The sequence below is a fragment of the Streptomyces silvae genome (assembly GCF_016745505.1).
GTDB lineage: Bacteria > Actinomycetota > Actinomycetes > Streptomycetales > Streptomycetaceae > Streptomyces > Streptomyces silvae.
The window spans coordinates 1-106,650 of sequence record NZ_JAERUC010000124.1; the positions used below are offsets into that span (position 1 = coordinate 1).

Here is a 106,650-nt window from a genome sequence, read left to right on the forward strand (position 1 = left end):
CAGCGGGGTTTGTCTTCCGGGCCCTTGGGCCGTTCCGACGAGTGAGACTTTAGCGGAATCCCTGGCTCCGACGCTAATCGGGGCACCTTCGAACGCTGATTCCTCATTTCGCACGTGTGCACGCAAAAACGCACGACAGATGTCGGTCGTTTCGAGTGTTCACTGCGGAATGGCTGTCCGGGGACCGACCGGGGTCGGCGCTCACGTCGGACAACTCGGAGCACACTACGGACCTGGTCAGGGTGTGTCAACCCACCTCCTCGCCGCCCTTGTCGTGGAAGGCCAGCCTGTAGTCGCGCGGGCTGGTGGACAGGTGTGTCGCGAAGTGCTGGCGCATCGTCACCTCGCTCCCGAACCCCGCGCGCCGTGCCACCTCGGGGACCGGCAGGTCGGTGCGCTCCAGGAGCTTCTGGGCTGCGGCGATGCGCTGCGTGATCAGCCAGCGCATCGGCGTCGTACCGGTGGTGGCCTGGAAGCGGCGGGCGAAGGTGCGGGCGGACATGCCGGCGCGGGCGGCGAGCCCTGACACCGTGTGCGGTCCCGCCAGATGGGCCATCGCATGGGCGCGGGCCTCCGCCAGGGCGTCCGCGTCACGGTCGGCGCGGGGCGTGGGGTGCTCGATGAACTGCGCCTGGGTCCCGGTGCGGAACGGAGCGGTGACCATCGAACGCGCGATCGTGGCCGCGGCCTCGGCTCCGTACGTCGTCCGCACCAGGTGCAGACAGAGGTCGATGCCGGCCGCGGTGCCTGCCGAGGTCCAGATGTTGTCCTCGTGCAGGAAGAGGGCGTCCCTCATCACGGTCACCCGGGGGTGCCGTTGCTTGAGGAGCTCGGTGAGGTTCCAGTGGGTGACGGCCCTGCGGCCGTCCAGGAGTCCGGCCTGGGCGAGGGTGAAGGCACCGCCGCAGAGCGCCGCGAGCGGCGTGCCCCGGGTGTGGGCGTGGCGCAGGGCGTCGAGCACCGGTCCGGGTGCGGGTGTCAGGTGGTCGTCGAGTCCCGGGACGACGATCAGGTCCGCGCGGGCCAGCCAGGCAAGGGTGCGGTCGGGGGTGAGGGACAGGCCGCCCCTGAGCTGGACGGGGGCCGGGTCGCCCGCCACGCGCCGTAGCTCGAAGGCGGGCACCCCACGGTCGGTGCGGTCCACCCCCCAGACCTCCGTGATCACCGAGACGTCGAAGGCACGGACACCGGGGAAGGCGACCAGGGCGATGCGGCCGGGGCGGTTCGGTGGTGCGGTCATGGGTGGCAGTAAAGCATCGGTCGATGGCTTTCCCGCTTCTGGGAGCGGGCCGTCCCCGGAGGGAGAGTGGTGCGCATGGAGATGGAGTGGGAGATCGCGGAGAACGCGGCACTGGTGGTCGTCGACGTGCAGGAGGGGTTCGAGGAGGAGGCGTACTGGGGGCCACGTGACAACCCGGACGCGGATCGCAACATCGCGCGGCTGATCGAAGCCTGGCAGGAGAGCGGCCGGCCCGTTGCGTTCGTACGGCACGACTCGCCCAAGCCGGATTCGCCGCTGCGGGAGGGATACGCGGGGAACGCGTTCAAGGCGTACGTCGAGGAGCGGCGCGGAAAGGGCCGGGGGCCGGAGCTGTTCGTGACGAAGTCGGTGAACTCCGCCTTCTACGGGACTCCCGATCTGGATGCCTGGCTACGGGAGGCCGGGGTGCGGCAGATCGTGGTGGCCGGGATCCAGACCAATATGTGCGCGGAGACGACGGCCCGGATGGGCGGCAACCTCGGGTACGAGGTGTTCTTCCCGCTCGACGCGACGTACACCTTCGACGCGGTGGGGCCGTGGGGCTGGAAGCTGAGCGCGCAGGAGCTGTCGCGGGCCACCGCCGTGACGTTGCACGACGGTGGGTTCGCGCGGGTGGTGCGCAGCGAGGAGCTGGTGGCCGCGGTGAAGTAGACCGGGGCCCGCCCTGCCTGCGGGCGGGCTCCCGCAGGCCGGGCGTAAACCGCCGGTCCGTGCTCCGCCGGTCAGCCGTTGCCGGTCGCCAGCTCGCGGCTGCGGTCCCGGGCGGCTTCGAGTGCGGCGATGAGGGCAGCCCGTACGCCGTGGTTCTCCAGCTCCCGGATGGCGCTGATGGTGGTGCCGGCCGGGCTGGTGACGGCCTCGCGGAGCTTGACCGGGTGTTCGCCGCTGTCCCGGAGCATGACCGCCGCGCCGATGGCGGCCTGGACGATCAGGTCGTGGGCCTGGGCGCGGGGCAGGCCGAGCAGGATGCCGGCGTCGGTCATCGCCTCGACGAGGAAGTAGAAGTACGCGGGGCCCGAGCCGGAGAGCGCGGTGGCCGCGTCCTGCTGGGACTCGGGGACCCGGAGGGTCTTGCCGACGCCGCCGAAGATCGACTCGGCGTGGTCGAGGTGCTCGGCCGTGGCGTGGCTGCCCGCGGAGATGACGGACATGCCCTCGTCCACCAGGACGGGGGTGTTGGGCATGACGCGTACGACCGGGGTGCCCGCGGTGAGGCGCTCCTCGATGAAGCCGGTGGTGATGCCGGCGGCGGCGCTGATGACGAGGCGGTCGGCGGTGACGTGCGGGGCCAGCTCGTCGAGGAGCCTGCCCATGTCCTGGGGCTTGACCGCCAGGATGAGGATGTCGGCGCTCTTGGCGGCCTCGGCGTTGGTGACGGCCTCGACGCCGTAGCGGGCGCGGAGCTTCTCGGCACGCTCGGCGCGGCGGGTGGTCACCAGCAGGTCACCGGCGCGCCAGCCGGCCCGGATCATGCCGCTGAGCAGGGCCTCGCCGATCTTTCCTGTACCGAGGACTGCGACTGTCTGGGTCATGCGGTTCATCCTCCGGGTGGCGGTGCGCGGTACGCGGCGCTGATCGTCGTCGCCCATCCTCGCACCGCGCCGTCAGGTGGTGCGGCGGCGGAGGGTGGCGGCGCCCAGGCAGAGGACGAGCAGGGCGCTGCCGGCGACGATCAGGATGTCGCGGTAGAAGTCGGCGGTGACGTCGGTGTGGGTGAGGACCTGGTTCATCCCGTCGACGGCGTACGACATGGGCAGGACGTCGGAGATGGCTTCGAGGACGGGGTGCATCCGGTCGCGTGGGGTGAACAGTCCGCAGAGCAGCAGCTGCGGGAAGATCACGGCGGGCATGAACTGGACGGCCTGGAACTCCGATGCGGCGAAGGCCGAGACGAACAGGCCGAGCGCGGTGCCGAGGAGCGCGTCGAGCAGGGCGACCAGGAGCAGCAGCCAGGGGGATCCGACGACGTCCAGCCCGAGGACCCAGACGGACATCGCGGTGGCCAGGAGCGACTGGGCGACGGCGACGGCGCCGAAGGCCAGCGCGTAGCCGGCGATCAGGTCGCCCTTGCCCAGCGGCAGGGCGAGGAGGCGTTCGAGGGTGCCCGAGGTGCGTTCGCGGAGGGTGGCGATCGAGGTCACCAGGAACATCGTGATCAGCGGGAAGATGCCGAGCAGCGAGGCGCCGATGGCGTCGAAGGTCTCCGGGGTGGCGTCGAAGACGTAGCGCAGCAGCGTGATCATCAGGACCGGGACGATCAGCAGGAGCGCGATCGTGCGGGGGTCGTGGCGGAGCTGGCGCAGGACACGGCCGGCGGTGGCGAGGGTCCGGGCCGGGGAGAGTGCGGGGGCGTCGGTGCTCATGGGGTCGTCTCCTGGCGGGCGGTGGCCTCGTCCGCGGCGGCCTCGTCCACGAGGTGGAGGAAGGCCTCCTCGACGGTGGCGGAGCCGGTACGGGTGCGGAGGGCGTCGGGGGTGTCGTCGGCGAGGACCGAGCCCTCGCGCATGAGCAGCAGCCGGTGGCAGCGTTCGGCCTCGTCCATGACGTGGGAGGAGACCAGGATCGTGGTGCCCCGGTCGGCGGCGAGGGAGTGGAAGAGGTCCCACAGGTCGCGGCGGAGTACGGGGTCGAGGCCGACGGTCGGCTCGTCGAGCACCAGCAGCTCGGGGGTGCCGAGCAGGGCGACGGCGAGCGAGACGCGGCTGAGCTGGCCGCCGGAGAGGGTGCCGGCGAGGGAGTCGGCGTGGCTGGTGAGGTCGACGTCGCCGATGGCGCGGGTGACGGCCTCCTCGCGGTCGGCCCGGCGGGCGCGGCCGGGCCGGAGCACGGCCGCGAAATAGTCCAGGTTCTGCCGCACGGTGAGGTCCGAGTAGACCGACGGTGCCTGGGTGACGTAGCCGACGCGGGCCCGCAGGGACGGGTGGCCGGCCGGGTGGCCGAGGACGTCGAGGGTTCCCGTGACCTTGGCCTGGGTGCCGACGACAGCGCGCATCAGCGTGGACTTGCCGCAGCCGGACGGGCCGAGGAGGCCGGTGATCCTGCCCGGCTCGACCGTGAAGCCGAGGCCGCGCAGGACGGTGCGGTCTCCTCGTACGACGGTGAGGGCGTGTGCCTCGACGGCCCCCGCGTGGGTAGGACGCAGAGAATTCATCATGTGATGAATATTGGTCCTGCCGGAGGGGCCGAGTCAAGGGACGCGGCACCTCCGGCAGCGGCGGTTCCGGCGCGGACGGCGCCTCCGGGGCGGCCAGTCAGAGCGGTCGGCGGTTCCGGGGCGGTCAGTCGGCCACAGCGGTCAGGGGAGCAGCACGGCGAGCTCGACCACGTAGCGCTCCTCGACCATGCCGTCGGGGAACTCGGCGGTCAGATGCGCGCGCTCCTCGTCCATGAACCGGCGGGTGGACTGCTCACCGGCCGCGCCGAGCATGAGGAAGGCGGAGTGGGTGGCGAGGTTGGCGAGATGCAGGTCGACCGGCACCGTCCGGGACCACGGCACCAGCCGTGTCGCGAAGTCGCCGCCGGACAGTTGCGGGAGGTTCCGCGAACCGCCGCCGACCGGGGTCCCGTGGGCGCCGCCGCCCGCGCCGAGGTGGCGGCGCAGCCGGGTGTCCTGGCCGGCGATCCAGTCGGCGGAGTGGTCGGAGACGTTCCACCAGAGCGCCAGCGCCCCGCCGGCGCGGAGGACCCGGCGCGCCTCGGGGAGCGCCAGGTCCGGATCGGTCCAGTGCCAGGACTGGGCGTAGGTGATCAGGTCGGCCGACCCGGTGGCCAGGGGGAGGCGGTTGCCGTCGCCCCGGACCACGGGGACGGAGGGCAGGGACCGGTGCAGCTCCGCCGCCATGCCGGGGCCCGGCTCGACGGCGGTGACCAGGGATCCCCGCTCGTGCAGCAGCCGGGTGGCGATGCCCGTCCCCGCTCCGACGTCGACGGCACGGGCTCCCCTCAGGGGGCGGCCGGACAGCTCCTCGACGGTGTCCAGGAGGGCGGGCGGGTAGCCGGGGCGCGCGGCGGCGTACTGGGCGGCGGCGCTGTCGAACGAGAGGGCGCGGGACGTGGAAGCGGTCATGCGTTCATCGTGCACGCGCTCCGGCGCGCGCGGGCCGGGAAATACCGCGCTTTACCCGCGCCCGGAGCGCTTCCCCTTGGCTCCCTTACGGGCCGCCGGGTTGCCCGTCCGCGAGGAGCGGCGCTTCGCGTACCGGGCGAGCGCCGTCTCGTACTCCGTACGACGCAGCTTCTCCCCCGGAGCCTCCACGAAGGAGCGGACGAAGTAGGCGAGCAGCGAGCCGATGAAGCCGATCGACTTGAGGCCGCGCAGCCGGTCCTCGTGGGCCGGGTCCGCAGGACGGCGGGTGAAGCCCTCCCAGGTCTTGCGGAAGGCGATGGCGCTGCAGACCGCGAACATCAGCACCACCAGGGTCCCGACGAGGCTGCCGACCTCGGCGATCTCCAGACCCTGGTAGGCGAAGCGCAGGACGAAGCACGCAGCGACGGCCGCGGCGAGCGAGCCGACGGTGGCGCCCACGCGCCGCAGCCCGTACCCCCCGTCGTGGTCGACCCAGGTCGTACCGAAGAGACGGAGGGGTTCGGGCCGCGGCCCTGGTGCGGTGGAGCCCGGAGGCACGGCCGAGGGCGTTCCGGAGGCTTCGCTGTTCTCGCTCACGGAATCGATTATCCCCGGCCGCGTGCTGCTTCCGTCAGTCGCAGCGCGGTGCGATGTAGCCGTCACTGCCCGTGTGGACATAGGCGTCCGCCACGAACTGGCCGTTGGCGATGTTGTCCCAGATGTTCGACGTGCCGTACGGGCCGGTGACCCGCTCCCCCGGCTTCTGGCAGTAGACCGGGACGCTCATCCCGTACGGCAGCGTCCGGACGATCCCGTACTGCGTGCCGGGCCCCCTGCGGACGTTGACGCGGTAGCCGGGAGCGATCGGGTAGACGACGGTGCCCGCGGCGAGCGTCGTCACCTCCTCCGCGACGACCGCTTCGGCCGTGGCCGTGACCGTGTCCGTGGTGCCCGTGACGTCCGCGACGTCCGTGGTCACCGTGCCGGAGCTGTTCTCCTCAACACCCATGAGTGCCTCCCCCGTTGAAAGCGATGCGATGTGACGCGCAGGCTAACAAGCCCCACGCTCCTCGCACGCACCATCGACTAGGCTCCGTGCGTCGCGCTTGCGCACGAACACACGGGGGTGGGCGATGCCGCCGCTGCGAGGGACCGGTTCACATCCGGAAGCGGAGCATCCTGAGTACGCCGGGCAGTATCGGCTGGAGGCATGTCTCGGAGCGGGCGGCATGGGTGTCGTCCACCTGGCGCGCTCCGCCTCGGGGCTGCAGCTCGCGGTGAAGGTGGTGCACCGCCAGCACGCCGCCGACCCCGAGTTCAGGGCGCGTTTCCGGCAGGAGGTCGCGGCCGCCCGGCGGGTCAGCGGAGCGTTCACCGCACCGGTCGTGGACGCCGATCCGGCGGCCGAGCTGCCCTGGATGGCCACCCTGTACGTCCCCGGCCCGACGCTCGCCGCGCAGGTGAAGCGGAACGGGCCGATGAGCCCGGCCGAGCTGCGCAGGCTCACGGCCGGGCTCGCCGAGGCGCTGCGCGACATCCACCGCGCCGGTGTGATCCACCGGGACCTCAAGCCGAGCAATGTGCTGCTGCCCGACACCGGGCCCAAGGTCATCGACTTCGGGATCTCCCGGCCGTACGACAGTGATCTCCGTACGGAGACGGGGAAGCTGATCGGCTCACCGCCCTACATGGCGCCCGAGCAGTTCCAGCGGCCCCGCGAGGTCGGACCGGCGGCGGACGTGTTCGCGCTCGGGGCGGTGCTGGTGCACGCGGCGACCGGGCGGGGCCCCTTCGACTCGGACAGCCCGTACCTCGTGGCCTACCAGGTGGTGCACGACGAGGCGGACCTGGCCGGGGTGCCGCCGGATCTGGCGCCCCTGGTCGGGCGGTGCCTCGCCAAGGGCCCCGGGGACCGCCCCACCCCCGACGAGATCATGGCGGCGCTGCACCCTCCGTCGTACGAGGCGGCCGCCTTCATTCCCGTCCAGCGCAAGCCGGTCGCGGTGGAGTCCGTGGTGCCGGACCGGAAGGCGGAGGGGCACGCGGGGGACGCGGACGAGGAGCCCACGCATGTACGGGCGGCCGACGGGCTGCCGTCCGGCGCCGGGGCGGTGAAGCGCCGCCGCCGGCTCGCTGCCGTCGCGGTGGCGGTGATGCTGGTGGCCGGGGGCATCTGGGCGGCCGGAGCGTGGGGCGGCTCCGGCGCGCCGGAGCCGGAGCCCGCGCAGAGGAAGAGCGCGGCGGCCTTCACACCCTGGCGGACGCCTCTGGCGGCGAAGGGCGGCTCGACACCGTCCTGCTCCCCGGGGGCGGCCGGTACGCGACCCGCGCTGTACTGCGTCTCCGCCGACTCCGGCACCGTCCGCCTTGACCCCTCGGACGGCCGTCCGGTCTGGTCGCGGCGGGGCGGCTCGTCGGAGGGTTCCGGCGGCCCCGGGCCCGCGGGCGCGGTGTCCGGGAGCGCGGCCTACACCGTCGTGGCGGGCGGCGAGGTCCGGGCGTACTCCACCGGCGAGGGCACGGAGCTCTGGCACAAGGACCTCTCCGCGTACCTCGACTCCCCCTTCGCGGCGGGCGACAGCCTGCTGGTGGTCCGCCGGGACGGGACGCTCCAGGCCCTCGACGCGGCGACCGGCACCTCCCGGTGGCAGCGCGCCGTCCCGGGACATGTGAGCCCGGGCTTCGCGCTGTACGAGCCGGCGACCGGGCTCGCGTACGCCTTCGAGAGCTCGGCACAGGGGACGACCACCCTGGTCACGGCCGTCGAGGCGAGCACCGGGAGGACGGCCTGGCAGCGCAGGCTGGACGGGATGCTCACCCCCGCCGGGACATCGGGCGGGGCGCTCCTGCTGGCCTCGATGAACCAGAAGGCGCAGACCACCGGGCTCGTCCGCTACGACCCCGGGCCGCAGCGGGCGACCCGGATCCCGCTGCCCTTCCGGATGAACGGGCCGGAGACCGTGGTGGACGGCGACACCGCCCTGCTCCTGGAGCGCGGCGGCACGCTGCTGGCCGTCGACGTACGTCCGGGGGCCGCGCCGGCCGAGCGGTGGCGGCTGGAGACGGCGGTCAGCACGACCTCGGCCCCGGTCGTCGGGGCGGGCGGGCGGCTGTACCTCTCGGCGGCCGACGGGCGGCTGCTCGCCGTCGACACGGAGCACGGGACGCTGCTCGGCCAGACGCGTCCCCGGCTGCGGGAGGGAAAGCTCAGCCACGCGTCGTCGCTGCCCTCGCCCGTCGTCCTGGGCCGGAGCGTCGTCGGCACCGCGCCCGACGGGTCCGTCTTCGCGGTGGACGCGGACGACCCCGCCCACTGGTGAGACCAGGGACGGGGCCGTACGGGGAGACGCCGGGTCAGCCGAGCTTGGAGACGTCGCGGACCGCGCCCTTGTCCGCGCTGGTCGCCATCGCCGCGTAGGCGCGCAGCGCCTGGGAGACCTTGCGGTCGCGGTTCTTGGGCGCGTACACGCCGTTCAGTGCCTCGCGCCGGGTGGCCAGCTCCTCGTCGGACACCAGGAGCTCGATCGTGCGGTTCGGGATGTCGATCGCGATCCGGTCGCCGTCCCTGACCAGGGCGATGGTGCCGCCGGACGCCGCCTCGGGGGAGGCATGGCCGATGGACAGGCCCGAGGTGCCGCCGGAGAAGCGGCCGTCGGTGACGAGCGCGCAGCTCTTGCCGAGGCCGCGGCCCTTCAGGAACGACGTCGGGTAGAGCATCTCCTGCATGCCGGGGCCGCCCTTGGGGCCCTCGTAGCGGATGACGACGACGTCGCCCTCCTTGATCTCCTTGCGGAGGATCTTGTCGACGGCGTCCTCCTGCGACTCGCAGACGACGGCCGGTCCCTCGAAGGTCCAGATCGACTCGTCGACGCCGGCCGTCTTCACGACGCAGCCGTCGACGGCCAGGTTGCCCTTGAGGACCGCGAGCCCGCCGTCCTTGGAGTAGGCGTGCTCGACCGAGTGGATGCAGCCGCCCTCCGCGTCCGTGTCGAGGCTGTCCCAGCGCTCCGACTGGGAGAAGGCGGTCGCCGAGCGCTTGCAGCCGGGCGCCGCGTACCAGAGGTCCAGCGACTCGGCGGAGGGCGAACCCCCGCGCACGTCCCACGTCTTGAGCCACTCGTCGAGGGAGGCCGCGTGCACGCTGTGGACGTTCTCGTTGAGCAGGCCTCCCCGGTGCAGCTCGCCGAGGATGGCGGGGACCCCGCCCGCGCGGTGCACGTCCTCCATGTAGTACGTCCCGCCGGGGGCCACGTTGGGGGCGACCTTCGCGAGGCAGGGGACCCGCCGGGAGATCTCGTCCATCTCGGCCAGGCCGAAGTCGAGTTCGGCCTCCTGGGCGGCGGCCAGCAGGTGGAGGATCGTGTTGGTGGAGCCGCCCATGGCGATGTCGAGGGCCATGGCGTTCTCGAAGGCCTCGCGGGTGGCGATGTTGCGGGGCAGGACGGAGTGGTCGTCCTCGCCGTAGTGGCGCTCGGTGATCTCGACGACCGTGCGGGCGGCGTTCTCGTACAGCGCCTTGCGGGCGGTGTGGGTGGCGAGGACCGAGCCGTTGCCCGGCAGCGCCAGGCCGATGGCCTCGGCGAGGCAGTTCATCGAGTTGGCGGTGAACATGCCGGAACAGCTGCCGCAGGTCGGGCAGGCGTTCTCCTCGATGCGGAGGATGTCCGCGTCGGAGATCTTGTCGTTGACGGCGTCCGAGATCGCGTCGACGAGGTCGAGGGTGCGGACCGTGCCGTCGACGAGGGTGGTCTTGCCGGCCTCCATCGGGCCGCCGGAGACGAAGACCGTGGGGATGTTGAGGCGCAGGGCGGCCATCAGCATCCCGGGGGTGATCTTGTCGCAGTTGGAGATGCAGATCAGGGCGTCGGCGCAGTGGGCCTCGACCATGTACTCGACGCTGTCCGCGATGAGGTCGCGGGAGGGCAGGCTGTAGAGCATGCCGCCGTGGCCCATGGCGATGCCGTCGTCCACCGCGATGGTGTTGAACTCACGGGGCACCGCGCCCGCGGCCTTGATCGCCTCGGAGACGATCCGGCCGACCGGGGCGAGGTGCGTGTGGCCCGGGACGAACTCGGTGAAGGAGTTGGCGACCGCGATGATCGGCTTACCGATGTCCTCACTGGCTACGCCGGACGCCCGCATAAGGGCGCGGGCGCCCGCCATGTTGCGGCCGTGGGTGACAGTGCGGGACCTCAGCTGGGGCATCGTCTCTCGCTCCTTCGACAGAAAAGACTGTCTCCGAGCGTACGCCTCCCGTGCCAAGATCTGGACACGGTGTCCGGAATGCGGGATGTGATGCTCAACGGGTGGGCGGGGCGGGGGCCGTCACCGGCCCCCTGCGGCCCCGCCCTCGCTCACACCGCCGGGAGCGCGAACAGCCGTTCGGCATGCAGTGCGGCCAGCCGCTTGTCGTCGCCGGGGACCACGTACCACTGCTCCAGCGAGCCCCCGCCGTCGTTGAAGGTCCAGCGGAGCCGCCCGTCCCGCGCGTCGTACGCCTGGACGCCGCCGTTCTTGTCGAACTCGGTCGCCCCGTACAGGGTGTCCCCCACCTTGGCGAACTGGAGCGGGACCGAGACCTCGCGCAGGTCCTCGGTGTTGTGCCACCGCTGCTTGCCCGTCGCGGGGTCGACGGCCCACAGGGAGTGCGCGCTGTCCGAGGCGTAGAGCACCCCGTCGGTGACGGTCGGCCCGTTGAACGTGTCGAACTCCTCGGTCCGCAACGACCAGCGCTCGGTCCCGTCGTCCAGGGCGAAGGAGCGCAGGTCGCGGCCGTCGGAGACGATCACCGCTCCCTCGTGGACGGCGATCCGCTCGAAGTTGGCCTTGCTGATCTTCTTCGTCCACAGCTGGCGTCCGGTCGTGGTGTCGCGGACGGTCAGGTTCTTGCGGAGGTCGGTGTAGACCAGGCGCTCGCCGCTCACCGCGGAGGTGAGGCCGGACTCGTCGGTCCCGGTGTCCCGCTTCTCGCTCCAGACCGCCTTGCCCGTACGGATGTCGATGGCGGCGATCACATTGGTCCGGGAGCTGAGGTCCTTCTCCAGGATGCCCGCGATCACGTACACGCGTTCGGTGTCGGCGCCGACGGGCCGGGGCTGCGCGTACCGCCCCTCCAGACGGCTGCGCCAGGTCTCCTTGCCGGTGGCCGGGTCGAGGCCCACGAGGTCGCCGTCGTACGTGCCGCTGCCCAGGTAGAGCGTGTCCCCGCCCATGATCAGCCGCGCGCCCGGCTGGGCGGCGTCCTTCAGCGACCAGAGCTTCTTCCCGGTGGTGAGGGACCGGCCCACCAGGGGGTCCCCGGCGACCAGCACCACGTCCCCCACGACGGCGAGCACCTCGTGGTTGCCGAGGGTGCCCACCGCGGTCTTCTCCTGCCACAGGGCGCGCGGCGCGGTCCCGGCGGGCGGAGTCGTGAACGCGTCCCCGCCCGCGGCGCCGCCCGGCTTCGGGTCACCGGTGTTACCTCCGGAGGCGTCGGTCTCCTCGGGTCCGCACGCGGTCGTCACCGCTCCCGCGAGCGCGAGGCCCAGCCCCGCACCGGCCAGCCGCAGCAGCCGCCTGCGCGAGACGGCGGCGCTCCCGCCGTCCGCCCGCGGCACGTCCGTCCCGTGCCCGCCTCTGGTCGTCACGCTCATGATCGTCTCCCCCACCTTGTCCACGCCGTACGTCCGGCTCACCTGATCCGGGACAGCCAACCTCAGATTCCGGCCACGGCCGGTGTCCGGTACCGACTCGCGACACCGTTGTGATGTCACCGGCACAGCCGTCACACGGGCCGGACCGGGATCACCCGTCGCTCAGATACCGCTGGAGCGTGGGGGCCACCATCCCGATGATCTTCTCGGGGTCCGTGGAGGCCAGCGGCTCGGCCCGGATGACGTACCGCAGCATCGCGATACCGATCATGTGCGAGGCCGCCAGCTCGGCCCGGAAGGTCGGGTCGGGCACGTCCAGCTCCGCCGCGATCCGCTCCAGCAGCCGGCGCAGCACGAAGCCGCGCAGCACCTTCGCCGCCGCCTCGTGGGTGAGCGCGGAGCGCAGGATGGCCAGCAGGGGCGCCCGGGACACCGGGTTCTCCCATACGCCGATGAAGTACCGGGCCAGCCGCTCCCCCAGACCGTCCGCGGGGCCGCCGAGGACCTGGGGCAGGACGAGGGCGGGCTCGAAGGAGAGCTCGATGGCGGCGGCGAAGACCTCGTCCTTCGTACCGAAGTAGTGGTGGACCAGGGCGGCGTCGACACCGGCGGCCCTGGCGATGCCCCGGACCGACGTCTTGTCGTAGCCGCGTTCGGCGAACTCCGTGCGGGCCGCCTCCAGGATCCGGGTCCTGGCGTCGGGGCCGGTGGCCGCCGTGCGGGAGGGCCGGCCCCTGCGCCGCGGGGCCGGGCCTTCGGCGCCGGGGGTCACGTGCGGGGCGTCCTCGCCGACGACGCCAGATGCAGCCGGGTGAAGGCGAGCGCCTCCGCGAGGTCGGCCTCGCGTTCGGCCGACGACATGGCGCGGCGGGTGTTGACCTCGATGACCACATGGCCGTCGAAGCCCGTACGGGCCAGGCGCTCCAGCAGTTCCGCGCACGGCTGGTCGCCCCGGCCGGGCACCAGGTGCTCGTCCTTGCCGGAGCCCTTGCCGTCGGCGAGGTGGACATGGGCGAGCCGGTCGCCCATCCGGTCCACCATGGCCAGGCTGTCGGTGCGGGCGGTCGAGGTGTGCGAGAGGTCCACGGTGAAGTGCCGGTAGTCGTCGTTGCTGACGTCCCAGGCGGGGGCGTACGCGAGCATCTCGCGGTCCCGGTAGCGCCAGGGGTACATGTTCTCCACGGCGAAGCGCACGTCGGTCTCGTCCGCCATGCGCCAGATGCCGGAGACGAAGTCGCGGGCGTAGTTGCGCTGCCACCGGAACGGCGGGTGGACGACCACCGTCGACGCGCCGAGCTTCTCGGCCGCGGCTCTCGCCCGCTGGAGCTTCACCCACGGGTCGGTCGACCAGACCCGCTGGGTGATGAGGAGACAGGGCGCGTGCACGGCCAGGATCGGGACCTGGTGATAGTCCGACAGCCGCTGCAGCGCCTCGACGTCCTGGCTGACGGGGTCGGTCCAGACCATGACCTCGACACCGTCGTAGCCCAGGCGCGCCGCGATCTCGAAGGCCGTCGCCGTCGACTCCGGATAGACGGAAGCCGTCGACAGGGCGACCTTCGCATCCGGGATGCGCACCACTGGTTCTGCCACGTGGACAGGGTACGGGCAGCGGTACGCGAGTCCGAGGGTGCCCGGCTGAAAGTGAGAAGGCCCATGAGGGCGCCCACGGGGCCGGACCGGGGCGGCCGCGGGCGTCAGGCCAGGGCCGCCTGCTCCGCGGGCAGGTGGTCGAGGCGGCGGAGAATGACTCCCTCGCGCAGCGCCCAGGGGCAGATCTCCAGCTCCTCGACCCCGAACAGGTCCATCGCGCCCTCGGCGACGAGCGCCCCCGCCAGGAGCTGCGCGGCACGCCCCTCGGTGACGCCGGGGAGGTTCCCCCGCTGCTCGACGGTCATGGTCGACAGCTTGGGCACCCACTCCTCCAGGGCCTTGCGGGTGAGGACGCGCTGCACGTAGAGCCCCTCGGCGGAGCGGGCGGCGCCCGTGATCCTGGCGAGCTGGCGGAACGTCTTGGAGGTGCCCACGACGTGGTCGGGCGGTCCCAGCCGGGTGAACTCGCCGACCGTACGGGCGATGCCGGCGCGGACATGGCGGCGCAGCGCGCGTACGTCCGTGGGGTCCGGCGGGTCACCGGGCAGCCAGGCGGCGGTGAGCCGGCCGGCGCCGAAGGGCAGCGAGACAGCGGCGTCGGGCTCCTCGTCCATCCCGTAGCCGACCTCCAGCGAACCGCCGCCGATGTCGAGGACCAGCAGCTTCCCCGCGGACCAGCCGAACCAGCGGCGGGCGGCCAGGAAGGTCAGCCGGGCCTCCTCCTCGCCGCTGAGGACGGCGAGCGCGACCCCGGTCTCGTCCCGGACCCGGGCCAGCACCTCGTCCGCGTTGCCCGCGTCACGCACGGCGGAGGTGGCGAAGGCCAGCACGTCCTCGCAGCCCTTGTCCTCGGCGGCCTGGAGGGCGTCGGCGACCGTCGTCACGAGGCGGTCGACGCCCTCGGGGCCGATCGCCCCGTCCCGGTCGAGGAGTTCGGCGAGCCGTAGTTCCGCCTTGTGCGAGTGGGCCGGCAGCGGGCGGGCGCCGGGATGGGCGTCGACCACCAGCAGATGCACCGTGTTCGACCCCACGTCGAGGACTCCGAGTCTCATACGGGAACGCTACTGCGGCTTACTCTGGGCACGTGCCAAAGACGAAAAAGGCGAAGCCGGACAAAGCCACGAAGAAGCAGCAGAAGACGAAGCAGGAGATGCGGCAGCCGGAAGCGACCGGGCCGGGCGGCCCCGACGAGAAGGAGCTCGACTTCGCGCGGGCCTGGGTCGAATTCCCCGACCCCGCCGACGACGAGCAGGTCTTCCGCTGCGATCTGACCTGGCTGACCTCCAGGTGGAACTGCATCTTCGGCAGCGGATGCCAGGGGATCCAGGCGGGCCGCGCCGACGACGGCTGCTGCACGCTGGGCGCCCACTTCTCGGACAAGGACGACGAGAAGCGGGTGGCCGGTCACGTGGCGCGGCTCACACCGGAGCTGTGGCAGTTCCACGACGTCGGCACCAAGACCGGCTGGGTCGGCGTCGACGAGGACGGCGAGCGCCAGACGCGGCGCTGGGAGGGCTCCTGCATCTTCCAGAACCGCCCCGGGTTCGCCGGCGGCATGGGCTGCTCCCTGCACATCCTGGCCCTGAAGGAGGGCAAGGAGCCGCTGGAGACCAAGCCCGACGTGTGCTGGCAGCTGCCGGTCCGTCGTACGTACGACTGGATCGAACGGCCCGACGACACGCGCGTGCTCCAGATCTCCATCGGGGAGTACGACCGGCGGGGCTGGGGTCCGGGCGGGCACGACCTGCACTGGTGGTGCACCTCGGCGACGTCCGCGCACGGGGCCGGTGAGCCGGTCTACGTGTCGTACCGTCCCGAGCTCATCGAACTGATGGGCAAGGAGGCCTACGACCGGCTGACCGAGCTGTGCGAGCAGCGGCTGGCGTCGCTGCTGCCGATGGCGCCGCACCCGGCCGACCCGGCCTGAGACACGCCCTCCGGGGCAGCCCCTGCGACTCCTCGACCTCCTCGACGGCGTCCGGGCGCGCGGCGCGCGAACGTTCCGCCGTGCATCCGGGCGCCGTTCCTTCATGTCAGCCCGCAGGGCCGGAGGGCTCGCCGGGCTCCGCGGTGGCACCCGAGGTCGGGGAGGGCGAGGTGGTGCCGTCGGACGGTGACGGGGTGGGGTCGGTCGGCGGATCCGTGGGCGTGGGCGTCGGGTCCGGCGGCCCGGTCGGATCCGTGGGGTCCGTGGGATCGGTGGGGTCCGGGGTGGGATCCGTCGACGGGGACGGCGACGTCGGGGTGGGGTCCGGGGTCCCGGACGACGGGTCCGGGGACGGCCGCGGACTTCCGGGGCGCGGGACCACGGCGCCGTGGCCGGTGATCGCGACCGCGGACCCGGACGGGGTGAGCAGGACACGGGCGCTCCACGGGCCCCGGGGCTCGGCCGCGTGGTCCACGAGGACATGGAGGGTGACGCTCCGGCCGGGGGCGACCGTGCCGGACGTACGGCTGAGGCGGAGCCACGGGGCGTCCGCCCGGGCCGACCAGACGACGGTCCTGTCGCCGGTCGCGGTCAGGGTGATCGTCGTACGGCCTCCGGACGAGCGGGCCGAGACCGCGAGCGAGGACGCTCCGTCCGGGCCGGCGCCGACGCTGACGACCTCGGCGGAGACGTCCGGGCTGCGGCCGTCGTCCGCGAATCCGTCGTCGCCCTCGGGGCGGGCGTTGCCCGCGTTCTCGTAGTGGTCGTACGGATCGTCCGTGCCGGACTCGCCGTCCACGTCGGAGGCCGTGACCGAGGTGCCCCGGCCCTCGCCGGTCAGCGGCGCGCCCCGGTAGGCGGCCCACAGGGCGATCACCGGGGCGGCGACGACCGTGGCCACGACCGTCGTCGTCAGGACCCGGGCGCGCAGCCGGTCGCGGCGCGCGGCGTGGTCCTTGGGGTCCAGCGGGAAGCCGGTCCGCCCGAAGCGCGGGGCCCCGGACCTGGACCGCCGGGCGTGCGTCAGGGCGACGCGCACCGAGGGGCGGGGCGCTTCGACGACCGGCAGCGCGGCGGCGGCCGGGGTGACGGCCGCACCGGGCCAGGGGCCGGCCGCGCCGGCCCGCTCGGCGGCGCGGCGGCAGCGGGGGCAGTCGTCGACGTGCCGGACGAGCTCACGGCGCAGGGCCGCCGAGAGCAGCACCTGATGGGCACCGGTGAGCCGCGCGACGGCGGGGCAGTCGCCCGTCTCCACGACGGCGAGGGCGGCGCGGGTGCGCTCCACCTCGCAGGCGCCCGCCGCCAGGAGCTCCCGGGCGCCGGCGGGGTCGAGGCCGAGGACGGCGGCGACGGCGCGCGGGGTGAGCCCGTGGCGCACGGCGAGCTCCAGCGCCTCGCGCTGCTCGGGGGTGGTGCCCGCGGCCTCGGGCCAGGCCAGCCGCGCGAGTTCACGCCGGTGCGCCTCGGCGGCCGGGGACTCCGCGGGACAGCCGGCCTCCTCCTGGGGGGTGTGCGTACGGGGCGCGCGGACGCCCTCGCGGGGTGCGGCGCCCCGGGGGGCGGGCCCCCGCCGGTGCGCCTGGCGGCCCCGTCGCTGCTCGGTGAGCGCGCGCAGGCACGTCCATCTGGCCAGGGCGTACAGCCAGGATTTACGTTCCTCCTCGGCCGCGGGGCACCGGCCGTCCTGCCGTTCGGCGATCGCGAGGACCGAGCCGAGCGCCTCGGTGGCCGCCTCGTGGTCGCAGAGCACGGAGAGGCAGTAGGTGAACAGGCCGTCGAGATACGGCTCGTGGCGTGCGGACGATCGCTGCGCGGTGGGGCGGGCCTCGCGGCGGTGCGCCCGGTGTGCGCCGGCGGTGTGTGTGGGGGTCTCCAGCCTGCTGCTCGTCACGTGGCGACCGTAGGCAGATTCGGGCGGAAGCCTGACAGCACTTTCCGACATTTAATCCTTACGGGTGACGGTCTCCCTCGAAAGAGGACAGGAATCCCGGATTCCACCGCAAATACCGCATCGGGCACATGTTCGGCTTCCGTGCCCACGACCGGCACTGTCGGACCCCACCTATACGGTGACGCCATGGCTGCCCGTACGAAATCCGCGAAGGACCGCCCGTCCTACCGATGCACCGAATGCGGCTGGACGACGGCCAAATGGCTCGGCCGCTGCCCGGAGTGCCAGGCCTGGGGGACGGTCGAGGAGTTCGGCGGCGCCCCCGCGGTCCGTACGACGGCCGCGGGACGGGTCTCCACCGCCGCCGTGCCGATCGGCCAGGTCGACAGCCGGCAGGCCACCGCCCGCTCCACCGGGGTCGGCGAGCTGGACCGCGTGCTCGGCGGGGGTCTCGTGCCCGGCGCCGTCGTGCTGCTCGCGGGCGAGCCGGGCGTGGGCAAGTCGACGCTGCTGCTGGACGTGGCCGCCAAGGCCGCGAGCGACGACCACCGGACGCTGTACGTCACGGCCGAGGAGTCCGCCAGCCAGGTGCGGATGCGGGCCGACCGGATCCGGGCGATCAACGACCACCTCTATCTGGCCGCCGAGACCGACCTCTCCGCCGTGCTGGGGCACCTGGACGCCGTCAAGCCGTCCCTCCTCGTCCTCGACTCCGTGCAGACCGTCGCCTCACCGGAGATCGAGGGCGCGCCCGGCGGCATGGCGCAGGTCCGCGAGGTCGCCGGCGCGCTCATCCGGGCCTCCAAGGAGCGCGGCATGTCGACGCTCCTGGTGGGCCATGTCACCAAGGACGGCGCGATCGCCGGCCCCCGGCTCCTGGAGCACCTCGTCGACGTGGTGCTCTCCTTCGAGGGCGACCGGCACGCCCGCCTCCGGCTCGTGCGGGGCGTCAAGAACCGGTACGGCGCCACGGACGAGGTGGGCTGCTTCGAGCTGCACGACGAGGGCATCACCGGCCTCGCGGACCCCTCGGGGCTCTTCCTCACCCGCCGTGACGAGCCCGTTCCCGGCACCTGTCTGACGGTCACCCTGGAGGGCAAGCGCCCGCTCGTCGCCGAGGTGCAGGCGCTGACGGTCGACTCGCAGATCCCCTCGCCCCGGCGCACCACCTCGGGCCTGGAGACCTCCCGGGTCTCGATGATGCTGGCCGTCCTGGAGCAGCGCGGCCGGATCAGCGCCCTCGGCAAGCGGGACATCTACAGCGCCACGGTGGGCGGCGTGAAGCTCACCGAGCCGGCCGCGGACCTCGCCATCGCCCTGGCCCTGGCCAGCGCGGCCAGCGACACACCGCTGCCGAAGAACCTGGTCGCGATCGGTGAGGTGGGGCTCGCCGGGGAGGTCAGAAGGGTCACGGGGGTCCAGCGCAGGCTGGCGGAGGCGTACCGTCTCGGGTTCAAGCACGCCCTGGTCCCGAGGGACCCGGGACAGGTCCCGGCCGGTATGAAGGTCACAGAAGTGGCCGACATGGGCGACGCCCTGAGAGTCCTTCCCCGCCGCTCTCGGCCGGACGGACCACAGGAGGACGGCGCACGCCGGTAGACTTTGCCCTGGTCTCGCCCGCCCGTACGAACGGTACGAGGGACGCAAGGGCACCGCCGACCTGTGACCGGAGGAGTGCAGTGGCAGCCAACGACCGGGCAGCATCGCCCGGAAAGTCCGGCCAAGGCACGGGGAACGAGGCGCTGATGCGCGCCTCGCTGAGCGCGGTCGCGCCCGGGACGGCCCTCCGCGACGGCCTGGAGCGCATCCTCCGTGGCAACACCGGCGGACTGATCGTCCTCGGCATGGACAAGACCGTCGAATCCATGTGTACGGGCGGCTTCGTGCTCGACGTGGATTTCGCCGCGACGCGCCTGCGCGAACTGTGCAAGCTGGACGGCGCGATGATCCTCGACAAGGACATGACGAAGATCCTCCGGGCCGGCGTGCAGCTGGTCCCGGACGCCTCCATCCCGACCGAGGAGACGGGCACCCGGCACCGCACGGCGGACCGGGTCTCCAAGGCGTGCGGCTTCCCGGTCGTCTCGGTCTCCCAGTCGATGCGCCTGATCGCGCTGTACGTGGACGGGGAGCGGCGGGTCCTGGAGGAGTCCTCCGCGATCCTGTCCCGCGCCAACCAGGCGCTCGCCACCCTCGAGCGGTACAAGCTCAGGCTGGACGAGGTCGCCGGGACGCTCTCCGCGCTGGAGATCGAGGACCTGGTCACCGTCCGGGACGTGACGGCGGTCTCGCAGCGGCTGGAGATGGTCCGCCGCATCGCGACCGAGATCGCCGAGTACGTCGTGGAGCTGGGCACCGACGGCCGCCTTCTGGCCCTCCAGCTGGACGAGTTGATCGCGGGCGTGGAGCCGGAGCGGGAGCTGGTCGTCCGCGACTACGTCCCCGAGCCCACCGCGAAGCGGTCCCGTACGGTCGACGAGGCGCTGGCCGAGCTGGACACGCTCACCCACACCGAGCTGCTCGAACTCCCCGTGGTGGCACGCGCCCTGGGCTACAGCGGCTCCCCGGAGACGCTGGACTCGGCGGTCTCCCCGCGCGGCTTCCGGCTGCTGGCGAAGGTGCCGAGGCTCCCCGGGGCGATCATCGAGCGGCTGGTGGAGCACTTCGGCGGCCTGCAGAAGCTGCTCGCCGCGAGCGTGGACGACCTCCAGGCCGTGGACGGGGTCGGCGAGGCGCGGGCCCGCAGCGTCCGTGAGGGACTCTCGCGGCTGGCGGAGTCCTCGATCCTGGAGCGGTACGTCTAGGACTTCCGAGCGGATCCTGCCGGGCCTCGCGCCCGAGACCCCGCCCGTATCACCGAAGGGCCCCGCCGGAGTGTTCCGGCGGGGCCCTTCGGCGTTCGTCGTTCCCGGTGCGGATCCGCCCGCGCCGTCAGTCCTTCGCCAGCACGAACGACGCGCGCTGGACGGCCTCGCCCGGGACCTTCGCCTCCAGCAGGTACGTCCCCGGCCCGGCGCTCCTGACCGGCGGCGTCGCGCACGAGGGCGCGCTCCCCTTGCGGTCCCACGTCACGACGTGCACGACCGTGGCCCCCGCCGGGACCCTCAGGAACAGGGCTCCGGCCTTCGGGCAGTCCTTCGACGACCACACCTGCTCGTCGTCCTCGCCGGCCTCGGTGATCGTGAGCACGGCGCTCTTCGGCCCGAAGTCGGCCTTGCAGTCGGTGGCCGAGGTGTTCCTGGCGCTGAGCTTGAACTCCGGCTTGTCGTCCGGCCCGAAGCTGTTCTCCGTCTTCAGGCTCAACTGCAGCACGGTCGGCGTGCAGTTGGGGAGCGACGAGCCGGCCGGCACCTGCTGGCCGCCCGTGCTGCCGCCGGTTCCCGTGCCCGTACCCGCCGATGTGGAGCCGCCCGCTCCCGCGGAGTCCGATCCCGCGGCACCGCCCGTCCCGCTGCCGGTGTCGCCGGTGCCTCCCCCGGTGCCCGAACTCCCGCCGGTGCCTCCACCGGTGCTCCCACCGGTGTCCTCCGACTCGTCGCGTCCGCCGGGGGGTTGGCCGGTGACGGGGCCCGAACTCGAAGGTCCCGGGGTGATCGACGGGGCGGGGCCGGAGCCTCCGGGCTTCCCGTCGTCCTGTCCCCCGCCGCTGCCGCCGCGCGAGGTGACGGCCCACGCGACCAGCGCCGCGAGCAGCGCGATCACCAGCACCGCTACTGCTCTCCGACGCCAGTAGATGCTGGAGGGAAGCGGCCCGACCGGATTGCGCATAGAACCCACGGACCGAACTGTACGAGAGATCCGGGCCGACTCCGGCCCCAACCGCCGCCTGATCCACAAGTTTTCCGGATCATCATCACGGAGCGGCGGTTCCCGGGGCGCTTCATCCGCTTTGCCCCACCCGGGGTCCCGTCCGCCCCGCCCGAGGGGTCGAAACGGGTGGCGTTACCACCCCGTGGACGCACGGCCGGGGCGACACCCCCGTAGCCGTGCCCGATGCCCCGCCTTCCGTGCCAGGATCGTAGGTGCGATGACTGCCACGACTTCGACACAGACGCCCCCCGCCTCCCTCCATACCCCCGTCATCGGGTGGTTCGAGCAGCACGCCCGCGATCTGCCCTGGCGCCGCCCCGATGCGGGCGCCTGGGGTGTGATGGTGAGCGAATTCATGCTCCAGCAGACCCCGGTGAACCGAGTCCTCCCGGTCTACGAGCAGTGGATGGCCCGCTGGCCGCGCCCCGCCGACCTGGCCGCCGACGCACCGGGCGAAGCCGTCCGTGCCTGGGGACGGCTCGGCTACCCGCGCCGTGCGCTGCGGCTGCACGGGGCCGCGCAGGCGATAACGGAACGCCACGGGGGCGACGTGCCGAGCGAGCACGGCCAGTTGCTCGCACTGCCCGGGATCGGGGAGTACACGGCCGCGGCCGTGGCCTCGTTCGCGTACGGGCAGCGTCATGCCGTGCTGGACACCAACGTCCGCAGGGTGTTCGCCCGGGCCGCCACCGGCATCCAGTACCCGCCGAACGCGACCACCGCGGCCGAGCGCAAGCTCGCCCGCGCACTGCTCCCCGAGGAGGACGAGCGCGCCGCCCGCTGGGCGGCGGCCACGATGGAGCTCGGTGCACTGGTGTGCACCGCGAAGAACGAGGACTGCACGCGCTGCCCGATCGCCGGACAGTGCGCCTGGCGGCTGGCGGGGAAGCCCGCCCACCAGGGCCCGCCGCGCCGCGGCCAGACCTACGCCGGTACGGACCGCCAGGTGCGGGGCCGGCTGCTCGCGGTGCTGCGGGACGCCGTCACACCGGTGCCGCAGTCGGCACTGGACGCGGTGTGGGAGGAGCCCGTGCAGCGGGCGCGCGCCCTGGACGGGCTGGTCGCCGACGGCCTCGTCGAGCCCCTGGCGAACGGCCGGTACCGGCTGCCTCTGACCTGACCGTGCTCCGGCGGACCGGGGCTGTCCAGCGGCTGTTACACAACCGATGGACAGCCGTGCGTCCGCCTACGGCTGCTCCGCACAGCCTCGTGACAACGCCTCCGTAACGTCACCGGACGTCGGCGAACGGACCATCCCGCCGACGGCGGTACACGGGGATCGACGGGGACGGAGGCGGTTGTAATGGCGCAGGGCGAGGTGCTCGGATTCGAGGAGTACGTACGGACCCGGCAGGACGCGCTGCTGCGCAGTGCCCGCCGGCTCGTACCCGATCCCGTGGACGCGCAGGACCTGCTCCAGACCGCGCTGGTCCGCACCTTCGGCCGCTGGGACGGCATCGCCGACAAGTCCCTCGCCGACGCCTATCTGCGCCGCGTCATGATCAACACGCGTACGGAGTGGTGGCGGGCCCGCAAGCTCGACGAGGTCCCCACCGAGCAGCTCCCCGACGCGAGCGTCGACGACGGTGCCGACCAGCGCGCCGACCGGGCCCTGCTCATGGATGTCCTCGGGGTGCTGGCTCCGAAGCAGCGCAGCGTCGTCGTGCTGCGACACTGGGAGCAGATGAGCACGGAGGAGACGGCCGCGGCGCTCGGTATGTCCGCCGGCACGGTGAAGAGCACGCTGCACCGCGCCCTGGCACGCCTGCGCCAGGAGCTGGAGGACCGTGCCGCCCGGAGCCGTGAGGCCGAGGAGACACCGGTGCGGATACCCGCGCAGCGGAACGGGCGTCATGACGAGCGGGGGCGGGAGCGGTGCGCGGCCTGAGAGGCAGCAGCGGGAAGAGCACGACGGCCGGCCGCGGAGGACTCCGGGCCGGTCTGGTGGCGGGGAGCACGGCGGTGGCCGGGCTCGCCGCCTTCGGGCTGTTGTGCGCCGGGTGTTCCGCCGGGGGCACGGGCACCCGTGACGAGGGCCCGGCGAGCGCCCAGCAGGCCGCCCGGGCCACGCCGACGAGCACGGTTCCCAGCGGGACGGCCAAGCCCTCCCCGCGGGTCGACGCCGTGCGGCTGGTCAAGAGCGACCCGAAGGTGAGCCGGCAGCTCAGGGACGACCTGAAGCCCTGCACCGGGGACGAGTACCCGGTCGACACCTCGTACGGCACGCTCACCGGCGGCCCGGGGACGGACGTCGTGGTCAACGTGATGACCTGCGGCGACTCGGTGGGGGTCGGCACGTACGTCTACCAGCGGCAGGCCGACGGTTCGTACGGGAACGTCTTCGCCGCCGAGGTGCCCGCGGTCTACGGCACCATCGACCGGGGCGACCTGGTGGTGACGACCCAGGTGTACGGGTCGAAGGACTCGGTCGCGTACCCCTCCGGGGAGGACGTCGTCACCTACCGCTGGGCCGCCGGCCGGTTCACCGAGACCGACCGGGTGCACAACGACTTCAACCGGGCCGTCGGCGCCGGGGAGGGCGACCTCCCCGCACCGCAGCCGACGCAGAACTGAGAGCCGCTCGCATGGCCGAGACCCATGTCCTCTTCGTCGAGGACGACGACGTCATCCGTGAGGCCACCCAGCTCGCGCTGGAGCGGGTCGGATTCACGGTCACCGCGGTGCCCGACGGCCTGCTGGGCCTGGAGGCCTTCCGGGCGGACCGCCCGGACATCGCGCTGCTGGATGTGATGGTGCCGGGCCTGGACGGGGTCAGTCTGTGCCGGCGCATCCGCGACGAGTCGACCGTGCCCGTGATCATGCTGTCGGCGCGGGCCGACGCGATCGACGTGGTGCTCGGTCTGGAGGCCGGGGCCGACGACTACGTCACCAAGCCGTTCGACGGGGCGGTCCTGGTGGCCCGCATCCGCGCGGTGCTGCGGCGCTTCGGCCACGCGGCCGGTGCGGGCGGGGCGCCCGACGGGCCCGGCGGCGCGGACGAGGAGACGGGCGGTGTGCTGGTCTTCGGCGACGTGGAGATCGACACCGAGGGCATGGAGGTGCGCCGGGAGGGCGCGCACGTCGGGCTGACCCCGACGGAGATGCGGCTGCTGCTGGAGTTCTCCTCGGCGCCCGGCACCGTCCTCTCCCGGGACAGGCTCCTGGAGCGGGTCTGGGACTACGGCTGGGGCGGGGACACCCGCGTCGTCGACGTCCATGTGCAGCGGCTGCGCACCAAGATCGGGCAGGACCGGATCGAGACGGTCCGCGGCTTCGGCTACAAGCTGCGCGCATGAGGCGGCTGGCGCTGCGGACCGGGGTCCGCTGGAAGATCAGCATCGCGATCGCGGCGGTCGGGGCGCTCATCGCGCTGGCGCTGAGCCTCGTCGTCCACAACGCGGCCCGTGTCTCGATGCTGGAGAACGCGCGCGAGGTGCAGCTGGAGCGGCTGCTCTTCGCCCAGCGGCTGTACGAGGCGACGAACACGACGAAGCCGTTGCCGAAGTTCGGCGCCAAGGTCAACGACCCCTCGCTGCCGGCGAGCCTGCGCAAGCAGATACGCGACAACCGGCGCGCCACCCACGTCGACGAGTACGGCAACGGCGCCCCCGACGTCTGGGCGGCGGTGCCGCTGGCCAACGGTGACGTCCTGTCCCTGCACACCCGCTTCGCCGACCGCAGCGCCACGATCATGGGCGACCTGGACAGGGCCCTGATCATCGGCTCGGTCTCGGTCGTCTTCGGCGGCTGCGCCCTGGGTGTGCTGATCGGCGGCCAGCTCTCCCGGAGGCTGCGCAAGGCGGCAGCGGCGGCCGGCAAGGTCGCGCAGGGCAACACGGAGGTACGCGTACGGGAGGCCGTCGGCGGCGTCGTACGGGACGAGACCGACGAGCTGGCCCGGGCCGTGGACGCCCTGACGGACGCGCTGAACGAGCGGATCGAGGCGGAGCGCCGGGTCACCGCCGACATCGCCCACGAGCTGCGCACCCCGGTCACCGGTCTGCTCACCGCGGCCGAGCTGCTCCCGCCGGGGCGCCCCACGGAGCTCGTACGGGACCGGGCCCAGGCGATGCGGACCCTGGTCGAGGACGTCCTGGAGGTGGCCCGGCTGGACAGCGCGTCGGAGCGGGCCGAGCTGCAGGAGCTCCAGCTCGGCGAATTCGTCAGCCGGCGGGTCCGGGTGCTGGATCCGGAGATCCCGGTGCGGGTGGTGCACGAGTCCTGGGTGTCCACGGATCCGCGGCGGCTGGAGCGCATCCTGGGCAATCTGCTGGGGAACGCCGCCAAGCACGGGGCCGGACCGGTCGAGGTCACGGTCGAGGGCCGGGTCGTACGGGTCCGCGACCACGGGCCCGGTTTCCCCGAGGCGCTGCTGCGGGAGGGGCCGAGCCGCTTCCGTACGGGGAGCAGCGACCGGTCGGGGCGCGGCCACGGCCTGGGGCTGACCATCGCCGCGGGGCAGGCCCGGGTGCTGGGAGCCAGGCTGACGTTCCGCAACGCGGGGCCGCTGGGGGCCGCGGACGCCGGCGGTACGGGCGGGGCGATCGCCGTGCTGTGGCTGCCCGAGCACGCGCCGACGAACACCGGGAGCTTCCCCGTGCTGCGGCAGACGGGCACGGGCTGAGGCAGGAAGGGTGCGGGCCCCGGAGACCGGTGGTCTCCGGGGCCCGCACCTTCTCAGGGGGCTGTCCTTCGCAGGGGCGCCCTTCTCAGGGGGTCGCTGCAGGGGTTGGCGCTCACAATGCCGCTGCTCAGGCGTTCTGCGACTGCTTGGCGGCCGCGAGGCCGGTGGGCGCCGTGCCGTCGGCGTCCGAGGCGGCCGCCTCCGGCTTGGCCGAGCCGCGCAGCGGGACCTCCTTGACGAACAGCGCCGCCACCAGGGCCAGCACCGCGACGGAGCCGCCCACCAGGAAGGCGATGTGGGTGCCGGAGGCCACCGCGTACTCGTACGCCTCGCGGACCGGGACCGGGAGCTTCGCCAGGCTCGCCGCGTCCAGCTGGGCGGACCGCTCGGTGGCTCCGCCGCCGCCGCGCGCCATCATCTCGTCCTGCACGCGGCCGGTGAAGAGCGCGCCCATGATCGCGACTCCGAAGGAGCTGCCGAGCGTACGGAAGAGGGTGGTCGTGGACGAGGCGACGCCCATGTCCTTGAGCTCGACGCTGTTCTGGGCGACGAGCATCGTGATCTGCATCAGGAAGCCCATGCCGGCGCCGAGCACCGCCATGTAGAGGCCGGACGTCAGACGCGTGGTGCCGGTGTCCATGGCGGCGAGCAGGAACAGCCCGGCGACCATCAGGACGCTGCCCACGATCGGGAAGACCTTGTACTTGCCGGTGCTGGTGGTGATCCGTCCGGCGACCAGCGAGACGATCATCATCGCGAGCAGCATGGGCAGGAGCAGCAGCCCGGAGTTGGTCGCGGAGGCCCCCTGGACCGACTGCTGGAACAGCGGCAGGAAGAGCACCGCGCCGAACATCACGAAGCCCGCCATGAAGCCGACCACGGACATGAGGGTGAAGTTGCGGTTGCGGAAGATGTGCAGCGGCACGATCGGTTCGGCGGCCTTCGTCTCGACGAAGACGAAGCCGACGAGGGAGGCGACGCCGAGGGCGATGAGCTCCATGATCACGGCCGAGCCCCAGGCGTACTCCGTACCGCCCCAGGTGGTGACCAGCACGATCGCGGTGATGCCGACGGTGAGGAGCGCGGCCCCGAGGTAGTCGACCTTCGCCTTCGTACGCTCCTTGCGGGGCAGGTGCAGCACGGCGGTGACCATGGCCAGCGCGAGGGCGCCGAGCGGCAGGTTGATGTAGAAGCTCCAGCGCCAGCCCAGGTGGTCGGTGATGGTGCCGCCGACCAGCGGTCCGCCGATCATGGCGATGGCCATCACGCCGGCCATCATGCCCTGGTACTTACCGCGCTCCCGGGGCGGGACCAGGTCGCCGATGATGGCCATGACGCCGACCATCAGACCACCGGCGCCGAGGCCCTGGATGGCGCGGAATCCGATGAGCTGACCCATGTCCTGGGACATTCCGCTCAGCACCGAGCCGATCAGGAAGATCACGATCGACGTGAGGAAGATGCTCTTGCGGCCGTACATGTCGCCGAGCTTGCCCCAGATGGGGGTGGAGGCCGCGGTGGCGAGGGTGTAGGCCGTGACCACCCAGGACAGATGCTCCAGACCGCCCAGGTCGCCGACGATGGTGGGCATCGCGGTGCCGACGATCAGGTTGTCGAGCATGGCGAGCAGCATCGCGATCATCAGCGCGAGGACCACCACCCGGACGCTGCGTGCCGGTGGTTCCGCTTTCGCGCCCGCCGCCGCTTTCTTTAGTTCTGTCATGCCGTCCGCTCCCCTGATCCCCTGCTGCCCGGTCTGCCACCGATCCGGCACTTACTTGCCGCCCGGCTAGTTGGCTACACTGAGGAAAGTAGACCCGTAACTAGCCGGGCGTCAAGTAAGTTCTTGGGAGAGTCGCATGGGCAGCACGCCGCAGCCGCGCCGGGGCAACACCCGACAGCGCATTCAGGACGTCGCCCTGAAACTCTTCGCCGAGCAGGGGTACGAGAAGACGTCGCTCCGCGAGATCGCCGAGCAGCTGCAGGTCACCAAGGCGGCGCTGTACTACCACTTCAAGACCAAGGAAGACATCCTCGTCAGCATCTTCGAGGACCTGAACAGGCCCGTCGAGGAGATCGTCGCCTGGGGCCAGGGGCAGCCCCGCACCCTGGAGACGAAGAAGGAGATCCTGGTCCGCTACAGCGAGGCGCTCAAGGCGGCGGCCCCGCTCTTCGTCTTCATGCAGGAGAACCAGGCGACGGTGCGCGAGCTGAGCATCGGCCACACCATGAAGCACCGGGTCCTCGCCCTGGTGGACCTGATCAAGGACCCGGACGCGCCGCTCACCGACCAGGTGCGCTGCTTCACCGCCCTCTTCGCGATGCACGCCGGGATGATGGCCCTCAGGGACGCCGAAGGCGACCCCGATGAGAAGCGCGAGGCTGCTCTCGAGGTCGCCGTCGAACTGGTGACCAAGGCCCATGACCCGGGGCCCGCCGCTTAGCGGCTACGGGGTGGTGCGCGTCAGACCTTGACGTGCACGGACTTCAGGTACGAGACCGGGTCGAGCGCGGAACCGTAGTTGGGCGAGTTCCGGATCTCGAAGTGCAGGTGGGGACCGCTGGAGTTACCGGTGTTGCCGGACTTGGCGATCTCGTCGCCGGTCTTCACGCGGTCGCCGACCTTGACCTCGATCTTCGACAGGTGCGCGTACTGCGAGTACTTGCCGTTGGCGTGCTTGATCACGATGGCGTTGCCGTACGCGGGACCGTCGCCGCCGCCGTTGGGGCCGGCCTTGACGACGCGGCCGGTGTGCGCGGCCTCGACCTTGGTGCCGATCGGCACGGCGAAGTCCTGACCGGAGTGCTTGTGGGCCCAGCGGTCACCGCCGGTGCCGTAGGTGGCGCTCAGCTCGTAGTGGCTGACCGGGGCCTCCCACGAGGCGGCCTTCTTCTTGGCAGCGGCCTTCTTCTTCGCGGCCGCCTTCTTCTTGGCGTCGGCCTTGTCGGCCTTGTCGGCCTTCGCCTTCGCGGCGGCCTTGCCCTGTGCGGTCGCCTGCTGGGCGACGGAGTCAGCGGTGGCCGCGCCGGCGAGGGCCGCGGTGTCCGCGGTGCCCGTCGTGCCGGACGCGAACGCCGCGCCCGCACCGAACACCATCGACGCACCCAGGCCGGCGGCCACGACGGCGCCACTGACGCGGGACATGGACGGGCGGCGGGAGTGCTGGAACGTAACGCGCTTCGACATGCGGGGAGAACCTCCGGGGTGACTGGACCCGGCGTCGACCGGGCTTGCTCCACCTTGGTAACCCGCACCCCCCAGAACACTCAAACACCTCATCTACGATCAAAAGCCGTAGCCGAGGGCCCGGGAATTCACCGCCGTCACCGGTCCGGCGACAGCGGACGATCTTTCGGACAAATGTCGCGAAGCAGGTTTAACCCCTGTTCCTGGGGCATCCTTGCGGGACACAGGGCAGAAATACGGTCATATTCACCCAAACGCCGAAAGCCTCCTCCGGGGCGGGCCGAAGGTCCCAGGACCGGCCACCCCTCCTACTCCTAGGGCGGCTAGTAGGCCTCCGAGGGGCTGTGCGCCTTGTCACCGCCGGTGGGCCGGAAGCCTGCCCGTTTCGGGACCTTCGGCCCCCGGGCTGACTACGCTGTCCGGCACACGCTCAGCACCCCGGGGGGGGACAGATGGCCGACGACATCACCCATGGCCTCGACGGCATCGAGCTCGCCGACGCCGTCGAGTCGATCCGCAACCAGCTCATCGACGCGGCGACCCGCGCCACCGGCAGGCCCCTCGCCTTCTCGGTGGGCGACATCCAGATGGAGTTCACCCTGGAACTCCGCAGGGAGCACAAGGCGGGCGGGAAGGTGAAGGCCTGGGTCGTCGAGGCGGGCGCCGACACCTCCCGGTCCACCGGCCGCACGCACAAGGTCGGCTTCACCCTCACCCCGCGCAACGCCGTCACCGGGGAGGCCTGGGAGATCGGGGACGAGGAGGCGGGGAGCACCGCGCACTTCGGCGGCAGCGGCACGGCGGGGTCGTGAGGGCGGTGCAGCCCGCGGACCGTACGGTCGTCGTCTCCGGCGCCCTCCAGGGCAGCGGCGTACTGCTCACCGACCGGCTGGTGCTGACCTGCGCCCATGTGGTCAGGGGCAGCAGCGGATGCCACCTCGGGCACCCTGACGTGGCGGGCCCGGTCCCGGCGACGGTGGCCTGGATCGACCACGACCTCGACGTCGCCCTGCTCCAGGCCGCGAGCCCGGTCCTTCCGGTGGGCCCGGCCCGGCTCGGCCTGGTGGACACCCGGCAGGCCATGGACAGCTGCGAGATCACCGGGTTCCCCCGCATCCAGCGGTACGGCGCCGAGAAGCACGCGGAGGCGGACCAGTACACGGCGACGGTCCTGCCCATGGCGGGCCGGATGCGCAACCTGCTGGTCTGCGACCTCGACGGGCCACCGGTCATCCGGTCCGACCAGGCGCCCTCCGTGCTCGCGGGGCTCTCCGGCGGGCCCGTCTTCGCAGGGGACGTGCTGCTCGGAATCGCCCGCCAGGTTCCCCAGCAGCGGGGCGGCCGGCGGGTCGAGTGCGTTCCCCTCGGCCCCGTACTGACGGCGAAGCCGTTCCGGCTGGTCTACGAACAGAGCGGCCCCGCGCTCCGCCACGAGAGGGTCCACGGGCACTTCCCCCGGGACCTCCGGTACGAGGAGGAGTACGCGGCCTCCATCGGGGCGGCGTACCGGCGTACGAAGATCTTCGGGCTGGACGAGCTGGGCCGGCACGACTCGGAGTGGGACCTGGACACGGCCTATCTGAGCCTGGAGGCGCAGTCCCAGCCCCAGTCCCGGACGCTGCCCTCTCCCGGGCCGCAGCGCGTCGACGCGCTCCTCGCCGACCGGCCCCGGGTCCTGCTCCGGGGCGACGCGGGCGCCGGGAAGACCACGCTGCTGTGGTGGCTGGCCGCCCATGCCGCGGCCCGCACCCTCGCCGACGCCCTGGACCCGCTGAACGGCCTGATCCCCTTCGTCGTCCCGCTCCGGACCCTGCGCGCCCGGGGCAGCACCTTCCCGGGCCCCGCCCAGCTCTCCGGCGCCGCCGGGCTGGTCGTCGACGACGCCCCCGACGGGTGGGCGGGCCGGGTCCTGGAGTCGGGCCGGGCGCTCCTCCTGGTCGACGGCCTGGACGAGGTGCCCCCGGAGGACCGGGAGGAGGCCCATGCGTGGCTGTCGCAGCTCCTGCGGCGCTACCCGGAGACCCGCTGCGTGGCCACGGTCCGCCCGCTGGCCGTCGCGCCGGACTGGCTCGGCTCGGAGGACTTCGAGGAACTGCGGCTCCTGCCGATGCGTGACGGGGACATCCAGTCGTTCGTGGCGTCGTGGCACGAGGCGGCGCGGCTGGACAGCCACGGCCACGAGGCCCTGGCCGAGCTGGAACGCGACCTCTCCCACCAGTTCGCCGAGAACGCCGCACTGCGCGATCTCGCTCGTACCCCTCTGCTCTGTGCGGTGATCTGCGCCCTGCACCGCCGGCGTCAGGGCAGTCTCCCCGCCACCCGCTGGAAGCTCTACAGCTCCGCCCTGGAGATGCTGCTCGGCAACCGCGACGAACGCCGCAGGATCAAGAGCCCCGAGGGCATCTCGATGGACGTGGAGGAGCAGACCCAGCTGCTCCAGCGCATCGCGGCGTGGCTCGTGCGGGAGGGCCAGTCGGAGTTCTCCCGTGAACAGGCCCTGCACCAGGTCGACCGCACGCTGACCGGCATGACACGCGTACGGGAGCAGGGTTCGGCGGAAACCGTCCTGACCCATCTGCTGAACCGCAGCGGGCTGCTCCAGGAGCGCTCCTTCGACACCTACCAGTTCGCCCACCGCACCTTCCAGGACTTCCTGGCCGCGAAGGAGCTCGTCGAGGACGACCATCTCAACGAGCTCCTGCGGCACGCCCCCGACGAGCAGTGGCAGGACGTCATCCTGCTCGCGGCAGGCCATTGCGGACGCCGGCAGCTGCCCGTCCTGGTGCACGGGCTGCTCGATTCCGCCGCGCAGACCAGCTCCCTCGCCCGAGCGGAGCTCCGCGTCCTGGCTGCCCTCTGTGCCCAGCACGCCGCGTGGCTGGACACCACCACGCGTGACCGCGTCCACCGCTCGACGGCGTCACTGTTCCCGCCCCGCAACTCGGTGAAGGTGGGTCTGCTGGCCCGCATGGGACCGGAAGCGCTCACTCATCTGCCCCACCCCCGGGAGTACGCCGGGGAGATCGACGAGCGCACCGCGGAACACGTGGTGGACCTGATCAGCCACATCGGTGGCGCGGAGGCCGTCCCGCACGTCCGGGACTGGGCACTCGCCATCCCCGGGCTCGGGCCCACGCTGATGAACTGCTGGGACCGCTACCCTGCCGAGGCCTACGCGGCGGAGGTCCTCAACCGGCTCGATACCACCCGGCTGCGGGTAAGGGTGCGGAGCAGGGACCAGCTGGCCGCCCTGCGCCATGTCCCCGACGCCGACCGCCTCGACTTCGTCGGGGACCTGCCGGAGCCCGAGCTCCGTACCGCCCTGCGGGGCAGGCGCCCACGGCAGATCTGGCTGCGCGCCAACAACTGCCTGACGGATCTCTCGTTCCTGGCGGGCTCCGACCGGCTCACCGAACTCCGTATCCACTCATCCCCCGGAGTACGGGATCTGAGCCCGCTGTCCCTCCTCGACAGCCTGGACGAGCTGTCGCTGGGCGGTTCCCCGCTGACGGCGTCCACACTCGGCTCGCTCGGTCCGCATCCCCGTCTCCGCCACCTCTCCCTCTCGCGCCTCACCGTGCAGCGGTTCAGCGATCTGCCTCCGCTGCCCGGCGTGGTGACTCTGAACGTCCGGGCCGACGGCCGTTTCGAGGCCGACTCCTTCGAAGGCTGGTCCCGGCTGACGGCGCTGAACCTCGCCGGCGCCTTCCTGCCGATCGGTCCCCTCCTCGCCGCGCTCCGCCGGGCCCCTCAGGTGACGGCGCTCGACCTGACGGCGCCGGCGGTGCCCGACCTCGCCGGCCACGACCCGGTCCCCTCCGTCACGACGCTCTCGCTGTCCCGTCTCCGCACCACGGCCGTCGCCGGTGACCGGCTGGGACAACTGCCGAAGATCTTCCCGTCGCTGCGCGACCTCACGCTGTCGACCTCCATGGCGACGGAACCGTCGTGGCCCCCGGAAGCCCCCGCCGTCGACCTCTCCCCGCTGCGCGGCCTGCCGGGGCTCACGGTCACGATCACCCGCAGCGCCCGGGTGACAGGAGCGGAAGGCATCGACGTACGGCAGCTGTGACCGCGGGTGAGCTGCCGGACCGCACCGAAAAGGGGCTGCCCCGGACCGAAACCGGTCCGGGGCAGCCCCTGTGACGCTCAGGCGCTACGCGCCCTACGCCTCCTTCGTCAGGTTCGGGCCGCCGCCCGCTGCCTGCTCGATCGGCGGGACGTCGGGCAGTGCCGACTTCTCCTCGCCACGGAACGAGAACTTCTTCTCGTCCCCTTCGCCCTCGGTGCCCACGACCACGATGTGACCGGGACGCAGCTCGCCGAAGAGGATCTTCTCGGAGAGGATGTCCTCGATCTCGCGCTGGATCGTCCGGCGCAGCGGCCGGGCGCCCATCACGGGGTCGTAGCCCTTCTTCGCGAGGAGCGACTTGGCCTCGGCACTGAGCTCGATGCCCATGTCGCGGTCCTTCAGACGCTCATCCACCTTGGCGACCATCAGGTCGACGATCTGGATGATGTCTTCCTCGGTGAGCTGGTGGAAGACCACCGTGTCGTCGACACGGTTGAGGAACTCAGGCCGGAAATGCTGCTTGAGCTCGTCGTTGACCTTGACCTTCATCCGCTCGTAGTTCGTCTTGACGTCGCCCTGGGCGGCGAAGCCCAGGTTGAAGCCCTTCGAGATGTCCCTGGTCCCGAGGTTGGTCGTCATGATGATGACCGTGTTCTTGAAGTCCACGACCCGGCCCTGGGAGTCGGTCAGACGACCGTCTTCCAGAATCTGGAGCAGGGAATTGAAGATATCGGGGTGGGCCTTCTCGACCTCGTCGAAGAGGACGACGGAGAACGGCTTGCGGCGCACCTTCTCGGTGAGCTGGCCGCCCTCTTCGTAGCCCACGTAACCGGGGGGCGAACCGAAGAGGCGGGAAACCGTGTGCTTCTCGCTGAACTCCGACATGTCGAGGGAGATCAGCGCGTCCTCGTCGCCGAAGAGGAATTCGGCGAGCGTCTTGGAGAGCTCCGTCTTACCGACACCGGACGGGCCGGCGAAGATGAACGAGCCACCGGGGCGCTTCGGGTCCTTCAGACCCGCTCGCGTACGGCGGATCGCCTGCGACAGGGCCTTGATGGCGTCCTTCTGGCCGATGACGCGCTTGTGGAGCTCGTCCTCCATGCGCAGCAGACGCGAGGACTCCTCCTCGGTCAGCTTGAAGACCGGGATGCCGGTGGCGGTCGCCAGGACCTCGGCGATGAGCTCGCCGTCGACCTCGGCGACGACGTCCATGTCGCCGGCCTTCCACTCCTTCTCCCGCTTGGTCTTCGCCGCCAGCAGCTGCTTCTCCTTGTCGCGGAGCGAAGCTGCCTTCTCGAAGTCCTGGGAGTCGATGGCCGACTCCTTGTCGCGGCGGACGCCCGCGATCTTCTCGTCGAACTCGCGGAGGTCCGGCGGCGCGGTCATCCGGCGGATGCGCATCCGGGAGCCGGCCTCGTCGATCAGGTCGATCGCCTTGTCCGGCAGGAAGCGGTCCGAGATGTAGCGGTCGGCCAGGGTGGCGGCCTGGACCAGCGCCTCGTCCGTGATGGAGACCCTGTGGTGGGCCTCGTAACGGTCGCGCAGACCCTTGAGGATCTCGATGGTGTGCGGCAGCGACGGCTCCGCGACCTGGATGGGCTGGAAGCGGCGCTCGAGCGCGGCGTCCTTCTCCAGGTGCTTGCGGTACTCGTCGAGCGTCGTGGCACCGATGGTCTGGAGCTCGCCTCGCGCCAGCATGGGCTTGAGGATGCTCGCGGCGTCGATGGCGCCCTCGGCGGCACCCGCACCCACCAGGGTGTGGAGCTCGTCGATGAACAGGATGATGTCGCCGCGGGTGCGGATCTCCTTGAGGACCTTCTTCAGGCGCTCCTCGAAGTCACCGCGGTAGCGGGAACCCGCCACCAGGGCACCGAGGTCCAGGGTGTAGAGGTGCTTGTCCTTGAGGGTCTCGGGCACCTCGCCCTTGACGATGGCCTGCGCCAGGCCCTCGACGACCGCCGTCTTGCCGACGCCGGGCTCGCCGATGAGAACCGGGTTGTTCTTGGTGCGGCGGGACAGCACCTGCATGACCCGCTCGATCTCCTTCTCGCGCCCGATGACCGGGTCGAGCTTGGACTCACGAGCGGCCTGGGTGAGATTCCGGCCGAACTGGTCGAGCACCAGGGACGTGGAGGGCGTGCCCTCCGCGGGGCCGCCGGCTGTGGCCGCCTCCTTGCCTCCCGAGTACCCGGAGAGCAGCTGGATGACCTGCTGCCGCACCCGGTTCAGGTCGGCGCCCAGCTTCACGAGGACCTGGGCGGCGACGCCCTCGCCCTCGCGGATCAGGCCGAGCAGGATGTGCTCCGTGCCGATGTAGTTGTGGCCGAGCTGAAGTGCCTCACGGAGCGACAGCTCCAGGACCTTCTTGGCCCGGGGGGTGAAGGGGATGTGCCCGGACGGGGCCTGCTGGCCCTGACCGATGATCTCCTCCACCTGCTGGCGGACCGCCTCGAGCGAAATCCCGAGGCTCTCCAGGGCCTTAGCGGCGACACCCTCACCCTCATGGATCAGGCCCAGGAGGATGTGCTCGGTGCCGATGTAGTTGTGGTTGAGCATCCGGGCTTCTTCCTGAGCCAGGACGACAACCCGCCGCGCGCGGTCGGTGAACCTCTCGAACATCGTTAATCGCTCCTCAGAGCGGTCAGGCAGTAAGGGGTCGGTCCCCTCCCTGTCCTTCCGCAGCTTAGTCCCGCAAGCGGGGACCGCTCATTTCAACTGCCGACACCCGGCCCTGCTTCCCGGGGGATCTGCTGCCCCGAACGCCGACAACTGCTCCAACCCGATGGTGCGAGACGATGTTCCCGCAGGCCAGGCAGATAGCCCTTTCGCCAGTACGCCGATGGCGAACGTGAGACGTTTTTGCCCGCGTGTCGCCCCTTCCCACTAGGGATGTCTTACCCGCACTCACTGACAGTCCATGCGGCGCACCCCCGTTTACTCCGCTACGGGCGAACAACAACGCGCTGCCGAAGGCCTCCACGCGCCCCCGCAACGGACACACAGAGCAGTCGATCATGAACAGCGCGTAACTCCGGGGCCGGTTCGGCGGTTCATCGGACATGGCTTCCCTCGTCCCGCCTCCCCGCTCGTCGCCGGAACGCGACACCGCGCAGTGGTACGCCCGCGAGCTCGACTGGGTCACGGCGGGCACGGCGCCGGTGCGGCTGCTGACGGGGCTGCGCTTCGACGTCCTGGAGCTTCCGGCCGCGGCAGGTCACGCGGCGCTGCGCCGGGTCGGGCGCACCGGTCCGGTGGCGCTGGCGGGGCGGCGGATGCGGCTGCTGGTGGCCGCGGGCAGCGCGGAGGAGCTGCCGGGGCTGCTCGACTGGCTGGAGTGGGGCGGCATCGCCCTCGATCTGACCGCCATCGGCGACGGCGGGCACATCACGGCCCCGGTGCCGCCGGGCGGTGCGGCGGGCCCGCCGGGGGCCGCGGTCTGGCTGCGGCCCCCCGGATCGCGCCAGGAGGTGGAACCTTCACTCCCGGCCCTCGGCGGCCTCGGGAGCAGGGGTGGGGGTGCTCCCGATCTCGTACGACTCGTGGACGCGGCGGCGACGGAGTGCCACCGGGCCAGGCTCGCTCACGCCCGGACACACCTGTGGGCCCATCGGCCGACAGGTCAGCCGTTCGCCTTCTCGTAAGCCTCACGGATCTCGGCGGGGACGCGGCCGCGGTCGTTCACGTTGTGGCCGTTCTCGCGCGCCCACCGACGGATCTCGGCGGTGTCCTTGTTGCCACCGGTGACGGCGCGGCCCTTGCCACGGCCGGTCGCGGCGCGGCCGCCCGTGCGGCGTCCGCTCTTGGTGTACGGCTCGAGAAGACCACGGAGCTTGTCCGCGTTGCTCGTGGTGAGGTCGATCTCGTACGTCTTGCCATCCAGAGCGAACGTGACGGTCTCGTCCGCCTCGCCACCGTCGAGGTCATCAACAAGAAGGACCTGAACCTTCTGTGCCACCGGATTTCCTTTCATCGAAAATGCAGTACGCGGAAAGGAAACCGCTTTTCCCCGGAAAACACAAACCCCTGGGAGAGGTTCAGGAGCGCTAGAGCACGGGAAACATGCGCGATTCGGACATAGGGTTCCGGCAACTTCCGCCGTTCACAGGTGCAGAAGCATCCGGCTGTTGCCCAAGGTGTTCGGCTTCACTCGTTCGAGACCCAGGAACTCGGCGACACCCTCGTCATAGGAACGCAGCAGCTCGCTGTAGACATCTCCGTCGACCGGCGTCTCTCCGATCTCGGTGAAGCCGTGCGAGGCGAAGAAGTCGACTTCGAACGTGAGACAGAAAACCCGGCGGACACCGAGCCAGCGCGCGGTCTGCAGGAGCTTGTCCAGGACCTGGTGTCCGACACCCGCGCCCTTGATGGCGTGGTCGACGGCGAGAGTACGTACTTCGGCGAGGTCTTCCCACATCACGTGCAGTGCGCCGCAGCCGATGACACGGGCGTCCTCGTCGCGTTCGGCGACCCAGAACTCCTGGATGTCCTCGTAAAGCGTGACGGTCGCTTTGTCGAGCAGGATGCCTTCGGAGACGTAGCCGTCAAGGAGGCCGCGGACCGACGCCACATCGCTGGTCCTGGCGCGGCGGACGGTGATGGCCGGCCTATTTACCGACGGGCCGGTATGAAGTTCTGAGGGAGATCCGGTTTCCGGCCCGGTATGCGCTCCGGTTTGCGACTCGGTCCGGTGCTCGGTTTGCGGCTGCTCTGAGGACATCCCCCGACGCTATCGCCCGCGCTCCTGCGGCGCTTCATCGGCCGCGTCCCCGTCTTCGGGCGGACTCCCGGCCGGTTCGGGGAAGGTGGGTGCGACGACGCGCATCGCATCACGCAGAGCCTCGCGCTGCTCCGCGGACATCATGCCGAAGAAGGCGACCAGTGCGGCGGCCGGGTTGTCACTCTGCGACCAGGCTTCGTTCATCAGTGCGGCCGAGTATGCGGCGCGGGTGGAGACCGCCGTATATCGATATGCCCGGCCATCCACTTCCCGGCGTACCCAGCCCTTCTGATGGAGATTGTCCATTACCGTCATGACGGTCGTGTACGCGATGGACCGTTCCTGTTGAAGGTCCTCGAGAACTTCCCGCACGGTGACCGGGCGGTTCCATTGCCAGACCCGTGTCATCACGGTGTCTTCCAGCTCTCCCAATTGGCGAGGCACACCGTCACCTTAGTGCTAGATGTCCGGAATGGGATAATTCTGGGACGGAAAAAGGGCGCACAGCTCCGGGGAGCCGTGCGCCCTTCCTGCTCGGGTCCGGGTCAGACGCCCTCGGGCCTCGGAGCCTGCCGGGCCGATTCGGCGCGGGCGAGCGCCGCGTCCACCGCGGCGTCCTCCTTGGCCTTGTTCGGGCCGCCCTGGCTCTTGATGATCGTCCTGACGAGGCCGATGAAGAAGACGGCCATCACCACGGGGGGAACGAGCGCGGATACGTAGTCCATGCCGTCCAGGGTAGCGAGCCCGGCATTCCGGCCACTCCCGGGCACCCCTCCGGCGCGCCGGTGCACTCAGGACACCGCGCGCTCCTCCGGCGGCGGGGCCGGAGCCGGCCGGCGGCGGGGCGGGAAGACCTCGGACGGCTTCGGCATCGGGCGCTCGCCCGGGGCCGGCGGACGGGCCGGCTCGGCGGGCCGCGACGGGGTGCGAGGCCGCTCGGGCTCCTTGGCCGCCGCCAGGCCACCGCGCAGAGCCAGCAGCCGTCCGCGCGGCGCGGGCGCCGTCATGGGCACGGCGCGGCCGGCCAGGCGCGCCCGCACCGAGCGCTCCGCCAGCACCTGGCAGCGCTCCAGCAGGGCCGCGGCGACCGGTCCGGCACGCAGGGCGCGCAGGGCCGCGAGGTCGTCGGGGCGGGGGTCGTAGCCGGCCGCGAGGGCGTCCTGGAGGAGTTCCAGATAGCCGCTGAGGGAGCCGGGGAGCGCGTCGCGGTAGCGGGCGAGATCGGCGAGGAGGAAGGCGCGCAGCCGGCCCGCCTCGTTCACCACCTCGTCCACCGCGCCCGCGAGGCGCAGGCAGTCCTGGACATCCTCTTCGGGCAGGGGCGTGGGGTGGAGGGCGTTGGCGAGAGCACGTCGGAGCACCCGGAGCTCGTCCGCGCTGAACGCCATGCCGCCGCGTGATCCGTAGGGCGTGGGCATGACGCGACAATACGTGCTAAATGGACAAAATCCGCTTAACCAACTGCCCGGCGGCGCGGCGTCGTGCCCCGCGCCGCCGGGTCGTTCCCGCAGGTGACCGCGGGCGCGGCTACATCCGGGCGATGTTGCGCTCGTACACGAGGCGCAGCCCGATGAGCGTCAGCCAGGGCTCGTGCTCGTCGATGACGGAGGACTCGCCCAACACCATCGGAGCAAGGCCGCCCGTCGCGATGACGGTGACCTCGTCGGGGTCGGCCGCCAGCTCCTTCTTCATGCGCTCGACCACGCCGTCGATCTGGCCGGCGAAGCCGTACACGATCCCGGACTGCATGGCCTCGACGGTGTTCTTGCCGATGACGCTGCGGGGCCGGGCCAGCTCGATCTTGCGGAGCTGCGCGCCCTTCACGCCGAGGGCCTCCACGGAGATCTCGATGCCCGGCGCGATCACCCCGCCCGTGTACTCGCCGCGCGCGGAGACCGCGTCGAACGTCGTGGCCGTGCCCAGGTCGACGACGATCGCCGGGCCGCCGTAGAGCTCGACGGCGGCGACCGCGTTGATGATGCGGTCCGCGCCGACCTCCTTCGGGTTGTCCGTGAGGACCGGGACGCCGGTCTTCACCCCCGGCTCCACGAGGACCGCCGGTACGTCGCCGTAGTAGCGGCGGGTGACCTCGCGGAGCTCGTGCAGGACGGCCGGGACGGTCGAGCAGATCGCGATGCCCTCGATGCCGTCGCCCAGTTCGACCCCGAGCAGCGGGTGCATCCCCATCAGCCCCTGGAGCAGGACGGCCAGCTCGTCGGCGGTGCGGCGGGCGTCGGTGGAGATCCGCCAGTGCTCGACGATCTCCTCGCCGTCGAACAGCCCGAGCACGGTGTGGGAGTTGCCCACGTCGATGGTGAGCAGCATCAGGCGTCGGCCCCGTCGGTCGCCGCCGCGGCGTCGCGGAAGTCCAGGCCGATGTCGAGGATCGGCGAGGAGTGCGTGAGCGCGCCGACGGCCAGGTAGTCGACCCCGGCCTCGGCGTAGGCGCGGGCCGAGTCGAGGGTGAGCCGGCCCGAGGACTCCAGCACCGCGCGGCCCCCGACGAGGGCGACCGCCTCGGCGGTCCCGGCCGGGGTGAAGTTGTCCAGCAGGATCAGGTCGGCGCCAGCCGCGAGCACCTCGCGGACCTGCTCCAGCGTGTCGACCTCGACCTCGATCGCGAGCTCCGGGAACGCCTTCCTGACCCGCTGGAACGCCTCGGCGACACCGCCCGCCGCGATCACGTGGTTGTCCTTGACCAGCGCCGCGTCCACGAGCGACATGCGGTGGTTGACCCCGCCGCCGCAGCGCACGGCGTACTTCTCCAGCGCACGCAGCCCCGGGGTCGTCTTACGGGTGTCGCGGACCTTCGCCTTCGTACCGTCGAGCACATCGGCCCAGGCGCGGGTCGCGGTCGCGATGCCGGAGAGCCGGCACAGCAGGTTGAGCGCGCTGCGCTCGCCGGTGAGCAGGTCACGGGTGCGGGTGGTCACCGTGAGCAGCTTCTGGCCGGGGGCGACGCGGTCGCCGTCCTCCACGTGGCGCTCGACCTCGAACTCGTCGGTACAGACGATGGAGAGGACGGCCTCGGCGACGCGCAGACCCGCGACGACACCCGCCTCACGGGCGGTGAAGTCGCCGGTGGCGACGGCGTCCTCCGGGACGGTCGCCACGGTGGTGACGTCCTCGCCGCCGTCGAGGTCCTCCTCGATCGCGACGTGGGCGATGTCCTCGACCTGAACCGGGTCGAGGCCTGCGTCCGCCAGGAGCTGGGCCAGGGCGGGGTCGAGACCGCACTCCAGACCGTCGGGGTCGTAGCCGTCACCGCAGCCGCAGCCGTCGCCGCAGCCACCACCGGACTCGGCGGGTGCGCCGATGTGGATCAGCGGTACGTCCACAGGTGTGGGGCGCGGATTCTCTTCGGGCGTGCTCACGGTTACGGCTCCTCGGGGGCGTCGGCGGGGTGGTTCGGGAGACCTGCGGGCAGTGCGGAGTCTGCCGGGTCTCCGGTGCGTACGGGTGGGAACAGTGAACTGTCGGTCGTGCGGACGACGGGCCGCAGGTACGGGTCGACGCGGACGACCAGGTGACGGCGCCAGACGTCGTCGTCGCGCTCGGGCCGGTCCTCGCGCCAGTGGCAGCCGCGGGTCTCCTCCCGCTGCCGCGCGGCGGCGACCAGGACCTGCGAGACCAGGAGGAGGTTCGTGGCCTCCCACGCCTCCACCCCGGGGACGGCGTCCTTCGGGCCGTCCTTGTCGGCGGCCGCCGCGGCCCGCTGGAGGGCGTCCAGCTCCCCTGCCGCGACGGCGAGGCTGCCGCCGGACCTGATCACCCCGGCGCCCTTGGTCATGATCCGCTGGACCGCGGTCCGCGACTCCGCGGTGAGCAGCGGGACGGTCCGCGTTCCGGCGGGTTCCGCCACGGGGGTACGGGCAGCGGCCCCGGCACCGGTCCTGGGGCCGTCCACGATGTCGGCCGCGATCCGCTCGGCGAAGACCAGCCCCTCCAGGAGGGAGTTCGACGCCAGCCGGTTCGCGCCGTGCACACCCGTGCAGGCGACCTCACCGCAGGCGTACAGGCCGGGGACCGTCGTACGGCCGCGGAGGTCGGTGCGCACCCCGCCCGAGGCGTAGTGCGCGGCGGGGGCCACCGGGATCGGCTCCGTCACCGGGTCGATGCCGTGCGCGCGGCAGGCGGCCAGGATCGTCGGGAAGCGCTGCTCCCACATCTCGGCGCCGAAGTGCCGGGCGTCGAGATACATGTGCTCGGTGCCGTGCAGGAGCATCTGGCGCGTGATGGCCTTGGCGACGATGTCGCGGGGTGCCAGCTCCGCCAGCTCGTGCTGCCCGAGCATGAAGCGGGTCCCGGAGGCGTCGACGAGGTGGGCGCCCTCGCCCCGTACCGCCTCGGAGACCAGCGGCTGCTGGCCCTCGGAGTCGGCGCCGAGAAACAGGACGGTCGGATGGAACTGGACGAATTCCAGGTCCGACACCTCGGCACCCGCGCGCAGCGCGAGCGCCACCCCGTCGCCCGTGGAGACCGGCGGGTTGGTGGTGGCGGAGAAGACCTGGCCCATGCCGCCGGTGGCGAGCACCACGGCCGGGGCGCGGACGGCCCCGACACCGTCGTGCTGGCCCTCGCCCATGACGTGCAGGGTGACGCCCTCCGTACGGCCTTCGGCGTCGGTGAGCAGGTCCAGGACCAGGGCGTTCTCGATGGTGTGCAGGGCGGCGGAGCGGACCGCCTCGACCAGGGCGCGGGAGATCTCGGCGCCCGTGGCGTCGCCCCCGGCGTGCGCGATGCGGCGGCGGTGGTGGCCGCCCTCGCGGGTCAGGGCGATCGCGCCGGTGTCGGTGGTGTCGAAGTGGGCGCCGGTCTCGATCAGCCGGCGTACGGCGTCGGGGCCCTCGGTGACCAGGGCGCGCACCGCCGTCTCGTCGCAGAGGCCCGCCCCGGCGACCAGGGTGTCGTCGAGGTGCTGCTCGGGGGTGTCCCCCTCGCCGAGCGCGGCGGCGATGCCGCCCTGCGCCCAGCGGGTGGAACCGTCGTCGAGGCGGGCCTTGGTGACGACCACGGTCGCCAGGCCGGCCGCGGCGCAGCGCAGTGCGGTGGTGAGACCGGCCACGCCGGAGCCGACCACGACGACGTCCGCGTCGATGGCCCAGCCGGGGGCGGGGGCGGTCAGCCGTATTCCGGTCACGTGAGGGCTCCGAGGGTCAGCGGGATGTTGTCGATCAGACGGGTGGCTCCCACCCGCGCGGCGACGGCGAGGACCGCCTCGCCGCTGACACGGTCGTCGGGGAGGTCGGTGAAGTCCGCCGGGTCCACGAGCGCCACGTAGTCCAGGGTGAGCGGCACGTCTTCCTCGGCCGCCTCCTCCAGGACCGCCCGTGCGGCGGCCAGCACCGCGGCGGGTGCGACGGTCGGCCGGGCCAGCGCCACGGCCTGGGTGTCGGCGGCCGCGCGGGCCTCGCCGAGCCGGTTGAGCGCGGCGGCGCGGCCCTCGCGCTCGGGGACCGTCCGGGCGCGGGCGTGCAGCGTCTGCTGGGCGACCAGCCGGTCCCGGGCCGCGAACAGGGCCCTGGGCAGGGCCAGCGCGGTCCGGCGCTCCTCCGCGGAGAGGAAGCGGTTGCGGCTGGAGAGCGCGAGGCCGTCGGGGTCGCGGACGGTCGGCACCGCCACGATGTCGATGCCGAAGTTGAGGTCACGCACCATGCGGCGGACGAGCGCCAGCTGCTGGGCGTCCTTCTGCCCGAAGAACGCCGCGTCCGGCCGGGTCAGGTGCAGGAGCTTGGCGACGACGGTGAGCATCCCGTCGAAGTGCCCGGGGCGGGCGGCGCCTTCGAGCCGTTCGCCCATGGGGCCCGCGGTGATCCTGACCTGCGGCTCACCGCCGGGGTAGACCTCGTCGACGGAGGGGGCGAAGACCGCGTCGGCGCCGGCCTCCGAGGCGACGGCGAGGTCGGCGTCCAGGGTGCGCGGGTAGCGGTCGAGGTCGGCTGCCTCGCCGAACTGCAGCGGGTTGACGAAGACGGTGACCACGACCTGGCCGTCGGGGCCCGTGGCCTCCCGCGCCGCGCGGATCAGGGTGGCGTGGCCGTCGTGGAGCGCGCCCATCGTCATCACGACGGCGCGGCGTGCCCCGGGGGGCCGGCCGAGGGCCTCCAGCTCGGCGGCCGAGCGCAGCAGGGTGGCGGGTGCGGTGGTCATCGCTTCTCCCCCGGTCCGGGTCCGTCCGGTCCGTGTGTTCCGTTCGTGCCGTTCACGGCGTTGCTGTCGGACAGGACGCCGAGGAGGTCCTCCGCGAATTCCGGCTTGAGCAGGCCGTGGTCGAGGGCCCGGTCGGCCGTGGCGCGCGCCATGGCGAGGTATCCGGCGACCGTCTGCGGCGCGTGGGCGCGCAGCTCGCGGATGTGTGCGGACACCGTCCCGGCGTCGCCCCGGGCGACGGGGCCGGTGAGCGCCGCGTCACCGGAGCGCAGGGCGTTGTCGAGCGCGGCCCCGAGGAGGGGGCCGAGCATCCGGTCGGGCGCGCCCACCCCGGCCGTGCGGAGCAGGTCCATGGACTGCGCGACGAGGGTGACCAGGTGGTTCGCCCCGAGGGCGAGGGCCGCGTGGTAGAGCGGCCGGGACTCCTCGGCGATCCATTCGGGCTCGCCGCCCATCTCGATGACGAGCGCCTCGGCGGCGAGCCTGAGCTCCTCGGGGGCGGTCACCCCGAAGGAACAGCCCGCCAGCCGCTGGACGTCGACGGAGCTGCCGGTGAAGGTCATCGCCGGGTGCAGGGCGAGCGGGAGGGCGCCGGCCCGCAGCGCGGGGTCCAGCACCTTCGTCCCGTACCGCCCGGAGGTGTGGACGAGCAGCTGGCCCGGCCGTACGGCGCCGGTCTCGGCGAGGCCTTCGACCAGGCCGGGCAGCGCGTCGTCGGGGACGGTCAGCAGCACGAGCTCGGCCCGTGCGAGGACCTCGGCGGGGGTCACCAGAGGGACGTCGGGGAGCAGCGCGGCTGCCCGGCGCACGGATGCGTCGGAGACGCCCGACACGGCGACCGGGCGGTGCCCGGCGAGCTGCAGCGACGCGGCGAGGGCGGGGCCGACCCGGCCCGCGCCGACGACGCCGACGGTGAGACGGGCGGGGCGGTCCCTCGCGTCGAGGGATTCCTTGGAAACTGATGCGTTCACGCGGCGGTGGCCTTCCGTTCCAGTCCGCGGGGGGTACCGGACGATTCCTCTGCATGCTACGCCAGCGTTTCGTACCGCACCTCGCTCATCCACAGCCTGTGGATAACTTTTGCCGACAGGGAGCGGCAGGGAACCCGGGATGGGCGGCACCGGCGGACCGGGTGATGATCGTCCCATGGGAGACACCGACGAGCAGGAGCAGCGGCACCGCAGGCTGACCGCGTGGCAGCGGTCAGGAAGAGTGCTGGCCCGGATGTCCGCGGACCACACGCTGGCCGGGCGGCTGGCCGCCCTGGCCGCCGACGCCGGCACGGTCCACGACCTGGGCGGATGGACGGATGTGTACGGCGGCGGGGTCGTCGCCGAGGTCGAGCGGCGCACCGCCGGCCTGCTGGGCATGGAGGCCGCCGCGTTCTTCCCGACCGGGACGATGGCCCAGCAGGTCGCGCTGCGGTGCTGGGCGGGGCGTACGGGCAACGCGACCGTGGCGCTGCACCCCCTCGCCCACCCCGAGGTGCACGAACGCGGCGCGCTGGCCTCCGTCAGCGGGCTGCGCACGGTGCATCCGACCACCGCGCCCCGCCCGGCCACGGCGGACGAGATCCGGGACTTCCCCGAGCCGTTCGGCACGCTGATGCTGGAGCTGCCGCTGCGCGACGCCGGCTTCGTCCTGCCCACCTGGGAGGAGTTGCGGGCCGTCGTGGCCGCCGCCCGGGAGCGGGACGCGGTGGTGCATCTGGACGGGGCGCGCCTGTGGGAGTGCACCGCGCACTTCGGGCGGGGCCTGCCGGAGATCGCGGCGCTCGCGGACAGCGTGTACGTGTCCTTCTACAAGTCGCTGGACGGTCTGTCCGGAGCCGTGCTCGCCGGCCCCGAGTCCCTGGTCGAGGAGGCGAGGACCTGGCGCCACCGGTACGGCGGCCAGGTCTTCCAGCAGTACCCGGCGGCCCTCTCCGCCCTGCTGGGCCTGGAGCGCGAACTGCCGAGGCTGCCGTCGTACGTGGCCCACGCGAAGCTGGTCGCGGGCGCGCTGGCCGAGGGCCTCGCCGGATCGACGGTGCCGTGGTTCCGGGTGCACCCCGAGCCCCCGCACACCCACCAGTTCCAGGTCTGGCTGCCGTACGCCTCGGACGTGCTGGACGAGGCGTCGGTGCGGCAGGCCGAGGAGACGGGCGTGACGCTCTTCCGCCGCTGGTTCGCCGCTCCGACGGGGCCGCCCGGACTCTCGTTCACGGAGGTCACGGTCGCGGCGCCGGGGCTCGAGTGGACCGCCGAAGACGTACGGGCAGCGGTGGTGGACTTCGTGACGCGGCTCCAGGAGGAAGCGGCCCCGCCGCGGGAAGAAGGAGCGCGGGCTGGGGCGGCGCCTCAGGCGTAGGGCGGCCGGTGCGCGGCCGCCCAGGCGCGGATACGTCTGCGGAGGCCGCGCAGGACGGCCCGGTCGTGCGTGCCGGGCAACGGGGGCGGCGCCTCGCCGTGCCGCGCGGCGCGGTAGCTGTCGAGCATGTGCTGCTGAACGATGTCCATGGATCCAGCCTGACCCCGCCCCCGCGGCTCCGCCCGTGGATTGACGGCCGTCGTCAAGTGGCGACGGCCCCCGCGCCCGCACCCCGCACCATGGAGGGGTGAGCGTGCACATCGACATCGCCGGCCTTCCTCCCGAGCGCATCGTTTTCGAGACGTCCCCCCTCGCCGAGCTGGGGCTGGCCCTCCATGCGCTCTCCGAGCCCGGCCACCACCCCGGCCTGCACGGCTGGGCGACCGCGACCTCCGCGGCCCTGGAGCCGGACCTCGCGGACCGGCTGCACGAGGCGGAGTTCCTGTGGCGGAACACCTTCTCCGACGTCTTCATGCCCTTCGCCGGAGTCCGCGGCGGCGACGGCAGGACCGGCTCGACCCTCGCCGAGGACCTGGACATCCTGGACCGGCTCGACGACGAGCGGTTCGTCTCGGCCGCCCTGGAGTTCACCTGCGCGAGCCTGTACGGCACGGGCGCGCCCTCACCGCTCACCGACGCAGGGATGCGGACCCGCGCGCTCGACATGGCGGCGGCCAGGGGGCCGAAGCAGCTGGACTTCACCCGGCAGCTGCTGGCCGACCCCGGCTCCGTACGCGGCTGGGTCAGGCGTCTCTTCGAGGACTGCGACCAGGCCTTCTTCGCCGACACCTGGCGGCGGATCCAGGTCCAGCTGGTCGCCGACGCCCGGCACAAGACCGAGGTGCTGCGGCACAAGGGCGTCGGCGCCGCCCTGGGAGCCGTCTCCGCCGCCCTGTCGCTGGACGAGGAGACCGGCAGGATCAGCGCCGACAAGCTGACCACGGGCCGGACCGAGGCCACCGGATCGGCGGCCGGCACCGGCCTCACCCTCATCCCGACGAGCTTCGGCTGGCCGCATCTGATGGTGCTGCACGCCCCCGGCTGGCGCCCGGTGATCCACTACCCGGTGCACCGCCCCGAACTGCCCTCCCCCGCCTCCGTCGAGCTGCTCCAGCTCCGGATGGAGGCGCTGGCCCACCCCCTGCGGATGCGGCTCTGCCGCAACCTGGCCCGGTCCCCGTACACCACCGGCGAGCTCGCCGACTCGCACGGCATCACGCCTCCCGAGGTCTCCCGCCATCTGGCGGTGCTCAAGAAGGCCGGGCTGGTCACCACCCGGCGGCGCGGACGGTACGTCCTGCACGCGCTGGACCTGACGGTCGTGGCCCGCCTGGGCAGCGACTTCCTGGAGGGCGTCCTGCGCTGACGGTCCGGCCGCTCCTCGCCCCCGTAACGCTCCTGAGGGGTGGTCAGCCCGCCTGGCCGCCGGCCCTGACCAGGCCCGTCTCGTACGCGAGGACGACGACCTGGACGCGGTCGCGCAGGCCCAGTTTGGTGAGGATGCGGCCCACATGGGTCTTCACGGTCGCCTCGGACAGCACCAGCCGGGCCGCGATCTCGCCGTTCGACAGCCCCTGCGCGACCAGCAGCATCACCTCGCGCTCGCGCTCGGTCAGCTTCTCGACGCGCTTGTGCTGCGGCTCCTTCCGTCCGCTGGGCAGCATCGGCGAGAACCGGTCGAGGAGCCTGCGGGTCGTGGAGGGCGCCACCACGGCGTCGCCGCTGTGCACCGAGCGGATGGCGGAGAGCAGTTCGCCGGGCGGCACGTCCTTGAGCATGAATCCGCTGGCGCCCGCCTTCAGCCCGGAGAAGGCGTACTCGTCCAGGTCGAACGTGGTCAGGATCAGCACCTTGGGCGGCTCGACCGCCGCACAGATGCGCCGGGTCGCCTCGACGCCGTCCAGCCGGGGCATGCGTACGTCCATCAGCACGACGTCGACGGCCGTGGACCGCAGGGCCTCGATCGCCTCGGCACCGTCGCCCGCCTCCGCGACGACCTCCATGTCCGGCTGGGCGGCGAGCACCATCCGGAAGCCGGTGCGCAGCAGCGCCTGGTCGTCGACGAGCATCACGCGGATCGCCATCTGGGGTCCTGTCCTCACTGTCACTGGTTGGCCGGCTTGAGCGGAAGCAGAGCGCTGATCCGGAAGCCGCCGCCCTGGCGCGGGCCCGCGTCCAGCGTGCCGCCGACCATGCCGACCCGCTCCCGCATGCCGATCATTCCCTGGCCCGCGCCGTCGGCGCCGCCGTCCTCGTACAGCTCGTGCGGGGCGCCTCGGCCGTCGTCCTCGACCAACAGGCCCAGCCCGTCGTCGAAGTAGACCAGCCGCACGCTCGCCCCGGCGTCGGGGCCTCCGTGCTTACGGGTGTTGGTGAGCGCCTCCTGCACGATGCGGTAGGCGGTCAGCTCGACCCCGCTCGGCAGCGGACGCGGGGTGCCCTCGATCTTGAAGTCCACCGCGAGGCCGGTCTCCCTGACCTTGCCGACGAGCTCCTCGATCTGCTGGACGTCGGGCTGGGGGACGTACTCCCCGCTCTCCTCGGAGTCGCCGGTCCTCAGCACCCCGAGCAGCCGCCGCATCTCTGCGAGCGCCTGCCGGCCGGTCCCGGAGATGGTCTCCAGCGCCTGCCGGGCCTGATCGGGGGACGAGTCCATGACATATGCGGCGCCGTCCGCCTGGACCACCATCACCGAGACGTTGTGCGCGACGACGTCGTGCAGTTCGCGGGCGATACGGGCGCGTTCGGCGGCCACGGCCACCTTCGACTGCGCCTCGCGCTCCCGCTCCAGCCGGGCGGCCCGCTCCTCCAGCTGACTGAAGTAGGCCCGCCGGGTGCGTATCGAGTCGCCGAGCACCCAGGCAAGCACGAAGGGCACGGTCATCGTGACGGTGTAGCCCAGCGACTGTGCCCAGCCGCCGTACGGCGCGTCGTCGGGCCAGCGCAGCCGCGAGATCCCCGCCGCGACCAGGCTGCACCCGAGGGCCAGCCGGGACGCCCACCGCTCCCCCACCGTGGCCACCGTGTACGTGATCACCAGCATGGCGAAGTCCGCCACGTCCGGCCGCACTCCGAACACCAGCTGGGCGATCCCCATCAGGATCGCGAGCAGCAGCATCCTCTCCGGTACGCGGCGGCGCAGGGCGACCACGACGGCCAGCCCGACCGCGATCGGCACGGCGGCGACGCGCTCCGCGCCACCACCGACCTGGCCGGCCACGATGGACACGCCGGAGAACCCGAGGAGGAGGACAGCCCAGAGGATGTCGACGCCCGTCGGGTGTCTGCGGATGAAATCGTAGAAGCGCTGCACATTACCCAGCGTAGGGACAGCTGATCGGTGACCGGGTCAGCCGAAGGGCCGATCCGGGTCCTGGGACCGTACTCCCCAAGGTGGAGACTTGCCTATGTGACGGATGACTGGTGCCGCTGGCGGGAAGCCGCCGAGACCGCTTTGTACGGGGACGAGGGTTTCTACCGGCGCCCGGAGGGCCCCGCGGGCCATTTCCGCACCTCGGTGCACGCCTCCCCGCTGTTCGCCGCCGCCGTCGCCCGGCTGCTGGCCGTCACGGCCGGGGAGCTGGGGACGGACACGGTGGACCTGGTCGACGTGGGCGCGGGCCGCGGCGAGCTGCTGACCGGGGTGCTGGCGGCGCTGCGGGACTCCACCACGGCCCCCGGCCTCACCGTACGGGCGTACGCCGTGGAGCTCGCCCCGCGCCCGCCGGGCCTCGCCCCGGACATCGAGTGGCGAGCGGACCTTCCGCGCGGGGTGCGCGGGCTGCTGTTCGCCAACGAGTGGCTGGACAACGTCCCCACGGACATCGCCGAGGCCGACGCCGACGGGGTGCCCCGCTACGTCCTCGTACGCGGGACCGACGGCGCCGAGCGGCTGGGCGACCCGGTGACCGGGGAGGACGCCCGGTGGCTGGACCGCTGGTGGCCGCTGTCCCGGCCCGGCGACCGCGCGGAGATCGGCAGACCCCGCGACGAGGCCTGGGCCCGCGCCGTCGGGTCGCTGGCCGGCGGGACCGCGGTGGCCGTCGACTACGCCCATGTACGGGCGTCGAGGCCCCCGTTCGGGACGCTGACCGGATTCCGGGGAGGCCGCGAGGTGGAGCCCGTGCCGGACGGGAGCCGCGACCTGACCTCGCACGTGGCACTGGACGCCTGCGCGGCTGCCGCGGGAGGCGTGGCCGAGCTCCTGGACCAGCGGACGGCCCTGCGGGAGCTGGGCATCAGCGGCGAACGCCCGCCGCTGGCACAGGCGTCGGCCGACCCCGCCGGCTATGTGCGGGCGCTCGCGTCGGCCGGCGAGGCGGCGGAACTGACGGCACGGGGCGGACTGGGCGACTTCGGCTGGCTGCGGCACCGGGTCCCGGACCGCGGGGACGAGGGGGCCCGACCGTGACCGAGGCCCCGGAGCGCGAGGAGGGATACTGTCCCGCATGACGGAGACGACGATCGGCATCGGCGGCGCGGCGGAGAGCACCGACATGGTGCTGAACATCGGTCCGCAGCACCCCTCCACCCACGGGGTGCTCCGGCTGCGGCTCGTCCTGGACGGCGAGCGGATCCAGCAGGCCGAGCCCGTCATCGGCTATATGCACCGGGGGGCCGAGAAGCTCTTCGAGGCCAGGGACTACCGGCAGATCATCATGCTCGCCAACCGCCACGACTGGCTGTCGGCGTTCTCCAACGAGCTCGGGGTCGTCATGGCCGTCGAGCGGATGCTCGGCATGGAGGTCCCGGAGCGCGCCGTCTGGACGAGGACGCTGCTGGCGGAGCTGAACCGGGTCCTCAACCACCTGATGTTCCTCGGCTCCTACCCCCTCGAACTCGGCGGGATCACCCCGATGTTCCACGCCTTCCGGGAGCGCGAGGAGCTCCAGGCCGTGATGGAGGAGGTCTCCGGCGGCCGGATGCACTACATGTTCAACCGGGTCGGCGGCCTCAAGGAGGACCTGCCCGCCGGCTGGCTCGGCCGCGCCAGGGACGCCGTGGCGTCCGTACGTTCACGGATGGACGTGTACGACCGGCTGGTGCTCGGCAACGAGATCTTCCGGGGCCGCACCCGCGGGGTGGGCGTGCTCTCCGCCGAGGCCGTGCACGCCTACGGGGTGTCCGGGCCGATCGCCAGGGCGTCCGGCGTCGACTTCGACCTGCGGCGCGACGAGCCGTACCTCGCCTACGGGGAGCTGCGGGACACGCTCAAGGTCGTCACCCGGACCGAGGGCGACTGCCTGGCCCGCTTCGAGTGTCTGCTGGAGCAGACGCACAACGCGCTGGACCTCGCCGACGCGTGCCTGGACCGGATGGACGGCCTGCCGCCCGGGCCCATCAACCAGCGGCTGCCCAAGGTGCTGAAGGCGCCGGAGGGCCACACCTACGCCTGGACCGAGAACCCGCTGGGCATCAACGGCTACTACCTGGTGTCCACGGGCGAGAAGACCCCGTACCGGCTGAAGCTGCGCTCCGCCTCGTTCAACAACATCCAGGCGCTCACCGAGCTGCTGCCGGGCACGCTCGTCGCCGACATGGTGGCGATCCTGGGCTCGCTCTTCTTCGTCGTCGGGGACATCGACAAGTAGCCCCGGACGCGCGGGCCGCCCCAGGGGCCGCGCTACGAGGAGATCGCGCTGCGCAGTTCGACGACGTCCAGCTGCTCGGTCTCGTCGTGCGCCGTCAGGTCGATGACCTTGCCGACGGCACGGTTCTCGGCCGTGCCCGTACGGTGCGCCGCCAGCGCCTCCTCGCCGACCACGTCCGCGAGGTCCTCGTTCTGCACGGACTCGATCGCGGCGCTCGCCTTCTGCGTACCGAAGAAGTCGAAGCTCCCCTGCGGGACCAGATGGCGGCGCGCGGAGGCGTACGGGACGACGGCGGACGCCGCGGGTACGGCCCGGGGCGCGCGCACGGGGGCGGGCGTCGGCTTCGGTGCGGGGAGGGCGGGCCGGGCGCGGCGGTGCTGGGGTTCACCCGCTCCGGAGACCGCCGCGTGCTTCCCCTTCGGGCCGTCACCGTCCGTGTCCCGCTCGGCGGAGCGCTCGGCGATGTCCCGCTGCCGGGCCAGCTCGGCCGTCCGGCGCGCCTCCTGGAGGGCGGCGTTGCGGGAGAGGTCCTGAAGGGCCTGGGCGGCGCGCAGATAGGCGGCCGGCGTCGGCGTGGACCGGGCGGGCAGGAGCTCGCGCGGCGACGACGCCTCGATGGCGAGCTGCCTGCGGCCCTCCAGCGCGCTGGCGCGCTCCGTCTCGGCGTTGGCGTACCGGCGGAGCAGCGCGGCGTGTTCGCCCCGCAGCCCGGCGAGCTCCACCCGCTTACGGCGCAGCTTGGTCTCCAGCCGGGTGCGCAGCTCCCTCGACTCCTCGAGGTCCGCCTCGAGTTCGGCTATGCGCTCCTCGGTCTTCCACTCGTCGCTGGCCCGGGCACGGGTCAGCTCCGCGACGCGCAGCCCCGCGGCCCGGTCCCAGCCGCGCATCATGCAGGCGCCGGTGACGGCGGCGGCCGCCGTCACGGCCACCAGGGCGCGCAGCGGCAGGGGTTCCGAGAGGAGCCAGGCGCCGGCGGCGCAGACGACCGGCACTCCGGCCAGCACGGCGGGGGGCAGGATTCTGTGTAGGGGCGGCGAATGGCGGTGGCGTCCTCGTGGCATGGCCCGAAATTTACCGTGCGTACGAGTCACTTGGGAGACCGCCCGGCAATCTGTTCCCCGCCGGTTACCAAAGACCTCCCAAGTGACCCCGCCCGTACGCCTTTTTACTTCTTGATCAGCCCCTTCGACCGGAGATAGTCCCCGGCGGCGTCCTCGGGCTTGGCGCGCTCGGCGTCGACCTTCCGGTTCAGTTCCGCGAGGTCCTCGGTGGTGAGTACGTCGGTGAGCTTCCCGAGCGCCTCCGCGATCTCCGGGTCGCCCGCGTCCTTGGCATTGAGAACCGGAAGGACGTTGTCCGCGTTCTGCAGCTTCTTGTCGTCCTCCAGGAAGACCAGCCCGTAGGAGTCGAGCACCGCGTCGGTGGTGGTCGTGAGGACCAGTTGGTCCTTGCCGTCCTTGACGGCCTGCTTGGACTGCGGCGTGCCGACGCCCTTGGGGTCGATCCCGGTGACGTCGATGCCGTACGTCTTCTTCAGCCCGGGTGCGCAGAAGGGGCGCACCTCGCACTCGTCGCCCGCCGCGATCCTGACCTTGATCTTCGAGCTGCCGAGATCGGAAAGGGTCGTGAGGCTGTTCTTCTCGGCGAATTCCTTCGACACCGCGAAGGCGTTCTGGTCGACCGCCTTGCCCGCCGGAAGGACCTTCAGTCCGAGGGGGGTGGCGAGCTTCTCCAGAGCGGCGACGGTCGCCGTCACGTCACCCGAGGCGACCGGCTTCTTCTCCGCCTCCTTCGCGCCGTTGACCTTGGCGTTGAGGAATTCCGCGATCGTCGCCGCGTATTCCGGTACGACGTCGATCTCGCCCTTCTCCAGGGAGGGTTCGTACAGTTCGCGGTTCTTCACCGTGGTGATGGAGGTGTCGTATCCGGCGCCGCCCAGGACCTGGGCGTACAGCTCGGCGAGCACCTTGGACTCGGTGAAGCCGGCGGCGCCCACGACGAGCGAGCCCTTCCCGGATCCGGAGCCGGAGCCCTTGTCCGAACCGCCCTTCTCCTTCTCCAGGCTGTCGCCGCCGCAGGCGGCGAGCGACCCTGCCAGCGCGACCACTCCGATGACCGCACCCGCTATGCGCGAGGTCCTGCTCATGTTGTTCTCCGTCCGCGAAAAATGGTGTGCACAGTCCGAAAATTCAGCGCGCTCATACGGTCCGGCGGCGGCGCAGGGGCGACAGCAGCCGGTCCAGCGCCACGAGGACGCCCTCCACCACCAGGGCCAGCAGGGCGACCAGCACGGCGCCCGCGAAGACCTGCGCGGTGTCGTAGGTGTTGAAGCCGGCGGTGATGATCCGGCCCAGGCCGCCGAGACCGACCATCGCCGCGATGGAGGCGGTGGCGATCACCTGGACGGCTGCGGACCGGAGGCCGGTCATGATCATGGGGTACGCGAGCGGCAGCTCGACCCGGACGAAGAGCTGCCCGCCGGACATCCCCATGCCCCGCGCGGCCTCCACCACCGACCGGTCCACCTCCGTCATCCCGACGTAGGCGTTGGTCAGCAGCGGGGGCACCGCGAACAGCACCAGGGCGATGACCGTGGGCAGGAAGCCGGAGTTGCGCAGGGGCGTCATCATGAACAGCGCCAGCACCGCGAACACCGGGACCGCGCGCCCCACGTTGGAGATGTTGACGGCGAGCGAGCCGCCCTTGCCCACATGGCCGAGATACAGCGCGACCGGCAGGGCGATGAGGCAGGCCACCGCGAGGGCGATCCCGCTGACGTACAGATGCTCGGCCAGCCGGTGTCCCGCCCCGCCGTCCCCCGACCAGTTGGCGCCGGTGGTCAGCCAGGTCCACGCCTCCCCGATGACTCCCATGGATCAGACCGCCTCCGTCTTCGCGATGCCCGCCCCGGCGGACGCCCCTCCGGGCGTGCGTATCCGGGTCCAGGGTGTGAGCAGGCGTTGCACGCCGAGCAGCAGGAGGTCCGCGGCCACCGCGAGGAGCACGCAGAGCACGGACGCGGTGAGCACCTGCGCCTTGAAGAAGCTGGGCAGCGCGTCCTCGATGAGATTGCCCAGGCCGCCCTTGCCGACGAGTGAGCCGACCGTGGTCAGCGCGACCGTCGACACCGTGGCGATGCGGAGCCCGGCCATCAGCGCGGGCAGCGCCAAGGGGAGTTCGACCTCCCAGAGGAGCCGGACCGGGCCGTACCCCATGCCCTCGGCCGCCTCCCTGGCCTCCTGCGGGACCGCTTCGAGCCCCGCCAGGATGTTCCGTACGAGAATGGTCAGCGAATAGAGCACCAGGCCGGTGACGACGAGCGCCGCGGACAGGCCGAAGAGCGGCAGCAGCAGCGAGAACATCGCCAGCGACGGCACGGTGTAGAGCACGGTCGTCAGGCCCAGCACGGGCGCCGCGAAATGCCGGCCCCTGCGCGCGAGGAGCGCGAGCGGGAATGCCACCACGAGCCCTATCAGCACGGAAGCCACCGTGATCCAGATGTGCTGGACGGTCGCCTCGGCCAACTCATGGCCGCGGGAGCGCAGATACTCTCCGCAGATCCAGTCGTTCGCCACCAGGCAGTTCTGCTCGGCCATCCGCCCCCACCTCCTGTTTGCCCTCGCGATGCCGCCCCGGGTCCGGTCCTGGGTGACCCTATCCCCGACCACCGACAATCGCCGAGGCTGTCTTATTCCGGCAACATGGCCTTCACAGAACCCGCGTCACAATGGGGAATCATGATCCGATTCGAGCACGTCACCAAGCGGTACGAGGACGGCACCACCGCCGTCGACGACCTTTCCTTCGAGGTCGCCGAGGGTGAACTGGTCACGCTCGTCGGGCCTTCCGGCTGCGGCAAGACGACCACCATGAAAATGGTGAACCGGCTGACCGAACCGACCGACGGCCGGATATTCCTCGACGGGGACGACATATCCGCCATCGACCCCGTCCAGCTCCGCCGCCGTATCGGCTATGTCATCCAGCAGGTCGGTCTCTTCCCGCACAAGACGGTCCTGGAGAACACGGCGACCGTTCCCCATCTCCTCGGCTGGGGCAGGGAAAAGGGCAGGCGCCGCGCCGCCGAACTGCTCGATCTCGTCGGACTCGATCCCTCCGTTTATGGCGGCCGCTATCCCGAGCAGCTTTCCGGCGGTCAGCGCCAACGCGTCGGAGTGGCACGCGCCCTGGCGGCGGACCCGCCGGTCCTTCTGATGGACGAGCCTTTCGGTGCGGTCGACCCGGTGGTGCGGGAAAGGCTGCAGAACGAATTCCTGAAGCTCCAGGCGCAGGTCCGCAAGACCGTGTTGTTCGTCACCCACGACATCGAGGAAGCGGTCCGTCTCGGCGACCGGATCGCGGTGTACGGGAACGGGCGCATCGAGCAGTTCGACACCCCCGCCACGGTCCTCGGGGCACCGGCCACCCCGTACGTGGCGGACTTCGTCGGGGCGGACCGCGGCCTGAAGCGGCTCTCGGTCACCCCCATCGAGGAGAGCGACCTGGACCAGCCGCCGGTCGTGCACCTCGACGACCCGCTGGCGAAGGCGACCGAACGGCTGCGGGCCGAGGGCGCGCGCTGGGCGGTCGTCCTGGACGGCCAGGACAATCTGCACGGCTGGATCCCGGCGGGCGAGGGCGCGACGGCCAAGGGCACGGTCCGTGAGCACGCCCGGCGTATGGAGGCATGGCTTCCGCTCGGGGCGCCGCTCAAGCAGGCCTTCGCCACGATGCTGCAGCACGACGCCGGCTGGATCGCCGTCATCGACGGGGAGAGCGCCGGCCGCTTCCTGGGGGTGCTCACGCCGGCCCGGCTCCATGAGGCCCTGCGCCGCTCGATCGACGCGGACGCGCAGGACGTGCCGCGCGCCGAGGTCGCCGTGGAGACCGTGGCGGGCGTCGCCTCCCTGTGAGGAGCGCGCGGCGGCGGCCGGGCGGGACCCCGCCGACACGGCCTAGGCTGGCCCCATGAGTACGTTGCGAGGGCGAGGCACGGTGCGGGGTCTCCCGGAGTGGGACCGCTGTGCGGTCATGGGGGTCGTCAATGTGACGCCCGACTCCTTCTCCGACGGGGGCCGCTGGTTCGACACCACAGCGGCGATCAAGCACGGCCTCGAACTGGCGGCCGAAGGCGCGGACCTGATCGACGTCGGCGGCGAGTCGACCCGCCCGGGCGCGAGCCGGGTGGACGAGGCCGAGGAGCTCCGCCGGGTGATCCCGGTCGTGCGGGGCCTGGCCTCCGAGGGGATCACCGTCTCCGTGGACACCATGCGGGCCGGCGTCGCCGAGCAGTCCGTCGCCGCCGGCGCGGTCCTGGTCAACGACGTGAGCGGGGGCCTCGCCGACCCGGACATGATCCCGGTCGTCGCCGCTGCCGGGGTGCCGTTCGTCGTCATGCACTGGCGCGGTTTCAGCGAGTCGATGAACAGCCGCGCCGTGTACGGGGACGTCGTCGCCGAGGTCGTCACGGAGCTCCGGGAGCGCATGGAAGCCGTGGTCGACGGCGGCGTGGACCCCGGGAAGCTGGTGATCGACCCGGGGCTCGGCTTCGCCAAGAACGCCGCCCAGGACCTCGCGCTGGTCGCCCACCTCGACCGGCTGCGCGAGCTGGGCAGGCCGCTGCTCGTCGCCGCCTCCCGCAAGCGGTTCCTCGGCCAGGTCCTGGCCGGCGAGGACGGGACCCCACCGCCCGCCCGCGAACGGGACGCGGCCACGGCCGCGATCTCCGCGCTCTCCGCCGCGGCGGGCGCCTGGGCGGTCCGGGTGCACGCGGTGCGCCCGACGGCCGACGCGGTACGGGTCGCCCGCGCCGTCGAGGGAGCCGCGTGAGCGCCGCGCGTGACGAGCACGAGGAGGCCGCGGCCGACATCGCGGCGGTCGAGCAGGCCAACACCGCCTTCTACGAGGCGATGGAGCGCGGCGACCTGGACGAGCTGTCCGGCCTGTGGCTGCCCGGCGAGGACCTCACCCTCTCCTGTGTCCACCCGGGCTGGCCGGTGCTCACGGGGCGCGGGGACGTCCTGCGGAGCTACGCGCTGATCATGGCGAACACCGAGTACATCCAGTTCTTCCTCACCGATGTGGGGGTCTCGATGACCGGTGACACCGCCCTGGTCACCTGCACCGAGAACATCCTCAGCGGGGGCCCCGCCGAGGAGGGCAACGCCCTCGGGCCCCTCGTCGGACAGCTCGTCGTCGCCACCAATGTGTTCCGGCGCACACCGGACGGCTGGAAGCTCTGGTCCCACCACGGCTCGCCCGTACTGGCCGAAACCGGTGAGGAAGAGGACGAAGAGCCGACCGTCTGAGCGGCCGGAGCGGGACCGGGGGATTGGGCCCCCGCATCACGGGGTATACGCCGACACCAACCCCCTGCCGGGCCGGTCCGTGCCCCCGCGGGCGGGCGCTGTCGGTGCTCGCGGGTAGATTCGGAAGACGGCACCGCACCGCCCGCACGCGGCCAGGTGCCTCCAGAGACGACGAACAGCAGGAGTGATTCGCGTGGATCGTGTCGCGCTGCGCGGCCTCAAGGCCCGTGGGCACCACGGTGTCTTCCCCCGGGAACGGGAGGAGGGCCAGACCTTCATCGTGGACCTGGTGCTCGGCCTCGACACCCGCCCCGCGGCAGCCGCCGACGACCTGTCGAAGACCGTTCACTACGGCGTGGTCGCGGAAGAGGTCGTCGACGTCGTCAAGGGTGAGCCCGTCGATCTGATCGAGACCCTCGCCGAGCGCATCGCGCAGCAGTGCCTCAAGCACGAGGGGGTCGAGGAGGTCGAGGTCGTCGTCCACAAGCCGGACGCCCCGATCACCGTCCCCTTCGACGACGTGACCATCACCATCACCCGGAGCCGAGCATGACTGCATTTTCCACCGAGGGGCAGAGCGACCCGACCGTACAGCCGGTCCCCGCCGCAGTGGTCGAGCAGGTCGACGCGGCCGACGTCACCCTCTCCAACCCCAAACGGGCCGTGATCTCCCTCGGCTCCAACCTCGGCAACCGTCTGGAGACCATCCAGGGCGCCATCGACGCCCTGGAGGACACCCCCGGCCTCCGGGTCAAAGCGGTCTCCCCGGTCTACGAGACGGAGCCCTGGGGCGTCGAGCCGGGCTCCCAGCCCTCGTACTTCAACGCGGTGATCGTCGTGAAGACGACTCTGCCCCCCTCCTCGCTGCTGGAGCGCGGCCAAGCCATCGAGGAGGCCTTCGACCGGGTCCGCGAGGAGCGCTGGGGACCGCGCACCATCGACGTCGACATCGTGTCGTACGCCGAGGTGGTCTCCGACGATCCGCTCCTGACCCTGCCGCACCCGCGCGCCCGTGAGCGCGCCTTCGTCCTGGCCCCCTGGCACGACGTGGACCCGGAGGCCCAGCTTCCCGGCGCGGGCCCGGTCGCCGACCTGCTGGCCGGTGTCGGCCGCGACGGAGTGCTCCCCCGGCCCGACCTGGAACTCCGCCTCCCCGAGTAGTCGTTAGGCTCAAGGACGACCGGTCACGGACGACCGCCCCAGGGGCGGCCGGTCCACGGGCGGACGACACGGGCGGACGACACGCGCAGCGCGGCGACGAAGGGCGGCACTCTCGGTGAAGCAACTACGGCTCGGCCTCCTGGCCGGACTCTTCGCCGGAGCCGGCGTGCTGTCCTGGGGCGGAGCCCGCCTCTGGGACTCCCTGGGGACCCTGCCGAGCGTGCCGCTCGCCGCGTCCATCGTGCTGGCCGTGATCGCCGTCATCCTGCTGGCCACGGCGCTGTCGATCCGGGCACGGCTGCGGGCACAGCGGGAGCGCCGCCCCGGAGCGAAGGGTGTCGAGCCGATGATGGCGGCCCGCGCCGTGGTCTTCGGCCAGGCGAGCGCGCTCGTCGCCGCACTGGTCGCCGGAATGTACGGCGGCACGGGCGTCTTCCTGCTCAGCTTCCTCGACGTCCCGCCCCGGCGCGATCAGGCCATCTACGCGGGCGCCGCCGTCCTGGCCGGCATCGGGGTCATCGCCGCGGCCTTCTTCCTCGAACGGGTCTGCAAGCTCCCGGAGAACGGGGACGACGACTCGCACACTGCCCAGGCCGCCTGAGGGCCCAGGCCACCGGAGGACCCGCCGCCCCACGTCCAGGAGCCGTCCCGGGCCCCTCTCCGGCTAGCGCGCCATGATCAGGCTCATCGCCTCGGCGCGCGTGGCCGGGTCGCGCAGTTGACCGCGGACCGCCGAGGTGATCGTCTTCGCCCCGGGCTTGCGGATACCGCGCATCGACATGCACATGTGCTCGCACTCGACCACCACGATGACCCCGCGCGGCTCCAGGATCGCCATCAGGGAGTCGGCGATCTGCGTGGTGAGGCGCTCCTGGACCTGCGGCCGCCGGGCGTAGACGTCGACCAGCCGGGCCAGCTTGGACAGCCCCGTGATCTTGCCGCTCGTCGCCGGGATGTAGCCCACATGCGCCACCCCGTGGAACGGGACCAGGTGGTGCTCGCAGGTGCTGAACACCTCGATGTCCTTGACCAGCACCATCTCGTCGTGGCCGAGGTCGAACGTCGTCGTGAGGACATCCTCGGGCTCCTGGTGGAGGCCCGCGAATATCTCCTTGTACGCACGTGCCACCCGGCCCGGGGTCTCGCGCAGTCCCTCACGGTCGGGGTCCTCCCCCACGGCGATGAGGAGCTCCCGAACGGCCGACTCGGCCCGCTTCTCGTCGAATACGCCGATCGAACCCTGCCCGTCGAGCGTCACCGGGTCGGTCATCTGTGCCTCGTTCCTCTGTGCAGTCACATGCGCGGACCCGCCCGCCCTCGCGGAGAATTCGGCAGGTACGACGCAGGCATACGGAAAAGCCGCGCCCCCACAGGCTAGAACCTGGGGGGCGCGGCATCCATTCCGGGCCTGGTGGAGCCCCCGTGACGGGGGCCACACCGGGTCGGGCAGGGGCTAGCTCTCGGGGCGATCCTCGGGGATCGACTCCGTGGAGCCGCCGGTGTTCTTCGTGATGTCCGTCGGAGCGATCTCCGGAGTGCCCGAACCATTGGCGGTGCCGGTGGTGAGGGCGAGCTCCTTGGGAGAGAGCACGGGCGGACGTGTCGACGGGGTACGCCGGGCGGAACCGGTCCACGCCGGACGGGCCGGGCGCTTCACGATCGGGGCGAAGATCTCGGCGATCTGCTCCTTGTTGAGCGTCTCCTTCTCGAGGAGCTCAAGGACCAGGGCGTCGAGGATGTCGCGGTTCTCGACGAGGATTTCCCACGCGTCGTTGTGCGCGGTCTCGATGAGCTTCTTGACCTCTTCGTCGACGAGCGCCGCGACCTCTTCCGAGTAGTCGCGCTGATGGCCCATCTCCCGGCCCACGAACGGCTCGGTGTTGTCCCCACCGAACTTGATCGCGCCCAGGCGCTCGGTCATGCCGTACTGCGTGACCATCGCGCGGGCCGTTGCGGTGGCCTTCTCGATGTCGTTCGCAGCGCCGGTCGTCGGGTCGTGGAAGACCAGCTCCTCGGCCGCGCGCCCGCCCAGCATGTACGCCAGCTGGTCGAGCATCTCGTTGCGCGTCGTGGAGTACTTGTCCTCCTCCGGGAGCACCATCGTGTAACCGAGGGCGCGTCCACGGGAGAGGATCGTGATCTTGTGGACCGGGTCCGACTGGGGTGAGGCCGCCGCGACCAGGGCGTGTCCGCCCTCGTGGTACGCGGTGATCTTCTTTTCCTTCTCGGACATGATCCGGGTCCGCTTCTGCGGGCCCGCCACGACGCGGTCGATGGCCTCGTCGAGCATGTGGTTGTCGATCAGCTTCTTGTTGCTGCGCGCCGTGAGGAGCGCCGCTTCGTTCAGCACGTTCGACAGGTCGGCACCGGTGAAGCCGGGCGTACGACGGGCGACCGCGTTGAGGTCGACGTCCTCCGCTACCGGCTTGCCCTTCTGGTGCACCTTCAGGATCTCCAGGCGGCCCTGCATGTCCGGGCGGTCGACGGCGATCTGCCGGTCGAAGCGTCCGGGACGCAGCAGCGCCGGGTCCAGGATGTCCGGCCGGTTCGTGGCGGCGATCAGGATGACGCCGCCCTTCACGTCGAAGCCGTCCATCTCGACGAGCAGCTGGTTGAGCGTCTGCTCGCGCTCGTCGTGACCGCCGCCCATGCCGGCACCGCGGTGCCGTCCGACGGCGTCGATCTCGTCGACGAAGACGATCGCCGGGGCGTTCGCCTTGGCCTGCTCGAAGAGGTCACGCACCCGGGAGGCACCGACACCGACGAACATCTCGACGAAGTCGGACCCGGAGATCGAGTAGAACGGCACGCCCGCTTCGCCGGCGACGGCGCGAGCGAGCAGCGTCTTACCCGTACCGGGCGGCCCGTAGAGCAGGACGCCCTTGGGGATCTTGGCGCCGACGGCCTGGAACTTCGCCGGCTCCTGGAGGAATTCCTTGATCTCGTACAGTTCCTCGACGGCCTCGTCCGACCCCGCCACATCGGCGAACGTCGTCTTCGGCGTGTCCTTGGTGATCAGCTTGGCCTTGGACTTGCCGAACTGCATGACCTTGGAGCCGCCGCCCTGCATCTGATTCATCAGAAACAGGAACACGACCACGATCAGGACGAAGGGCAGCAGGGAGAGAAGGATCGAGACGAACGGGGACTGCTTCGACGGCGAGACGGTGTAACCCTTCTCGATGTCACCGCTCTCGAACTTCTTCTGCAGCGTGTCGGCGAGCTCGACACCCTGGTTGCCGATGTAGCTCGCCTGGAACTTGCTGCCGGACTCGCCCTGGAGCTTTTCCTTGTCCTTCAGCTCGATCTTCAGGATCTGTTCGTCACCGGTGGTCAGCTTGGCCTGCTCCACCTGGTTCTTGCTGATCGCCTGGATCACCTTGCCGGTGTCCACCGTCTTGTAGCCGCCGGACGAGCCGACGACCTGCATCAACACGACCACGGCGAGGACGGCCAGCACGATCCACATGACCGGCCCACGGAAGTATCGCTTCACGTCCATCCATACGGAGCGAAGTCGCCCCGTCCCTCCTGCCCGTAGGTAAATGCTGCTGTGAGAAAAGACTGTTCTTCGGACGGTACCCCAGCATTGTCACCCGTGACCGCAGGGGAGGTCCGGTAAACCCGTCTTCGAAGGCTCCAACGGCCCGATCGCCACAAGGGTTCCCGGGAGCCCGGCCGGCTTCGGCCGTGTTCCCGCGGTTCCGCCCGTCCCGTCGGGGACGTCGCCTCAGCCGCCGTAGACGTGAGGGGCGAGCGTACCGACGAAGGGCAGGTTGCGGTACTTCTCCGCGTAGTCCAGTCCGTAGCCGACGACGAACTCGTTGGGGATGTCGAAGCCGACCCACTTCACGTCGATCGCGACCTTCGCGGCGTCCGGCTTGCGCAGCAGCGTGCAGACCTCCAGGCTCGCGGGTTCACGCGAGCCGAGGTTGGTCAGCAGCCAGGACAGCGTCAGGCCGGAGTCGATGATGTCCTCGACGATCAGGACGTGCTTGCCCTTGATGTCGGTGTCGAGGTCCTTGAGGATCCGGACGACGCCCGAGGACTGCGTGCCCGCCCCGTACGACGAGACGGCCATCCAGTCCATGGTGACGGGGGTGGACAGCGCACGGGCCAGGTCCGCCATGACCATCACCGCACCCTTGAGCACGCCGACGATGAGCAGGTCCTTGCCCGCGTACTCCGCGTCGATCTTCGCTGCCAGCTCGACGAGCTTCGCGTCGATCTCTTCCTTGGTGAGGAGCACCGACTGAAGGTCGGTACCCATGTCCTTCTCGTTCACCCGCGTCTCTTTCTCTGCCCTGCCGGACCGGACTGTTCCCCGGGCCGGACCGGCGTTTCGCCTGCACTTCAGCCGCTTGCGCTTCAGCTCTGCCGAATCACCAGTCTGCCACCCTGGCGCCGCACCTCGACGCGGCCGGGCAGGTTGATGGCGCCCTGGCCCCGCCAGCCGGTGATGAGCCGGTCGACTTCCTCGATGTGGCGGGCGAAGAGCGAACCGGCCGGGGAACCGGCGTCGATCACGGCCCGGCGGAGCACCCTGCGGCGTACCGCGGGCGGCAGGACGGAGAGCTTGGCGCACTCCAGGCGTCCGTCGTCGTCGCGGACGGAGCGGGCGGCCTCGGCGGCCCAGGTGTCGAGGGCGTCCGCGTCGTCGCGGGAGAGCTGCGCCGTGCGGGCGAGGGCTTCCACGACTCCTTTGCCCAGCGCCTTCTCCAGGGCGGGCAGGCCCTCGTGGCGCAGCCGGGAGCGGGTGTAGGCGGGGTCGACGTTGTGGGGGTCGTCCCAGACGGGGATCGACTGGACCAGGCAGGCCTTGCGGGCGGTCTGCCGGTCGAGCTGGAGGAACGGGCGGCGGTAGCGGCCGGCGGGCCCGGAGGCGGCGGCCATCCCGGAGAGCGAGCGGATGCCCGATCCGCGGGCGAGGCCCAGCAGGACCGTCTCGGCCTGGTCGTCACGGGTGTGGCCGAGGAGCACGGCGGCGGCGCCGTGGCGCTCCGCCGCGGCGTCCAGGGCGGCGTAGCGGGCGTCCCTGGCGGCGGCCTCGGGCCCGCCGTCGCGGCCGACCCGCACGGCGACGGCCTCCACCGGGTCGAGCCGCATCTCGGCGAGGCGGGCGACGACCTCGTCGGCGCGGAGCCCGGAACCGGGCTGGAGGTTGTGGTCGACGGTGATGCCACCCGCGCGGACGGGCAGCTTGCGCGACTCGAAGGCCAGGGCGGAGGCGAGGGCCATGGAGTCGGCGCCCCCGGAGCACGCGACGAGCACCAGCGGGGTGTCCGGCCGTTCGGGGAGCGCGGAACGGCGCCCGCCCGCCCCCGCTTCGGCGAACTCGGCGTGTCCGGCCTGTTCGGTGTGACGGGTGTGTTCGGTGACGACGTCGTGGAGTACGCGGCGGACCGCCAGGCGTATCGCCGCGACCGCAGGATGGGGACCCATGTCCGGTGCCCTTCGGAGTGAGGATTCGGGGGGTGCTTCCGAGCGCGCGGGACGGAGTCCCGTCACTCAGAGTGCGTCGATGGTGACAGAGCCAAGCTGTTCATCGAGCATTGCACGCCTTCCCATGCCCCTACGGTCCCTCGGATGGGTGATTGGGGTGGCAATTCCGTGCCGCCGAACCTCTCAAGATCACGAGTCTGCTTTACGGTGCACCCTCGCCACCCAGTCCGCCGGGGCGGCGATCTCGGCCTTCGTGGGCAGGGTGTTGGGGGAGGTCCACACCCGGTTGAAGCCGTCCATACCGACCTCGTCCACCACGGCCCGGACGAACTTCTCGCCGTCGCGGTACTGCCGCAGCTTGGCGTCGAGGCCGAGGAGCTTGCGCAGGGCCAGGTCCAGCCGGCTCGCGCCGCGCGCCCTGCGCTGCTGGAACTTCTCCCGGATCTCGGCGACGGAGCCCACCACGTCGGGGCCCACCCCGTCCATCACGAAGTCCGCGTGGCCTTCGAGCAGGGACATCACCGCGGTCAGCCGGCCCAGGATCTCGCGCTGGGCGGGCGTCTGGACGATCTCGACGAGGCCGTGCCCGCCGTCGTCCTCGCCCCGTTCACCCTCGGGACGACTGCCTCCCGAGAACGTCTGCGCGGCCTCGCGGAGACGTTCGAGCACGGTCATGGGGTCGACCTCGGTCTCTTCGAGGAACGACTGGATTTCGCCCTGCAGATGGTCGCGGAGCCAGGGAACGCCGGTGAACTGGGTGCGGTGCGTCTCCTCGTGGAGGGCGACCCAGAGCCTGAAGTCGTGCGGGTCGACCTCGAGTTCGCGCTCCACGTGGACGATGTTCGGTGCGACCAGCAGCAGCCTGCCGCCCCCCTTCGAGGAGGCGGGCAGCTCCCGGGTGGCGGGGGCGAAGGTCTCGTACTGGCCGAGGACCCGGGAGGCCAGGAACGACAGCAGCATGCCCAGTTCGACGCCGGTCACCTTGCCGCCGACCGCGCCGAGCACGGCGTTGCCTGGGCCGCTGCCACGGCGGTCCTGCATCTTCCCGAGCAGCGGACGCAGCAGCTCACGGAAGCCGGCCACGTTGGCCCTGATCCAGCCGGCCCGGTCGACGACCAGGACCGGGGTGTCCTCGGGTTCGTGTCCCTCCGGGATCATCCGGGTGAACGAACGGACGTGCTCCTCCGACGCCTTGGCATGCCGCCGGAGCTCCGCGACGACGGCGCGGGCCTCCTCACGGCTGATCTCCGGACCCGGCCGCACGAACCGGGTCGCGGTCGCGACCGCGAGATTCCAGTCGACCATCTCGGCACCACCGATGCTCGTCATGCGTCAACCGTACGTGAGGTGGTCGCTCCGTGGTGGGGTGTCAGCCGCTCACCGGCTCCCCCGTGTGAGCGCGGTGGCCAGGGTGTCGAGCGATGCCTCCGCGTCGGCCGGCGACGTGGTGCCCGAGGCCAGGAAGGCGAAGGCGAGCAGCCGGCCCTGTGCGTCGACCGCGGTCCCGGCGAGGCTGTTCACCCCGGTGAGGGTGCCCGTCTTGGCCCTGATCAGGCCCGTCGCCGGCGATGTGGCCTCGTAACGGTCGCCGAGCGTGCCGCTGAATCCGGCGACCGGCAGGCCCGTGAGGACGGGGCGGAGCTCCGGGTGGTCCGGTCCCGCGGCGAGCGCGAGCAGCCGGGCCAGGAGTCCCGCCGTCACCTTGTCCGCGCGGTCGAGACCGCTGCCGTCGGCGAGCCGGGCACCGGCCAGCGGCAGGCCGAGGGCCTTCAGCCGGGCGGTGACGGCGCGGCGGCTCCCGGCGAAGGAGGCCGGTTCCCCGGCCTTCAGCGCGGTCTGCCGGGCCAGCGCCTCGGCGATGTCGTTGTCGCTGTTGGTCAGGGCCCGCTCGACCAGGGCGGAGAGCGGCTTCGACAGGTGCGTCGCCACCGTCCGGGACCCGGCCGGTGCCTTTCCGGACACGGGTTCGGACCGGGTGGCGACACCGGCGTCGTCGAGGAGCTCCGCGAACGTACGCGCCGCGTCACCCGCCGGATCGTCCGTACGGGGGGCCGGTCCCCGGTCGCTCGTGTCGAGGCGGCCCTCGTCGGCCATGAGCGCGCTGACGGGCGCGATGTTCTCGTTGGGGCCGATGGGGTGAAGCGCCGGTCCGGAGTAGCGCGAGGTGTCGTACGCCAGCCGTACGGTCCCGGTGCCGCTGTCGTGCAGGGAGCGCGCCGTGTCGGCGGCCAGGGCGCGCAGGGCCGCCTCGTCCAGGGTGGGGTCGCCGCCGCCCACGAGGGTGAGCGTCCGGGAGTCCGGGGACAGCGTGACGGTCGTCTGGATGCGGTGGGCGGGGCCGAGCGCGGACAGCGCGGCGGCGGTCGTCGCGATCTTCACCGTGGACGCGGGGGTCATGGGGGTCCTGGCAGCCCGCGCGTACAGCTGTTCGCCGGTGGTCGCGTCGACGACCACCGCGGTGCGTACGGAGCCGAGGGCGGGCGTGTCCAGCAGGGGCGTGAGGACGGCGTCCAGGCCGCTCGCGCCCGCCGGGGCCGTGCCGGACGCGGTGCCGAGGGCGCTCAGGACGGCGGGCGCGCTGGCGGCGGGCTCCGGCGCGCCGGGCGCGGTCCCTTCGTGATGTGCGCCACCTGCGCGCTGCTGGACGACCGCCCGGTCCCGCTCGGCCTTACGCTGACCGGAGTCCCAGGGACCTGCGGCCAGGACGGCACCGGCGGCGACCACCAGGCCGAGCACCGCGGAGCCTGCGGCAAGTCCGAAGGCGTCGGACCCGTTTCCACGCTTCAGGTACTTCGGGACTTTCCACCCGCCCCACCCGCGCCACCTGTTCAACGGCTCGTCCGTAGGTCTCTCCACCGGCTCGGCCACCGTTGACCAGCCCCTTTCGCGAGCACTCATCTGCGTGAGGGACACTTAACCACCAGTCGTATGTGTTGATCATGGAGGAGCCACCCGTGGAGTTCGACGTCACCATCGAGATCCCGAAGGGTTCGCGGAACAAGTACGAGGTGGACCACGAGACCGGTCGGATCCGCCTGGACCGTCGACTCTTCACCTCGACCAGCTACCCGGCCGACTACGGGTTCGTGGAGAACACCCTCGGCGAGGACGGTGACCCGCTCGACGCGCTGGTCATCCTGGACGAGCCGACCTTCCCCGGATGCCTCATCAAGTGCCGCGCCATCGGCATGTTCCGGATGACCGACGAGGCCGGCGGCGACGACAAGCTGCTGTGCGTCCCGGCGTCCGACCCCCGGGTGGAGCACCTGCGCGACATCCACCACGTGTCGGAGTTCGACCGCCTGGAGATCCAGCACTTCTTCGAGGTCTACAAGGACCTGGAGCCCGGCAAGTCCGTCGAGGGCGCCGACTGGGTCGGCCGCGCCGAGGCCGAGGCCGAGATCGAGGCCTCCTACAAGCGCCTCGAGGCGCAGGGCGGCGCGCACTGACGTAGTCCCGGGCCTCCGCCCAGGAGCGGAGGCGCGCGGATCACGGCGCACGGGGCCCGACCGGCCCAGCACCGCGTACGAACGACGGGCGGCGCACCTTCACCGGTGCGCCGCCCGTTGCGTGTGGCGGCCCATGTCCGTGCACATACTGGGCAGAAGCGCTCCCGGAACGGGCAACGGGCGTCGAGGAGGAACGAGGTCGAGTGGTGGCGGAACAGGGCGGTCCGGAGGACCAGAAGCCCCAGTCCGACGAGGCACGCAGCGCCTTCGTCCCTCCGCCCGGTGTGGAGCAGTCCGCGGCTCCGTCCGAGGACGACCAACCGACATCGGAATTCGCCCTTCCGGCCGGTCTGCCCGATCCGTCGGCATCGCCGGGCCCGGGTTCCGGTCCGGGCGGCGGGGCGGGGTCCGACACGCTCGCGTCCGCCTTCGTCCCGCCGAGCGGGTACAACGCACAGCACCAGCCACCCGCGTTCACCCCCGCGCACGGCATCCCGATGGTCCGGCTGACCAAGGAAGCCCCCTGGCAGGACCGGATGCGCACGATGCTGCGCATGCCGGTGACGGAGCGTCCGGCGCCCGAGAGCGTGCAGCAGACCGACGACTCGGGCCCCGCCGTACCGCGCGTGCTCGACCTGACGCTGCGTATCGGGGAGCTGCTCCTGGCGGGTGGTGAGGGCGCCGAGGACGTCGAGGCCGCCATGTTCGCGGTGACGCGCTCGTACGGGCTCGACCGCTCCGAGCCGACGGTCACCTTCACCCTGCTGTCCATCTCGTACCAGCCGTCGCTGGTCGACGACCCCATCACGGCGAGCCGTACCGTACGCCGCCGGGGCACCGACTACACCCGGCTGGCGGCCGTGTTCGGGCTGATCGACGACATCACCTCGGCGGAACACGTCGAGGTGTCGCTGGAGGAGGCCTATCGGCGCCTGGCGGAGATCCGGCGTAACCGCCACCCGTATCCGGGCTGGGTGCTGACTGCCGCCGCCGGTCTGCTCGCGGGCTCGGCATCGGTGCTGGTCGGTGGTGGTGTGCTGGTCTTCCTCGTGGCGGCGGCGGGCGCGATGCTCGGCGACCGGCTGGCCTGGCTCTGCGCCGGGCGCGGGCTCCCCGAGTTCTACCAGTTCGCGGCGGCGGCCATGCCCCCCGCCGCGATGGGCATCGCCCTGACCCTCACCCACTCGACCGATGTGCGGCCCTCCGCGGTGGTCACCGGTGGGCTGTTCGCGCTGTTGCCCGGGCGAGCTCTCGTCGCCGGGGTGCAGGACGGCCTGACCGGCTACTACCTCACCGCGGGGGCCCGGCTCCTGGAGGTCATGTACTTCTTCATCGGCATCGTGGCGGGCGTGCTGCTGATGCTCTATCTGGGGGTCCAGCTCGGCGCCGAACTCAATCCGGAAGCGCGCTTCGAACCCAACGACCGGCCGGGGCTCCAGATCCTGGTCTCGATGACCCTCACGCTGGCCTTCGCCATCCTGCTCCAGCAGGAGCGTTCCACGGTGCTCGCGGTGACCCTCAACGGAGGCGTGGCCTGGGTCATCTACGGGGCCATGGCCCGCGAGGGGGACATCTCGCCGGTGGCGGCGACCGCGGTCGCGGCTGGTCTGGTGGGTCTCTTCGGCCAGTTGTTCTCGCGCTACCGGTACACCTCGTCGCTGCCGTACATCACGGCCGCGATCGGCCCGCTGCTGCCGGGTTCGGCGACCTACTTCGGTCTGCTGGGTATCGCGCAGAACGAGGTGGACACCGGCCTCACCTCGCTCTTCACGGCTGTCGCCACGGCGCTGGCGATCGCCATCGGGGTGAACCTGGGAAGCGAGATCTCCCGGCTGTTCATGCGGGTGCCGGGCGCGGTCGAGGGCGCGTCCCGCCGGGCGGCCAAGCGGACCCGCGGCTTCTGACACACGGACGGCGCCCCGGCCCCTGAGGGGGACCGGGGCGCCGTCGTGCGCGCGGGAGGGGTCAGCGCCTGTTCTGCCAGCCGTACGGCCCCGGGTCCTCCTCCTGGGCGTCGCCGCGGCCGTCCGCGGGGCGCTCACCGTAGGAGCTTCCGTCGTCGTACGGTCCGGGCTGCCCGCCGGCGTACGGGGGGGCCTGGCCGGTGCCGTAGGGGGCCGCCTGACCGTTGTCGTACGGGGCGCCGGCCTGGCTGCCGCCGTACTGCTGGCCGCCACCCTGCGGGGCGCCGTACGGACCGGGCTGCTGGCCGCCGTACTGACCGGCCTGCTGGGCGCCGCCGTACCGGGCGCCCTGAGTGCCGTACTGGGCGCCGCCGTCGTACTGACCGCCGTACTGGCCGCCCTGGTCCGCGCCGCCGTACTGGCCGCCGCCCTGGTCCGCGCCGTACTGGCCCTGGGCGTCGTACTGGCCGCCGTACTGACCGGGCTGCCCGTTGCCGTACTGGGCGCCGCCCTGCTGTGTGCCGTACCGGGCGCCGTACCCGGCGTCCTGGCCGCCGGGCTGCTGGGCGCCGTACTGACCGCCGTACGGGGCGCCGCCCTGCTGGTCGTCCTGCGCGCCGCCGTACGGGCCGGGCTGTCCGTTGCCGTACGGGGCGCCCTGGCCGCCGTACTCACCCGGCCGGCCGGTGGTGCCGTACCGGCTGTCGTAGCCGCCGTACGGGGCCCCCTGGTCGGCGGTGTACCGGTAGGCGGCCGGACCCTCTTTCTCGCCGTCCGCTCCGCCGTGGGGGCCCGCCTCGGGGCCGCCGTCCGAGGGGCCCTGGTCGTCGCCCCGCTGCGCGGCTTCCTTCTTCGACCGGCTGCGGGCCCGCAGGAACTCGATCGCGATCGGCACCACCGAGATCAGCACGATCAGGATGAGGATCATCTCGATGTTCTGGTGCACGAAGTCGATCTTGCCGAGGGCCGCACCGAGCAGCGTCACCCCGACGCCCCAGAGCACGCCCCCGATGATGTTGAACGTGATGAACGAGCGGTAGTTCATCCGGCTCACACCGGCGATGATCGGCGTGAAGGTCCGCACGATGGGCACGAAGCGGGCCAGCACCAGCGACTTCGGGCCGTACTTCTCGAAGAACTCGTGGGCCTTCTCGACGTTCTCCTGCTTGAAGAGGCGGGAGTCCGGGCGCTTGAAGAGCGCGGGTCCCACCTTCCGGCCGAAGAGATAGCCGACCTGGTCACCGATGATCGCCGCCAGGGCGACCAGGACGCAGACCAGCCAAAGCGGGTACTTCAGGTCGCCCGTCGTCACCAGCAGACCCGTGGTGAACAGCAGGGAGTCGCCGGGCAGGAAGAAGCCGATCAGCAGCCCGGACTCGGCGAACACGATGAGCAGGAGGCCGGGCAGCCCGAAGGTGTTGAGCAGATAATCCGGGTCCAGCCAGCTCGGGCCGAGCGCAAGCGTATTCAAGGGTCCGGGCTCCAGGGTTGGTCGGTGTGCGCGGCTGCGTGGCCGCCCCAAGCTATCAACGCTGCGGCGGACGCCTGGGTTCCACTGGCGTAAGCAAGGATGCGCGCAGTACGAACCGGGGCAAAGCTTTCCGCAGGAGGTGCCACATCATGGGCATTGAGGACTACGGCGGCGGACAGACCTCACAGGCGGACGTCCTGGTCGTCACCACGAACGACGTACCCGGCCATCAGGTGACGCAGGTCATCGGTGAGGTGTTCGGACTCACCGTGCGCTCCCGCCACCTCGGCAGCCAGATCGGCGCCGGTCTGAAGTCGATGATCGGCGGCGAGCTGAAGGGGCTGACCAAGACGCTCGTCGAGACCCGCAACCAGGCGATGGAACGGCTCGTCGACCAGGCCCGGGCACGCGGTGCGAACGCGGTGCTGATGATGCGCTTCGACGTGAGCGAGGCGGCGGACGTGGGCACCGAGGTCTGCGCCTACGGCACGGCGGCCGTGATCAGCCCGTCCTGACCGGCTTCCCCGTCCCCCGTCTTCCCGGAGGTTCCCGCATGCCCACGCCCGTCAACATCGCCGTCGTCTACTACTCCGCCACCGGCACCGTCTCCACGATCGCGAAGGCCGTCGCGAAGGACGCCGAGGCCGCAGGAGCGCAGGTGCGCCTGCGCAAGGTCGCCGAGCTCGCCCCCCGGGCGGCCGTCGCCTCCAATCCGGCCTGGGCCGAGCACGCCGAGGCGACAGCGGACATCCCGGAGGCCACGCCCGACGACATGGTCTGGGCCGACGCGGTGATCTTCGGTACGCCCACCCGGTACGGCAATGTCAGCGCCCAGCTCAAACAGTTCCTCGACACCCTGGGCGGTCTCTGGCAGGCGGGTCAGCTCGCCGACAAGGTCTACAGCGGTTTCACCGCCAGCAGCACCGCCCACGGCGGCCAGGAGTCCACCCTGCTGGCGCTCTACAACACGATCCACCACTTCGGCGGCATCCTGGTCCCTCCCGGCTACACGGACGCCTCGAAGTTCGTCGACGGCAATCCGTACGGCACCTCCCACGTCTCGGGCCAGGGTGACATCCCCGTCGGCACCCAGACCCTGACCGCCGCGCGCGTCCAGACCGAACGCGTCGTGAAGTTCACCCGGGCCCTCAAGGCCGGACTCGCGGCCGGGAACGCCGGGACCGCCGAGAACTGAGGAGTCCTCCATGCCGCTCCACAAGGGTTCGCACGGCAAGACCGTCCCGTCCGACGAGCACCGCAGGCTCGCGCTCAACCCGTTCTTCGGGGAGGCCGACCCGACCGCGCCGATGGTCGCGGCACCGCCCACCCACCGCCTCCCGGACGGCCCGCTGCCGCCCTCGACCGCCTACCGGCTCGTCCACGACGAGCTGATGCTCGACGGGAACTCCCGGCTCAACCTCGCGACCTTCGTCACCACCTGGATGGAGCCCCAGGCCGGCGTGCTGATGGGCGAGTGCCGGGACAAGAACATGATCGACAAGGACGAGTACCCGCGTACCGCCGAGCTGGAGCGGCGGTGCGTGTCGATGCTCGCCGAGCTCTGGAACGCCCCCGACCCCGGGTCCACGGTCGGCTGCTCGACCACCGGGTCGAGCGAGGCCTGCATGCTGGCGGGGATGGCGCTGAAGCGCCGCTGGTCCACCCGGAACGCCGACCGCTATCCGGCGTCCGCCAAGCCCAATCTGGTGATGGGCGTCAATGTGCAGGTCTGCTGGGAGAAGTTCTGCACGTTCTGGGAGGTGGAGCCCCGGCAGGTCCCGATGGAGGGCGAGCGGTTCCATCTGGACCCGCAGGCGGCGGCCGAGCTGTGCGACGAGAACACCATCGGTGTGGTCGGGATCCTCGGCTCCACGTTCGACGGTTCCTACGAGCCGATCGCGGAGCTGTGCGCGGCTCTGGACGATCTCCAGGAGCGCACCGGCCTCGACATCCCCGTGCACGTGGACGGGGCGTCCGGGGCGATGGTGGCCCCGTTCCTCGATCCGGACCTGGTGTGGGACTTCCGGCTCCCCCGGGTCTCCTCGATCAACACCTCCGGGCACAAGTACGGCCTGGTCTACCCGGGGGTGGGCTGGGCCCTGTGGCGTTCCCCGTCCGAGCTGCCGGAGGAGCTGGTCTTCCGGGTCAACTACCTGGGCGGCGACATGCCGACCTTCGCGCTGAACTTCTCCCGGCCCGGCGCGCAGGTGGTCGCGCAGTACTACACGTTCCTGCGGCTGGGCCGGGAGGGTTACCGGGCCGTCCAGCAGGCGTCCCGGGACATCGCGCGGCGGCTCGCCACGGGATTCGAGTCCCTGGAGGACTTCCGGCTGCTGACCCGGGGCGACGAACTCCCGGTGTTCGCGGTGACGACGACGCCCGAGGTGAAGGCGTACGACGTCTTCGACGTGTCGAGGCGGCTGCGGGAGCGCGGCTGGCTGGTGCCCGCGTACACCTTCCCCGCCAACCGCCAGGACCTCTCGGTGCTGCGTGTCGTCTGCCGCAACGGCTTCTCCTCGGACCTCGCGGAGCTGCTGCTGGACGACATGCGCAGGCTCCTTCCCGAACTGCGTGCTCAGGCGCATCCGCTGCACCGGGACCCGTCGGTCCAGACGGCCTTCCACCACTGAGGGCGCCGGGGCCGGTGGTCAGCGGCTGAGGTGCGCGAACCTCCGTACCGCCAGGGGGAGGAACACCGCGGTCAGGGCCACCGGCCAGAGCACCGCCAGCAGTTCGGCGTGTTCGGCGGCCCAGGTGCAGGTGCTCCCGCCCGGGTTGCCGAACAGGCCGCGTACCGCCGTCGCCGTGGCCGACATCGGGTTCCACTCGACGACCGCGCCCAACCAGCCCGGCATGGACTCCGGGGAGGCGAAGACGTTGGAGAGGAAGCCCACCGGCCAGACCAGGATCTGCACGGCCTGGACCATCTCCGGCCTGCCCGCCACCATCGCGAGCTGGATGCCGGCCCAGAGCATCGCGAACCGCAGCAGGAGCAGCAGTCCCAGCGCGGCCAGTGCGGCGGCCGTGCCGTTGTGCCAGCGCCAGCCGAGGGCGTACCCGACTCCGGTCATCACCGCGAGCGCGGCCACCGACTGGAGCATGTCGGCGGCGTTCCGGCCGGCCAGGACCGCGCCCGGGACCATGGGCATGGAGCGGAAGCGGTCGATGACGCCCTTGTTCAGGTCCTGGGTGACGGCCAGCATCGTGCCCTCCAGGCCGAAGGCCATGGTGAGCGCGAGCATGCCGGGCACCAGGAACTCGGTGTTGTCCCCGTCGACCCCGCTGCCGCCGCCGACCAGGTAGTTGAACATCAGGAGCAGCATCACCGGGAAGACCAGGCCGACGGCGACCTGGACCGGCTGCCGTGCCCAGCGCGCCAGTTCGCGACGGGTCATCGTCCAGGAGTCGGTCAGTGCCCAGCCGACGCGGCCCGCAGTCGCCGTACTCATGCCGCCACCTTCGTCTCCGGGGACGTGCGGGGCCCGCCGGCCTGTCCGGTGAGGGCCAGGAACACCTCGTCCAGCGTGGGGCGGCGCACCGCGATGTCCTCCGCCTCGATGCCCGCCTCCTCCAGCGCCCGCACCGTCCTGGTGAGGGTGCGCATGCGGTCCGGGGCCGGGGCGCCGAGCAGCCGCCGGTCCACGTCCACGGTCACCCCCTCACCGAGCAGCGCGGCTGCCTCGCCGAGCCGGCCGGCGTCGCGGACGACCACGTCGACGCGGTCCCCGCCGACCATCGCCTTGAGTTCGTCGGCCGTTCCCTGCGCGATGACCCGGCCGCCGTCGACCACCGAGATCCGGTCGGCCAGCTGGTCGGCCTCCTCCAGATACTGCGTGGTCAGCAGGATGGTCGTGCCGCCCGAGGCCAGGGACCGCACGGAGCTCCACACCTCGGCCCGGCCCCGCGGGTCGAGTCCGGTCGTGGGCTCGTCCAGGAAGAGCACCTCCGGGTCGGTGATGAGCGAGGCGGCCAGGTCGAGGCGGCGCCGCATGCCGCCGCTGTACCGCGCGACCGCCTTGCGCCCGGTGTCCGTGAGCCCGAACCGCTCCAGCAGTTCGCCGGCCCGCAGTCCCGCCCGGCGCGCGCCCAGGTGGTGGAGCCGGCCGAACATCTCCAGGTTCTGCCGGCCGCCGAGCTCCTCGTCGAGCGCCGCGTGCTGTCCCAGCAGCCCGATCCGGCGCCTGACCTCTGCGGCCTCGGACCGTACGTCGAACCCCGCCACCTCCGCCCGCCCCTCGTCGTGCCGGAGCAGGGTCGTCAGCACGCGTACGGCCGTGGTCTTGCCCGCCCCGTTGGGCCCGAGCACCCCGTGGACCGTTCCGCCGCGGACGGTCAGATCGAGGCCGTCCAGGGCGCGCTTGTCCCCGTACCGCTTGTGCACTCCTTCGACGACGATCGCGTCGCTCACGGTGTCCACCAGCCCTTCCCCTCATGTAGTCAAACTTGACTAGCAAGGCGTAAGGTAAGCCCGGCGGCACCATTAGTCAAACTTGATCAGCCGGTATCCCCGGGGTCGGTGACCCCGGTGGCGTACGGGTTCTCCTGCCCTTCGGCGAGCACGCCGACGAAGGGCTCCCCCTCACCCGCGAAGGTGTACGCCCCGGCCTCGATCCGTGCGATCAGACCGCGGGTCCACTCCGCTCCCGCGTCGGCGGAGTGCACCCACATGTTCATGATCTCGCCGATGTGGCCGAGCGACTCCGGACCGTCCGCCGGGGTGTAGTGCTCGGTGACCGAGGCCCGCCAGCCCTCGATGGCGGCGACCCGCTCCCGCAGGAGCGCCACCGCCTCGGCCCGCTCCAGGTCCACGATGAAGCCGAGGGCGGACGAGAGCACGTCCACGCTCTGGTCGTACGAGGTCAGCGAGGACCGCAGCAGGGCGAAGTACTCCTCGGTGCCGCGGCCGGTGATTTCGTACTCGGTGCGGGGCGGGCCGCCCGCGGTGGACGGGGCGACCTCGTGGGCGAGGAGCAGTCCCTGCTTCGCCATCTGCTTGAGGGCGTGGTAGATCGACCCCGGTTTGGCGTTCGACCACTCGTTGGCGCCCCAGTACTCCAGGTCGTTGCGCACCTGATAGCCGTGCGCACGCCCGTGCTGGCGCACGGCACCCAGGACCAGGAGACGGATCGCCGACATACCACTCACCCTTTGTAGTCAACTTTGACCAGGGTAGCCCTCGCCGGAATCCGCACCGCAACCCGCGTCAGAAGGGGAAGACCGTCCGCCCGTGCTGCACGGAGATCCACTTGCGGGTGGTGAACGCCTCCACGGCGGCCTCGCCGTTCAGCCGCCCCATCCCGGACCCCTTCTCGCCCCCGAACGCCACCGCGGGGTCGTCCTGCACGGTCGCGCCGTTGACGTGGAACATCCCGCCCCTGATGCGCCGGGCGAACCGCACGCCGCGCTCGGCGTCCGCCGTGTGGACGGCGCCGCTCAGCCCGTAGGGGCTGTCGTTGACGATGCGTACGGCGTCGTCCTCACCGTCGAACGGCACCAGCAGGGCGACGGGCCCGGAGATCTCCTGCTCCAGCAGCGGTGACCCCTCCGGCAGTCCCGTCAGCACGGTCGGCCCGACGAGGTTGCCGCGTGTGCGGCCCCGCACGAGCGCGGTGGCACCGGCCGCGACCGCTCCGTCGACCAGCGCGGTGAGCGCCTCCGCCTGGAACGCGCTGACGACCGGCCCGATCCGTGTGTCCGGGTCGCGCGGGTCCCCGGACACGAGGGCGGACACTGCGGCGGTGAACCTCCCCGTGAACTCCTCCTCCACGGACCGGTCCACCAGGATCCGGTTGGCGGCCATGCTGACCTGCCCCTGGAACAGGAAGCGGCTGTAGACCGCCGCCCGGACCGCGTGGTCGAGGTCGGCGTCCTCCAGCACGACCAGCGCGCTGTTGCCGCTCAGTTCGAGGATGGTCCTCTTGAACAGCCCGGCGGCGACGGCGGCGACATGGCGGCCGACCCGGTCGGAGCCGGTGAACGCGATCACCTTGGGCACGGGGTGCTCGATGAAGGAGTCACCGATCTCGGCGCTGTCGGTGATCAGGACGTTGAGGAGGCCCGGAGGCAGTCCCGCGTCCTCGAAGATCCTGGCGACCAGGCTCCCGCCGGCGATCGGGGCGTTCTGATGGGGCTTCACCACGGCCGCGTTGCCCAGCGCCAGTGCGGGGGCGACCGTCTTCATCGTCACCAGGAAAGGGAAATTGAAGGCGCTGATCACGCCGATGACCCCGACGGGCAGCCGGTAGACCCGGTTCTCCTTGCCCTCCGTGACCGACGGCAGCAGTTCGGCCGCCAGGCGCATCGTCCGGCCCGCTGCCTCACGGAGGAACTCCTGGGCGGCCCGCACCTCGAATTCGGCCCTCGCCCTGGTGCCCCCGAGCTCATCGATGATCAGCTCGGTGATTTCCCCGGCACGCTCCCCGACGATCCGTACGGCGTTCTCCAGAACGGCCCTCCGCCGAAAAGCGCCGACGGCCGCCCATTCCCGCTGCGCGCGTTCGGCGGCCCGGTAGGCCAGATCGACTTCCGCGGCCGTCGCCACGGTGATGGAGCAGAGTTTCTCGCCGTTGTAGGGATTGAAATCAATGATGTCCCACGCACCGTTGCCGGTCAGCCACTCGCCGTCGATGTACTGGTAGGCCAGTTCACTGGGGAAGGACATGCAATCCCTTACTGCAGGCGCAGACTCCTGTCGGTCAGCCATCGTACTGGCGAATCACGTCAGTTGAAGGAGACCCCGGAGAAGATCCCGGCTCTCCTCGGGACCCGGGCTGTCCTCGTGGAGCCGGACCATGGCCTTTTCGTACTGGGCGACTTCTTCGGCCTTGTCCAGATAGAGCGCACTTGTCAGCTGCTCCAGATAGACGATGTCCGACAGATCGGATTCCGGAAAACGCAGCATCGTGAATGCCCCGCTCTCGCCGGCATGACCACCGAAGCTGAAGGGCATCACCTGGAGAGTGATATTCGGCTGCTCCGACATGTCGATCAGGTGCCGCAGCTGCGCACGCATCACCTCGCGCCCGCCGTACGGACGCCGCAGCGCCGCCTCGTCGAGCACGGCGTGGAAGCGGGGGGCCCGCTCGGAGACGAGGGCCTTCTGCCGCGCCAGGCGCAGTGCGACCCTGCGGTCGACCTCGGCCGCCGGAGCGCCGGGCATACCGCGCGCGACCACCGCATGGGCGTACGCCTCGGTCTGCAACAGCCCGTGGACGAACTGGACTTCGTAGATCCGGATGAGCGAGGCCGCTCCCTCCAGACCGATATACGTCTGGAACCAGCCGGGCAGCACATCGCCGTAACTGTGCCACCAGCCCGCCACATTGGCCTCACGGGCCAGGCCGAGGAGTGAATCCCGCTCCGCCTCGTCCGTGACGCCGTACAGCGTGAGCAGGTCCTCGACGTCCCTGGCCTTGAAGCTCACCCGTCCCAACTCCATGCGGCTGATCTTCGATTCGGAGGCGCGGATGGAGTAGCCGGCCGCCTCACGGGTGATGCCGCGCGACTCGCGCAGACGCCTGAGCTGTGAACCCAGCAGGATGCGCCGCACCACAGAACCACTCGACTCGCCTGCCGACACCGACTCGCCAACCCTCCCCATCGCTTCCCGTGCGTCGGGGTCCCCCCGAACCCCGGAGGCGGATTCTGCCACCAAAACGCTTCAGCCCGTACTCATTCGATTACAGAGATGGCAAGACTTTCCGAAAGCTTCAAAACTGTGAAGCGGAAGAAATCGCTCGAACCGTCACGCTACCGGGCAGACCTCGCGCGTGCACGTGCATCTGCCCTTGCATCTGCCCTGCGCATTCGGAACCATGGCCCCGCGCACCTGCGTGCTCGTTCGTGTTGTGCCGCTGTACCCCGCAGTGCCCGCTAGAAGCAGTGCCGCTACAGCCGCGAATCCCGGGAGTGCCTCGTATGGGGACGAATGGATCGACGATGCTCGAGCCGTTACGGCAGGGGCTTCCGCCCATCGACCCCTCGGCGGTCGCGGGCTCGGCCACCTGCACGCTGCCGGCCCGGTACGAAGCGGTGGGCGGAGCGCGCAGGTTCACCCGTACGACGCTGAACTCCTGGGATCTGGACGGCCGCTTCGACGACGTCGCCCTGGTTGTCTCGGAGCTGGTCACCAACGCGCTGCGGCACGCCCTTCCGGCCGACACCGCGCGGGAGCGCCAGGACTGTTCCGTGCGGCTGCATCTGATGCGCTGGTCCTCGCGCCTGGTGTGCGCGGTGCGCGATCCCAGTCAGAAGGGGCCGGTCGCGGGCGAGGCGCCGGATTCCGCCGAGTCCGGCCGGGGGCTGTTCCTCGTGGAGTCGTTCAGTGACTGCTGGGGCTGGCACCCCTCACCCGTGCCAGCCGGGGACACTCCCCCCGACGGCGGGCTGGGCAAGGTGGTCTGGGCCCTGTTCCGGCTGACGGAGCACTCCGCGCATCCCACGCACTCCGCGCCGGAGCGCCTCGTGCCCGTCGACGCGTACCCCGACAGCCTGTAAGGACAGCCGCCCGCCCCTGTTCCCCCGGCGCATATCAGCACGCATCGGCGCGTATCGGCGCGCCGGCGTGCGGCCCGGGCGTCGCCCGGCCGCTCAGGCGCCCGCGGCCAGGTGGTCGAACTCCCCGTCCTTGACGCCCAGCAGCAGCGCCTCGATCTCGGCCGGTGTATAGACCAGCGCGGGCCCGTCGGGGTGGCGCGAGTTCCGCATCGCCACATTTCCTCCGGGCAGTTTCGCGAACTCCACGCACGATCCTTGTGAGTTGCTGTGTCTGCTCTTCTGCCAGACGACCCCGCGAAGCTCTGTGGCCGCCATGCCGTTGTACACGTGGTGCACAGGACGCTCCCCGAGTTGCAAGGTGCAAGTGTCAACTAGCTCGGATCATAGCTGTGTTCATATGCCAATGCATGAGCAGATGCACGTGCACGCCGGGTGCGCACGTGATTACAGTTTTGGCGCTGTTCCCCTCGCCCGCGTCTTCACCCGTCCCCCGTCTCCATGACGAACAGACGAACGGCACATCAATATGGCTCCCACTTCCCCGAGTTGTTCTGTTCAGTCCTGGTAGCTTGGCGCCGTCTTCAGGCAGTGAATCCACAAGGGGGAACTCCATATGGGCAGGATGGACAGACTTCCGCGCACCGGCGTCCTCGCCGCCGCCGGGCTCGTCGCCGCGCTCACCCTGACCGCCTGCGGCAGTGACGCTCCCGCCGAGGACAAGGCCCCGAACACCGCGACGGCCCCCGCGCCGACCGGCTCACCGGGGTCCGGCACCGAGGGCGGCGCATCCGGGGGCGCGGACGCCGCGGCGCTGGAGGGCACCTGGACGGGCACGTCCGACGGCCTGCCCGTCGTCCTCTCCGTCACCTCGGGCAAGGTGGCGCTCACCGCCGGCCGGCACATCTGCCAGGGCGAGGTGAAGGACATGGGCGAGGCGATGCTGGCGCTGAAGTGCCACGACGGCGACACCGCCCGCACCATGGGATCCGTCGGCTCCAACGACGGCGAGAAGCTCGTCGTCTCGTGGGGCGCCGGGACCGAGGACACCCTGACGAAGGCCGACCCCTCCGAGCTCCCGACGGGTCTGCCGGAGCTCCCCGCCCCCTGACCTGCCCCCTCACGCCCGGCCGCTGCTGATCTCCAGCGCCCGGGAGAAGTCCTCCAGGGCGCGGAGCAGCAGGGTGGCCCCGTTGCGTACGAAGGAGTCGGGCGGCGGTCCCTCGGCGGCGTCCCTGATGGCCAGCGCCTCCCTGACCGGGGACCAGTCCGGGATCTTGCGCTCCCGTACCGCCTTCGCCCCCTCCTCGGTGGCCCGGCGCAGCGCGTCGGCCAGCCCGACGGCCTCGGGCACGGGGTTGGCGGAGGCGGCGGGCAGATGGGCCTCCATGAGCATCGCGACCCGGCCGAACTGGGCGAGCGCGTCCTCGGCGTCCGCGGCGGAGGTCCGGGAGATGCCCCGGTGGCGTACGGGCTCGTGCCGGGCCGTCTCCAGCGCCTCCTGCCAGGCGACGCGGGCCTCCCGGGTGGCGAGCAGCGCGGTGCGCACGTCGTCCAGGCTCCTGGAGGCGGGATCGGCGTACCGGTCGAGGACCGTGGCGGCGTAGCGCCCGTCCGTGATCAGCCACTTGGCCAGCCGGTCCCGCAGCCGCGGGGTCTCCCAGGCCGGGTAGAGGGCGTACGCCACCATCGCGAGCAGTCCCCCCAGGAGGGTCAGCACGACCCGCTCGGGCACGGTCTGCGACCAGTCGTCGCCCGCCATCCCGAGCAGGAAGACGACATAGGCGGAGACACAGGCCTGTGAGACGGCGTATCCGGTGCGCATCAGCAGGTACATCAGCGCGGCGCTGACGACGGCGAGCACGGCGGAGAGCTCGGCGTTCGGGTGCGCGGCCTGCACGATGCCGGTGGCGACGGCGACACCGATCACGGTGCCCATGAAGCGGGCCACGGACCGCGAGTACGTCTGGGTGAACTCGGGGCGCATCACCATGACCGCGGTCATGGGCGCCCAGTAGCCGTGGCCGAACGGCAGCACCGCCCCGATGAGGTAGCCCGCCGCGGCGACGGCGGAGACCCGGATGGCGTGGCGCAGGATCGTCGACCCGCGGCGCATCTCACGGCGCATCGAGCGGTAGATGACGGGGACCAGACGCAGCAGGGTGGGCCGGCGGCGGTGCGGGACGAGCGGCTCACCGGGGGTGCGGTCGTCCGTGCCGGTCCCCTCGGCGATCTCGATGACATCGGCGAGCAGGGAGGTGAGCCGGTCCGCGGCCCTGCGGGGCGGCCCGGTGAGGATCACCTCGGTGTCGGGGGACTTCAGTACGGAGAGCGCCGTCTCGTCCAGCTGCACCGGGTCGCCGTGGCGCACCGCCCGGGAGGCGGAGTCGAGCAGTGATCCGGCGGCGCCGAGGATTTCCCAGGTCCAGTAGCGTTCGGGGCCCTCGGGCGGGACCCCCAGGGCGGGATCCGCCAGCGAGGCGAGGACCGGCCGCAGCCGTTCGGCGACCCCGCGCGCACCGTGCAGGTCGGCGGGGCGGCGGCGGGCCTGGCGCGGGGTGACGGCGGCGGCGTTGCGCGCGGTCATCAGCGGCACGGGGTCGAAGGGCGCCACCGGGTCGTCCCGCAGTCTGCGGGCGTAGTCGGCCACACCGGCCAGGGCATCGGCGAGCGCGTCGCGCTGGGCGCCCCATCTGCGGACCGGGAAGAGCACGATCAGTGCCGCCTGGACGAGCCCTCCGAACGCCATCATCGCGGCGTGGGCGGCGGCGTCGGCGACGGAGGTGGGCAGCGTGATCGTGACCAGCATGATCGCGACGTTGGAGCCCGCGATGATCCCGCCCGTCGGGCCCGCCGACCAGGCCATCCCCGCGGTGAACGTCCAGAGGATCAGCAGGGCCAGGAACAGCACGGTGTGGGACACGGTGACGTAGCCGACGAACGTCGACACGGCGAGGCTCGCCCCGGAGACCAGCGCCAGCACCGGCCTGGGGCGCCAGCTGCGCTGGAAGGTGGCGATGGCCGCCTGGTACGCGCCGAACGCGGAGCCCGCGGCGATCACCGGGCCGAAGAGCACCAGGCTCGTGCCGACGACGAGTGCGAGACCCGCCGCGCCGCGCAGCGCGATGAGCGGTTCGAGACGCTGCCGCTCGATCGACAGCCCCGAGCGGGCCGTCTCTTTCAGCGCCCGGAGCCAGCTCATGGGGTGAGCCTAGCGGGACTACGGACAAACCCGACTTATGCCGCTCGGCCGGTCCCGGGCGGATTCCCGGTGCTCCTAGCGGCGGATTTCCGGGCCTCCCCGGCCCACGCTGGCCCGGTCGGCCGCGGCCGTGCCGTGGGTCCAGCCCTCGGCGTCCGTCGCCCCGCGCAGCCGGGTCGTGGTGGTCCTCGGGAACATCTGCTCGGCGGTGTCGGTGACGGCGACGTCCCGGGCGGCCAGGACCGGCAGCAGCGCCCCGGTGTCTCCCTGGCCCTCGGCGCCGGGCTCCGAGCCGGCCGCGGCGGTGACCCGCTCGGTGTCCGCCGCGAGACGGCTGCCGAGGCGCTGGGCGTACGCCATCAGGAAGGACTGCCGGAAGGTCTTGGTCCGCTTACGCCCTCCGGCCCGCTGCCCCGCCTCCGCCTTGGTCATCGCGGCGGTGCCCTGCACCAGCAGGGAGGTGAACAGCAGCTCCACCGCCTCCAGGTCGGGTTCGAAGCCGACGACCGTGGTGAAGCCGAGATCGCTGTTCCACACGGCACGGCAGCGGTTCGCGGAGGCGACGGAGTCGAGCAGGACGGCCTTCGCGCTCTCGTACGGGGCGTCGACCCCGATCCGTACGGCCCCCGGGGTGTCGGCGCTGTGCGTACGCGCGGCGAGGAGCGCCTCGTCGATGCTGTGCCGGGCCATCAGCTCCTGTGCCTTGGTGGTGAGCGCCTCGGCCTCCTCCGGGAAACCGGTCGCCTCCGCCTTGGCCAGCAGCGCCCGGATCCTGGTGAGCATCCGGGGCTCGCCGTGGACGGGAGGCCGGTGCGGGGCGTCGGCCGCCGTACCGGGCACCGGGCCCACCGGTTCGATGACGGGGAGCCGCAGCAGCAGCCGGTACAGCTCCAGGAGCGCGGAGGCGTACGTGAAGCGGTCGGGCCGGTTGCGCGGCGCCGGGGCGGGCAGGGCCGCGAGCTGATCGGCCCAGCGCGGGGGCAGCGCGCCGTAGCCCGCCGTCTCCCCCGTGATCAGGGCGGAGACCAGCGCGGCCCCTGGCTCGTCCAGCTCGCGCCGGACGGTCCGTACGACGTCGGCGGGCTGCCAGCCGCGCGTCCAGGCGCGCCGGACGAACTCGTGGCCCCGGCGGTGCAGCTCCTCGTCGGCGGAGGAGTCCGCGGCGAGGAGGGAGGCACCGGTGTCCAGACCCGCGTCGCCGTCCGAGTACAGGGCTGCGGCACACGCCCGGTCGATCACCGATTCCATCCGTCCAGCGTAGGCGGCGGCCGGGCGTTCCCCGCTCGCCGGGCGCCGGTCGGTTCCCCTGGGCGTCCCTCGGCGCTCCCGGGGCGTCCCGGGCGTCCCGCGGCACTCCTGGGGCGCTCAGTGCTCCCCGGGGAGCAGGACGAGCTTGCCCCGTACGTGTCCCTCCTCGCTCAGCTCCTGCGCCCGCGCCGCCTCGCCCAGCGCGAACGTCCGCTCGACGGGGATCCGCAGGCCGCCGACCGACGCCGCCTCCGCGTACTCCGCGAGCCGCCTGCCCTCGTCGGGACGGCCCCCGCCGCCCGCCGAGAAGGCCACTCCGTAGTGGGCCGCGTCCGGGTCGGCGATCGTGACGACCCGGTCGGCCGTGCCGCCGCGCAGCTCCACCGAGTCCGCCAGCGCCCCCTTGCCCGCCACGTCGAACACCGCGTCCACACCCTGCGGGGCGGCCTCCCGCACCCGGTCCACCAGCCCTTCCCCGTACGCCACCGGGACGGCGCCGAGCACCCGCAGATAGTCGTGGTTGGCCGGTGAGGCGGTCCCGATGACGGTGGCGCCCCGGGCTGCGGCCAGCTGGACGGCGGCGGAGCCGACCGCGCCGGACGCCCCGTGCACCAGCAGCGTCTCGCCTGCGGAGACCGCCAGCTCGTCGAGCACCCGGGCGGCGGTCGCGGTCGCCATGGGCAGCGCGGCCGCCTCCGCCCAGCCGAGGCCCTCCGGCTTCGGCGCGACGGCTCCCACATCGGCGAGGACGTACTCCGCGTACGCACCGGTCGCGCTCCGGCCGAGGACCTCGTCGCCGGCCGCGAACTCCGTCACGCCCTCGCCGGTCTCGTCGACGACCCCGGCGAACTCGCTGCCGGGGGTGGCGGGCAACGGGGTGGGGAACGCCGCCTCCATCCAGCCGTTGCGGATCTTGTGGTCGACCGGGTTGACCCCGGCGGCCCTGACCTCCACCCGGATCTGCCCGGGGCCGGCGTGGACGTCCTCGACCCGGGCCAGGTGCAGGACCTCGGGGCCGCCGAACTCCTCGTACACGATCGCTTCCATCACCGTCTCCTCCGCCGCCTGCCGTGTCCCGGTACGCGCGGCGCGCACCGCACCTCCGATCCTCGCGGCAGTCGGGCGCGCCCGCCCGGTGAGCCGGGGCCCGCTGTCAGTGCCGGGTGCAAGACTCGGCCCATGACCGAACGTTGGGCTCTGGCCACCGCGGAAGGAGGCGGCGCACTCCTCGTGCCGCTGACGCGCGAGGGCCTGCCCGCCGGTCCCGTGCTGGCCGAGCCCGACCTCGCCGAGTCCGTCCGCTCCCGCCCCGAGGTGGCCCGCTGGGTCTGGCGCTCGACCGCCGGGATCTACCCCCGGCTGCTCGCCGCGGGCGTGCGGGTCGGGCGGTGCTACGACATCGAGTGCGCCGAGCTGCTGCTGCTCGGCCACGAGGGCCGGCTCGGGGAGCCCCGCTCGGCCGCGGCGGCCTGGGCCCGGCTGCGCAACGCCCCGGTGCCGCCCGACCCGCCGCCCCGCTCGGCGGAGCCCGGCTCCCAGTCCTCCCTCTTCGATCCGGGCTCCGGCACCGACCTGCCGTTCGAGGCGCTGCTCCAGGTCTACGCCGAGCAGCTCCGCCGCCACGACGCGGCGGAGCACCCCGACAGGATGCGGCTGCTCACGGCGGCCGAGTCCGCGGGCATGCTGGTCGCCGCCGAGATGAACAGATCCGGCCTGCCCTGGCGCGCCGATGTGCACCGCGAGGTGCTCGACGGCCTGCTCGGCGAGCGGTACTCGGGCGGCGGCGAGCCCCGCAGACTGGCCGAGGCCGCGGACGAGGTGTCGGCGGCGTTCGGCAGACGGGTGCGGCCCGACCTGCCCGCCGATGTGGTGAAGGCGTTCGCCCAGGCCGGGATCAAGGTGAAGTCGACCCGGCGGTGGGAGCTGGAGGGGCTCGACCACCCGGCGGTGGAGCCCCTCATCCGCTACAAGAAGCTGTACCGCGTCTGGACGGCGCACGGCTGGAGCTGGCTCCAGGACTGGGTGCGCGAGGGCCGCTTCCGCCCCGAGTACCAGCCGGGAGGCACGGTCAGCGGGCGCTGGACGACCAACGGCGGCGGGGCTCTGCAGATCCCCAAGGTGATACGCCAGGCGGTCGTCGCCGACGAGGGCTGGCGGCTGGTCGTGGCGGACGCCGACCAGATGGAGCCGCGCGTGCTGGCCGCGATCTCCCGCGACCGGGGTCTGATGGAGGTGGCCGGACACGAGGGCGACCTCTACAAGGCCCTGTCCGACCGGGCGTTCCACGGCGACCGTGACCACGCCAAGATCGCCCTGCTGGGCGCGATCTACGGACAGACCTCGGGTGACGGCCTGAAGAACCTGGCGGCGCTGCGGCGGCGCTTCCCCAAGGCCGTGGCGTACGTCGACGACGCGGCGAAAGCCGGCGAGGAGGGCCGTCTCGTGCGCACCTGGCTGGGGCGTACGAGCCCGCCGGCGGCCGGGGCGGGCGAGGACGGGGAGGCGGGCATCCCGCAGGAGAGCGAGGAGCCGGCGACCGGGGAGGACACCGGCACGTACGGCTTCACCCCGGGCTACGCCTCGTCGAACGCCCGGGCGCGGGGCCGCTTCACCCGTAACTTCGTGGTCCAGGGCAGTGCGGCGGACTGGGCGCTGCTGCTCCTGGCGGCGCTGCGGCAGGCGCTCGCCTCCGGGGGGATGCGCGCGGAGCTGGTGTTCTTCCAGCACGACGAGGTGATCGTGCACTGCCCCGCCGGGGAGGCACCCGCGGTGGTGCGGGCCATCCGCGAGGCCGGGGACCTGGCGGGACGGATCGCGTTCGGCGAGACGCCGGTGCGGTTCCCGTTCAGTACGGCGGTCGTGGAGCGCTATTCGGACGCGAAGTAGCGGCATCGGCCGCGGCGAGAAGCCTGCTGAGAGGGCCCGCTGGGAGGGCCCGCTGTGGGGGCCGCCCCGGGGACCACGGCCGGAAGCCCGGACCGGGGACGGAGTCCCGGCCCGGGCCGCTGCCGCGTGTCTACCCGCGCTCCCACAGCGCGGGGACCAGCGGCGGTTCCCACCCGGCGATGGCGGAGTGTGCCTGGAGACAGCGGAAGGAGACGCCGTCGTAGGTCACCCGGTTACCGGCCCGGTAGGAGGTCCCCGCCGCCCAGGTGCCGCCCGGCGGATCGGTGGGCGGATCGGTCGGGTCCGGCTGCTGGGCGACATCGAGCACGAAGTCGAAGGTGCCCTGCCGTCCGGACCCCGCGCCGCGCACGTTCATCAGCAGCGCCGGATCGTAGAGGGCGTCGGTGGCGTTGCGCGGCTCGCCCGGGAAGTAGAGCTGGGTGGTGAGCACGGGGCGCCCCGGCGCCTGGGCCTTCACATGGATGTGCCGGGTGCGCCCGGGATACAGGCCCGCGACCACCGTGGTCAGCGTGAAGGCCCCGGTCGCGTCGGTGAACTGGTGTCCGCGGAAGGCGAACCCGCTCATGTCGTACGCCCCGCCGGCGTCCGCCTGCCAGAAGTCGAGGAGCACTCCCGACAGGGGCTTGCAGGCCCTGCCGAACACATAACCGCTGACGGTGAGCGGAGTGCCGGGGGTACCGGACGTCACCAGGCTCGTCCGGAGCGGGGAGTTGGGCTTGAAGTAGGGCCCCTCCATCTGTGCGGGGGTCGGATCGTCCCCGTCGTCGCAGGCGGGCGTGAGCGCCAGGGGCGCGCCGCCGGCCCCGGTGTCACGGGCCAGGGCGATGCCCCCGCCCGCGATCAGGGGGACGGCGCTCGCCGCGACGGCGGCCCGCAGGAGGTTCTTGCGGCTGATCGGGCGGCCGGGAGGTCCGGCCTCGGAGGATGAACTCTCGGTCATGGCTGCTTCCTCGGTGTACGGGGGTTTCCTCGGACGCGGGTTTCTCGTGAGCCTCGGCCACGGGCTCGTGCGCGGAGCGGCCGTCAGACCCGCTGCCAGAGGGCGGGCACGTTCGGCGGCTGCCAGCCGGGCTGGGCCTGATGTCCCTGGAGGCAGCGGTAGCTCGCCCCGCCGTACGTCACCACCGCACCCGCGGCGTACGTCGTCCCCGCGGCCCAGGTGCCGCCCGGCTCGGTCGGCGGGTCGGTCGGGTCCGTGGGCGGGTCGGCCGGCGTACCGCTGGTGACGAGGGTCAGTCCGTAGGCCGCCAGCGCGGGGTTGACCGGCTGGTAGTACGTCGTACCGCCCTGGGAGCAGTTCCCCGAGCCGCCGGAGGTGACGCCCTGCGCCTGGCTGCCCGAGATGAACGAGCCTCCGGAGTCCCCGGGTTCGGCGCAGACGCTCGTGCGGGTCACCCCGGAGATGGTGCCTTCCGGATAGGTGACGCTGCTGTTGTGCTGCTGGATCGTGCCGCAGTGCCAGCCCGTCGTGGAACCGGAGCGGCAGACCGAGGAGCCCACCACCGCCTGGGTGGACCCGGCGACCGTCACATCGCCGTTCCCGTAGCCGTTGACCAGGGCGCGGGGCGTCCAGTTGGCGTTGGTGGCGACCCAGGCGTAGTCACGGCCGGGGAAGGTGGAGCCCTGGAAGGAGCCCTGCGCCTGCTGGTTGGCACCGGTGGTGGTGACGCCCGGCGTTCCGCAGTGCCCGGCGGTGACGAAGCCGTTCTGGGTGCCGCGTCGGACGGGGAAGCCGATGGAGCAGCGGCCCGTGCCGTTCATGTAGTACGCGTCGCCACCGCGCAGATCCGCGTAGGCCCGGGGCTGTTCGGAGGAGAGGCCGACCCGCACCAGGCCGCGGGGTATCCCGGCCGCGGCGACGAAGCCGTCCGCCGCCGCCGTACGGGCCGCGTTGACGACCAGTCGGTTGGTGCGGACATCGACGTACCAGGAGGGCACGTCCTTCGGTGCCTTCTTCGACGCCACCGCGTCCAGCGCCGCCTTTGCCGCGTCGAGGCGGTCCAGGCTGTGGCGGACGACCTCGGCGCGGGCACCCGCTGCGGTGATCGGGGCGATGTCGGCCCGGTCGGTGGTGGCGACGGTGAGGACGGCCGAACCGTCGCTCAGCCGGGCCCCGGCGAAGTCCGCGCCGAGGGACTTCTCCAGTGCGGACGCGACGGCCGCCGCGCGGCTCTCGTCCGCGATCCGGGTCCTGGCCTCACCGGCGTCCAGGCCGAGGTCACGGCTCATGGCGTCGAGCAGCCCCGGCGAGAGCTGTTCGGCGGCGGGCACGGCGCTGCCGGCCTGGCCTGCCGAGGCGATACCGGTCTGGCCTGCCAGGGCGAGCGTGCCCGCCGCCAGGACGGCGGCTCCTGCGGCGAACGCGCGTCTGCGGAGCATGGTGATCTCCACGTCGGTCTCCTTGAGTTCGGGGGCGTCGGGCTCCGGGGGAGCGGAGCCCGGGGGCGGACTGCCGGAAACGTAGCCGCGCGCGGACCCACCGCAGGAGATCCCGTCCACCCCCTCACGCCGCGTTATGGGGCACGCCCCGAGCCGTCCCCGGGCGCGGACCCTGCCGCTATAGGCTCCGGGTCATGGCGACGCACGAGCACGAGATCACCGAGCCGGTCGACCTCTGTCTGCCCGACGGCAGCCTGAATCCGGCGGCGGTCGGCTGGTCCAGGAAGCCGCTGCACCGGGCCAATCTGCGGGGCTGGGGCCGGACGAAGCGGTGGGAGTACTGGTGCGTGACCACGCCCACCCATCTGGTGGCCCTCACCGTGAGCGACCTCGACTTCCTGGCGCTGAACGCGGTGTACGTCCTGGAATTCGGCCCCGGCGGCCGCGAGTTCGAGCGTTCCTCGATCGTCCCCGTCGGCCGGGGAGTGCACCTCCCCGACACCATCGCCGGTGCGCCGGGCTCCGAGGACGTCGTCGTCGGCCCCGCCCGCCCGACCGGGGGCAAGGTGCGCATCGAGATCCGCGACGAGAACGCCGGCACGAGACTGCGGGCCCGCTGCCTGACCCCGGAGCGGCTGCCCCTGGAGGTCGACATCCTGGTGCAGCGGCCTGAGGGGCACGAGTCGCTCTCGGTGGTCGTCCCGTGGAGCGAGCAGCGCTTCCAGTACACCTCCAAGCACACCGCGCTCCCCGCCACCGGCCGGGTCCGCATCGGCCGGGAGATCCTCACCTTCGGCAAGGAGCCCGGCGAGACTTGGGCCGTCCTGGACCACGGCCGCGGGCGCTGGCCGCGTACGGTCGACTGGAACTGGGGCGCCGCGTCCGGGCGTACGGACGGGCACACGGTCGGCCTCCAGTTCGGCGGACGCTGGACGGAGGGCACCGGCTCCACCGAGAACGCCCTCTGTGTGGACGGCCGGCTCACCAAGATCGGCGAGGAGCTGGACTGGCGGTGGTCCGTCTCCGACGCGCTGGCCCCCTGGACCCTCCGTACGCCCTCGACCGGTCAGGTCGACCTGACGTTCACCCCGTTCCACAACCGGGCCGTGCACACGGACGTCGGTCTGATCGCCAACCGCACCGACCAGCGCTTCGGCCACTACGACGGCCGGATCCGCACCGACGACGGCGAGGAGATCGCCGTGGAGCACCTGCTGGGCTGGGCCGAGGACGTCCACATGCGCTGGTGATCTCCCCGGGGCCGGACGGCGCGGGTAGGTTGCCCTCATGCATACAGGCCCACTCATGGGCTCGGGACGCACCGCCGATGTGTACGCACTCGACGGCCCCTGGGTCCTGCGCCGCTACCGCGACGGCATAGACGCCACCGGTGAACTGGCCGTGATGTCGTACCTCGCGGCCTCGGGCTTCCCCGTCCCGCGCATCGGGCCTCCGGCCGAGGACGCGCTGCCCACGGACCTGGTGATGCAGCGGCTGACCGGTCCGACGCTGGCCGAGGCGCTGCTGGCGGGCACGACCACCGAGGCGGAGGGGGCGGAGCTGCTGGCGCGGCTCCTGCGGGAGCTGCACGCGATCCCTCCCCGGCTCTCCCAGGACCCCGAGGACCGGATCCTCCACCTGGACCTGCACCCGGAGAACGTCATCCTGGCCCCCGAGGGCGCCATGGTGATCGACTGGCTGACGGCCGGCGAGGGCCCGCCCGCGCTGGACCGGGCCATGAGCTCGCTAATCCTGGCCCAGGTGGCCCTCGACCCGTCGTTCCCCGCCCGCGCCCGGGTCAGGGGCCTGCTGGCGGCCCTGCTCCCGGCGTTCGCGGACGACGGCGGGGTGCCCGCCGAGGCACTCGCCCGCGCCACCGCGCTGCGCGCCGACGACCCGCAGCTCACCGCGGACGAGCTGGCGGTGCTGGACGAGGCGGCGGAGCTGGTCGCCTCACTGACGGGCTGACGGACTGACGGACCGGCCCCGGCGGCAGACGCCCCCTGACGGTCCGCGCCCCGGCGGGCAGACGACCGCTGGCTGACAGGCCGCGCCCCGGCTTTCGGACCCCTCCCGGCAGGCCGCTCACTTCCGCAGGTAGGCCAGCACCGCGAGGACCCGGCGGTTCGTCGCGTCGGTCAGGGAGAGGTCGAGCTTGGTGAGGATCGAGCCGAAGTGCTTGCTGACCGTGCCCTCACTGACCGTCAGCGCCTCGGCGACCGAAGCGTTCGAGCGGCCCTCGGCCATCAGGGCCAGTACCTCCCGCTCCCGCGCGGTCAGCCGTGACAGCGGGTCGCGGCGGTGCCTCAGGAGCTGGCGCACCACTTCCGGGTCGACGACCGTGCCGCCCTCGGCGACCCGCTGGAGCGCGTCGACGAACTCCTCGACCTTCCCGACGCGTTCCTTGAGGAGGTAGCCCACCCCCTCGCCGTCGCCGGAGTCGAGCAACTCCTCGGCGTAGGCCCGCTGGACGTACTGGCTGAGGACCAGCACGGGCAGCCGGGGCCGGGTCTCGCGCAGCGCCACCGCGGCCCGGAGCCCCTCGTCGGAGAAGCCGGGCGGCATCCGTACGTCCGTCACCACGATGTCCGGGGCGTGTTCGGCGACGGCTGCGGTGAGTTCGCCGGCCGTACCGACGGCGGCCGCCACCCGGTGGCCGAACCTCTCCAGCAGCCCGACGAGTCCCTCCCGCAGGAGCACACTGTCCTCGGCCAGCACGACGCGCAGCATCCAACCCTCATTCGACCAGGTGAGCGGGGACCCTGGGGACGTCCAGCCGAAGCACGGTCGGCCCCCCGGGCGGGCTGGACAGTAGCAGCCGGCCGTCCAGCACGGAGAGCCGGTCGGTGATCCCCTGGAGCCCGGTCCCCCCTGTCGTCGCCGCCCCGCCCGCCCCGTCGTCCCGTACCTCGACGGTCAGCCGCCCCCCGTCGTCCCGGCCCGTCACCCACGCCCGGCTCGCCCCGCTGTGCCGCGCCACATTGGCCAGCGCCTCGCAGAGCGCGAAGTACACGGCGGCCTCCACCGGCTGCGGCAGCCGCTCCGGCAGGTCGAGGTCCACCTCGACGGGTACGGCGGAGCGGTCGGCGACGTCCTCGACCGCGGCGGCCAGACCCCGGTCCGTGAGAACCCGGGGGTGGATGCCCCGGATGAGCTCCCTGATCTCCACCAGCGCCTCGCCCGCCTCCTCGTGCGCCCTGGCCAGCAGTCCGCCCAGCGGCTCGGCCGGGCTCTCCAGCCGGGCCAGGCCGAGCGTCATCGAGAGGGCGACGAGCCGCTGCTGCGCCCCGTCGTGCAGATCGCGCTCGATCCGGCGGCGCTCCGCCTCGAAGGCGTCCACCAGCCGCATCCGGGAGCGGCCCAGCTCCTCGATGCGGGCGTCGCGTCCGTCCGGCGCCGACGGGAGCAGCGCCCGGGTGAGGGCCGCGCGTGCCACCGCCGCCCACCCGAGCGGATAGGCGAGCAGCGGCAGCAGCACGAGCCCGAGCAGCGCCGCGGCGAAGGCCTGCGGGTAGGAGTCGGCGAGGTAGAGCTTCAGCACCCGCACCTCCTCGCCGCCGGTGACGGCCGCCATGACGGCCGGGGTCGCCAACAGCCCTCCGCAGACGGCCAGTACGCCTCCGACGAGCAGAGCCTCCAGGGGCCACAGCACCCCGGCGAACAGCAGTGCGTAACCGAACTCCCGCCAGGTCGCCTGCTCCTGAAGCCGCGTACGCAGCCACGCCGCGAGCCCGGCGCGCTCCGGGGCCCGGTGCGGATCCCCGAGAGGTATCGGGCCGACCATCCGGAGCCTGCGCCGCTCGGCCGCCGCCACCGGGATGCCCACGAGGGCGAGCATCAGCAGGAGCGGCAGGCCGACGAGCACCACGGCCAGCGCGCCGCCCACCACGGCCAGCAGCAGGACGCACACGAGGAGGGCCGCCCCCGCCAGGGCGCCGCTCAGCAGATAGAGCGCCGCGCGCCACGGCCAGGCGCCGAGGAGATAACGGCGCCGTACGAGGGCCTGCCGGAGGGTGAGTGGGCTCATGGGCCGCACGCTATGCAGCCCGCACCGGTCGCCACCACCCTGCGGGCGGGGGTGCGGAGGTGGAGCTGGCTCCACCCCCAGGCCCCCCCCTCGCTGCGATGTGGGCGGCGGGCGACGCCGGTTGGCTGGAGACCATGAATCAACGACCCGCAGCCGTACGGCTCGACACCGTCACCCGGTCCTTCGGCAAGGCCGCCGACGCGGTCACCGCGCTGGACGGGGTGAGCCTCACCATCCCCCGGGGCTCGTTCACCGCGATCATGGGACCGTCCGGTTCGGGGAAGTCGACGCTCCTCCAGTGCACGGCCGGCCTCGACCGGCCCACGTCCGGCCGGGTGTTCCTCGGGGACACGGAGATGACCGGGCTGAGCGAGCGAAGGCTGACGCTGCTGCGCCGCGAGCGGATCGGTTTCGTCTTCCAGGCCTTCAACCTGCTGCCGGCCCTCACCGCTGAGCAGAACGTGGCGCTCCCTCTGCGCCTCGCGGGCCGCAGACCCCGGCGTACGGAGGTGCGCGAGGTGCTGGAGCGGGTCGGGCTCGGCTCCCGGGCCCGCCACCGGCCCACCGAGCTCTCCGGCGGCCAGCAGCAACGCGTGGCCCTGGCCCGGGCGTTGGTCACCCGCCCCGAGGTGCTGTTCGGCGACGAACCGACCGGGGCGCTCGATTCCCGTAAGGGCCGGGAGGTGCTGGAGCTGCTGCGGTCGATGGCCGACGCCGGCCAGACGGTGATCATGGTGACGCACGACCCGGTGGCCGCCTCCTACGCGGACCGGGTGCTGTTCCTGGCCGACGGATCGGTACGGGCCGAGCTGTGCGACCCGGCCGCCGGAGAGATCGCCGCGCGCATGACCGCCCTGGCGGTGGTCCCGTGCTGAGCTCGGCACTGCGCTCGATGCGGACCCGCTGGGTCACCTTCGTCGGCTCGTTCGTCGCGCTCGCCCTGGGTGCCGGGCTGCTCGCCATGACGGGCCTGGCGCTCGCGGCCACCTTCGACGCGCCGGACCGCTCCCCGGAACGCTTCGCCGCGGCCCCGGTCGTGGTGGCGCCGTCGGACACCCTCCGGGTCGCCACCTCCGTCGGGGAGCGTACGGCCCGACTCACCGACCCCCGCCCGGTGCCGCGGGACCTGGCCGACGGGCTCTCCGCCCTGGGGCCGACGGCCGAGGACCGCACGTTCCCCGTCCGTACGGCCGGGACGGACGCCGTGGGACATCCGTGGTCCGTCGCCGCCGCCACCCCGTACCGTCTCCTCTCCGGCCGTGCCCCCGCCCGGGAAGGCGAGGTCGTCGTGACGGCGGACGCGGGCCCGGGGCGTGGCCCTCGGGCCGGCGACCGGATCCGGATCACCGTCCCCGGCGCCTCGGCGGCGACGGGCCCGCGCACGGTCGTCGGGACGGTGGCGGCCACGGATTTCGAGACGGCGGTGTTCTTCGGTGACGCCGAGGCCGCCCGTATCCACCCGGCCGTCGATGCCGTGGCCGTGCACGCCGACGCGGACGCGGTACGACGGCTGGCCCGGGCGTTCCCCGGAACGAGCGTCCTGACCGGGGACGACCGGCGCCGGGCCGACCCCGATCCCGACCGGGACAGCGAGGCCCTGACCGCCGTCAACGCGCTGCTCGGCACTGCGGCCGGCATCACGGGGTTCGTGTCGGTCTTCGTCGTCGCGTCGACGTTCTCCTTCGCGGTGGCCCAGCGCAGAAGGGAATTCGGGCTGCTGCGCACCGCGGGTGCCACACCCGGGCAGGTGCGGCGCACGGTCCTCGCGGAGGCGCTCGTGATCGGCACCCTGGCCTCGGCCGCCGGCTGTCTGCTGGGCGAGGCGGCCGCGCCCCTGCTGGCCCGCCGGCTGGTCGACGAGGGTCTCGCCCCTGACTGGTTCGCCATCGGCGACGCGACCTGGCCGCTGCACACCGCCTTCTGGACCGGCCTGGCCGTGGCACTCGCCGGGGCCGCCGTCTCCGCCCACCGCGCGGGCCGGATCCGCCCCGTGGAGGCGCTGCGTGACGCGGCCGTGGACGACGGGCGGATGCCGCCGAGCCGGGTGCTGCTGGGCGCGGCCGTCCTGCTGACCGGTCTCGGGCTGCTTGGCTGGTCACTCCTGACCGACCCAGGAGACGTACTCAAGCGGAAGGCGTACATCCTGCAACCGATGTGGATCACCGTCGGCTGCGCGCTGCTCGCGCCGCTCCTCGTACGCCCGTTGGCCCGCCTGCTCACCTGGCTCCCCGCCCGGCTGCCGGGCGCCACCGGTCTGCTGGCCCGGCAGAACGCCTCCACCTCGGTCCGCCGCACCGCCTCGGTCGCCGCTCCCGTCCTGATCACCGTGGCCCTGGCGGGCTCGCTGCTGGGCACCGTGGCCACGATCGACGAGGCCAGGGCCACCGAGGCGACCACGGTCTCCGGCGCCGACTTCCTGGCCGGCGGGGACGGTCCGCTGGACCCCCGTTTCGTCCAGCGCGTACGGAGCGTCCCCGGAGCCGTGGCCTCGGCCTCCCGCTCCACCGGGGTCACCGTCCTGGAGGAGGGCACCGCGCTCATCTCGTCGGAGGCACGAGCGGCCGATCCGGCGGCCCTGGCCGCGACCGCGCGGCTGCCCCTCGTCGCCGGCCGGCTCACGGACCTGGACGACGGCTCCATCGTCGTCAACGAGGAGTGGGAGACACGGACGGTCGGAGAGCACGTGCGCGTCTGGCTGGGCGACGGCCGCGCGGTGTCGCTCCGCGTCGCGGCCGTCATGCGGACCGGCACCGGGAGCAACGGGGTGTACGTGACCCCGGCGAACGCGGCCGGGGCCGCCGTCGACCGTATGGACATCAAGGTCCGTGCGGGGGCGGACCGTTCGGCCGTCCGCGCCCTCCTGGAGAAGGCCGGACGCGACACGGGCACCCCGGTGATGACACGGGACGCCTGGGTGGCGGCGCACCATCCGCGCACCGGCGGCAGCACCCGGGCGGGACTGCTGCTCATCCTGGGCATCGCCCTGCTGTACACGGGGATCGCCCTGGCGAACACCCTGGTCATGTCCACCTCGGACCGGGTGCGCGACCTGGCGGTGCTGCGCCTCACCGGGGCCACCGCATCGCAGGTGCTCCGGCTGGTGGCGGTCGAGGCGCTGATGGTGGTGGCCGTGGGCGCGGTCCTGGGAGGAGCGGTGGCGGGGCTGAACCTGCTGGGGGTGAGGAGCGCCCTGGCACTCCTCGCGGTGAGCTCCCCGGTGGTCGTCCCGTGGGCGGCCGTCGGCGCCGTACTGGCCGCGTGCGCCGTCGCGGCCACGGTCTCCGCCGTACTGCCCGCGCTCGCGGCCCTGCGTACGAGGCCGGTGGAGGTGGCGGGAGCCCTCGAATGACCCGGTGCGGGTCAGCTGTTGAAGACGCACGCCAGGGTGATCACCGGGAACGGCCACACCACGACACCGAGCAGGGCCAGCCGGTTCATCGGGGCCATGCGGCGCAGCGGAGGCGAGTGGTAGAGCCCGGTCAGGGCGGCGGCGCCCACCGCGAGCACACCGGCCACGCCCAGCAGCACCGACACGGGGGACTCCCCGGAGGCCGCGCTCCACATCGCCACCATCAGCACCAGGAACCCGAGGAAGCTCAGCGCGGCGAGGGGAACGCACCAGATCAGGGCGACCAGGAAGACCTGGCGCGTCGTGGCGGGGCGTGGGCGGGTCAGGGGCGCCGAGGAGGCGGGGGCGGGGAGGGCGGGAAACATGCGCGGCTGCCTTTCAGCACTGCGGAGTACGTGCTCCCACCCTGCGGGAACCGCTCCCCCGCGGCATGCGCGCGCGTACTCAGGCCGCGCGGTCCACGGCACTCATTCCGCGGCCGCCTCCCGCTGGTGCTCCCTCCGCGCATCCGGGCGCGCGAGCGGCCGTCCTCCGGGCACCGGTGCGCACGAGCGGAACGCTCTACGGGCCTGTCACGACCGGGAGTTCGGACGGGCGGCCCCACTCGCTCCACGAACCGTCGTACACGGACACGTCGGTGTACCCGGCGAGTTCGGCGCCGAGCGCGAGCAGGCAGGCGGTGACACCCGATCCGCAGCTGACGACCAGCCGCTCCGGCTCCGGCTCCGAATCCGGCCCCCGCTCGCCGAGCAACGCACCGAACACTGCACGCAGTTCCGGGGCCGGGAGCATGCGGCCGTCGCGCTGGATCTCCCCGAAGGGCAGGTTCAGCGCCCCCGGCATGTGACCCCGCCGGAGCCCCGGCCGCGGCTCGGCCACCGTACCGGCGAAGCGTTCCCGGGAGCGTGCGTCCAGGACGGCGGATCCCGGGTCCGCCAGGGCGGCCGCCACCGCTCCGCTGCCCACCAGCATTCCCTCGCGGGGGCGGGCGGTGAAGTCACCGGTGCGCCCCGCGCCTCCGGGGGCGATCCCTTCCTCCGCCTCGTCCACCGGGAGCCCGGCCGCGGTCCATGCGGGCAGGCCGCCGTCGAGCACCGCCACCCGGTCGAAGCCCATGGCGCGCAGCATCCACCAGGCGCGGGCACTGGAGTAGACGCCGGCAGCGTCGTAGACGACGACGGTGTCCGTGCCGTCGACCCCCAGGGCGCGCATCTCCTCGGTGAAGCGGTGCGCGCCGGGCATCGTGTGCGGCAGGGGCGCGGTGGCGTCGGACATCACCCCGTCGATGTCGAAGCGCCGCGCCCCGGGGATCCGTCGAGCCGCCGCACGGTGCGCGCCCACGGAGGCGTCGAGGACCACAGGCCCTCCTGCCGTGAGCCGCATCGCCAGCCAGGCGGGCCCGACGAGCGGCCCCGGCAGACTCCCGGAGTCATCGGCCGCCATCGCACCGCCGGTCGCGTCGGTCGTACCGGTCGCGTCGGCATCGGGAAAGCCATCGGGGAAGCCGTCACGAAGGCCGCCGGGAAAGCCGTCGGGGATGTTCATTCGCGGCAGGCTAACGGACCCCCGGACTTAAGCCCGCACTAAAAGCGCCTTAAGCAATCCGGGCCGTACGGCCGCTCCCTCAAGTAAGCGCAGGTCAGGGCGATTTCACTGCCAGAACGGCAGTTGGCCCGGCCGTTGCGTCTGCGTAGCATCGGGCTCCGTCGGCGGCGGACACCGCAGGACGAGAGCGCTCTCAGAACGCGCTCCCGCATGCTCTCCCGCGCATGCCCCCGTCGTGTCCTGCTCCCTCCCCCGCGTCCTGCTCTCCCCCACAGACAAGGTACGTAGCCCATGGCCTCCCACCGCGCACGCAGATGGTCACTAGGCGGGCTGGTTCTCCTGCTCTCCGCCGCGCTCACCGCCGCCTTCCTGATCACCACGACCGGGCCCGCCACCTCCCGGGCCGACGCCGCCTCCGCCGCGGCGCAGACATGGGCCGACGAGTTCGACGGCGCCGCGGGCAGCGCTCCGGACTCCTCGAAGTGGACGCTGGAGAAGGGTGGTTCGGGCAACGGCAACAACGAGTTGCAGTACTACACCGACAGCACCGAGAACGCGTCCCTGGACGGCAACGGCAACCTGGTCATCACCGCGCGCAAGAACAGCGACTCGGGCCTGCAGTGCTGGTACGGGCCCTGCCAGTACACCTCCGCCCGGCTGAACACCGCCAAGACCTTCACGCAGGCGTACGGCCGCTACGAGGCCCGGATCAAGATCCCGCGCGGCCAGGGCATCTGGCCGGCCTTCTGGATGCTCGGCGACGACCTCGGCAGCGCGGGATGGCCGAACAGCGGCGAGATCGACATCATGGAGAACGTCGGCAAGGAGCCGGGTGCCGTGCACGGCACCATCCACGGCCCCGGCTACTCCGGCGGCGGAGGCATCGGCGCCTCGTACAGCCTTCCCGACGGCAAGGCATTCGCCGACGACTTCCACACCTTCGCGGTCGACTGGAGTCCGAACTCCATGGTCTGGTCGGTGGACGGCCAGACGTACCAGACGCGCACCCCCGCCGATCTGAACGGCAGCAAGTGGGTCTTCGACCACCCCTTCTTCATCATCCTGAACCTGGCCGTCGGCGGTGACTGGCCGGGCAGCCCGGACGGCTCCACCACCCTCCCGCAGACGATGACAGTCGACTACGTACGGGTCTCCACCTCCCCCGACGGTTCCTCCGGCGGTTCCTCAGGCTCTTCCTCAGGCGGTTCCAGCGGCGGGGAAGACGGCGGGAACGGCGGTGGCACCACAGGCCCCTCCGGCCCCATCAAGGGCATCGGCGGCATGTGCGTCGACGTCGCCGGTGCGGCGGACGCCGACGGCACCCCGGTCCAGCTGCACGACTGCAACGGCGTGGCCGCCCAGAAGTGGACCGTGGCCGGTGACGGAACCGTGCGCGCCCTCGGCAAGTGCCTCGACGTGCAGGGCGGTTCCACCGCCGACGGCGCCCCCGTCCAGCTCTACACCTGCAACGGCACGGCGGCCCAGAGATGGGTCCACACCCAGGCCGGCGACCTGACCAACACCGGGGCGGACAAGTGCCTCGACGCCACCGGAGGTTCCTCGGCCGACGGCACCCGCCTCCGCATCTGGACGTGCACCGGCCAGGCCCACCAGAAGTGGACCGTCGCCTGACCGGCGGGCCCCAGGCCTCTGTCCCTCCCCACCCCCACCCACGCGTACGAAGGAAGAGCCCCCCATGACCCCTCGTCACCAGCGCGACGTCTCCCGCCGCAAGCTGCTCACCGCTCTCGCCGGAGCCGCCGTGGCCGCCCCCGCCATCGCCGTGATCGCCCCGCACGCCCTCGCCACGTCCGACCCGGACGACAACGGCACGAAGGCCGGCGGCGCGCTCCCGCTGACGATCGTGAACAACTCCGGTTCGTTCGCCAACTCCTCGGTGCACGTCTACATCGTGGGCAACCAGGACGGTAAGCAGGTCCGGGTCACCCCTGAGGGCACCGTGGCCCCCATCTCCCTCTCCGACAACGGCGCGGACGGCTACACCGACTACGCCATCCCCCTGTCCGGCAGCGGTGAGACCAAGCTGTCGCTGCCGTACATGTCCGGCCGGATCTACGTCGCCCTGGGCGACAAGCTGAAGTTCAAGGCGGTGGCGGACGGCGACGGCAACGCCGCCCTCCAGTACCCCGCGGGCTGGGTGACCTCCGACCCCAACTACGCGGTGCTGCACGACTGCGCCGAGTTCACGTACAACTCCTCGGGGATGTACTGCAACACCACCATGGTCGACATGTTCAGCGTCCCCCTGAGCATCGGTCTGACCGGCTCCAAGGACCAGACCGTCGGCACCCTCCGCGACGGCGGACGGGCGCAGGCCTTCGCCGCGGTCGCCGGGATACCCGAGTTCGCGCCCCTGGTGGTGGAGGACCGGCGCATCATCGCCCCCGGCCACGGCCTGGACGCGGGGATCTTCGACAAGGACTACTTCGCCCCGTACATCGACGAGGTGTGGAGCACCTACACGGGCAAGGACCTCACCGTCACCACCAACGCGGGCGTCTTCACCGGCCGGATCCGCGGCGAGAAGTTCGTGTTCGACGGCCCCGCGCCGGTCTCCTTCTCCAAGCCGACCACCCGCGACGTGCTCTTCTGCGACGGCAACCTCGTCGCCCCCAACGACGGCACGACCGGCCCCGTCGCAGCGGTCCTGGGTGCGGGCTTCAACCGCTCCACCCTCATCAGCGCCCCGGCCCAGCCCACCACCGACCCGGAGGCCTTCTACCGGTCGTCGCCGCTGACCAACCACTACGCGAAGGCCATCCACGCGGCGACCGTGGACGGCAAGGCGTACGGCTTCGCCTTCGACGACGTGGCCGACTTCGCCTCGTACATCCAGGACACCGCGCCCACCGGGGCGCGGCTGACACTGACGCCGTTCTAGCCGACGGCCGGTGTCCGCGCCTGCCCGGCGCACGGAGAGCCCCAGGTCACAGGGGGACCTGGGGCTCTCCGCATGCCGCTGCGCCGTCAGCCTGCCGCCCCGTCAGCCGCCCCCGGCCGACCGCCCGCGCTGCTTCCGCTCGCCCGAGGACCGCTCCGCGTCCTGGGCCACTTCGAGGAGGACCCGGCTGGTGTACCGGAACTCCTCCAGGAGCCGCGTCGCCTCGGTGACGAGGATCCCGTACGGCATCGAGGGGTCGGCCAGGGACAGGGACCGCTCCCGGGTCTCCTGGACCACGTCGTCCCGGCGCGCCTCCGCGTCGTCGGTGAGCCGCTCCAGCCGTTTCGCCTGCGGGAGCAGGGTGGTCTCGTCCAGCGTCGTCAGCACCTCGGCGACCTCACCGGCCGCCTCCAGGAACGCCGCGTAACGCCGGAGGAACGGCCCGAGGGCCTCGCCCTCCTCCTCGCGGGACCGGTCGAGACCACGGGTGAGGGCGGCCACCTGGTAGAGCGTGCGTTCCAGGGCGCCGAGCACCGACTCGTACCCCTGGAAGCCGGGGTGGCCCCGGTAACGGCGCAACAGGCGGCGGGGATTGAGGTACAGGCTCTCCTTGGAGGTCTCCAGACCCCACCACGCCTGCCCGATCATCCCTCCGGTGCGCGCCGCCCTGGACCGCCAGCCTCCGGTGGTGTCCTGGTCCGGCACCCCCTCGGCGAGCACGGGGTACATGTCGGCCAGCAGGTCCTTCAGGGTGTGGGCGAGGCTGCGGATGCCGTACTCGGCGCCCCGGTAGCGCAGCGGCGGGGCCACGAGGACGTTGACGGCGATGCCGATCGCACAGCCGATGAGCACCAGCAGCACGATCTCCCCCAGGGCACGCAGCCGCTGGGAGTCCGCGGAGGCCGAGGTGTACGTCGCGAAGGCGAAGAAGGCGGCGGTGGCGACCTGCGGCCCCTGGGCCCCCAGGACCTGCCAGCGCCCGATCGCGAGGGCGATGACGGCGACGAGGACGAACGTCAGCAGGTCGGGGCCCGCGAGGAACCCGAGGGCTGCCTGCACCGCGACCCCCGCGACGACGGCTCCGACGTAGCGCAGCGACTGCACGACCGAGCGGTAGACCGTCACCTGCATGATCAGCACGGCCGAGAACGGGGCGAAGGCGGGTGAGCGGGCGTCGAGCGCGACATAGGAGACCAGCCAGGCCAGGGTCGCGGCGAGGGTGGACTTCCCGATGATCCGCAGGGTGTCGCGCTCGTCCCCGTCGTAGGCGAGGGCGCGCCGCCACCACCGGGCCATGAGGGCGAATCGCCCCTGGTCGGCCTGCTCGGTCGTCGTACCGCCGCTCATGGAAACCGGCCCCCTCCCGTTCCGGTCACGCTGCCCCGGCACGGGCCGTCGGCCCCGTCCACCGCGTCCGGGCCGAGCCGCGGTGCGGGTTCGGCGAGCCGGCCCAGATGGTCGCCGTACCCGCCGCGCGCACGTGCCGTCAGCCGTGCGGAGGTGAGGACCGGGAAGCGCCGGGTGCGCAGGACCCGGTGGCCGCCCGTCCGCAGGGCGGCCACCAGTGCGTGGTCCTCGCCGGTCGCCAGCGCCGGATAGCCCCCGCAGTCCAGGTAGGCGTCCGCCCGTACCCCCAGGTTGGCGCCGTGGACATGCGGATGGAGGTCCGGCCGGCCGGCCGCCTCGTACTCCCGCAAATGACGGCTGATCACGTCGCCGAGCGCGGGCGGCCATCCGTGGGGCCGGACGGTGCCCACGACCGCGTCCCAGCCCTGCCCGGCGCAGGCCAGCTGGTGGGCGAGCCAGCGGCGCGGGACCTCGCTGTCGGCGTCGGTGGAGGCGATCCACACGGCGCCCGGGTCGAGGCCGAGGGTGCGCAGGGCGAGCGCCGCTCCGGCCGCTCTCGCCCGCCCGGGGTTACGGGCGTCGAGCGGGGCGACCAGAGCGCCCGCCCCGTGCGCGACCGACCGTGTCGCGTCCGTACAGGCGTCGGCGGCGACCACGACGACCAGCCGGGTGGACGCGAGGGCGGGGTGGCGGGCGGCGCGGGACACGGCGGAGAGGGCTGCGGGCAGCAGCGCCTGCTCGTTGTGCGCCGGTATCACCACGGCCATCGCCGCGATCCCCGTCATACGAGCCCCTCGAAGGCGGCGGGCGAGGGGGGCGCGGCCCCGCCGGGCGGGACCCGGCTGAAGGTCTGGAGGACGAAGTCCTCCTCCCGGTGATCGGTCCGCAGCAGCAGCCCGGGTTCGCCGGCGAGCCTGCCGGCCAGCTGCGTGCCGGTGTACAGGTGCTCGGGCACCGGGTGGTTCCAGTGCACGGTGACCAGGGTCCCGCCCGGTTCGAGCGAGCCGGTGGCCCGTGCCAGCAGTGCGTCCAGGCGCGCCCCGTCGAAGTAGTAGAGGAGCTCGGACAGCACGACGAGGTCGAAGCGCCCCTCGGGCCACTCCTCGGGCACCGTGAGCCGCTCCACCTCCACGTTGCCGAGGTCCGCGGTACGCCGCCGGGTGGTGTCCACGGCCGAGGCGACCCGGTCGGCGGCGAGCAGCCGCTCGCACCGCGGGGCCAGCAGCCGCGTCAGCTGTCCGACGGAACAGGCGGGTTCGAAGGCGTTACGGAAGCGGGGCCTGGGCAGCGACGCGAGGGTCAGCGCGTACTTGCGCTGCTCGTACCAGCGCTCCTGGAGGTGCCAGGGGTCGTCCTCGCCCCGGTACATCTCCTCGAAGTATCCGGCCGGGGTGCTCACAGGAACACCACCTCACGGGGGCGCAGATGGTGGGCGAGCTCCTCCGGAGGGAGCACCGCGGCCTCCTCCGGCCCCGGCCCCAGCGGCCGGATCTGCGAGGCGAAGGCGTCGACGGCGTGCCGCTTACGGGCCTGGATCCCGGCGGGCAGGCTGAGCCGCGCCGCCCGGTCCCACGGCACCCGCGGGTCGTCGGGCCGCGCCCAGTGCCACATCCAGACGGGGTACTCGGCGAACCTCGCACCGGCCTCGCGCGCCGCGGCCCGCCCCGCACGGCCGGCCGCCTCGTGGTCGCTGTGCACATCGCCGGTCCATGGCGCCGCGACCAGATCCGCCCCCGCGCACAGCGGGACGAGGGCCCGGCGTACCTCCTCCTCGTGACGGTGCACGCCGGAGTCGGGCACATGCAGCCGTACGATCCCGGCGTCCCCCGCACCGAGCCGTTCAAGGGCGGTCCGGGTCTCCTCGGCACGGACCCGGACCAGTTCCTCGGGGCTCAGGACCCTGCTGTGCGGGTGCGATCCCTCCCCGTCGGTCACGGACACCACGGTGAGCCGGTGGCCGGCGTCGGCGAGCCGGGCCAGCGTCCCGCCGAGCCCCAGCACCTCGTCGTCGGGGTGGGCGGCGACCACGACGACCCGGCCACACGGCGGCAGCGGGAACTCGGGCAGTCCGTCCCAGCCGGCCCACGCCTCCCACACGCTCTCGTCGGTGCCGGGGGCCTGGATGGCGTCGGCGTACGGCGCGCTGCCGTCGGTGTGCGTGGTCACGCCTCCTCCCGGCCGCTGACCAGGGCACCGAGTTCGGCGAGGCTGCGCTCGGCGTGGTGCTGCCGGATGTAGACGGTCAGGTCGGCGACATCACGTGCGTGGCGCCGGTCGTGACAGAGCGGCCCGGCCCCGGTGGCCCGGCCCACGTGCCCGAGCGTGCGGTCGCAGACGGCCTCGACGAAGCCCCGCACCCGCAGACTGCGCAGCCGCGCCTCGCCCTTGGCGTCCAGGGGGTCGGCGTCGATGTCGGCCGCCGCGGCCTCCAGGAGCAGGCCGGCCGCCCGCAGGTCGATGTCGACGGCGCCGAGGTGGGCGTCGGTGTGCTGACCGCCGCCGCGGTGGGCGGCGGCACGCAGGGCGCGGGCCACGGCGTGCGCCCCGCCGAGCCAGCAGGCCGCCACCCCGATGCCCCCGTGCTGGAAACCGGGCCGCTGCACGTACCCCTCGACGCCTCCGACCGGTTCGGCCGCCGCCGAGCGGAAACGCACGTCCGGCGTGTCCGACCCGGCCATGCCGAGCGCCTGCCAGCTGCCCTCCACCGGCTCGTACGCGCCCTTCGCCAGCGGCACGGCGAAGAGCCGCCGGCCGTCCTCGGCGCGGGCGGTGACCAGCGCGTGCGTACAGCTGTGCGCCCCGGAGCAGTACTGCTTGAGCCCGCTCACGCTCCACCGCCCGTCGTCACCCCGGACGGCGGAGAGCCCCTCACCGGGCGGCTCGGCCGCCCAGACGCCCCAGCGCTCGCCGGGTGCCGGGGCGGGGCCGTCCAGCTCGGCGAGGATCGCCGTCGCGTCGGCATGGCCCTCCACCAGCCGGGCCAGACACAGATCGTCCTCGGCCACGGCCCGCAGGGAGGCGAAACGCCCGGCGGTGGCGCCACCGCCCGGCAGCGGGAAGCTCAGCTCCCCCGCGCCGATCGCATCGACCGCCGCCCCGAAGCGCGCGGCGGTCTCCTCGCGCAGGGCACGCGCATCGAAGTCGTCCGCTCCACCGGAACGGGACGGGACCTCGGGCACCACGGGCCGTCGTACTGCGTTCTCTCTCATGCGCGCGTCCTCCATCCTCCCGGCCGCCCCGGGACGTCTGCCGCCGCTCGGCTGCTCTCGCACCAGTGCCCGGTGACACGCGGTTGAAGCGGGGCCCGTGAGAAACGCGGGCTCTCCGGACATTGCTCACATCACCACGCTCGCATCGCTCACATCACCGCGCCGCACGCGTGCCGGCCACGGCTCCACGATCGCGCCTCCGTACCCCGGCGGCATGCGGGGGCCATCCAGATGGAGCGCGGGACACGGCAGGCGCAGGCCTGCGCGGGGAAAGCGGAAGGGCTGTCAGCGAACGCGCCGAAGGGCAGCCCGGGACCATGCCGACGGGCCTGCCGCACTCTCCGCCACAAGCAAAAGCCCCAGGTCACGGCGAGTGAGTCCTGGGGCTTCCACAGAGCCGCCTTCGGGATTCGAACCCGAGACCTACGCATTAC

The 106,650-nt window shown here is 72.3% G+C and carries 99 protein-coding genes; 38 read left to right on the plus strand and 61 right to left on the minus strand.

Annotation, left to right across the window (positions count from 1 at the left end; all coding sequences use genetic code 11):
• Positions 1 to 247 precede the first annotated feature (247 nt).
• Entirely contained in the window at positions 248 to 1,240 is a 993-nt protein-coding gene (locus JKV81_RS18805) for a GlxA family transcriptional regulator (protein ID WP_202076878.1), read from the minus strand.
• An 81-nt stretch (positions 1,241 to 1,321) separates the two neighbouring features.
• Between JKV81_RS18805 and JKV81_RS18810 the strand changes: the two genes are divergently transcribed.
• Positions 1,322 to 1,912: a cysteine hydrolase family protein gene (locus JKV81_RS18810; protein WP_129267033.1), complete on the plus strand. Its 591-nt coding sequence runs from the start codon at positions 1,322 to 1,324 to the stop codon at positions 1,910 to 1,912.
• A gap of 71 nt (positions 1,913 to 1,983) precedes the next feature.
• Here the strand turns inward: JKV81_RS18810 and proC are convergent, their stop codons facing one another.
• From proC to JKV81_RS18840, 6 genes are all read right to left on the minus strand, one after another.
• A complete protein-coding gene (gene proC / locus JKV81_RS18815) occupies positions 1,984 to 2,793 on the minus strand; it encodes a pyrroline-5-carboxylate reductase (protein WP_099173675.1) in 810 nt (269 codons plus the stop codon).
• A gap of 72 nt (positions 2,794 to 2,865) precedes the next feature.
• Positions 2,866 to 3,624, minus strand: a complete 759-nt coding sequence (locus JKV81_RS18820) for an ABC transporter permease (RefSeq protein ID WP_129264216.1) — start codon at positions 3,622 to 3,624, stop codon at positions 2,866 to 2,868.
• Positions 3,621 to 4,415, minus strand: coding sequence for an ABC transporter ATP-binding protein (locus JKV81_RS18825; RefSeq protein ID WP_129264218.1), 795 nt, complete (start codon positions 4,413 to 4,415; stop codon positions 3,621 to 3,623). The genes JKV81_RS18820 and JKV81_RS18825 overlap by 4 nt, the downstream gene beginning before the upstream one ends.
• A gap of 141 nt (positions 4,416 to 4,556) precedes the next feature.
• A complete protein-coding gene (locus JKV81_RS18830; RefSeq protein WP_129264220.1) occupies positions 4,557 to 5,327 on the minus strand; it encodes a class I SAM-dependent methyltransferase in 771 nt (256 codons plus the stop codon).
• Positions 5,328 to 5,378: 51 nt separating this feature from the next.
• Entirely contained in the window at positions 5,379 to 5,924 is a 546-nt protein-coding gene (locus tag JKV81_RS18835; RefSeq protein ID WP_129264222.1) for a hypothetical protein, read from the minus strand.
• Positions 5,925 to 5,958: 34 nt separating this feature from the next.
• Positions 5,959 to 6,336 carry an SH3 domain-containing protein gene (locus JKV81_RS18840; protein ID WP_129264224.1) on the minus strand — a complete coding sequence of 126 codons (378 nt, stop codon included), beginning with the start codon at positions 6,334 to 6,336 and terminating at the stop codon, positions 5,959 to 5,961.
• A 124-nt stretch (positions 6,337 to 6,460) separates the two neighbouring features.
• Here JKV81_RS18840 and JKV81_RS18845 point away from each other — a divergent pair, with 124 nt between their 5' ends.
• Positions 6,461 to 8,647 (plus strand): protein kinase domain-containing protein, encoded by a 2,187-nt coding sequence (locus tag JKV81_RS18845; protein WP_202076913.1) that lies wholly within the window; start codon positions 6,461 to 6,463, stop codon positions 8,645 to 8,647.
• A 34-nt stretch (positions 8,648 to 8,681) separates the two neighbouring features.
• Here the strand turns inward: JKV81_RS18845 and ilvD are convergent, their stop codons facing one another.
• From ilvD to JKV81_RS18870, 5 genes are all read right to left on the minus strand, one after another.
• On the minus strand, positions 8,682 to 10,532 hold the full coding sequence (gene ilvD, locus JKV81_RS18850) for a dihydroxy-acid dehydratase (protein WP_202076880.1): 1,851 nt from the start codon (positions 10,530 to 10,532) through the stop codon (positions 8,682 to 8,684).
• Between the two features lie 149 nt (positions 10,533 to 10,681).
• Positions 10,682 to 11,962 carry a PQQ-binding-like beta-propeller repeat protein gene (locus JKV81_RS18855; RefSeq protein WP_202076881.1) on the minus strand — a complete coding sequence of 427 codons (1,281 nt, stop codon included), beginning with the start codon at positions 11,960 to 11,962 and terminating at the stop codon, positions 10,682 to 10,684.
• 151 nt (positions 11,963 to 12,113) lie between these two features.
• Entirely contained in the window at positions 12,114 to 12,734 is a 621-nt protein-coding gene (locus JKV81_RS18860) for a TetR/AcrR family transcriptional regulator (RefSeq protein ID WP_202076883.1), read from the minus strand.
• Positions 12,731 to 13,540, minus strand: a complete 810-nt coding sequence (locus JKV81_RS18865) for a sugar phosphate isomerase/epimerase family protein (protein WP_372444201.1) — start codon at positions 13,538 to 13,540, stop codon at positions 12,731 to 12,733. The genes JKV81_RS18860 and JKV81_RS18865 overlap by 4 nt, the downstream gene beginning before the upstream one ends.
• Positions 13,541 to 13,659: 119 nt before the next feature.
• Positions 13,660 to 14,607, minus strand: a complete 948-nt coding sequence (locus tag JKV81_RS18870; protein WP_129264231.1) for a Ppx/GppA family phosphatase — start codon at positions 14,605 to 14,607, stop codon at positions 13,660 to 13,662.
• A gap of 32 nt (positions 14,608 to 14,639) precedes the next feature.
• Here JKV81_RS18870 and JKV81_RS18875 point away from each other — a divergent pair, with 32 nt between their 5' ends.
• The gene (locus tag JKV81_RS18875) at positions 14,640 to 15,482 is read left to right on the plus strand and encodes a DUF3109 family protein (protein WP_099173613.1); all 843 of its coding nucleotides are present in this window, start codon (positions 14,640 to 14,642) and stop codon (positions 15,480 to 15,482) included.
• A gap of 106 nt (positions 15,483 to 15,588) precedes the next feature.
• On the opposite strand, the gene JKV81_RS18880 is transcribed toward JKV81_RS18875, so the two are convergent.
• Positions 15,589 to 17,373: a BACON domain-containing protein gene (locus JKV81_RS18880; RefSeq protein ID WP_443742743.1), complete on the minus strand. Its 1,785-nt coding sequence runs from the start codon at positions 17,371 to 17,373 to the stop codon at positions 15,589 to 15,591.
• Positions 17,374 to 17,559: 186 nt separating this feature from the next.
• Here JKV81_RS18880 and radA point away from each other — a divergent pair, with 186 nt between their 5' ends.
• A complete protein-coding gene (gene radA / locus JKV81_RS18885) occupies positions 17,560 to 18,972 on the plus strand; it encodes a DNA repair protein RadA (protein WP_099173611.1) in 1,413 nt (470 codons plus the stop codon).
• An 80-nt stretch (positions 18,973 to 19,052) separates the two neighbouring features.
• Positions 19,053 to 20,177: a DNA integrity scanning diadenylate cyclase DisA gene (gene disA, locus JKV81_RS18890; protein WP_099173610.1), complete on the plus strand. Its 1,125-nt coding sequence runs from the start codon at positions 19,053 to 19,055 to the stop codon at positions 20,175 to 20,177.
• 127 nt (positions 20,178 to 20,304) lie between these two features.
• Here the strand turns inward: disA and JKV81_RS18895 are convergent, their stop codons facing one another.
• The gene (locus JKV81_RS18895) at positions 20,305 to 21,141 is read right to left on the minus strand and encodes a hypothetical protein (protein ID WP_202076915.1); all 837 of its coding nucleotides are present in this window, start codon (positions 21,139 to 21,141) and stop codon (positions 20,305 to 20,307) included.
• Positions 21,142 to 21,400: 259 nt separating this feature from the next.
• Here JKV81_RS18895 and JKV81_RS18900 point away from each other — a divergent pair, with 259 nt between their 5' ends.
• The 5 genes from JKV81_RS18900 (at position 21,401) to cseC (ending at position 25,807) form a co-directional block, all read left to right on the plus strand.
• Complete coding sequence (locus JKV81_RS18900; protein ID WP_099173608.1) at positions 21,401 to 22,303, plus strand: HhH-GPD family protein; 903 nt, start codon at positions 21,401 to 21,403, stop codon at positions 22,301 to 22,303.
• A gap of 183 nt (positions 22,304 to 22,486) precedes the next feature.
• Positions 22,487 to 23,071, plus strand: a complete 585-nt coding sequence (locus JKV81_RS18905; protein ID WP_099173607.1) for a SigE family RNA polymerase sigma factor — start codon at positions 22,487 to 22,489, stop codon at positions 23,069 to 23,071.
• Positions 23,059 to 23,757: a hypothetical protein gene (locus JKV81_RS18910; protein ID WP_307820572.1), complete on the plus strand. Its 699-nt coding sequence runs from the start codon at positions 23,059 to 23,061 to the stop codon at positions 23,755 to 23,757. Before JKV81_RS18905 ends, JKV81_RS18910 begins: the two co-directional genes overlap by 13 nt.
• Before the next feature lie 11 nt (positions 23,758 to 23,768).
• A complete protein-coding gene (gene cseB, locus JKV81_RS18915; RefSeq protein ID WP_129264237.1) occupies positions 23,769 to 24,479 on the plus strand; it encodes a two-component system response regulator CseB in 711 nt (236 codons plus the stop codon).
• Positions 24,476 to 25,807 (plus strand): two-component system sensor histidine kinase CseC, encoded by a 1,332-nt coding sequence (cseC, locus tag JKV81_RS18920; RefSeq protein ID WP_129264239.1) that lies wholly within the window; start codon positions 24,476 to 24,478, stop codon positions 25,805 to 25,807. The genes cseB and cseC overlap by 4 nt, the downstream gene beginning before the upstream one ends.
• Positions 25,808 to 25,934: 127 nt before the next feature.
• Here cseC and JKV81_RS18925 read toward each other — a convergent pair whose 3' ends face one another.
• Positions 25,935 to 27,530: an MDR family MFS transporter gene (locus tag JKV81_RS18925; protein ID WP_129264241.1), complete on the minus strand. Its 1,596-nt coding sequence runs from the start codon at positions 27,528 to 27,530 to the stop codon at positions 25,935 to 25,937.
• Positions 27,531 to 27,666: 136 nt separating this feature from the next.
• Between JKV81_RS18925 and JKV81_RS18930 the strand changes: the two genes are divergently transcribed.
• On the plus strand, positions 27,667 to 28,251 hold the full coding sequence (locus JKV81_RS18930; protein ID WP_129264243.1) for a TetR/AcrR family transcriptional regulator: 585 nt from the start codon (positions 27,667 to 27,669) through the stop codon (positions 28,249 to 28,251).
• 20 nt (positions 28,252 to 28,271) lie between these two features.
• Here the strand turns inward: JKV81_RS18930 and JKV81_RS18935 are convergent, their stop codons facing one another.
• Positions 28,272 to 28,994 carry a M23 family metallopeptidase gene (locus tag JKV81_RS18935; protein ID WP_124277581.1) on the minus strand — a complete coding sequence of 241 codons (723 nt, stop codon included), beginning with the start codon at positions 28,992 to 28,994 and terminating at the stop codon, positions 28,272 to 28,274.
• A gap of 452 nt (positions 28,995 to 29,446) precedes the next feature.
• On the opposite strand from JKV81_RS18935, the gene JKV81_RS18940 reads away from it, so the two are divergent.
• Positions 29,447 to 29,806 (plus strand): trypco2 family protein, encoded by a 360-nt coding sequence (locus JKV81_RS18940; RefSeq protein WP_129264245.1) that lies wholly within the window; start codon positions 29,447 to 29,449, stop codon positions 29,804 to 29,806.
• On the plus strand, positions 29,803 to 33,066 hold the full coding sequence (locus JKV81_RS18945) for an NACHT domain-containing protein (RefSeq protein WP_307820573.1): 3,264 nt from the start codon (positions 29,803 to 29,805) through the stop codon (positions 33,064 to 33,066). The genes JKV81_RS18940 and JKV81_RS18945 overlap by 4 nt, the downstream gene beginning before the upstream one ends.
• Positions 33,067 to 33,159: 93 nt before the next feature.
• On the opposite strand, the gene JKV81_RS18950 is transcribed toward JKV81_RS18945, so the two are convergent.
• Complete coding sequence (locus JKV81_RS18950) at positions 33,160 to 35,685, minus strand: ATP-dependent Clp protease ATP-binding subunit (protein ID WP_099173600.1); 2,526 nt, start codon at positions 35,683 to 35,685, stop codon at positions 33,160 to 33,162.
• A gap of 440 nt (positions 35,686 to 36,125) precedes the next feature.
• Between JKV81_RS18950 and JKV81_RS18955 the strand changes: the two genes are divergently transcribed.
• Positions 36,126 to 36,707 (plus strand): SCO3374 family protein, encoded by a 582-nt coding sequence (locus JKV81_RS18955; protein WP_202076887.1) that lies wholly within the window; start codon positions 36,126 to 36,128, stop codon positions 36,705 to 36,707.
• On the opposite strand, the gene JKV81_RS18960 is transcribed toward JKV81_RS18955, so the two are convergent.
• The 10 genes from JKV81_RS18960 to JKV81_RS19005 form a co-directional block, all read right to left on the minus strand.
• Positions 36,686 to 37,021, minus strand: coding sequence for a histone-like nucleoid-structuring protein Lsr2 (locus JKV81_RS18960; protein WP_099173598.1), 336 nt, complete (start codon positions 37,019 to 37,021; stop codon positions 36,686 to 36,688). The genes JKV81_RS18955 and JKV81_RS18960 overlap by 22 nt on opposite strands.
• A gap of 144 nt (positions 37,022 to 37,165) precedes the next feature.
• On the minus strand, positions 37,166 to 37,663 hold the full coding sequence (locus JKV81_RS18965; protein ID WP_099173671.1) for an amino-acid N-acetyltransferase: 498 nt from the start codon (positions 37,661 to 37,663) through the stop codon (positions 37,166 to 37,168).
• A 129-nt stretch (positions 37,664 to 37,792) separates the two neighbouring features.
• Positions 37,793 to 38,227 carry a BlaI/MecI/CopY family transcriptional regulator gene (locus JKV81_RS18970; RefSeq protein ID WP_129264249.1) on the minus strand — a complete coding sequence of 145 codons (435 nt, stop codon included), beginning with the start codon at positions 38,225 to 38,227 and terminating at the stop codon, positions 37,793 to 37,795.
• Between the two features lie 101 nt (positions 38,228 to 38,328).
• On the minus strand, positions 38,329 to 38,508 hold the full coding sequence (locus JKV81_RS18975) for a hypothetical protein (RefSeq protein WP_099173596.1): 180 nt from the start codon (positions 38,506 to 38,508) through the stop codon (positions 38,329 to 38,331).
• 66 nt (positions 38,509 to 38,574) lie between these two features.
• Positions 38,575 to 39,171, minus strand: coding sequence for a hypothetical protein (locus JKV81_RS18980; protein ID WP_099173595.1), 597 nt, complete (start codon positions 39,169 to 39,171; stop codon positions 38,575 to 38,577).
• Positions 39,172 to 39,310: 139 nt separating this feature from the next.
• Positions 39,311 to 40,108 carry a type III pantothenate kinase gene (locus JKV81_RS18985; RefSeq protein WP_031091045.1) on the minus strand — a complete coding sequence of 266 codons (798 nt, stop codon included), beginning with the start codon at positions 40,106 to 40,108 and terminating at the stop codon, positions 39,311 to 39,313.
• Complete coding sequence (nadC, locus tag JKV81_RS18990; protein WP_124277586.1) at positions 40,108 to 41,157, minus strand: carboxylating nicotinate-nucleotide diphosphorylase; 1,050 nt, start codon at positions 41,155 to 41,157, stop codon at positions 40,108 to 40,110. Before nadC ends, JKV81_RS18985 begins: the two co-directional genes overlap by 1 nt.
• Positions 41,158 to 41,159: 2 nt before the next feature.
• Positions 41,160 to 42,923 carry an L-aspartate oxidase gene (locus tag JKV81_RS18995; protein WP_129264251.1) on the minus strand — a complete coding sequence of 588 codons (1,764 nt, stop codon included), beginning with the start codon at positions 42,921 to 42,923 and terminating at the stop codon, positions 41,160 to 41,162.
• On the minus strand, positions 42,920 to 43,933 hold the full coding sequence (gene panC / locus JKV81_RS19000) for a pantoate--beta-alanine ligase (RefSeq protein WP_129264253.1): 1,014 nt from the start codon (positions 43,931 to 43,933) through the stop codon (positions 42,920 to 42,922). Before panC ends, JKV81_RS18995 begins: the two co-directional genes overlap by 4 nt.
• Positions 43,930 to 44,904, minus strand: a complete 975-nt coding sequence (locus JKV81_RS19005) for a Rossmann-like and DUF2520 domain-containing protein (RefSeq protein WP_124277589.1) — start codon at positions 44,902 to 44,904, stop codon at positions 43,930 to 43,932. The genes panC and JKV81_RS19005 overlap by 4 nt, the downstream gene beginning before the upstream one ends.
• 175 nt (positions 44,905 to 45,079) lie before the next feature.
• Here JKV81_RS19005 and JKV81_RS19010 point away from each other — a divergent pair, with 175 nt between their 5' ends.
• Positions 45,080 to 46,282 (plus strand): threonine aldolase family protein, encoded by a 1,203-nt coding sequence (locus JKV81_RS19010; RefSeq protein WP_202076889.1) that lies wholly within the window; start codon positions 45,080 to 45,082, stop codon positions 46,280 to 46,282.
• Here JKV81_RS19010 and JKV81_RS19015 read toward each other — a convergent pair.
• Positions 46,273 to 46,431, minus strand: a complete 159-nt coding sequence (locus JKV81_RS19015) for a hypothetical protein (RefSeq protein ID WP_164493730.1) — start codon at positions 46,429 to 46,431, stop codon at positions 46,273 to 46,275. The genes JKV81_RS19010 and JKV81_RS19015 overlap by 10 nt on opposite strands.
• Before the next feature lie 104 nt (positions 46,432 to 46,535).
• Between JKV81_RS19015 and JKV81_RS19020 the strand changes: the two genes are divergently transcribed.
• Positions 46,536 to 47,648 (plus strand): DUF5937 family protein, encoded by a 1,113-nt coding sequence (locus JKV81_RS19020; protein WP_129267042.1) that lies wholly within the window; start codon positions 46,536 to 46,538, stop codon positions 47,646 to 47,648.
• A 43-nt stretch (positions 47,649 to 47,691) separates the two neighbouring features.
• On the opposite strand, the gene JKV81_RS19025 is transcribed toward JKV81_RS19020, so the two are convergent.
• Both JKV81_RS19025 and JKV81_RS19030 read right to left on the minus strand, forming a co-directional pair.
• Entirely contained in the window at positions 47,692 to 48,366 is a 675-nt protein-coding gene (locus JKV81_RS19025; RefSeq protein WP_124277591.1) for a response regulator transcription factor, read from the minus strand.
• A gap of 20 nt (positions 48,367 to 48,386) precedes the next feature.
• The gene (locus JKV81_RS19030) at positions 48,387 to 49,595 is read right to left on the minus strand and encodes a sensor histidine kinase (protein WP_202076891.1); all 1,209 of its coding nucleotides are present in this window, start codon (positions 49,593 to 49,595) and stop codon (positions 48,387 to 48,389) included.
• A 96-nt stretch (positions 49,596 to 49,691) separates the two neighbouring features.
• Here JKV81_RS19030 and JKV81_RS19035 point away from each other — a divergent pair, with 96 nt between their 5' ends.
• Both JKV81_RS19035 and JKV81_RS19040 read left to right on the plus strand, forming a co-directional pair.
• The gene (locus tag JKV81_RS19035) at positions 49,692 to 50,693 is read left to right on the plus strand and encodes an SAM-dependent methyltransferase (protein WP_202076894.1); all 1,002 of its coding nucleotides are present in this window, start codon (positions 49,692 to 49,694) and stop codon (positions 50,691 to 50,693) included.
• A 37-nt stretch (positions 50,694 to 50,730) separates the two neighbouring features.
• Complete coding sequence (locus JKV81_RS19040) at positions 50,731 to 51,873, plus strand: NADH-quinone oxidoreductase subunit D (RefSeq protein WP_124277594.1); 1,143 nt, start codon at positions 50,731 to 50,733, stop codon at positions 51,871 to 51,873.
• 32 nt (positions 51,874 to 51,905) lie between these two features.
• Here the strand turns inward: JKV81_RS19040 and JKV81_RS19045 are convergent, their stop codons facing one another.
• The 4 genes from JKV81_RS19045 to JKV81_RS19060 form a co-directional block, all read right to left on the minus strand.
• Positions 51,906 to 52,934 (minus strand): hypothetical protein, encoded by a 1,029-nt coding sequence (locus JKV81_RS19045; protein WP_202076895.1) that lies wholly within the window; start codon positions 52,932 to 52,934, stop codon positions 51,906 to 51,908.
• A 104-nt stretch (positions 52,935 to 53,038) separates the two neighbouring features.
• Positions 53,039 to 54,019, minus strand: coding sequence for an ABC transporter substrate-binding protein (locus tag JKV81_RS19050; RefSeq protein WP_129264260.1), 981 nt, complete (start codon positions 54,017 to 54,019; stop codon positions 53,039 to 53,041).
• Between the two features lie 52 nt (positions 54,020 to 54,071).
• Complete coding sequence (locus tag JKV81_RS19055; RefSeq protein ID WP_099173582.1) at positions 54,072 to 54,746, minus strand: ABC transporter permease; 675 nt, start codon at positions 54,744 to 54,746, stop codon at positions 54,072 to 54,074.
• A 3-nt stretch (positions 54,747 to 54,749) separates the two neighbouring features.
• Positions 54,750 to 55,469 carry an ABC transporter permease gene (locus JKV81_RS19060; protein ID WP_129264262.1) on the minus strand — a complete coding sequence of 240 codons (720 nt, stop codon included), beginning with the start codon at positions 55,467 to 55,469 and terminating at the stop codon, positions 54,750 to 54,752.
• Positions 55,470 to 55,610: 141 nt separating this feature from the next.
• On the opposite strand from JKV81_RS19060, the gene JKV81_RS19065 reads away from it, so the two are divergent.
• From JKV81_RS19065 to JKV81_RS19090, 6 genes are all read left to right on the plus strand, one after another.
• Entirely contained in the window at positions 55,611 to 56,786 is a 1,176-nt protein-coding gene (locus JKV81_RS19065; protein ID WP_202076896.1) for an ABC transporter ATP-binding protein, read from the plus strand.
• Between the two features lie 55 nt (positions 56,787 to 56,841).
• Entirely contained in the window at positions 56,842 to 57,702 is an 861-nt protein-coding gene (gene folP, locus JKV81_RS19070) for a dihydropteroate synthase (RefSeq protein WP_202076897.1), read from the plus strand.
• Entirely contained in the window at positions 57,699 to 58,181 is a 483-nt protein-coding gene (locus JKV81_RS19075) for a nuclear transport factor 2 family protein (RefSeq protein ID WP_099173578.1), read from the plus strand. Before folP ends, JKV81_RS19075 begins: the two co-directional genes overlap by 4 nt.
• A 193-nt stretch (positions 58,182 to 58,374) precedes the next feature.
• Positions 58,375 to 58,734, plus strand: a complete 360-nt coding sequence (gene folB / locus JKV81_RS19080; protein ID WP_099173577.1) for a dihydroneopterin aldolase — start codon at positions 58,375 to 58,377, stop codon at positions 58,732 to 58,734.
• Positions 58,731 to 59,342: a 2-amino-4-hydroxy-6-hydroxymethyldihydropteridine diphosphokinase gene (gene folK, locus JKV81_RS19085; RefSeq protein WP_099173576.1), complete on the plus strand. Its 612-nt coding sequence runs from the start codon at positions 58,731 to 58,733 to the stop codon at positions 59,340 to 59,342. The genes folB and folK overlap by 4 nt, the downstream gene beginning before the upstream one ends.
• A gap of 115 nt (positions 59,343 to 59,457) precedes the next feature.
• Positions 59,458 to 59,943, plus strand: coding sequence for a DUF3180 domain-containing protein (locus JKV81_RS19090; protein WP_129264268.1), 486 nt, complete (start codon positions 59,458 to 59,460; stop codon positions 59,941 to 59,943).
• Positions 59,944 to 60,006: 63 nt separating this feature from the next.
• On the opposite strand, the gene folE is transcribed toward JKV81_RS19090, so the two are convergent.
• From folE to dacB, 6 genes are all read right to left on the minus strand, one after another.
• Entirely contained in the window at positions 60,007 to 60,612 is a 606-nt protein-coding gene (gene folE, locus JKV81_RS19095; RefSeq protein WP_031091001.1) for a GTP cyclohydrolase I FolE, read from the minus strand.
• A 183-nt stretch (positions 60,613 to 60,795) separates the two neighbouring features.
• Positions 60,796 to 62,844 carry an ATP-dependent zinc metalloprotease FtsH gene (ftsH, locus tag JKV81_RS19100; protein WP_124277602.1) on the minus strand — a complete coding sequence of 683 codons (2,049 nt, stop codon included), beginning with the start codon at positions 62,842 to 62,844 and terminating at the stop codon, positions 60,796 to 60,798.
• Between the two features lie 228 nt (positions 62,845 to 63,072).
• On the minus strand, positions 63,073 to 63,612 hold the full coding sequence (gene hpt / locus JKV81_RS19105) for a hypoxanthine phosphoribosyltransferase (RefSeq protein ID WP_014155504.1): 540 nt from the start codon (positions 63,610 to 63,612) through the stop codon (positions 63,073 to 63,075).
• Between the two features lie 98 nt (positions 63,613 to 63,710).
• Complete coding sequence (gene tilS / locus JKV81_RS19110; protein ID WP_129264270.1) at positions 63,711 to 64,784, minus strand: tRNA lysidine(34) synthetase TilS; 1,074 nt, start codon at positions 64,782 to 64,784, stop codon at positions 63,711 to 63,713.
• Positions 64,785 to 64,973: 189 nt separating this feature from the next.
• The gene (locus tag JKV81_RS19115; RefSeq protein WP_124277604.1) at positions 64,974 to 66,113 is read right to left on the minus strand and encodes an Rv3626c family coenzyme F420 biosynthesis-associated protein; all 1,140 of its coding nucleotides are present in this window, start codon (positions 66,111 to 66,113) and stop codon (positions 64,974 to 64,976) included.
• A 48-nt stretch (positions 66,114 to 66,161) separates the two neighbouring features.
• Positions 66,162 to 67,652, minus strand: coding sequence for a D-alanyl-D-alanine carboxypeptidase/D-alanyl-D-alanine endopeptidase (gene dacB / locus JKV81_RS19120; protein WP_307820578.1), 1,491 nt, complete (start codon positions 67,650 to 67,652; stop codon positions 66,162 to 66,164).
• A gap of 86 nt (positions 67,653 to 67,738) precedes the next feature.
• On the opposite strand from dacB, the gene JKV81_RS19125 reads away from it, so the two are divergent.
• Positions 67,739 to 68,233, plus strand: coding sequence for an inorganic diphosphatase (locus tag JKV81_RS19125; RefSeq protein ID WP_003968257.1), 495 nt, complete (start codon positions 67,739 to 67,741; stop codon positions 68,231 to 68,233).
• 203 nt (positions 68,234 to 68,436) lie between these two features.
• On the plus strand, positions 68,437 to 70,137 hold the full coding sequence (locus JKV81_RS19130) for a threonine/serine exporter family protein (protein ID WP_129264274.1): 1,701 nt from the start codon (positions 68,437 to 68,439) through the stop codon (positions 70,135 to 70,137).
• Positions 70,138 to 70,198: 61 nt separating this feature from the next.
• Here JKV81_RS19130 and JKV81_RS19135 read toward each other — a convergent pair whose 3' ends face one another.
• On the minus strand, positions 70,199 to 71,608 hold the full coding sequence (locus tag JKV81_RS19135) for a DedA family protein (protein ID WP_202076899.1): 1,410 nt from the start codon (positions 71,606 to 71,608) through the stop codon (positions 70,199 to 70,201).
• Positions 71,609 to 71,757: 149 nt separating this feature from the next.
• Between JKV81_RS19135 and JKV81_RS19140 the strand changes: the two genes are divergently transcribed.
• From JKV81_RS19140 to gad, 3 genes are read left to right on the plus strand one after another with little or no spacing between them, the layout of a single operon-like run.
• Positions 71,758 to 72,123, plus strand: a complete 366-nt coding sequence (locus tag JKV81_RS19140) for a YbjQ family protein (RefSeq protein WP_124277608.1) — start codon at positions 71,758 to 71,760, stop codon at positions 72,121 to 72,123.
• 38 nt (positions 72,124 to 72,161) lie between these two features.
• Positions 72,162 to 72,803 carry an NAD(P)H:quinone oxidoreductase gene (wrbA, locus tag JKV81_RS19145; RefSeq protein WP_124277609.1) on the plus strand — a complete coding sequence of 214 codons (642 nt, stop codon included), beginning with the start codon at positions 72,162 to 72,164 and terminating at the stop codon, positions 72,801 to 72,803.
• A gap of 10 nt (positions 72,804 to 72,813) precedes the next feature.
• Positions 72,814 to 74,238: a glutamate decarboxylase gene (gene gad / locus JKV81_RS19150; RefSeq protein WP_129264280.1), complete on the plus strand. Its 1,425-nt coding sequence runs from the start codon at positions 72,814 to 72,816 to the stop codon at positions 74,236 to 74,238.
• Between the two features lie 18 nt (positions 74,239 to 74,256).
• Here the strand turns inward: gad and JKV81_RS19155 are convergent, their stop codons facing one another.
• The 5 genes from JKV81_RS19155 to JKV81_RS19175 all read right to left on the minus strand — a co-directional run bounded on the left by JKV81_RS19155 (position 74,257) and on the right by JKV81_RS19175 (position 79,208).
• Positions 74,257 to 75,057, minus strand: coding sequence for an ABC transporter permease (locus JKV81_RS19155; RefSeq protein ID WP_129264282.1), 801 nt, complete (start codon positions 75,055 to 75,057; stop codon positions 74,257 to 74,259).
• The gene (locus JKV81_RS19160) at positions 75,054 to 76,016 is read right to left on the minus strand and encodes an ATP-binding cassette domain-containing protein (RefSeq protein ID WP_202076920.1); all 963 of its coding nucleotides are present in this window, start codon (positions 76,014 to 76,016) and stop codon (positions 75,054 to 75,056) included. The genes JKV81_RS19155 and JKV81_RS19160 overlap by 4 nt, the downstream gene beginning before the upstream one ends.
• Before the next feature lie 86 nt (positions 76,017 to 76,102).
• Positions 76,103 to 76,744, minus strand: a complete 642-nt coding sequence (locus JKV81_RS19165) for a PadR family transcriptional regulator (RefSeq protein WP_129264285.1) — start codon at positions 76,742 to 76,744, stop codon at positions 76,103 to 76,105.
• Positions 76,745 to 76,811: 67 nt separating this feature from the next.
• Positions 76,812 to 78,269 carry an aldehyde dehydrogenase family protein gene (locus JKV81_RS19170; RefSeq protein ID WP_202076900.1) on the minus strand — a complete coding sequence of 486 codons (1,458 nt, stop codon included), beginning with the start codon at positions 78,267 to 78,269 and terminating at the stop codon, positions 76,812 to 76,814.
• A gap of 54 nt (positions 78,270 to 78,323) precedes the next feature.
• Complete coding sequence (locus tag JKV81_RS19175) at positions 78,324 to 79,208, minus strand: Sco1979 family transcriptional regulator (protein WP_099173561.1); 885 nt, start codon at positions 79,206 to 79,208, stop codon at positions 78,324 to 78,326.
• A gap of 338 nt (positions 79,209 to 79,546) precedes the next feature.
• Between JKV81_RS19175 and JKV81_RS19180 the strand changes: the two genes are divergently transcribed.
• Positions 79,547 to 80,104 (plus strand): ATP-binding protein, encoded by a 558-nt coding sequence (locus tag JKV81_RS19180; RefSeq protein ID WP_129264289.1) that lies wholly within the window; start codon positions 79,547 to 79,549, stop codon positions 80,102 to 80,104.
• A 93-nt stretch (positions 80,105 to 80,197) separates the two neighbouring features.
• Here JKV81_RS19180 and JKV81_RS19185 read toward each other — a convergent pair whose 3' ends face one another.
• Positions 80,198 to 80,440 carry a DUF397 domain-containing protein gene (locus JKV81_RS19185; RefSeq protein WP_099173559.1) on the minus strand — a complete coding sequence of 81 codons (243 nt, stop codon included), beginning with the start codon at positions 80,438 to 80,440 and terminating at the stop codon, positions 80,198 to 80,200.
• Positions 80,441 to 80,726: 286 nt separating this feature from the next.
• On the opposite strand from JKV81_RS19185, the gene JKV81_RS19190 reads away from it, so the two are divergent.
• Positions 80,727 to 81,212, plus strand: coding sequence for a hypothetical protein (locus JKV81_RS19190; protein ID WP_202076901.1), 486 nt, complete (start codon positions 80,727 to 80,729; stop codon positions 81,210 to 81,212).
• A 9-nt stretch (positions 81,213 to 81,221) separates the two neighbouring features.
• Here JKV81_RS19190 and JKV81_RS19195 read toward each other — a convergent pair whose 3' ends face one another.
• The 3 genes from JKV81_RS19195 to JKV81_RS19205 form a co-directional block, all read right to left on the minus strand.
• Positions 81,222 to 83,303 (minus strand): FUSC family protein, encoded by a 2,082-nt coding sequence (locus tag JKV81_RS19195; RefSeq protein ID WP_202076902.1) that lies wholly within the window; start codon positions 83,301 to 83,303, stop codon positions 81,222 to 81,224.
• 75 nt (positions 83,304 to 83,378) lie between these two features.
• Positions 83,379 to 84,551, minus strand: a complete 1,173-nt coding sequence (locus tag JKV81_RS19200; RefSeq protein WP_129264295.1) for a DUF2786 domain-containing protein — start codon at positions 84,549 to 84,551, stop codon at positions 83,379 to 83,381.
• A 117-nt stretch (positions 84,552 to 84,668) separates the two neighbouring features.
• Positions 84,669 to 85,598 carry an NADP-dependent oxidoreductase gene (locus JKV81_RS19205; protein ID WP_129264297.1) on the minus strand — a complete coding sequence of 310 codons (930 nt, stop codon included), beginning with the start codon at positions 85,596 to 85,598 and terminating at the stop codon, positions 84,669 to 84,671.
• A gap of 132 nt (positions 85,599 to 85,730) precedes the next feature.
• Between JKV81_RS19205 and JKV81_RS19210 the strand changes: the two genes are divergently transcribed.
• Positions 85,731 to 87,437 (plus strand): bifunctional 3'-5' exonuclease/DNA polymerase, encoded by a 1,707-nt coding sequence (locus JKV81_RS19210; RefSeq protein WP_202076903.1) that lies wholly within the window; start codon positions 85,731 to 85,733, stop codon positions 87,435 to 87,437.
• A 130-nt stretch (positions 87,438 to 87,567) separates the two neighbouring features.
• Here JKV81_RS19210 and JKV81_RS19215 read toward each other — a convergent pair whose 3' ends face one another.
• Positions 87,568 to 88,398: a dioxygenase family protein gene (locus JKV81_RS19215; protein ID WP_202076905.1), complete on the minus strand. Its 831-nt coding sequence runs from the start codon at positions 88,396 to 88,398 to the stop codon at positions 87,568 to 87,570.
• 83 nt (positions 88,399 to 88,481) lie between these two features.
• The gene (locus JKV81_RS19220; RefSeq protein WP_307820575.1) at positions 88,482 to 89,849 is read right to left on the minus strand and encodes an alpha-lytic protease prodomain-containing protein; all 1,368 of its coding nucleotides are present in this window, start codon (positions 89,847 to 89,849) and stop codon (positions 88,482 to 88,484) included.
• A gap of 182 nt (positions 89,850 to 90,031) precedes the next feature.
• Here JKV81_RS19220 and JKV81_RS19225 point away from each other — a divergent pair, with 182 nt between their 5' ends.
• The gene (locus JKV81_RS19225; RefSeq protein WP_202076906.1) at positions 90,032 to 91,087 is read left to right on the plus strand and encodes a DUF2804 domain-containing protein; all 1,056 of its coding nucleotides are present in this window, start codon (positions 90,032 to 90,034) and stop codon (positions 91,085 to 91,087) included.
• 37 nt (positions 91,088 to 91,124) lie between these two features.
• Entirely contained in the window at positions 91,125 to 91,805 is a 681-nt protein-coding gene (locus tag JKV81_RS19230) for a phosphotransferase (RefSeq protein ID WP_202076907.1), read from the plus strand.
• Between the two features lie 117 nt (positions 91,806 to 91,922).
• Here the strand turns inward: JKV81_RS19230 and JKV81_RS19235 are convergent, their stop codons facing one another.
• Both JKV81_RS19235 and JKV81_RS19240 read right to left on the minus strand, forming a co-directional pair.
• Positions 91,923 to 92,567: a response regulator transcription factor gene (locus tag JKV81_RS19235; RefSeq protein ID WP_124277625.1), complete on the minus strand. Its 645-nt coding sequence runs from the start codon at positions 92,565 to 92,567 to the stop codon at positions 91,923 to 91,925.
• Positions 92,568 to 92,574: 7 nt separating this feature from the next.
• Positions 92,575 to 93,864, minus strand: coding sequence for a sensor histidine kinase (locus tag JKV81_RS19240; protein WP_202076908.1), 1,290 nt, complete (start codon positions 93,862 to 93,864; stop codon positions 92,575 to 92,577).
• 134 nt (positions 93,865 to 93,998) lie between these two features.
• Here JKV81_RS19240 and JKV81_RS19245 point away from each other — a divergent pair, with 134 nt between their 5' ends.
• Positions 93,999 to 94,739 carry an ABC transporter ATP-binding protein gene (locus JKV81_RS19245; RefSeq protein WP_202076909.1) on the plus strand — a complete coding sequence of 247 codons (741 nt, stop codon included), beginning with the start codon at positions 93,999 to 94,001 and terminating at the stop codon, positions 94,737 to 94,739.
• Positions 94,733 to 97,213, plus strand: a complete 2,481-nt coding sequence (locus JKV81_RS19250; protein WP_202076910.1) for an ABC transporter permease — start codon at positions 94,733 to 94,735, stop codon at positions 97,211 to 97,213. The genes JKV81_RS19245 and JKV81_RS19250 overlap by 7 nt, the downstream gene beginning before the upstream one ends.
• Before the next feature lie 11 nt (positions 97,214 to 97,224).
• Here JKV81_RS19250 and JKV81_RS19255 read toward each other — a convergent pair whose 3' ends face one another.
• The gene (locus tag JKV81_RS19255; RefSeq protein ID WP_129264315.1) at positions 97,225 to 97,578 is read right to left on the minus strand and encodes a hypothetical protein; all 354 of its coding nucleotides are present in this window, start codon (positions 97,576 to 97,578) and stop codon (positions 97,225 to 97,227) included.
• A 196-nt stretch (positions 97,579 to 97,774) separates the two neighbouring features.
• Entirely contained in the window at positions 97,775 to 98,656 is an 882-nt protein-coding gene (locus JKV81_RS19260) for a sulfurtransferase (RefSeq protein WP_129267045.1), read from the minus strand.
• 393 nt (positions 98,657 to 99,049) lie between these two features.
• Between JKV81_RS19260 and JKV81_RS19265 the strand changes: the two genes are divergently transcribed.
• Both JKV81_RS19265 and JKV81_RS19270 read left to right on the plus strand, forming a co-directional pair.
• Positions 99,050 to 100,390, plus strand: coding sequence for a glycoside hydrolase family 16 protein (locus JKV81_RS19265; RefSeq protein WP_129264317.1), 1,341 nt, complete (start codon positions 99,050 to 99,052; stop codon positions 100,388 to 100,390).
• Between the two features lie 64 nt (positions 100,391 to 100,454).
• Entirely contained in the window at positions 100,455 to 101,660 is a 1,206-nt protein-coding gene (locus tag JKV81_RS19270; protein WP_202076911.1) for a beta-1,3-glucanase family protein, read from the plus strand.
• A 102-nt stretch (positions 101,661 to 101,762) separates the two neighbouring features.
• On the opposite strand, the gene JKV81_RS19275 is transcribed toward JKV81_RS19270, so the two are convergent.
• The 5 genes from JKV81_RS19275 to JKV81_RS19295 are packed head-to-tail and all read right to left on the minus strand — an operon-like array spanning position 101,763 to position 106,216.
• A complete protein-coding gene (locus tag JKV81_RS19275) occupies positions 101,763 to 103,007 on the minus strand; it encodes an FUSC family protein (protein WP_202076912.1) in 1,245 nt (414 codons plus the stop codon).
• Positions 103,004 to 103,792, minus strand: a complete 789-nt coding sequence (locus tag JKV81_RS19280; RefSeq protein WP_129264323.1) for a glycosyltransferase family 2 protein — start codon at positions 103,790 to 103,792, stop codon at positions 103,004 to 103,006. The genes JKV81_RS19275 and JKV81_RS19280 overlap by 4 nt, the downstream gene beginning before the upstream one ends.
• Positions 103,789 to 104,406: an SAM-dependent methyltransferase gene (locus tag JKV81_RS19285; RefSeq protein WP_129264325.1), complete on the minus strand. Its 618-nt coding sequence runs from the start codon at positions 104,404 to 104,406 to the stop codon at positions 103,789 to 103,791. Before JKV81_RS19285 ends, JKV81_RS19280 begins: the two co-directional genes overlap by 4 nt.
• Positions 104,403 to 105,173 carry a PIG-L deacetylase family protein gene (locus JKV81_RS19290; RefSeq protein ID WP_129264327.1) on the minus strand — a complete coding sequence of 257 codons (771 nt, stop codon included), beginning with the start codon at positions 105,171 to 105,173 and terminating at the stop codon, positions 104,403 to 104,405. The genes JKV81_RS19285 and JKV81_RS19290 overlap by 4 nt, the downstream gene beginning before the upstream one ends.
• Positions 105,170 to 106,216, minus strand: coding sequence for an acyl-CoA dehydrogenase family protein (locus tag JKV81_RS19295; protein ID WP_129264329.1), 1,047 nt, complete (start codon positions 106,214 to 106,216; stop codon positions 105,170 to 105,172). The genes JKV81_RS19290 and JKV81_RS19295 overlap by 4 nt, the downstream gene beginning before the upstream one ends.
• Positions 106,217 to 106,650: the final 434 nt, after the last annotated feature.

Excerpts from the sequence above, each read along its gene's own strand:
- JKV81_RS18805 (WP_202076878.1), bottom strand. The coding sequence starts at position 1,240 with ATGACCGCACCACCGAACCGCCCCGGCCGCATCGCCCTGGTCGCCTTC.
- JKV81_RS18810 (WP_129267033.1), top strand. The coding sequence starts at position 1,322 with ATGGAGTGGGAGATCGCGGAGAACGCGGCACTGGTGGTCGTCGACGTG.
- proC (WP_099173675.1), bottom strand. The coding sequence starts at position 2,793 with ATGACCCAGACAGTCGCAGTCCTCGGTACAGGAAAGATCGGCGAGGCC.
- JKV81_RS18820 (WP_129264216.1), bottom strand. The coding sequence starts at position 3,624 with ATGAGCACCGACGCCCCCGCACTCTCCCCGGCCCGGACCCTCGCCACC.
- JKV81_RS18825 (WP_129264218.1), bottom strand. The coding sequence starts at position 4,415 with ATGATGAATTCTCTGCGTCCTACCCACGCGGGGGCCGTCGAGGCACAC.
- JKV81_RS18830 (WP_129264220.1), bottom strand. The coding sequence starts at position 5,327 with ATGACCGCTTCCACGTCCCGCGCCCTCTCGTTCGACAGCGCCGCCGCC.
- JKV81_RS18840 (WP_129264224.1), bottom strand. The coding sequence starts at position 6,336 with ATGGGTGTTGAGGAGAACAGCTCCGGCACGGTGACCACGGACGTCGCG.
- JKV81_RS18845 (WP_202076913.1), top strand. The coding sequence starts at position 6,461 with ATGCCGCCGCTGCGAGGGACCGGTTCACATCCGGAAGCGGAGCATCCT.
- ilvD (WP_202076880.1), bottom strand. The coding sequence starts at position 10,532 with ATGCCCCAGCTGAGGTCCCGCACTGTCACCCACGGCCGCAACATGGCG.
- JKV81_RS18855 (WP_202076881.1), bottom strand. The coding sequence starts at position 11,962 with ATGAGCGTGACGACCAGAGGCGGGCACGGGACGGACGTGCCGCGGGCG.
- JKV81_RS18870 (WP_129264231.1), bottom strand. The coding sequence starts at position 14,607 with ATGAGACTCGGAGTCCTCGACGTGGGGTCGAACACGGTGCATCTGCTG.
- radA (WP_099173611.1), top strand. The coding sequence starts at position 17,560 with ATGGCTGCCCGTACGAAATCCGCGAAGGACCGCCCGTCCTACCGATGC.
- JKV81_RS18895 (WP_202076915.1), bottom strand. The coding sequence starts at position 21,141 with ATGCGCAATCCGGTCGGGCCGCTTCCCTCCAGCATCTACTGGCGTCGG.
- JKV81_RS18900 (WP_099173608.1), top strand. The coding sequence starts at position 21,401 with ATGACTGCCACGACTTCGACACAGACGCCCCCCGCCTCCCTCCATACC.
- JKV81_RS18905 (WP_099173607.1), top strand. The coding sequence starts at position 22,487 with ATGGCGCAGGGCGAGGTGCTCGGATTCGAGGAGTACGTACGGACCCGG.
- cseB (WP_129264237.1), top strand. The coding sequence starts at position 23,769 with ATGGCCGAGACCCATGTCCTCTTCGTCGAGGACGACGACGTCATCCGT.
- cseC (WP_129264239.1), top strand. The coding sequence starts at position 24,476 with ATGAGGCGGCTGGCGCTGCGGACCGGGGTCCGCTGGAAGATCAGCATC.
- JKV81_RS18925 (WP_129264241.1), bottom strand. The coding sequence starts at position 27,530 with ATGACAGAACTAAAGAAAGCGGCGGCGGGCGCGAAAGCGGAACCACCG.
- JKV81_RS18930 (WP_129264243.1), top strand. The coding sequence starts at position 27,667 with ATGGGCAGCACGCCGCAGCCGCGCCGGGGCAACACCCGACAGCGCATT.
- JKV81_RS18935 (WP_124277581.1), bottom strand. The coding sequence starts at position 28,994 with ATGTCGAAGCGCGTTACGTTCCAGCACTCCCGCCGCCCGTCCATGTCC.
- JKV81_RS18940 (WP_129264245.1), top strand. The coding sequence starts at position 29,447 with ATGGCCGACGACATCACCCATGGCCTCGACGGCATCGAGCTCGCCGAC.
- JKV81_RS18950 (WP_099173600.1), bottom strand. The coding sequence starts at position 35,685 with ATGTTCGAGAGGTTCACCGACCGCGCGCGGCGGGTTGTCGTCCTGGCT.
- JKV81_RS18955 (WP_202076887.1), top strand. The coding sequence starts at position 36,126 with ATGGCTTCCCTCGTCCCGCCTCCCCGCTCGTCGCCGGAACGCGACACC.
- JKV81_RS18975 (WP_099173596.1), bottom strand. The coding sequence starts at position 38,508 with ATGGACTACGTATCCGCGCTCGTTCCCCCCGTGGTGATGGCCGTCTTC.
- JKV81_RS18980 (WP_099173595.1), bottom strand. The coding sequence starts at position 39,171 with ATGGCGTTCAGCGCGGACGAGCTCCGGGTGCTCCGACGTGCTCTCGCC.
- JKV81_RS18985 (WP_031091045.1), bottom strand. The coding sequence starts at position 40,108 with ATGCTGCTCACCATCGACGTGGGCAACTCCCACACCGTGCTCGGGCTG.
- panC (WP_129264253.1), bottom strand. The coding sequence starts at position 43,933 with ATGACCACCGCACCCGCCACCCTGCTGCGCTCGGCCGCCGAGCTGGAG.
- JKV81_RS19010 (WP_202076889.1), top strand. The coding sequence starts at position 45,080 with ATGGGAGACACCGACGAGCAGGAGCAGCGGCACCGCAGGCTGACCGCG.
- JKV81_RS19015 (WP_164493730.1), bottom strand. The coding sequence starts at position 46,431 with ATGGACATCGTTCAGCAGCACATGCTCGACAGCTACCGCGCCGCGCGG.
- JKV81_RS19025 (WP_124277591.1), bottom strand. The coding sequence starts at position 48,366 with ATGGCGATCCGCGTGATGCTCGTCGACGACCAGGCGCTGCTGCGCACC.
- JKV81_RS19040 (WP_124277594.1), top strand. The coding sequence starts at position 50,731 with ATGACGGAGACGACGATCGGCATCGGCGGCGCGGCGGAGAGCACCGAC.
- JKV81_RS19045 (WP_202076895.1), bottom strand. The coding sequence starts at position 52,934 with ATGCCACGAGGACGCCACCGCCATTCGCCGCCCCTACACAGAATCCTG.
- JKV81_RS19050 (WP_129264260.1), bottom strand. The coding sequence starts at position 54,019 with ATGAGCAGGACCTCGCGCATAGCGGGTGCGGTCATCGGAGTGGTCGCG.
- JKV81_RS19055 (WP_099173582.1), bottom strand. The coding sequence starts at position 54,746 with ATGGGAGTCATCGGGGAGGCGTGGACCTGGCTGACCACCGGCGCCAAC.
- JKV81_RS19060 (WP_129264262.1), bottom strand. The coding sequence starts at position 55,469 with ATGGCCGAGCAGAACTGCCTGGTGGCGAACGACTGGATCTGCGGAGAG.
- JKV81_RS19065 (WP_202076896.1), top strand. The coding sequence starts at position 55,611 with ATGATCCGATTCGAGCACGTCACCAAGCGGTACGAGGACGGCACCACC.
- folP (WP_202076897.1), top strand. The coding sequence starts at position 56,842 with ATGAGTACGTTGCGAGGGCGAGGCACGGTGCGGGGTCTCCCGGAGTGG.
- folK (WP_099173576.1), top strand. The coding sequence starts at position 58,731 with ATGACTGCATTTTCCACCGAGGGGCAGAGCGACCCGACCGTACAGCCG.
- folE (WP_031091001.1), bottom strand. The coding sequence starts at position 60,612 with ATGACCGACCCGGTGACGCTCGACGGGCAGGGTTCGATCGGCGTATTC.
- ftsH (WP_124277602.1), bottom strand. The coding sequence starts at position 62,844 with ATGGACGTGAAGCGATACTTCCGTGGGCCGGTCATGTGGATCGTGCTG.
- hpt (WP_014155504.1), bottom strand. The coding sequence starts at position 63,612 with ATGGGTACCGACCTTCAGTCGGTGCTCCTCACCAAGGAAGAGATCGAC.
- tilS (WP_129264270.1), bottom strand. The coding sequence starts at position 64,784 with ATGGGTCCCCATCCTGCGGTCGCGGCGATACGCCTGGCGGTCCGCCGC.
- JKV81_RS19115 (WP_124277604.1), bottom strand. The coding sequence starts at position 66,113 with ATGACGAGCATCGGTGGTGCCGAGATGGTCGACTGGAATCTCGCGGTC.
- JKV81_RS19140 (WP_124277608.1), top strand. The coding sequence starts at position 71,758 with ATGGGCATTGAGGACTACGGCGGCGGACAGACCTCACAGGCGGACGTC.
- wrbA (WP_124277609.1), top strand. The coding sequence starts at position 72,162 with ATGCCCACGCCCGTCAACATCGCCGTCGTCTACTACTCCGCCACCGGC.
- gad (WP_129264280.1), top strand. The coding sequence starts at position 72,814 with ATGCCGCTCCACAAGGGTTCGCACGGCAAGACCGTCCCGTCCGACGAG.
- JKV81_RS19155 (WP_129264282.1), bottom strand. The coding sequence starts at position 75,057 with ATGAGTACGGCGACTGCGGGCCGCGTCGGCTGGGCACTGACCGACTCC.
- JKV81_RS19165 (WP_129264285.1), bottom strand. The coding sequence starts at position 76,744 with ATGTCGGCGATCCGTCTCCTGGTCCTGGGTGCCGTGCGCCAGCACGGG.
- JKV81_RS19170 (WP_202076900.1), bottom strand. The coding sequence starts at position 78,269 with ATGTCCTTCCCCAGTGAACTGGCCTACCAGTACATCGACGGCGAGTGG.
- JKV81_RS19175 (WP_099173561.1), bottom strand. The coding sequence starts at position 79,208 with ATGGGGAGGGTTGGCGAGTCGGTGTCGGCAGGCGAGTCGAGTGGTTCT.
- JKV81_RS19180 (WP_129264289.1), top strand. The coding sequence starts at position 79,547 with ATGCTCGAGCCGTTACGGCAGGGGCTTCCGCCCATCGACCCCTCGGCG.
- JKV81_RS19190 (WP_202076901.1), top strand. The coding sequence starts at position 80,727 with ATGGACAGACTTCCGCGCACCGGCGTCCTCGCCGCCGCCGGGCTCGTC.
- JKV81_RS19195 (WP_202076902.1), bottom strand. The coding sequence starts at position 83,303 with ATGAGCTGGCTCCGGGCGCTGAAAGAGACGGCCCGCTCGGGGCTGTCG.
- JKV81_RS19200 (WP_129264295.1), bottom strand. The coding sequence starts at position 84,551 with ATGGAATCGGTGATCGACCGGGCGTGTGCCGCAGCCCTGTACTCGGAC.
- JKV81_RS19205 (WP_129264297.1), bottom strand. The coding sequence starts at position 85,598 with ATGGAAGCGATCGTGTACGAGGAGTTCGGCGGCCCCGAGGTCCTGCAC.
- JKV81_RS19210 (WP_202076903.1), top strand. The coding sequence starts at position 85,731 with ATGACCGAACGTTGGGCTCTGGCCACCGCGGAAGGAGGCGGCGCACTC.
- JKV81_RS19215 (WP_202076905.1), bottom strand. The coding sequence starts at position 88,398 with ATGACCGAGAGTTCATCCTCCGAGGCCGGACCTCCCGGCCGCCCGATC.
- JKV81_RS19225 (WP_202076906.1), top strand. The coding sequence starts at position 90,032 with ATGGCGACGCACGAGCACGAGATCACCGAGCCGGTCGACCTCTGTCTG.
- JKV81_RS19230 (WP_202076907.1), top strand. The coding sequence starts at position 91,125 with ATGCATACAGGCCCACTCATGGGCTCGGGACGCACCGCCGATGTGTAC.
- JKV81_RS19235 (WP_124277625.1), bottom strand. The coding sequence starts at position 92,567 with ATGCTGCGCGTCGTGCTGGCCGAGGACAGTGTGCTCCTGCGGGAGGGA.
- JKV81_RS19240 (WP_202076908.1), bottom strand. The coding sequence starts at position 93,864 with ATGAGCCCACTCACCCTCCGGCAGGCCCTCGTACGGCGCCGTTATCTC.
- JKV81_RS19245 (WP_202076909.1), top strand. The coding sequence starts at position 93,999 with ATGAATCAACGACCCGCAGCCGTACGGCTCGACACCGTCACCCGGTCC.
- JKV81_RS19255 (WP_129264315.1), bottom strand. The coding sequence starts at position 97,578 with ATGTTTCCCGCCCTCCCCGCCCCCGCCTCCTCGGCGCCCCTGACCCGC.
- JKV81_RS19260 (WP_129267045.1), bottom strand. The coding sequence starts at position 98,656 with ATGGCGGCCGATGACTCCGGGAGTCTGCCGGGGCCGCTCGTCGGGCCC.
- JKV81_RS19265 (WP_129264317.1), top strand. The coding sequence starts at position 99,050 with ATGGCCTCCCACCGCGCACGCAGATGGTCACTAGGCGGGCTGGTTCTC.
- JKV81_RS19270 (WP_202076911.1), top strand. The coding sequence starts at position 100,455 with ATGACCCCTCGTCACCAGCGCGACGTCTCCCGCCGCAAGCTGCTCACC.
- JKV81_RS19275 (WP_202076912.1), bottom strand. The coding sequence starts at position 103,007 with ATGAGCGGCGGTACGACGACCGAGCAGGCCGACCAGGGGCGATTCGCC.
- JKV81_RS19280 (WP_129264323.1), bottom strand. The coding sequence starts at position 103,792 with ATGACGGGGATCGCGGCGATGGCCGTGGTGATACCGGCGCACAACGAG.
- JKV81_RS19295 (WP_129264329.1), bottom strand. The coding sequence starts at position 106,216 with ATGAGAGAGAACGCAGTACGACGGCCCGTGGTGCCCGAGGTCCCGTCC.